Consider the following 114,514-nt stretch of genomic DNA (forward strand, 5'->3'; position numbering starts at 1 on the left):
AGTGTCGATCGCTCCGAGGTGCAGCTGCCAGACTTCGCGGAGCAGCGGCAGGTCGCCGCGCACCTCGTCGACGCGGGCGAAATGCTCCGGCGACTCCACGATGAGCGCGATCGCACCGGAGTCTTCGAGGATCCACTGGATCTGCGAGGGGGAGCTGGTCTCATAGATCGGCACCATCACGGCGCCGGTATAGAACAACGCGAAGTCGACGAGGGTCCACTCGTATGTGGTGCGCGCCAGGAAGCCGACCTTCTCTCCGGGCTGGATGCCTGCTGCGGCGAAGCCCTTCGCGAGGGCGATCACCGCGGTCTGGAAGTCGGCGGCGGAGATGTCGCGCCACCCGTCTCCCTCCGGGACGGAGAACAACGCCCGATCCGGCGTCGCCTCCACGCGCTTCACCAGGAGGTCGGCGACGTTCGCGTCGGGATCGGCGGGGACGATCGCGGGGACTTCAAACTGGACCACGGCAGCTCCTTCGGTACCGGTCGGGCACGGACTTCCATCGAGTCTAGGGCATGGAACCCAGTCGCTCTCCAGGTGGAACTGGGTCGCGGAAGCGGGAGAGCCGAAGAGACCGCTCGGTCGGAGCCCGGGCGCGGCGCTAGACTTCACCACGATGTTCTACTGGCTGATGAAGTACGTGGTGATCGGCCCCGTGGTCAAGGCGGTGTTCCGCCCGTGGATCGTGGGGAGGAACAACGTGCCCGCGAACGGGGCGGCGATCCTGGCGAGCAATCATCTCTCGTTCGCAGACTCCATCTTCCTTCCACTGGTCATCGACCGGTCGATGTCCTTCCTCGCCAAGAGCGACTACTTCACCGGTCGGGGCCTCAAAGGGTGGGCGACGAAGTTCTTCATGAAGGCCACCGGGCAGATCCCCATCGACCGATCGGGTGGCAAGGCTTCCGAGGCGTCACTCAACACGGGGCTCCAGGTGCTGGGCGGGGGCGATCTGCTCGGGATCTACCCCGAGGGGACGCGTAGCCCCGACGGCAAGCTGTACCGGGGCCGGACCGGCATCGCCAGGATGGCGCTCGAGGCGAAGGTCCCCGTCGTGCCGGTGATCATGGTCGACACCGACACAGCGATGCCCATCGGAAGGCGACTGCCCCGCATCGTGCGGGTCGGAATCGTGATCGGGGAGCCGCTCGACTTCTCCCGATACGCCGGCATGGAGAACGATAGGTACATCCTCCGCTCGGTCACGGACGAGATCATGGTGGCGCTCCAGCGTCTCGGTGAGCAGAAGTACGAAGACGTCTACGCGTCGACGGTCAAGGACCGGATCCCGACCCGCGTCACATAGGCCCGACGCGGATCTCGGTGGTACCGGCGACCACTAGGCTGGAACGCATGCTCCCGCACCACATCGAAGCCCTTGATGCATGGCGCTCGCTTCCCATCAAGCAGCAGCCGCAGTGGCCCGACGCGGACCGCGTCGCCGACGTCTCCCAGCAGATCGCGACCCTCCCGCCGCTGGTCTTCGCCGGCGAGGTCGACAACCTTCGCGACCGGCTCGCGCGCGCGGCGTCCGGCCAGGCGTTCCTGCTCCAGGGCGGCGACTGCGCCGAGACCTTCGCCGGAGCGACTGCCGAGCAGATCCGCAACCGCATCAAGACGGTGCTGCAGATGGCGGTCGTGCTCACGTACGGCGCCTCGATGCCCATCGTCAAGATGGGCCGCATGGCGGGGCAGTTCGCGAAGCCGCGCTCGAGCGACTCCGAGACCCGTGGCGACGTCACGCTGCCCGCGTACCGCGGCGACATCGTGAACGGCTACGACTTCACCGAGGGCTCCCGCACGGCCGATCCCGGTCGACTGCTGCAGGGCTACCACACGGCGGCATCGACGCTGAACCTGATCCGTGCCTTCACGCAGGGCGGGTTCGCCGATCTCCGCGAGGTGCACTCCTGGAACAAGGGCTTCGCGCAGAACCCGGCCAACCAGCGGTACGAGCGCATGGCGGCGGAGATCGACCGCGCGATCAAGTTCATGGAAGCGGCGGGAGCCGACTTCGACGAACTCAAGCGCGTCGAGTTCTTCACCGGGCACGAGGGTCTGCTGATGGACTACGAGCGTCCGATGACGCGCATCGACTCGCGCACGGACACGCCGTACAACACCTCCGCCCACTTCCTCTGGATCGGAGAGCGCACGCGTGAGCTCGACGGTGCGCACGTTGACTACTTCTCCAAGATCCGCAATCCCATCGGAGTGAAGCTCGGACCGACCACGTCGCCCGAGACCGCCCTCGCGCTGATCGACAAGCTCGACCCCGAGCGCGAGCCCGGGCGCCTGACCTTCATCACGCGCATGGGAGCGGGCAAGATCCGCGACGCCCTGCCGCCGCTGCTCGAAGCGGTCCGTGACTCCGGCGCCCAGCCGTTGTGGGTCACCGACCCGATGCACGGCAACGGCATCACCACGCCGACCGGCTACAAGACGCGTCGCTTCGACGACGTCGTCGACGAGGTGCAGGGCTTCTTCGAAGCGCACCGCGCGGTCGGCACGTTCCCCGGCGGCATCCACGTCGAGCTGACCGGCGACGACGTCACCGAGTGCCTCGGCGGGTCCGAGCAGATCGACGAGGCGGCCCTGGCCACTCGCTACGAGAGCCTGTGCGACCCGCGTCTGAATCACATGCAGTCGCTCGAGCTCGCCTTCCTGGTGGCGGAGGAGCTCGAGAAGCGCTGACCTCCCACACGGGACGAAAAGGAGCCGCCCTCCCCGAGACCATCGGGGAGGGCGGCTCCTTTTCGTTCTTCGTCGCACATGCGAGCGCTCGACCGAACGGGTAGGGCCTCTCAGCCGCTGAGCTGAATCGAGAGGTTCACGGTGCCGCCACGCGGGAGGGACTTGTCCGAGCCCGGATCCTGGCCGGTGACCTTGGCCATCTCGGCGAAACCGGGCAGGTCTCCCCAGGCGGCGTAGGTCGACTTGAAACCCTTGTCCGAGAGGATCTTCTTCGCCTCATTCAGGGTCTTGCCCGAGACGTCGGGCACGGGGAAGAGCTCCGGGCCCTTCGAGACGATCAGCTGCACGCTGTCTCCCGGCCGCCAGTTGCCCTCTTCTGCGCGATCGGCGACACCGATCACCACATCCTTGGACACGCTGTCGCTGAAGACGTACTGCGGGTCGGCGGTGACGGTGAGTCCCTTGTCCGTGAGGGTGGACGTCGCCTTGTCGACCGACATGCCGGCGACGTCGGGGAACTCGCCGGCCGAGACGAACAGCTCGACGGTGTCGTCCTCGAAGATCTCGCACCCGTCGCCGCAGATGTATGACTCCCCGCCCGCCCTGGGCGTGACGGAGGCGTTGATGACGATGCCGGCGTCGGCGTCGGAGAAGAGCAGCAGCGAGGTGTCCGTGACATTGACGTTGAGTCCGGCCAGGTAGTCGCGCGCATCCTGCTCGGCGCGTCCGTTCAGCGGATCGAGGGTGTGGGACGCCGGTCCTGCGGAGACGATCACGGAGACCGAGGCGCCCTTGTCGAGGCGCACGCCCTCGGCCGGATCGGTCTCGATCACCGTTCCGGCGGGGATGTCGATGGAGAACTCGTCCTTCTGCGTGGGGACGAACCCGGCTTCGGTCAGGGTCGCTGCTGCCGCGTCGTACGTGCCGCCGGCGACGGCTGGTACGGCGATGAGCGAACCAGGGCCGGAACCGAACCACCAGCCGACCCCGCCGGCGAGCACCGCGAGCAGCAGGACGAGAGCGAGCAGGAAGGCACCGCGGGCGCGACGTTTGGATGCGCGTCTGCGCAGGAGCGTCGCGTTGTCCAGTGTCGCAGGGACGGGAGCCGTGGGGTCGGCGAGGGGCATGGTGCCCGGCATCACCTTGGTGAGGTCTCCGGAATCACCGTGGCTGTGCTGCGGGGCGGTGGCTCTGGCCGCGGTCGGGGCGATGCCGAGGTCGCGCTCGATCTCCCGCAGGCGCTCGAGCATCTGCTGGGCATCGTCCGGTCGATCGTCCGGTGACTTCTCGGTGGCCCAGAGCACGAGCTCGTCGAGCTGCTCCGGCACGGCAGGATTGCGCACGCTGGGACGCGGTACCGATTCCGTGGCGTGCTGGAACGCGATCTGCATCGGCTGCTCGCCCTTGTACGGCTGTTCGCCGACCAGCATCTCGTAGAGCATGATGCCGAGGGCGTAGATGTCGCTGCGGGCATCGGCGGTGCCGCGCGTGACGAGTTCGGGGGCGAGGTAGGCGATCGTCCCGAGCAGCTGCTGTCCGGTCGCGGTGTTCGCGGTGGTCGCCCGTGCCAATCCGAAGTCGCCGATCTTGATGCGACCGTCTTCCGCGAGGAGGACGTTCTCCGGCTTCACATCGCGATGTACGATCCCCGCGCGGTGCGCCGCAGAGAGGCCCGCCAGGATCGCGTCCATGATCGTGATGGTCTGCGGGATCGTCAGACGTTTCTGCTCGCGGAGGAGCTCACGCAGCGTGATGCCGGGGAGGTACTCCATCACGAGATAGGCGAGTTCGCCATCCTGCCCCTGGTCGAACACATTCACGACATGGGGGTCGGCCAGGCGGGCAGCGGCTCTCGCCTCCTGGATGAAGCGGCTCTGGAAAGCGGAGTCGTCGCTGAGGTGCGCGTGCATCACCTTGAGAGCGATGCGTCGTTCGAGGCGGAGGTCGGTCGCGACGTACACCGTCGCCATGCCACCCCGAGCGATGCGAGCGCGGACGCGGTACCGGCCGTCGACAAGCCGCCCGATGAGGGGGTCGGCCTGCTGATTGGTCGTCACGTCAGAATTCTATGGAGAACTGCCTGAAAGACAGGGGAGCGGCTCACCCCTCGCACCTGCGGGTTTTCCCGGATATCGTCAACCGTGGAGCGCGAGCCAGGCATATGCTTGCGCCTCCCACTGTCCGTACCTCTCCGGATAGGCCGAGATCTGGACCGCCTGAGCAGCGTCGGTGAAGGCCATGTTCTCCCAGCCGGGGATGTCGAGAAGCCCGCGGGTCACCTGGCCGTTGGGGTCGCTCTGCCCTCCGTAGAACACGCGAGTGCTCCGATCGGCGTCCATGATCTGGGCCGGCGTTCCCCAGCCGGTGCTCGGACGCTGCTGGAAGATGCCGAGTGAGTCGCGGTCGCCCCAGTCGAGGTTTCGCAGACCCGACTCGACCATGCCGGTGGCGAGAGCGATCGCGATCGCCCGATCGGACACCCCGATCTCGCGGCCGACGCGGATGATGAGCGCGGCGTTCGAGGCCTGCTCGGCCGTCAGCACCGCTGTCTGCGGGCCACCCGCCGCCGAGGGGGTCGCCGACGGGGCCGGTGCAGGCGCTGTCGGCGGAGTGCCCTGGAGGGAGAGGGCCTGGCCCGGGTAGATGATCGACGACGGCCCGAGACCGTTCGCGGCGTACAGCGCCTGCGTGGTGGTGCCGTACTTCTGCGCGATGCCGAACAGGGTGTCGCCTGCGACGACGGTATGGGACGCGGCGGACGCCGGGGCCGGAGCCGGAGTCGGCGCCGCGGCCGCTATGGGAGCGGCAGCAGTCGGCGCGCCGACCGAGCCGCTGATGACGAGGTTCTGGCCGGGGTAGATCACCGAGGCGCGTGTGAGCCCGTTCGCCGCGAGGACGGCATCGACGGACGTCCCGTACTTCCGGGCGATGGCGTACACGGTGTCGCCGGAGACGACCTGATGCGTCGCGGCGGCCGCGGGAGCAGGGGCTTGGGGCGTCGCAGGGGCTGCCGGCGCGGGCGAGGGCGCGAGCGTGAGTGTCTGGCCGGGGTGGATCACCGAGCGCCAGGAGAGTCCGTTCCAGGTCAGGACATCGACCGTGCGCAATCCGAAGCGCGAGGCGATCGCCGAAACCGTGTCGCCGGGCTGGACGCGGTAGGTCGATGGTGCGGTCTCGGCGGGTGCGACGCGTGCCGGAAGTAGGCGAGGCCGCTCGACGGCAGTCGTGTCCGCGTGCACAGTCGCTCCGGCCGGCGCAGCGGTGAGAGTGGTCGCCAGTGCTCCGAGCACCGCTGCAGGCACTCCGATCTGCAGGTGTCGCGTTCGCCGTGTGGCGGTCTTCAGAGTCAAGGTCTGCCCCCTTTTTTCGAGCTTTTCACGCTGACACGGATGTAAACAGAAGTCAACAGAAGTGACGCAAGTGAACAGTGTGACTGGAGTGCCGACATGCGCAGATCATCCGGAGGTGAGATAGTGGGCGACGTGTCTGAGAACGTTGCCGGAACCCCTGCCGCCGTCGAGTGGCTGACGATGCCCGACCTCGTCGAGGTGCTCGACGAACCCCTCGGCCGTGTGCGCCGTCTGATCGATGAGCACTATCTCGTCGGCTCTCGTCGCAACGGAGCATTCGCGGTGCCGTCCGTCTTCATCGTCGACGGACACCCGCTGAGCTCACTGCGTGGCACCGTGATCGTGCTTCAGGACGCCGGGTTCACCGACGACGAGCTGATCGACTGGCTCCTCGCGGAGGAGGAGAGCCTGGGGCGTTCCCCGATCGACGCCCTGCTGGCCGGGCACAAGAGTTCCGTGCGGCGCTTGGCGCGCACGCTCGCCTGATCCGTCAGGCCGAGCGCACCGTCGCCGCTCGTGCGAGATCACGCAGCTCACCGACCGCGGCGTTGTCCAGTCGGGCGCCTGACAGGGCGCGATCGGCGTCGCGGGCATAGCCGGTGATCATCGCCTCCAGCTGATCCACGGCCCCCGAGTCGCGGATGGTGGCCTGGAGGAACGTCACCTGCTGCGGCGTGAGCTCCGGGTCGCCCAGCATCTCGTCCAGCAGGTTCCGCGCGGACGCGTCCAGCGTCTGCCTGGTGAGAGCGATCAGGACGGTTCGCTTGCCCTCCCGGAGGTCGTCCCCGGTCGGCTTGCCCGTGACGGACGGGTCGCCGAACACTCCGAGCACATCGTCGCGCAGCTGGAAGGCCATGCCGACGGGATGTCCGAAGCGGCGCAGCGCCTCCGTCTGATCAGGCTCGGCCCCGGCGAACGCGCCGCCGAGAACCAGAGGTTGCTCGATGCTGTACCTCGCGGACTTGAGCGATGCCACGCGCAACGCCCGTTCCGCGTGCAGGCTCCCGTCGTTCACGCTCCACGCCGATTCCTCGGCGATGTCGAGGAACTGACCGGTCGTGACATCCCTCCGCATCCTCGCGTACTCGGAACGCACGGCGCGTGCGTGCGCCTGCCCGTCGAGGGCCGATTCCAGCAGGTCATCGCTCCAGGCGACGAGGAGATCGCCGAGGAGGATCGCTGAGGCGCGGCCGAAGGCGTCTGCGTCGCCCGCCCATCCCGCGGCGCGGTGGGAGGCCTCGAGGGCACGGTGCGCGGCCGGACGGCCACGGCGTGTGTCCGAGTTGTCGATCAGATCATCGTGGACGAGCGCCGCGGACTGGAAGATCTCCAGCGCGGTGCAGATGTCCCACAGTGCATCGGGCTCTGTCGCGTCGCGGTCTCTGAAAGCCGAGACGGCACGCCAACCCGCATGGCAGAAGCGCGCACGCAGGCGTTTGCCGCCGTCGAGGGTGCCGGCGGCCGCGTCGAGGAACGCCGCCGCGTCCGGACCGTAGTCCGTCGCTTCGTCCCGCATCCGCGAGAGGAAACGGTCGAGGTGTGCGGCGACGGCGTCGGGGACGGGGGAGGAGGACGGCACGACTCCCAGCATACGTAAAGCAAGGGTGGGTCGAACTGCTAGCCCCGGACGCCTTCGCGCGCGTAGAATGGAAGGCACGATACCCGAGGGGGACGAAATGCCACTCTCCGAACAGGAGCAGCGTCTGCTCGACGAGATGGAACGCCATCTCCTTCACAATGATGCCGACGTCGTGACCGCGCCGTCCGGTGACCGAGCTCTGAGCTACCGAAATCTCGTCTACGGTGCGCTCCTGCTGCTCGCCGGTGTCGGTGGTCTGGTCGCCGGAGTCATCCTCGGCGGTGTCTGGGGAATCGTCGTCGGCGTCGTCGGTTTCGCGGCGATGCTCGCCGGAGTCATGGTGGCCGTGACGCCCGTTCGGCGGACGACCGCGACGGCACCGCGAGAGCACTCCGCACCGAAGCGACAGGAATCCGCGTCGTTCATGGATCGTATGAACGATCGATGGGATCGACGCCAAGACGGTCACTGACCTCTCTCACATCTTCACCACCGAAGCCCGGATGCTCAGCATCCGGGCTTCGGTCGTTAACGCCGGGCGGGGGAGGGTCGGCCGCTGACCCGGCAGATCCCTCCACTCATCCTCCACCTTCCTCCACCGCGGAATCTCGCGGTTTTTTGGCGTGCCCGCTCGCACTGACCGCGATCGTCTGCGGATTGGTCGTAGGTATGTGGAGGAAAGTGGAGTAAAGTGGGGCGCACCTCGAGTTGGCCGGACGCAGAGGGGGTGGTGGCCGATGTTGCTGGGTACGCACTCTCCGAAGCTGGACGACAAAGGACGGGTCATCCTTCCTGCGAAGTTCCGCGAAGACCTCGGCGGCGGCATCGTCGTCACCCGAGGGCAGGAACGGTGCCTCTACGTGTTCAGCACGGCCGAGTTCGAGGCGATGCACGAGCGGATCCGGCAGGCACCGCTCGCCAACAAGCAGGCGCGTGACTTCATGCGCCTGTTCCTCTCCGGAGCCAGCGCGGAGATGCCAGACAGCCAGAACCGCATCACCATCCCGGCGCACCTGCGTCAGTACGCAGGTCTGCAGAAGGAACTCATCGTCACCGGAGTCGGCGCCCACGCCGAGATCTGGGACGCGGAGAGCTGGAACGCCTACCTCGCCGCCGGCGAGGAGACCTACTCCGACCTCGAGCAGGAGGTGATTCCGGGACTCTTCTGACCACGGCTGTGATGCCCCGCCGCTCCCGCCCCGACACACTTCCCCGGTGCCGGGTCGAGAAGCGGAGGGGGATCAGAGCCGAAGGTCACCCCGAGAAAGATCATGAACCTCCGAGACATCCACACCCCCGTCCTGCTCGACCGCTGTGTCGAGCTGCTCGCTCCTTCCCTTCACGCGGACGGTGCGGTCCTCGTCGACGCCACCCTCGGCATGGGCGGCCACTCAGAGGCGCTGCTCGAACGCTTCCCGAACATCCGTCTGGTCGGGCTCGACCGCGACACCGATGCGCTGCGCATCGCGGGGGAGCGGCTGGCCCGCTTCCGCGACCGTGTGACTCTCGTACACACGGTGTATGACGAGATCGGCCTGCATGCGCAGGGCGCGTCCGGCATCCTGTTCGATCTCGGGGTGTCCTCCCTGCAGCTCGACGAGGCCGAGCGCGGCTTCGCGTACTCCAAGGACGCTCCGCTCGACATGCGGATGGACCAGACCAAGGGCGTCACCGCCGCCGATGTCATCGCCACGTACAGCGAAGGCAACCTCCGTCGCATCTTCGAGCGGTACGGCGAGGAGAAGCTCGCCGGCCGCTACGCCCGCTTCATCATCGAGGCACGTCAGAAGCAGCCCATCACGCGGTCGGGCGAGCTGGTCGACATCCTCATCGCGGCTACTCCCGCTGCCGCGCAACGAGCGGGCCACCCCGCCAAGCGCGTCTTCCAGGCGCTGCGCATCGAGGTCAACACGGAACTCAATGTGCTGGCCGACGCGATCCCCTCGGCCATGGATGCGCTCAGCGTCGGAGGACGCATCGTCGTGATGTCGTATCAGTCGCTCGAAGACCGCCTCGTGAAGCAGGCGTTCGCCGCCGCGGCCGCCTCATCCGCACCTGCCGGTCTTCCGGTCGAACTCCCCGAACACGCCCCGCGATTCCGCATCCTGACCAAGGGCGCAGAACTCGCCGACGATGATGAGCGCGCGCGCAACCCGCGGGCGATCCCGGTGCGTCTGCGCGCCGCCGAGAAGCTGCGGGAGAGCGCATGAGCCTGAACGCCGTCGTCCGGAAGCCGGTACAGCCGGTCGCGCCGGAGAAGACTCCGCAGCGGAAGCTGCAGCCGGTCACGCATCCCGCCGCCCGCCGCAAGCCCAAGCTCGCCTATGCGCTCGTCGCGCTGGGGGGAGCGCTCGCGATCGGCGCCGCGCAGATCGCGCTCTCGCTCGCGATCACCCAGGACTCGTTCACCCTCGCCAGTCTCTCGTCGCAGCAGCGCGAACTCAACCTCAAGACGCACGCTCTCCAGGAGGAACTGACCGGGGTCAGCTCCCCGCAGGTGCTCGCGAGCAGCGCGGCCGGACTCGGAATGGTGGTCGCCGGATCGCCGTCGTATCTGCGCCTCAGCGATGGAGCCGTCTTCGGTACCGGCGACGGCGCCGATTGGACTTCTACGGTCAACCCTGACGGCGTCGGAGCCGTGAGCAACTCGCTCATCGTGGAACCGCCGCCCCCTCCTGCACAGGAGACGGACGGCGCAGCGACGACCGAGCAGCCGACACAAGAGCTTCCGCCGTCGATCACCGACGGCCTGCCGAGCCCCACGACGCACTGACACCCACGATCGACGGAGAGATCCCATGACGACACGAGCCACCCGCGGACCGCGGCGACGCACAGTCGTCGCCCTCGCCGTCATCCTCTCGGTGCTGTGCGCCTTCGTCGTGCGGCTGGTCGACATCCAGGTGGTCAGCGCCGACGAGCATGTCTCCGACTCTCTCGAGCACATCGGGGCGAGTTCAGCCATCTCCGGACAGCGCGGATCGATCGTCGACTCCTCCGGGACAGTGCTCGCCTCCAGCGTGATGGTCTACGACGCTCAGCTCAGCCCCCAGGTCATCATGCTCATGGAGGAGAACGACCCCAAGCTGCCGTGGGCCGAGGCTTCCGAGAAGATCGCGGCCATCACCGGGCAGACCGGGGAGGAAGTGCGTGCGCTGGTGTCGAACGCCCTCGCCGAGAACCCGAACAGCCAGTACGCACCCCTCAAGAAGGGGCTGAACACCGAGCAGTACATGAAGCTGAGGGACTTGGGAGTCGGCTCCTATCTCGCACTCAAGGCGCGCGAGACCCGGGTCTACCCGAACGGCGCGGTCGCCGGGAACCTCCTCGGCTACCTCGACAGCTCCGGCGAGGCGCAGGCCGGCGTGGAGCAGCTGGACGACTCCTGCCTCGCGCCCGTCGACGGCGAGGAGAGCTATCGCATCGGCAAGGACGGGGTCGTGATCCCCGGGAGCGAGCGCACGGTCGACGCCGTGAACGGCGGCTCCGTGCAGTTGACCATCAACAGCGACCTCAACTGGTACCTGCAGCAGATGATCGCCGAGGAGGCGCAGACCCAGGGCGCCAAGGGCGGCACGGTCACGGTGGTCGAGGTGAAGACCGGCAAGATCAGGGCGGCGGCCGAATGGCCCGCGCTTGACCCCAACGATCTCGATGCTTCGACACCGGCGACGAGGGCCAGCCAGATCTTCCACAGGGACTTCGAGCCGGGCTCGACGTTCAAGGCGATCACCGCGGCTGCAGCCATCGAGGGCGCCGGCCTCACCCCCTACAGCACCGTCAGCGCGGCCTCTCGCGAGAAGTTCCCGAACGGCGCCGTCGTCAACGACGCCTTCACCCACCCCGCCTACAACTACACCCTCGCCGGCGGACTCATCGACTCGTCGAACGTCGCACTGTCGAAGTTCGGCACCATGGTGAGTCCCGAGGTCCGCTACGACTACCTCGAGCGGTTCGGGGTCGGCGACAAGACGCTCGACTTCCCGTCCGAGGTCGGCGGCATCCTGCACCCCGTCAAGGACTGGGACAGCCAGTCGCTGTACACGACCACGTTCGGTCAGTACTTCACGGTGACGGCAGCCCAGCTCGCCGGCGCCTACCAGGCGATCGCCAACGGAGGAGAGAAGATCGATCTCTCGCTCGTCGAGTCGTGCACGGGATCCGACGGCAAGGTCACCACACCGGCAGATCCGAAGCACGAGCAGATCATCAAGGAGCAGACGGCAGGCGAGCTCACCCGGATGCTGGAGAACGTCGCGGTGCAGGGCGGCAATGCGGAGCGCATCCAGGTGCCGGGCTACCGCGTGACCAGCAAGACGGGTACTGCCCAGGTCTCCGACGGCAACGGTGGATACAAGTCCGGGGTGTACTACACCAGCATGGTGGGCTTCGCGCCGGTCGACGATCCGCAGTACGTCGTCGTGGTCACCCTCGACGAGCCGACTAAGGTTGTATCGTCCGCGGCCACCGCATCCGCCTTCCAGAAGGCGATGACGCAGGTGATGAAAACCTATCGCGTGATGCCGTCCTCTGTCCCGATGGACGAGCTCCTCCCCAAGTTCGGATAGTCGGCGAGAGCCGCGCATGGAGATGACATGATCGCCCTGACGCTCGCTGAGATCGCCGCCGCAGTCGGCGGTGATCTTCGCGTGGTCGCACCAGACACACCCGAGACCGTGGTCGATGGCCTGGTCGACACGGATTCGCGGATGATGGGCCCCGGCTCGATCTTCGTGGCCAAACCCGGAGCCGAGACCGACGGCCACCGATTCGTCGGATCCGCCGTCGAGGCGGGCGCCGTGCTGGCCATCGTCGAGCATCCCGTCGACATCGCGGTGAGCCAGATCATCGTCGCGGATGCCGTCACCGCACTCGGCGCACTCGCCAGAGATGTCGTCGCGCGGGTCCGAGCCGCAGGTCAGCTCCGCATCATCGGCATCACGGGATCCAACGGCAAGACCACCACCAAGAACTTCCTCGCACGCATCCTCGAGGACGAGGGCGAGACCGTCGCGCCCGTGAAGTCGTTCAACAACGAAGTCGGCGCTCCCGTCACCATGCTTCGTGTCACGGAGAGCACGCGGTACCTCGTGAGCGAGTTCGGAGCGGCGGCTCCGGGGAGCATCGCCCACCTCGCCGGTCTCGTGGAGCCCGACATCGCCGTGGTGCTGATGGTCGGCATGGCGCACGCCGGCGGCTTCGGCGGAATCGAAGCGACGGCGAAGGCCAAGGCCGAGCTCGTCGCGGCGGCCCGGGTGCCGGGGACTGCCGTCCTGAACGTCGACGACCCCAGAGTCGCGGCGATGCGAGAGCTCGCGGACTCCCGCGGGCTGCGCACGGTCGGCTTCGGCCAGGGCCCGACGGCCGATGTGCGGGCCCGCGACATCGAGGTGTCGGCCTCCGGCACCGCCTGCATCGTCGAGGTCGGCGGGCAGAGCCTGCCCCTGCGGCTCCGGGTCCTCGGGGCTCACCACATCTCCAACGCTCTGGCAGCGATCGCCTCGGCGCTGGTCCTCGGCGTCTCGCCCGTCGATGCCGTGGCTCGTCTGGAGACCGTCGAGATCGCCGAACGGTGGCGGATGCAGCCCCTGGGCAACGACCGCGTGCGGATCATCAACGACGCCTACAACGCCAGCCCGGATTCCATGGCCGCTGCCTTGCGCACTCTCGCGCAGATCACCGGCCCCGAAGAGCGCACGGTCGCCGTCCTAGGTGCCATGAGCGAGCTCGGGGAGAGCGCGGGGGAGGAGCACGACCGGATCGGGCTGCTCGCCGTGCGTCTGAACATCCAGCGGATCGTGGTCGTCGGCGCTGAGGCGCGACGGCTGTATCTCGCCGCCGTCGGAGAGGGCTCGTGGGACAGCGAGGCTGTGCATCTGCCCGACCAGGACGCGGCGTTCGAGTATCTGCGCACCGAGCTCCGCGACGGCGATCGCGTGCTCGTGAAGTCATCCAACTCCGTGGGCCTCCGGCATCTCGGCGATCGTCTGGGAGAATTGTTCTCGTGAGGTCTCTCATCATGTCGGCGGCGATCTCGCTCGCCTTCACCCTGTTCCTGACCCCCGTCTTCCTCCGGCTCTTCCGGAAGTGGGGCTGGGGGCAGGTGATCCGCACCCCGGAGTCCGTCCACAACCCGAGCCACGAAGCGAAACGCGGAACGCCGACGATGGGCGGCGTCATCTTCATCGTCGGCTCGATGGTGGGCTACTTCACCGGTGTTCTGGTCAGCGGAGAGGTGCCGGCGCTCTCGGCGCTGCTCGTGATCTGGCTGATGGTCGGTTTCGGTGCCGTCGGGTTCATCGACGACTACATGAAGGTGCGCAGCCAGCGCAGTCTCGGACTGTCGGGCTGGCGCAAGGTGATCGGTCAGCTGCTGGTCATGATCCCCTTCGGCATCGTCGCGCTGAATTTCCCGAACAAATGGGGCCAGACGCCGGCGAGTTCCGCGATCTCCCTGTTCCGCGACATCACCTGGCTCAACCTCTTCGCCTTCGGCGTGATCCTCGGGTGGATCCTCTATCTCGTGTGGATCTCGATCATCGGGGTCGCCACCTCGAACAGCGTGAACCTGACCGACGGTCTCGACGGTCTCGCGGCCGGAGCCGGCGTCATCGTCGTCGGGGCGTACAGCCTCATCGCCTTCTGGCAGTTCAAGCAGCCCTGCATCGGCGGAGACCCCGATGCCCTGGGCGGATGCTACGAAGTGCGCGACCCGTTCAACCTGGCGATCATCGCCGCGTCCTTCGCCGCCAGCCTGATCGGATTCCTGTGGTGGAACGCCCCCAAGGCGAAGGTCTTCATGGGCGACGTCGGATCCATGGCGATCGGTGGTGTCATCACCGCGATGGCCATCCTGACCCGGACCGAGCTGCTCCTGCTCGTGATCGCCGGTGTCTTCGTCCTGTCCTCCGGTTCGGTCATCCTGCAGCGCGCATACTTCAAGATCACGCGCGGCAAGCGACTGTTCCTGATGAGCCCGTTCCACCACCACCTCGAGATGCGCGGCTGGTCCGAGGTCACGATCGTGGTCCGCATGTGGATCATCGCCGGGCTGCTCGCCGTCTCTGCCGTCGGTCTGTTCTACGTCGAATGGCTGACCCGTGTCGACTGATCGGCTGGCAGGCCTCACCAGCTGGAACGCCGACTGGAGCGGCCTGCGGGTCGCCGTGCTCGGCCTCTCCATGACCGGGTTCTCGGTCGCCGACACGCTGGCCGAACTCGGCGCGGACGTGCTCGTGCTGAGCGAAGCCGCCGAAGAGGAGTACGAGCGTCTGCTTCCTGTCATCGGCGCCCGGCTCGAGCTGGGTCCGCTTGCAGAAGTCCCTGCCGTACTGGTCGAGTTCGCCCCCGAGGTCATCGTCGCCTCGCCGGGGTTCTCGCCGTCGCACCCGGTCATCCGATGGGCGCAGGATTCGGATATCGCGATCTGGGGAGACGTCGAACTCGCCTGGCGCGTCCGCGACAAGGTCCTGCGCTCCGACGGCGCACCGGCGGACTGGGTGCTCATCACGGGCACGAACGGCAAGACCACGACGACCCAGCTGACAGCCACCCTCCTCGTCGAGGGAGGACTGCGTGCGGCTCCGTGCGGCAACATCGGTGTGCCGGTGCTCGACGCGGTACGCGACCCCGCAGGGTTCGACGTCCTCGTGGTCGAACTCTCCAGCCATCAGCTCTGGTACCTGGGGCAGTCGCGGGCCGAGGGGGAGCTCTTCCCCTACGCGTCCGTGTGCCTCAACCTCGCCGACGATCATCTCGTCTGGCACGGTAGTGCTCAGGCCTACCGCGACGCGAAGGCCGTGGTCTACCGCAACACCCGGATCGCGTGCGTCTACAACAAGGCGGACGAGGCCACACGGCAGATGGTCGAGGAAGCGGAGGTCGTCGAAGGTGCCAGGGCGATCGGCTTCGACCTGGGGATCCCCGGTCCGAGTGACCTCGGCGTGGTGGAGGGCCTTCTCGTCGACAGGGCCTTCCTCGACGACCGGTCTCGCAGCGCTCTCGAGCTGACGACCGTCGCCGACCTCGAGGCTGCGGGTCTCGCCGCTCCCCATATCGTGCAGAACATCCTCGCAGCGAGCGCCTTGGCGCGGTCGCTCGGCGTCGAGCCCGAGGCCATCCACACGGCCCTGCAGTCCTTCCGCCTCGATCCTCACCGCATCCAGGTGATCGCGCGGCATCGCGGCATCACGTGGATCGACGACTCCAAAGCCACCAACCCGCATGCGGCCGCGTCATCATTGCGCGCGTACCCGGGCGCCGTATGGGTGCTCGGCGGGGATCTGAAGGGGGTCGACATCTCCGATCTCGTCGCCGACGTCGGGACGACAGCCCGGGCGGCCGTCGTGATCGGCGTCGAGCGCTCTGCCGTGGTCACGGCATTCCGGCGACACGCGCCCGGGGTGCCGGTGTTCGAGGTCGATGCTGGTGACACTGGACAGGTCATGAACCGTGTCGTGGAGATCGCCGCGGGAATCGTCGACGACGAGGGAACAGTCCTGCTGGCCCCGGCGGCGGCATCCTTCGATCAGTTCTCCGGCTACGCGGAACGGGGCCACCGCTTCGCCGAGGCGGTGCGGGACTGGATCGACCGGGGGAGTGCCGATGACACAGGTATCCCGCCCTCCGCGCTCTGAAGCCGGCGGTCTCGCTGCCAGGGTCTCGCTCGGACGCCGGTTCACCCCGGTGTCGACCGAGTTCCTGCTGATCGCGTCCACCGCCCTGCTGCTCACTCTGTTCGGCCTCGTGATGGTGTTGTCGGCGACCAGCGCCACCGCCGTGTCCAAGGGCGTCAATCCGCTGGACGGTGTGCTTCGTCAAGGGGTTTTCGCACTCCTCGGCATCCCGCTGATGTTCCTGATCAGCCGCCTGCCGATCGAGTTCCTCAAGCGGATGGCGTGGCCGGCACTCTTCGGCGCCGTGGCCCTGCAGATGCTGGTGTTCACCCCGCTCGGGATCGAAGACGGCGGAAACCGGAACTGGATCCGGATCGCCGGCTTCACGCTCCAGCCGTCCGAGTTCCTCAAGCTCGCTCTCGCCCTGTGGATCGCGGCCGTGCTGCTGCGCAAGCGCGCGATGCTCGGCACCTGGCATCACGTCTTCATCCCGGTGATCCCGGTCGGGGCACTGGCGATCGGCACCGTCCTCGCGGGGAAGGACCTCGGCACGGCGATGGTCCTGGTGCTCATCCTGCTCGGCTGTCTGTTCTTCTCGGGGGTCAAGCTCCGGCTGTTCATCATCCCGCTGATCCTCGGCGTCGTCGCCGTGCTCGCCTATGCGCTGTCCAGCGAGGATCGCATGCGGCGCATCACCGCGACGTGCGACAACATGGCGCTCTACTACACCGATTGCTACCAGTCGATCCACGGGATCTGGGGAATGGCGACCGGTGGCATCTTCGGTCTCGGTCTCGGCAACTCGCAGGAGAAGTACGGGTGGCTCCCTGCGGCGGGCAACGACTTCATCTTCGCCATCGTCGGCGAGGAGCTGGGACTGATCGGGTGCATCGTCGTTCTCGCCCTCTTCACGTTCTTCACGATCGGCGCGTTCCACATCATCCGCAAGACCTCCGACCCCTTCATCCGGGTGGCGGCCGGCGGCATCACCGTGTGGATCGTGGGCCAGGCCATCATGAACGTCGGCGTCGTCATCGGCGTCTTCCCCGTCATGGGTGTCCCGCTCCCATTCATGTCGCAGGGCGGTACCGCTCTGCTCGCCGTGCTGATCGCGTGCGGTGTGCTGCTCGCATTCGCGCGCACGATCCCTGTGACCGAGAAGCGACCAGCTGAGCGGGGTAGGGTCACCAGGTGACTTCGTATCTCCTCGCCGGCGGTGGCACCGCCGGTCACGTCAATCCCCTGCTCGCGGTCGCCGATGGCCTCCGCGCCCGCGATCCCGAGGCCACCGTTCTCGTGCTCGGCACTGCCGAGGGGCTCGAATCCCGTCTGGTCCCTGCACGCGGCTACGAGCTCCTCATCGTCGACAAGGTGCCGTTCCCGCGCCGACCGAACAAGCAGGCGATGTCGTTCCCCGCACGGTTCCGTCGCGCCGTCTCCCAGGTGCGCGCCCATATCCGTCAGCACGGCATCGACGTGGTCGTCGGCTTCGGGGGATACGCTTCCGCGCCTGCCTATGTCGCCGCTCGCCGTGAGCGCGTGCCGTTCGTCGTGCACGAGGCCAATGCCAAGCCGGGGTTGGCGAACGTGCTCGGTGCGCGGCGGGCAGCTGCCGTCGGCGTCGCGTTCGAGGGGACCCCGCTTCGTGGTGGCGAGGTCGTCGGCATGCCTCTGCGCCAAGAGGTCATCGCTCTGGACCGCGCGGCGTCGCGCGCTGAAGCGGCGGACTACTTCGGTCTCGACCCCGAACGGCCCGTCCTCCTGGTCTTCGGCGGCTCGCTGGGCGCGCAGCGACTCAATGAGGCGCTCGCTGATTCATGGCGAGACGTCCTCGACGCCGGATGGCAGCTGCTGCACGTGACCGGTGAGCGCAGTGATCTGGCAGATCCCGGTACGGACGGCTACGTGCTGCGCCGCTACGTCGACCGCATGGATCTTGCCTTCGCCGTCGCGGATCTGATCGTCTCCCGTTCCGGTGCGGCGACCGTGAGCGAGGTGAGCGCGCTGGGGATACCCGCGCTCTACGTCCCGTACTCCGTGGGAAACGGCGAGCAGCGCCTGAACGCCGCATCGGCCGTCGCTGCCGGAGCCGCCGAGCTGCTCGACGATGCGACCTTCGACGGCGATGCCGTGCGGCGCATCGTGGTGCCGCTGCTCGAAGACCGGGCGCGGATCGCGGAGATGGCTGCCGCTGCCCAGACGGCCGGAACCCGCGCAGGAACCGAGAACGTCATCACCCTCATCGACCGTGCACTCGCGGCTGCCTGACGCGTCCACGAAGCGGAAGAAAAGTAGACTGAAGCGGACATGATCAGACCCGACCTCTCCCTCCCCATTCCCGAGACGATCACCTCCGCGCACTTCATCGGCATCGGTGGATCCGGGATGAGCGGACTCGCCAAGATGTTCCTCGACGCGGGCATCCGCGTGTCCGGCAGCGACCGCGCAGACAGCGACAACCTGCGGGCGCTGGCCGCCGCGGGGGCGACGGTCCACGTCGGTCATGATGCCGCCCACCTCGGTGATGCCGACACGGTCGTGCACACCGGCGCCATCTGGCCGGAGAACCCCGAGTTCGTCACCGCCAAGGAGCGGGGCCTCCACGTCATCCACCGGTCCCAGGCTCTGCACTGGCTGATCGGCACGCGGCGCCTCGTCTCGGTGGCGGGTGCGCACGGCAAGACCACCTCGACGGGCATGATCGTCACGGCGTTGCGCGACCTCGACGCCGACCCGCACTTCGTCAACGGCGGCGTGATCGAGCAGCTCGGCGTGTCCAGCGCCACCGGGAGCGGCGACCTCTTCGTCATCGAGGCAGACGAGTCCGATGGCACCTTCCTCCTGTACGACACGGCTGTGGCGCTCATCACGAATGTCGACCCCGACCACCTCGACCACTACGGCTCCGACGAAGCCTTCCATCAGGCGTTCGTGCAGTTCGCGGACGCCGCGACCGAGGCCGTGGTGATCTCGAGCGACGACGCCGGCGCACTGCGCGTCGGTGCGGGCCTGTCGCACCCGAACGTGCTCACCTTCGGGCAGGCAGACGGCGCGGATGTGCGCGTCACCGACATCGTGGCTGCGGGGCCGGTCGCCGCCACGCTGACGCACGGCGACGAGCGCGCCCGGATGCAGCTCGCCGTCCCCGGCATCCACAACGCGATCAATGCGGCCGGCGCCGTCGCCGTTCTCCGCGCCCTCGGCTATCCGCTCGCCGACGCCGTTCGTGCGGTGGAGGGCTTCGCCGGTACGGTGCGTCGCCTCGAGCAGCACGGCGTCGAGCGTGGGGTCACCGTGTACGACGACTACTCGCACCACCCCACGGAGGTGCGAGCAGCGCTCGAAGCCATGCGCAGCATCGCCGGGTCCGGTCGGATCATCGCGATCCAGCAGCCTCACACCTACTCGCGCACGCAGCACATGTACCAGGAGTTCGCCGACGTCCTGGAGCAGTTCGCCGACCACACCGTGATGCTCGACGTCTACGGGGCCAGAGAAGACCCCGTGCCCGGTGTCACGGGCGAGCTCGTCAGCGGTGCGTTCCGTGACCCGTCGCGCGTCCACTATGTCGCAGACTGGCAGCAGGCCGCCGACTACACCGCCTCGGTCGCGCGAGACGGCGACTTCGTCGTCACGCTCGGGTGCGGCAACGTCTACCAGATCATCCCGCAGGTCCTGGACTCTCTGCGCCGGACCGACGAGGAGTAGCCGATGCGCCGGCCCGCACCGCTTCCGACCAGCCCGGAGTCTCCGGACGAGAAGGACGCCGCGCCGGAGGAGAGGTCCCGTCGGCGGCGACGCGATCCCGGAGCCGGTCAGGACACTCCGTCGACTCCTGACCCGGCACCCGGCGAGGAGCCGGACAGCACCTCGGTCGGCGACCCGCAGCAGACGTCGACGATGGATGTCTGGCGCGCGGCACGTGCGCGTCGGAAGGCTCTTCGTGCGGAGATCCGGCGTTTCACGCAGAGGTCGCGGCGGCGGAGGATCGTCTGGTTGAGCAGCATCGGCGCCGCACTGCTGCTGGTCGGGGGCAGCGTCGCCGCAGCGTACAGTCCGCTGTTCGCCGTGCAGAAGATCACCGTCGAAGGTGCCACGAGTCTCGATCCCGCCGCGATCGAGGCGGCACTGGGGGATCAGCTCGGCACTCCACTCGCACTGGTCGACTCCAGCAAGGTGAAGGCCGCGTTGCTGGGCTTCCCTCTCATCGAGACCTACGCCCTCGAAGCGCGCCCGCCGCATGACCTCACCGTGCGGATAGTCGAGCGCACTCCCGTCGGCGTGCTCCGCTCCGACGCCGGTTACACACTGGTGGACGCCGCCGGCGTGGTCCTTTCGACCACCTCCGATCAGCCGGCAGGGCAGCCGGTGCTCGACGTCGTCGGGGGTGTCGGATCGGCGGCGTTCCGGAGCGCTGGCCTCGTCGTGCGCACCCTTCCCGCGGACGTCCGCGCCGCTCTGATCGGTGTCCGCGCGACGACGGCGGACGACGTGACCCTCACTCTCAACGGCGGGTTGACGGTGGTCTGGGGGAGTGCGGAGGAGTCGGCGCTGAAGGCCGTCGTGCTCTCGAAGGCGATGGCGGCGAATCCGGCGGCGGGCTCGATCGACGTGACGTCTCCCGAAGTCGCCGTCGTCGGCTGAGCGCTTTCGTCGGGAATGGGGCGACACGCCCGTGTCTTCGCGCGTGCACGGCCGGGCGGCGCTTACCTTCGATCAAAGAGAACGCAATACCGGGAAATACTTTACACCTCTAGTTGAGGTTTAAGGTTCACCCACTTCCAGGCTCGAATAATCGGAGGCCGGCCATGAGCCAGAACCAGAACTACCTCGCCGTGATCAAGGTCGTCGGCGTCGGCGGTGGCGGCGTCAACGCCGTGAACCGCATGATCGATCTCGGCCTCCGCGGAGTCGAGTTCATCGCCGTGAACACCGATGCGCAGGCGCTGCTCATGAGCGACGCCGACGTCAAGCTCGACGTCGGTCGTGAACTCACCCGCGGTCTTGGTGCAGGTGCCGATCCCGAGGTGGGGCGTCGTGCCGCCGAGGACCACGCCGAGGAGATCGAGCAGGCGCTGACCGGGGCCGACATGGTCTTCGTGACGGCGGGAGAGGGTGGCGGTACCGGAACCGGCGGGGCGCCCGTCGTGGCACGCATCGCGAAGTCCATCGGCGCCCTCACCATCGGTGTCGTGACCAAACCGTTCTCCTTCGAGGGTCGCCGTCGCCAGAGCCAGGCCGAGGCCGGCGTCTCCAAGCTCAAGGAAGAGGTCGACACCCTCATCGTGGTGCCGAACGACCGTCTCCTCGAGATCAGCGACCGCGGTATCTCGATGATCGAGGCGTTCGCCACGGCCGACCAGGTACTCCTCGCCGGTGTGCAGGGCATCACGGATCTCATCACGACCCCCGGTCTCATCAACCTCGACTTCGCCGACGTCAAGTCCGTGATGCAGGGAGCAGGCTCCGCGCTCATGGGCATCGGCTCCGCTCGCGGTGCAGATCGCGCGATCAAGGCCGCAGAGCTGGCTGTGGAGTCCCCGCTCCTCGAAGCGAGCATCGAGGGTGCGCACGGCGTTCTGCTGTCGATCCAGGGTGGTTCCAACCTCGGTATCTTCGAGATCCATGACGCGGCAGACCTCGTCAAGGAAGCCGCTCACCCCGAGGCAAACATCATCTTCGGTACCGTCATCGACGACACGCTCGGCGACGAGGTGCGCGTGACCGTGATCGCAGCAGGCTTCGACGGCGGTGAGCCCTCGCTGCGGCTGGACCCGATGGTCGTCTCCCGGCCCTCGACGACTCCGCTCCCCGAGGTGGCGCTCGACGAGGAGACGGACAACAAGCCTGAGCCGGTCAAGCCCGAGCCGATCCAGCAGCGCGTTCCGACCACCAGCATCGAGCCGGCTTTCGCGGACGACGACATCGACATCCCTGAATTCCTGAAGTGACCTCTCCGGTCGACGGCCCTGGGCTCGCACCTCTGGCTACGCGGCTGTCGGCGATCGATGACAGGATCGCCGCAGCCGCGCAAGCCGTGGGACGCAATCACGACGAGATCACCAGGATCGTGGTGACGAAGTTCCATCCGGCGTCGCTGGTGCGTGATCTGCACGAGCTCGGAGTGCGCGACGTCGGCGAGAACCGTCAGCAGGAGCTGTCGGCGAAGGAGAGCGAGCTCACCGAGCTGGATCTGCGATGGCATTTCATCGGCCAGGGCCAGACCAACAAGGCGAGTGCGATCCGACGGAGCGCGTCAGTCGTGCATTCGGTCGATCGCGACCGCTTCGCCGACGCCCTGCACCGCGCGGCCGATGATGACGATCAGCTCGATGTGCTGGTGCAGATCAACCTCACCGACGATCCCGGCCGCGGGGGAGCGGCGCCGGCGCAGGCGGTCGCTCTCGCGGAGCACGTCCTCTCGCTGCCGTCGTTGCGCCTGCGCGGCGTGATGGCGGTGGCGCCGCTCGACGAGGAGCCTGCCTCCGCCTTCGCACGATTGCACGGCATCGCGGAGAGCGTCCGTGCGATCGACCCTTCGGCATCGTGGATCTCTGCCGGGATGACGGGGGACTTCGTCGAGGCGATCGCCGCCGGCGCGACACACCTGCGGATCGGTTCCGCAATCACCGGCCCCCGGCCTGACCGGGGTTAACCTGTGAACAGACCAGCCCGACACGTTCGAACCGGAGGACACGATGGGTAACCCACTGAAGAAGACCATGGTGTATCTCGGCCTCGCCGACGAGGAAGAGGTCTACGAAGAAGAAGCGCAGGCGCCCGCCCGCGCTCACCGCGAACGCGATCGTGACCGCGAGGAGCCGGCACCGGCCCCCGTCACGCCGCTTCGCCGCCCCGTCGCCGTCCGCCAGCCGTCTGCAGGAGCCGTGAACGAGATCCTCACCGTCCACCCGAAGCAGTACCGTGACGCCCAGTTGATCGCGGAGAGCTTCCGCGAGGGTGTCCCGGTCATCATCAACCTCTCGCAGATGAGCGATGCCGATGCGCGTCGCCTCATCGACTTCGCGAGTGGGCTCTCGCTCGGCCTCTACGGCCGGATCGAGCGCGTGACCTCGAAGGTGTTCCTGCTGTCGCCGGAGAACATCGCGGTCTCGGGTCACGGGGGCATCGCACACGCAGACGCCGAGTCTGCGAGCTTCGACCAGTCGTAGCCCGTGCAGCTGGTCTCGGTCCTCGCGAGCATCGTTCATCTGGTGCTCCTCCTGTACGTCATCGTGCTCTTCGCGCGGCTGATCCTGGACTACATCCCGATGTTCAATCGGGAATGGAGGCCCAAGGGCTTCGGCCTCGTCGCCGCCGAGGCGGTCTACACGCTCACCGATCCCCCCATCCGGTTCTTCCGACGGATCATCCCGCCGCTGCGGATCGGCTCGCTGTCGCTCGACTTCGGGTTCGCACTCACACTGCTGATCGTCCTGATTCTGATGAACATCGTCCGACTGTTCGTCCGCTGAATCACCGGCGTGTCCCGTGTTCCGGCTCCGGTGAGTTCCCGCTCTCTGAGTGTCGTGACATCGCGGCACCGATGCGCGGGGGCTATGCTGGCACCCAGGTGCGCGCCCCGGGTTCGCGCCACATCACGACCACGCCATACATCGATACTGGCAATCGAACTCATCGAAAGAGGAGCCACCCATGGCACTTACCCCGGATGACGTCGTCACCAAGCAGTTCCAGCACGTCCGCTTCAAGGACGGCTTCGACCCGGACGAGGTGGACGACTTCCTCGACGAGATCGTCATCGAGTGGCGCAAGGCTCTCGAGGAGAACGTCGAGCTGAAGGCCAAGCTGGCCGCGTACGAGTCCGGTGCTGCCCCTGAGGCCGCCGCTCCCGCTGCCGAGGCCCCCGCCGCAGGTCCTGTCGCCGAGGCTCCGGCAGAGCCGGCTCCGACCGGATCCGCGACCGCCACCGCCGGCATCATCGAGCTCGCGCAGCGTCTGCACGACGAGCACGTGGCCGAGGGCGAGGCCAAGCGCAACCAGCTCATCTCCGAGGCTGAGACCGAGGTGGCTCGCATCCGCACCGAGGCCGAGGCCAAGCAGCGCGAAGAGACCGCACGTCTCGAGCGCGAGCGCAACACGCTTGAGGCTCGGATCACCGAGCTCCGCAACTTCGAGCGCGACTACCGCTCGCAGCTGCGCGGCTACATCGAGGGCCAGCTCCGCGAGCTCGACGAGAAGTCGACCTCCACGGACTCGACCCCTGTCTCCGCGATCGGTCTGTAAGGCGCCCTCTTGTCAGGACGCCGTCCCCTTCCTCGGTCGGCGGCCGGCGCGATCGTTGCGATTCTCGCAGCGCTCGTGCTGGCCGCCGATCAGTTTGTGAAGTACCTCACCATCGAGAACCTGCCCTATCAGGAGCCGGTCCCCGTGCTCGGCGAGTTCCTTCAGCTGTATTACGTGCGCAATCCCGGAGCTGCTTTCTCGCTCGGGTCCGAAGTCACGTGGATCTTCACCATCGCCCTCGCGGTCGTGGCAGGCGTGATCGTCTGGAAGGCATTCGGTCTGAAGTCCCGGCTGTGGGCTGTCGTTCTCGGTTGCCTTCTCGGCGGAGTGCTCGGCAATCTCAGCGACCGTCTTTTCCGCGAGCCCGGCTTCCCTATGGGACATGTCGTCGACATGATCTCGATGCCGTGGATGATGCCGGCGATCTTCAACGTCGCGGACGTCTTCATCGTGACGGGGATGATCTCCGTGGCGCTGCTCGTCGTGGTCGGCCTGCGCTTCGACGGGACGCGGGAACGCGATCACCAGCTCGTGCAGACCGAGGCCGAGGCCGAGGCTGCAGCGGCGGTCGAGGCGACCGACACCGATGACGACATGGTCGACGCAGCCGACGCGGCGCCCCTGCGAAAGGTCGATGACGACACGCCTTCGGAGGGCGCGGCACCCGCAGCGGAGGGACGTTGACCGTGGAGTCGCGGTCACTGCCTGTACCCGACGGTCTCGACGGCTCGCGTGTCGATGCTGCCCTGGCGAAGCTGATGGGTTTCTCCCGCACCTTCGCTGCTGACGTCGCCGCCGCCGGGGGAGTGCGTCTCGACGGCGTCACGCTCGACAAGTCCGATCGCTTGCGAGGAGGCGGCTGGCTCGACATCGAATGGCAGCCGAAGGAGGCGCCGAAGATCGTCCCGATCGCGGTGCCGGAGCTCGGCATCGTCTACGACGATGACGACATCGTCGTCGTCGACAAGCCGACGGGCGTCGCCGCTCATCCTTCCCTCGGCTGGGAGGGGCCCACCGTTGTCGGTGCCCTCGCCGCGGCGGGCTTCCGTGTCTCGACCAGCGGAGCGCCGGAGCGCCAGGGCGTGGTGCACCGGCTGGACGTGGGCACGAGCGGCCTGATGGTCGTGGCGAAATCGGAGCACGCCTACACGGTGCTGAAGCAGGCGTTCAAGGACCGTACGGTCGAGAAGATCTATCACGCCGTCGTCCAAGGGCACCCGGACCCGCTCGCCGGCACGATCGACGCTCCGATCGGGCGCCACCCCAATCACTCCTGGAAGTTCGCCGTCGTCCCGGATGGGAAGCCGTCCGTCACGCACTACGAGACCCTCGAGGCTTTTCCCGGCGCATCGCTGCTCGAGATCCACCTCGAGACCGGCCGCACGCATCAGATCCGCGTGCACATGGCTGCGCACCGGCACCCGTGCGTCGGCGACCCCCTGTACGGCGCCGACCCGACGCTGTCGGCGCGGCTGGGGCTCACCCGCCAGTGGCTGCATGCGCATCAGCTCGCCTTCGCGCACCCGACGACGGGTGACTGGGTGCAGTTCGAGTCTCCCTATCCCGCGGATTTCGAGCACGCTCTGGATGTGCTGCGCGGTGAATGATCCCCGTGTCTCGCCGGACATGTGTCCGTGAGGTGCGCGACACTGGGCGCATGACCATCGAGGTTCGTCCCGCGACCGATTTCGACGACGTCGCCACACTCGTCGGGCCGAGGAAGCCGACATCGAACGTGTGCTTCTGCCTGAGCTATCGCATCGGAAACAAGGAGAATGTTGCGCTGAGGGGTCAGGCCCGTGCCGATCGCGTGCGCGAACTCTGCCATCAAGATCCTCCTCCCGGAGTGATCGCGTACCTGGACGGGAAACCGGTCGGATGGGCGGCCCTCCAGCCGCGTCGGGAGACGAGCTTCGCCCGAAACCGGCTGATCCCGCACGTCGACGACCTCGACGTCTGGTCGCTGTGGTGCTTCCGGGTTCGCCCTGGGTACCGGAAGCAGGGGATCACGCATGCACTCGTCGAGGGCGCAGTCGCCTACGCGAGGGAGCGCGGAGCCCCGGCGATCGAGGGGTACCCCGTCGACAACGGCGACGAGAAGGTGAACTTGACGATGGCATACGTCGGCACTCGGTCGCTGTTCGAGAGCGCGGGGTTCGAGAGGGCCGCCGACACCCGTTCCGTGCTGGACGGGTTCCCCCGAGTCGTGATGCGGCTCGAACTCGGAGCATCGTCGACGTCGTCGAAGAAACCGTGAACCGCTCTGCGGCGCACGGCCAATACATAGCGTGACCACAGACAGCGAGATCATCCAGCGATCTCTTCAGCATCCGGCGGTGTTCGCCGAGCTCTTCGACAGACACGCGCGCGCCGTCAACGCCTTCGCCACGTATCGCATCGGCCGGCACGCGGCGGAAGACGTCCTGAGCGAGACATTCCTCGTCGCATTCCGCCGCCGAGCGGATTTCGACACGGACGTCGAGTCGGCGGCGCCGTGGCTCCTCGGCATAGCCTCGCGCCTGATCCGCCGCCATCGTGCGGTGGAAGCGAAACACTGGAGGTCTTTCGCAGCGTCCGTCTCTCAGCAGGATCATTCGTCGCTCGGAGGTCTGGACGACGCGATGTCGCGGGTCGACGCCGAGCGCGAAGTCCGATCCTTGAAAACGCGGATCGCGGCACTCGCCCCAAAGGACAGGGAGACGCTCCTGCTCTACGCGTGGCAGGGGCTGACATACGAGGAGATCGCCGTCGCACTCGCCGTACCGGTGGGAACGGTGCGATCGCGCCTGAACAGGGTCCGCACACGGCTGGACTCCACCCGAAGGATCCAGGCATTCGAGCAGCAGCAGAAGGGGGAGACCCTTGGACATGTTTGAGAAGGCCCAGCAGACCAGGCCCGACATCGACGGCGCTGAGGAGAACATCGCGGCCGCGCGAGCCGTTCTCCTGACCGCGATCGAAGGTGAGCGCAGGCCGGCACGTGCTCGAGGAGCGCGAAGGTCGTGGCTGATAGCCGCAGCCTCGCTCGGCGCGGTGGCTGCGGTCACCACCGGGGTGCTCGTGATGAGCGGCATCGCCGCGCCAGCCCCCGCACCGACGGTGGAAGCGGTGCCGACACGTGCGCCTGGTCCCGAGCTCGTGCCGAGCCGGGTGCCGACCCCCACAGCCACTCCGATGACAGGGCCTGAGGCGCTGCTGGGAGCTGCGAACTCCGCGGCGGGATTCGCGCCGCCCCAGCTTGCTCCCGGGCAGTATCAGCGCCGTGCTTGGACGACGGAGTCGTTGGGCGTGTTCGACGCCGATCTCGATACAGCCGGGCAACCTGGCTACAGTGTCTCGCGAGCTGCGGCGTCGAGTGGCTGGGTGATCAGTCGCAGTGGCGCCGACTACTCGCCTGCAGATCTGCGTTCGCAGTGGTACGGAGAGTGGGGCGCTCCGGTCGCAGGCAGCGTCTACGGCGATCAGACGCAGGGGCATGCGGAGCAGAGTGCGGCGATGCAGGGCTACGGGCCGGCCGTCTCGTTGTTCGCCTCGGCCGCCCCCCGGTTGTCCGAGGGCGGCGTCGAAGACGTCCTGTGGTTCTTCGAGTCGATGCCACGTGACCCCGACGCCATGATCGGCTGGATCCGCGACTACCTGGGCCCGGACGAGCAGGGCTGGGCCGATGGAAAGGTCGGGTGGCTTATCATCGGACTGCTCTCGCACAACGTCGGGGACCCGGAGCTGCGGGCGTCGATGTACCGCGCACTCAGCTTGCTTCCCGGGTCGACGGTGGGTGCCGAACTCAACGGCGAACGGGTGGTCACGTTCGACTCGCAGCTCGGCTCGTCCGAGACTGCGGAGACATCGCTGAGGCGCTACACGGTGACGATCGAGATGGCGACGGGGCTCGTGACCGAGATCACCGACACAAGTTCGGTCGGCGAAGGGGTGATCCCGAGTGACGTGCCGGATGTCCGGATGACCTTCGAGACGAGTGTGGTCGATACCTTGCCGTGACGAGTCTCGACGGGGCCCCGCCACCGACCTCCGGTGTCGGGGCCCCGCCGTAGACTCGAAGGCATGGCATCCGACTCTTTCGTCCACCTGCACGTGCACAGCGAATACTCGATGCTCGACGGTGCGGCGAAGATCAATGCGATGACCCAGGCGGCTGCCGAATACGGCATGCCCGCGATCGCCGTCACCGATCACGGCAACACCTTCGCGGCCTTCGAGTTCTACAACGCCGCACGAAACGCCGGCATCAAGCCCATCATCGGGCTCGAGGCGTACATGACCCCCGGTACCCACCGCAGCGACAAGACTCGCGTGCAGTGGGGCTCGCCCGACCAGAAGAGCGATGACGTCTCGGGTTCCGGCGCGTACACCCACATGACGATGTGGAGCCAGAGCACCGAGGGCATGCACAACCTCTTCCGCATCAGCTCGAGATCGAGCATGGAGGGGTACTACTTCAAGCCGCGTATGGACCGCGAGCTGCTCCAGACCTACGGCAAGGGACTCATCGCCACGACAGGCTGCCCTTCGGGGGAGATCCAGACACGTCTGCGACTCGGACAGTACGACGCGGCACGCGCGGCGGCGGCCGAGTTCCAGGACATCTTCGGCAAGGAGAACTACTTCGCCGAGATCATGGACCACGGCCTGTCGATCGAGCGGCGTGTCATGACCGACCTGCTCCGTCTGTCGAAGGACCTGAACATCCCCCTGGTCGCCACCAACGACTCGCACTACACGCACCAGCACGAGGCCGACGCACACGAGGCTCTCCTGTGCGTGCAGTCTGGGTCGACGATGGACGACCCCAACCGGTTCAAGTTCGACGGCGACGGCTACTACATCAAGACAGCGGCCGAGATGCGGCAGCTCTTCCGAGACCACCCGGAAGCATGCGACAATACGCTGCTGATCGCCGAGCGGTGCGAGGTGGAGTTCAACACCTCCGCGAACTACATGCCGCGATTCCCGGTGCCGGACGGCGAGACCGAGGACAGCTGGCTCATCAAAGAGGTCGAGGCGGGGCTCCACTACCGCTACCCGGGTGGCATCCCCGACAAGGTGCGCAAGCAGGCCGAGTACGAGACCGGCATCATCCTGCAGATGGGGTTCCCCGGGTACTTCCTGGTCGTCGCCGACTTCATCAACTGGGCGAAGGACAACGGCATCCGGGTCGGTCCCGGCCGTGGCTCCGGTGCCGGATCGATGGTCGCGTACGCGATGAGGATCACCGACCTCGATCCGCTCGAGCACGGACTGATCTTCGAGCGATTCCTCAACCCCGACCGTGTATCGATGCCCGACTTCGACGTCGACTTCGATGACCGGCGCCGTGGCGAGGTCATCGACTACGTGACCGAGAAGTACGGCTCCGAGCGCGTCGCGCAGATCGTCACGTACGGCACCATCAAGTCCAAGCAGGCGCTGAAGGACGCCGGGCGCGTGCTCGGGTTCCCGTTCAGCATGGGAGAGCGTCTCACCAAGGCGATGCCCCCGCCCGTGATGGGCAAGGACATGCCCCTCGACGGCATGTTCGACTCGGCGCACCCGCGGTACAAGGAGGCGAGCGAGTTCCGCACCTTGATCGAGACCGATCCGGAGGCGAAGACCGTCTTCGACCGTGCGCTGGGTCTCGAGGGCTTGAAGCGTCAGTGGGGCGTGCACGCCGCCGGTGTGATCATGTCGTCCGACCCGTTGCTCGACATCATCCCGATCATGCGCCGTGAGCAGGACGGCCAGATCGTCACGCAGTTCGACTACCCGTCGTGCGAGTCGCTCGGTCTGATCAAGATGGACTTCCTGGGGCTCCGCAACCTCACGATCATCTCCGACGCGCTCGACAACATCCGCACCAACCGAGGTGAGGAACTCGACCTCGAGCACCTCGGCCTCGACGACCCGGGCGTTTATCAGCTGCTCGCCCGCGGAGACACCCTCGGTGTGTTCCAGCTCGACAGCCCGCCCCTGCGTTCCTTGATGCGGCTGATGAAGCCCGACAACTTCGGCGACATCTCGGCACTCATCGCCCTGTATCGTCCGGGGCCCATGGGCGCCAACTCGCACACGAACTACGCCCTGCGCAAGAACGGCCTGCAGGAGATCACTCCGATCCATCCCGAACTGGAAGCGCCTCTCGCCGAGATCCTGCAGGAGTCCTACGGGCTCATCATCTACCAGGAGCAGGTCATGGCCATCGCTCAGGCGGTCGCCGGCTTCAGCCTCGGACAGGCAGACATCCTCCGTCGTGCCATGGGCAAGAAGAAGAAGTCCGAGCTGGACAAGCAGTACGAGGGTTTCGCCGGCGGTATGAAGGAACGCGGCTTCGGCGAGGCGGCGATCAAGGCCCTGTGGGACATCCTGCTGCCCTTCTCGGACTACGCGTTCAACAAAGCGCACTCCGCCGCGTACGGCCTGGTGTCGTACTGGACCGCATACCTCAAGGCGCACTATCCCGCCGAGTACATGGCGGCGCTGCTCACCAGCGTCGGCGACTCCAAGGACAAGATGGCGCTGTACCTGAACGAGTGCCGTCGGATGGGCATCAAGGTGCTCCCGCCCGACGTCTCCGACTCGATCAACTTCTTCGCCGCCGTGGGCGACGACATCCGCTTCGGCCTCGGAGCCGTGCGCAACGTCGGCAGCAACGTCGTCGAGGGCATCGTCAAGGCCCGCAAGGACGAGCGCTTCACTTCGTTCCATCACTTCCTCGAGAAGGTTCCTCTGCACGTCTCGAACAAGCGCACCGTCGAGTCCCTGATCAAGGCGGGCGCGTTCGACTCCATGGGAGACACCCGTCGCGCGCTGTACGAGGTGCACGAAGACGCGGTCGAGGCGGCGGTCGACCGCAAGCGGAACGAGGCCCAGGGGGCGATCGGCTTCGACTTCGACAGCCTGTACGACGGGACCGAAGAGGTCGCGCCGGCCAAGGTCCCGGCCAGACCCGAGTGGGTCAAGAAGGACAAGCTCGCGTTCGAGCGGGAGATGCTCGGGCTCTACGTGTCAGACCACCCTCTCGCCGGACTCGAGGTACCGCTCGCGAAGCATGCGTCGATCTCGATCAACGATCTGAACAACTCCGAAGACCTGCAGGACGGCGACCAGGTGACGGTGGCCGGACTCGTGACCAGCGTGCAGCACCGCGTGGCCAAGGCGAGCGGAAACCCGTACGGCATGATCACCGTAGAGGACTTCAATGGTGAGGTCACCGTGATGTTCATGGGAAAGACGTACACCGAGTTCCAGCACACGCTGCAGCAGGACGCGATCCTCGCCGTGCGCGGGCGCGTGTCCAGGCGCGACGACGGGCTCAACCTGCACGCGCAGTCGGCGTTCGCTCCCGACGTGGGCTCTTTCGACGCGGCCGGTCCGCTGGCACTCGTCCTCGCCGAGCAGCGGGCGACCGAGCGGGTGATGATGGAACTCGCGGAGGTGCTCCGGCGCCACAACGGAGACACCGAGGTGGTGCTCCGCGTGCACCGGGGCGGCACGGCGAAGGTCTTCGAGGTGCCGATGCCCGTCAAGGTGTCCGCGGATCTGTTCGGTGACCTCAAGTCGCTGCTCGGGCCCACCTGTCTGGGGTGAGCGGGGTAGGATCGTGAGCCGTCGGCAGCACGACGAAACCACCCGTCGAGCCCCGTGACGAAAGGACCACGCATGAGCACGGATCTCCCCGAAACGGATCCTGAGGACGAGGTCTTCAGCGACGACGACGGTGTCCTCTACGACGAAGAGGTCACGCCGGAGTTCGGAATCCTCGGGTTCACGCTGCGCGAGCTGCTGATCGTGGGCGTGTGGCTGCTTTCGTTCGTGTTCTCGTTCTTCCCGCTCATCGGCGACCTCTCGCTCTGGGGCGTCGGAATCCAGTGGGTGCTTCCGATCGCGCTGCCCACCGTCGCCGTGTTCCTTCTGGTGCTCCGCCGATTCTCGCCCGACGGCATCCGCCGGGTCGGCTCACTCGGCATCGATCAGTTCGCCTCTGTCGCGTTCTCCGTGTCCGCCGTGGTCTGGATCGGCAGCCTGTGGCTCGCGATCTCCGCGCTCGTCTCCGGTGGCGTCTGGACCCTTCCGTGGAACGGAGTCGCCCTGGCCATCACCTCTGTGGCGCTCGTCGTCCTCACGGTGTTCGCCCCGATCATCCCGGGTCTCAAGGAAGACTTCCACGGGCGTCTCGTGACGCTCGCACACCGCAATGCGAACCCCGTTCGTCCCGTGATCGCGCGGCCGCGTCCCGAGCCCGCGATCACCGACACGGTCGAAGAGCCGTCGCGCGTACCTGCGACCTCCGACGAGCTCGAGGTGTCTGAGGAGTCCGAGACGCAGACCGACGTCATCGTCGACAGCTCGGCTCTTCCTCTCGTCATCGACCGCGATGTCGAGCTGTCGGGCCACCAGGCCACGGACGAGATCGCTCGCTTCGACCTCGCCGAGCAGGTGCCGCTCACGGCACACGCGTCCGGTGGCGGGATCGGCACCACGCCGGAGGAGTCCGACGAGGACTACGTTCCCTCGTACTCACGTCGCTCCCGCAACCAGGAGCCGGAGATCGTCTCGGATACCGGGAGCATCGAGTCGCTGCTCGAGACAGCGGCGACGTATGAGACGAGCACGGCCGAGGAAGAGCCGGAGCCGCTGATCCTGGAGGGCGTCACGGACGCCGACCTCGAGACGACGAATCCCCGAGCGACGGCGCCCGCAGCCCAGCCGTTCTGGATCCTCGCGCCGTCCGAGCGCGACGTCCACGACGAGCGTGGAGAGCCGCTCTTCCGCATCGGCCCGAGCGCGTGGGCTCTCGTGATCGAGGACCGTGGGGGTGCGTTCGTCGTCCGACATGACGACGGACGGATCGGCTACCTCCACGACATCTCCGACATCACGAAGGGTTGACAATGCGCACGATCGATCTGCGAGGGCGCGAGCTCTCGCCCGCGGGCATGCTCGCCGCCGTCCCCAGGGCAACGCAGGCCAGAGCCGAAGCGCTGGACACCGCAGCGCGCATCGTCGACGACGTGCGCGAGCGCGGTGAGGCGGCTCTTCGGGAGCAGGCCGAACGATTCGACGGAGTCACGGAACACGCAGTGCGCGTGCCCGCCGATCACCTCATCACGGCGTTGGAAGAGCTCGCGCCGGAGGTGCGGAGTGCGCTCGAGGAGGCGATCCGTCGCGTGCGCCTCGCGTCGGCAGCCCAGGTTCCCGCGACGCAGGTGACGCACATCGGGGAAGGGGCCGTCATCACGCAGCGCTGGCAGCCGGTGCACCGCGTGGGGGTCTACATCCCCGGCGGCAAAGCCGTGTATCCGTCGAGCGTGATCATGAACGTCGTGCCGGCACAGGTCGCCGGTGTCCAGGAGATCGCCCTGGCATCGCCGCCGCAGTCGGACCAGGGCGGACGAATCCACCCGACGATCCTCGCGGCGGCCGCGTTGCTGGGGGTGACCGAGGTGTACGCGATGGGTGGCGCCGGCGCGATCGGCGCGCTGGCCCACGGAGTGTCGTCGCTCGACCTCGACCCTGTCGACGTCGTCTCGGGTCCGGGGAACAATTACGTCGCTTCCGCCAAGCGCGCCGTCGCCGGCGTCGTCGGAACGGACTCGGAAGCCGGGGCCACGGAGATCCTCGTCGTCGCCGACGCCCACGCGGATCCTCGGCTCATCGCCGCAGACCTCGTCAGCCAGGCGGAGCACGACGAGCAGGCATCGGCGGTGCTCGTGACTGACGCGGCGGATCTGGCCGAGAAGGTGGCCGCCGAAGTGGAACGCATCGCCGCCGGCACGCGCCACAGCGAACGTGTCGCGGCCGCGCTGTCGGGGCCGCAGTCCGCGATCGTCCTCGTCGACGATCGCGACATGGCCACCGCCTTCAGCAACGCCTACGCACCGGAGCACCTCGAACTCCACCTCGTCGACGCCGAGCAGGCTGCCGCGGCCTTCACCAGCGCCGGGGCCGTGTTCGTCGGCGACCAGACCCCCGTCAGCCTCGGGGACTACATGGCAGGCAGCAATCACGTCCTGCCGACTGGAGGGCAGGCGCGCTATGCCCCGGGTCTCGGCTCGTACACCTTCCTTCGCCCGCAGCAGGTGATCTCCTACGACAGAGCTGCCCTGGCGGCTGTGCGGGCTGGAGTCGTCGCCCTGGCCGAAACCGAGGTGCTTCCTGCCCACGGCGAAGCGATCGAGGCGCGTTTCACCGCGTAGGATCGGTCAGATGCACTGCCCCTTCTGTCGACACCCCGATTCCCGCGTCATCGATTCACGCACCAGCGACGACGGACTCTCGATCAGGCGTCGTCGACAGTGCCCGGAGTGCGGTGGCAGGTTCACCACGACGGAGACGGCGAGCCTCAACGTCATCAAGCGTTCCGGGGTGATGGAGCCGTTCAGTCGGGAGAAGGTCATCACGGGCGTGCGCAAGGCGTGCCAGGGACGTCCGGTCACCGAGGGAGACCTCGCGGTGCTCGCTCAACGCGTGGAAGAGGCCGTGCGGCAGACCGGCGTCTCGCAGCTCGACACGAACGAGATCGGTCTGGCCATCCTGGGACCGTTGCGCGAGCTTGACGAGGTCGCGTTCCTGCGGTTCGCCAGCGTCTATCAGGCGTTCGATTCGCTCGAGGACTTCGAGTCCGCCATCACCGACCTGCGCGCCGACCACACGAAGCGGGAGTCCGCGGAGCGGTAATCTGGCAGGGATGTATCCGCTGCTCTTTCGCGCTGTCCTGTCGCGCTTCGACCCCGAGTTCGCCCACCACGCCGGCATGGCGGTGATCCGTGTGCTCGGGGCGCCTCCGTTCTCCTGGGCGACGCGGGCTCTCACTCGACCGGATCCGTCGCTTCAGGTCGAAGCCCTCGGTCTCACCTTCCCCTCGCCGTTCGGTGTCGCTGCGGGGTTCGACAAGAACGCGGTGGGCGTGCGGGGACTCGCCGCGCTGGGGTTCGGGCACGTGGAAGTGGGCACCGTGACGGCGATCCCTCAGGAGGGAAACCCCAAGCCGCGGCTGTTCCGTCTCGTCGAAGACCGGGCCGTGATCAATCGGATGGGCTTCAACAACGCGGGAGCGGATGCCGCCGCTCGTCGACTCGCGCGCCTGCGGCGTGGCGCGCCCGACACGATCATCGGCGTCAACATCGGCAAGAGCCGTGTCGTCGACGTCGAAGACGCGACCGCCGACTATGTGGCTTCGGCGACGCGCCTCGCTCCGCTCGCCGACTATCTGGCCGTCAACGTGTCGTCACCGAACACGCCGGGGCTGCGCGGCCTGCAGGCTGTCGAGACGCTCGCGCCGCTTCTTCGCGCGGTCAGGGAAGCCTCCGGCAGCACGCCACTTCTCGTGAAGATCGCGCCTGACCTCCCGGATGATGAGATCGCGGCGATCGCTCGGTTGGCCGTCGCCGAGGGGCTGGCGGGGATCATCGCCCACAACACGACGATCAGTCGAGCCGGGCTGCGTACGGATGCGGCGACCGTCGAGGCCGCGGGAGCGGGTGGGCTCTCCGGGGCGCCGCTGAAGAAGCGGTCCCTCGAAGTGCTGCGCGTCGTGCGCGACGCGGTTCCCGCAGATTTCTGCGTCATCGCGGTCGGGGGAGTGGAGACCGCTTCGGACGTGCAGGAGCGCATCGACGCAGGTGCGACGCTCGTGCAGGGCTATACGGCGTTCCTCTACCGCGGCCCGTTCTGGGGTCGCGAGATCAACAGGGGACTGCTCAGGCGGGGTACTGGCCGCGCTTGACCTGCGGCTTCGGCAGACGCATGAAGCGCATCTGCAGCGCGCGCATCGCGGCGTACCAGCCGAGGCCGCGCTCGAGTCGGTCCTTGCCGAACTTCGCCGCCGCCTTGCGCTTGACCCGCATGCCGAGCAGGATCATGCCGCCGATCGCGATCACGAGGTAGCCCATCATCACGATGTAGGCGTAGAAGGAGATGGCCGTGTTCGCCGGCACCAGCGAGGCGAGGATGACCAGCACCATCACACCCATCACGAACTCGGCCGGGTGCCACCCCGCGTCCACGTAGTCGCGGACCCAGCGGCGCTGCGGGCCCTTGTCGCGAACCGGGAGGTACTTCTCCTCACCGGCGGCCAAGCCTGCCTGCGCGCGGGCACGGCGCTCATTGAGCTCCGCCTTGGCCGCCGCCTTCGCCTCTTTGGTGTTGGCGACGAGGGGCCGGCGACGAGCTGCCTCCTGCTCCGCACGGCTCGGCGTCGCGCGCCCCTTGCCGACGGAGGTCGTCTCGGGTGCGTCGTCGTTCGTGGAAGGGGAGGTAGGGGTAGTGGACACGGAGTTCCTCGGTTCGCCGGTGGGGGATCACCTTAAGATTACTCGCATGACCTCTCCTGTTCCTCACCGTGAGTCCGACGCCGCCGTCCTCGAGGCGGTGGCGACCGGGATCCCCTCTGCGCTGTCGGATCTCGGCCACCTGGTGCGCATCCCCGGCATGGCCTGGCCGGCGTTCGATCAGACGCAGCTGGAACGCAGCGCAGAGGCTGTCGCCGCGCTGGCATCCGGCACCGGTGTGTTCGACGAGGTGCGCGTGCTCCGCGCCGCGATCCCCGGGACAGACGAGCAGGGACAGCCGGCTGTGCTCGCCACGCGTGCCGCGCGCAACGGCAAGCCGACGATCCTGCTCTACGCCCACCACGACGTGCAGCCTCCGGGGGATGATGCCCTGTGGGAGACTCCGCCGTTCGAGCCGACGGTGCGTGACGGGCGTCTCTACGGCCGTGGGGCGGCGGACGACAAGGCCGGCATCATGTCGCACATCGCCTCGATCCGCGCGGTCAGCGAGGTGCTGGGCGACGATCTCGACCTCGGCATCGCGATGTTCATAGAGGGGGAGGAGGAGTACGGCTCCCGCTCGTTCGCGCAGTTCCTCTCCGACAATAAGGACGCTCTCCGCGCGGACGCGATCGTCGTGGCGGACTCCGGTAACTGGGACTCCGTGACCCCGGGGCTCACGGTCTCGCTCCGTGGCAATGCGCGCTTCACGATGCGTGTGCGCACCCTCGACCACGCTTCGCACTCCGGCATGTTCGGCGGCGCCGTGCCCGATGCGATGATGGCGACTGTCACACTGCTCTCCACACTGTGGAACGCCGACGGTTCGGTCGCGGTCGAGGGCATGACCGAGCGGGACGCTCCCACTCCTGAATACACCGAGGCGACGCTGCGAGACGAGGCGGGTCTGCTGCCCGGCACCACGCCGATCGGCGGCGGCACCATCCTCAGCCGGATCTGGAACAAGCCCTCGGTGACGGTCATCGGGATCGATGCCACCAGTGTGGCGGCGGCCTCCAACACCCTGCTCCCCGAGGTGACGGTGGTCATCAGCGCGCGGGTGGCACCGGGCCAGACCGGCAGGGAGGCCTACGACGCTCTCGAGAGTCATCTCCGCGCGCACGCGCCGTTCGGAGCAGACCTCACCTTCTCCGACATCGACCTCGGTGACGGCTTCCTCGTCGACACCAGCGGCTGGGCTGTCGCCCTCACCCGCGACGCCATGCGCGACGGCTACGGGGTGCCTCCCGTAGACCTCGGAGTGGGCGGCTCGATCCCGTTCATCGCGGACCTCGTGCGGGAGTTCCCCGACGCGCAGATCCTGGTCACCGGTGTCGAGGACCCGCACTCGCGCGCACACAGCCCCAACGAGTCGCTGCATCTCGACACCTTCCGCCATGCGGTCGCGACCGAGGCGTTGCTGCTCGCCCGCATGAATGACGAAGAACGCGGAGCCGTCTGAGATCAGCGGCGGTAGAATCGTCCGAGAAGCCGTGCACCCGCGGCCCGTCACAAGGAGCGACATGAGCGACACCACACTCTCCCCAGAGACCACCCGCGCACACGGCGTCACCCTGACCGACGCTGCTGCCACCAAGGTGAAGAACCTCCTGGAGCAGGAGGGCCGCGACGACCTGCGGCTGCGCGTTGCCGTGCAGCCGGGCGGATGCTCGGGCCTGATCTACCAGCTGTACTTCGACGAGCGCTACCTCGAGGGTGACGAGACCGTCGACTTCGACGGCGTGGAGGTCATCATCGACAACATGAGCGTCCCGTACCTCGACGGTGCGGCGATCGACTTCAAGGACACGATCTCCGAGCAGGGCTTCACGATCGACAACCCCAACGCGGCGGGAAGCTGCGCCTGCGGCGACAGCTTCCACTGATCCCGCGCCGTGCACACGGCCGCCGTCACCGCTGGTGACGGCGGCCGTTCTGGTTTCACTACCTGCGTGGATGGCATGAATCAGGTGTGAGGTTGCCCTAGACTTGGGTGTGCTCTGTTCGCGATCTGAAAGGTGCATCGTGCCCTCGAAACGCAGCCTTCGTTGGGCCGCCCTCCCTGTGGGAGTTGCGGCAGCCTTGGCCCTGGCGGGATGCTCTCCCACCGAGCTGAACGGCTTTCTTCCGGGCTTCGTGGAGGGTGGTCCCGCAGCCACCAACCAGACCGAGCGCGTCTCGTCGCTCTGGGTCAACTCCTGGATCGTGCTCCTCGCGGTCGGCATCATCACCTGGGGCCTGATGGCCTGGGCTGCGATCGCCTACCGCCGCCGCAAGGGCCAGACCGGCCTCCCGGTGCAGATGCGCTACAACATGCCGATCGAGATCTTCTACACGATCGTGCCGCTCATCCTCGTGCTGGGCATGTTCTTCTTCACGGCTCGCGACCAGTCCGAGATCGAGGCGAAGTGGGACGACCCCGACGTCGAGATCACCGCGATCGCGAAGCAGTGGGCCTGGGACTTCCAGTACGACGGCGAGGAGGAGGACAACTCCGACGCCGTCTGGACGATGGGCGTCCAGGCGCAGCCCGACAAGGACGGCAACATCGACCAGGCACAGCTGCCGACCCTGGTGCTGCCTGTCGACAAGAAGGTCACGATCAACCTTCAGTCGCGCGACGTCATCCACTCCTTCTGGATCATCGACTTCCTGTACAAGAAGGACATGTTCATCGGGAAGGACAACTCCTGGTCGTTCATCCCGACTCGAGAGGGCGAGTACGCCGGCAAGTGCGCCGAGCTCTGCGGTGAGTACCACTCCATGATGCTCTTCAACGTGAAGGTGGTCTCCCAGAGCGACTACGACGCCTACGTGGCATCGCTCGAGGAGAAGGGCAACACCGGCGACATCACCGGTGCGTACGACCGTCTCGCGAACCTGCCGGGGACCACCCCGAAGACCGACACCGAGGAAGGAGGGGAGTAAGCCATGTCGACCACAGAAGCTCCCCGTACCGACGAGTCCCCCCGCTCGCGTCCCAGCACTCTGCCCGCACGCCAGGCCGCTCTCATGAGCTCCTCGCGCGTCGAGCAGAAGGGCAACATCGTCGTCAAGTGGATCACCTCCACCGACCACAAGACGATCGGGTACATGTACCTGATCGCGTCGGTGATGTTCTTCCTCCTCGGCGGTGTGATGGCTCTCGTCATCCGCGCAGAGCTGTTCGCGCCGGGCATGCAGATCATCCCGACGAAGGAGCAGTACAACCAGCTCTTCACGATGCACGGCACGATCATGCTGCTGATGTTCGCGACGCCGCTGTTCGCCGGGTTCGCCAACGCCATCCTGCCGCTGCAGATCGGTGCCCCTGACGTCGCCTTCCCGCGTCTGAACGCCTTCGCCTTCTGGCTCTTCCTCTTCGGCTCCACGATCGCCGTCGCCGGCTTCCTGACCCCGCAGGGCGCGGCCTCCTTCGGATGGTTCGCGTACCAGCCGCTGGCGGGAGCGTCGTTCTCGCCTGGCGCAGGTGGAAACCTCTGGATGGTCGGTCTCGGCATCTCCGGTTTCGGTACCATCCTCGGTGCCGTCAACTTCATCACCACGATCATCACGATGCGTGCGCCCGGTATGACCATGTGGCGCATGCCGATCTTCTCGTGGAACACGCTCATCACGAGCCTGCTCATCCTGATGGCGTTCCCGGTGCTGGCCGCGGCCATCTTCGCTGCTGCTGCAGACCGTATCCTCGGTGCGCACATCTACGACCCGGCCAACGGCGGAGTCCTGCTCTGGCAGCACCTGTTCTGGTTCTTCGGACACCCTGAGGTCTACATCATCGCGCTGCCGTTCTTCGGCATCGTCTCCGAGATCTTCCCGGTGTTCAGCCGCAAGCCGATCTTCGGATACAAGACCCTCGTCTACGCGACGATCGCCATCGCGGCGCTGTCCGTCGCCGTGTGGGCTCACCACATGTACGTGACGGGCTCGGTCCTGCTGCCGTTCTTCGCTCTGATGACCATGCTCATCGCTGTGCCGACGGGTGTGAAGATCTTCAACTGGATCGGCACGCTCTGGCGAGGTTCGGTGACTTTCGAGACGCCGATGGTCTTCGCACTCGGCTTCCTCGTCTCGTTCGTCTTCGGTGGTCTGACGGGTGTCATCCTCGCGGCTCCGCCGCTGGACTTCGCCCTTTCCGACTCGTACTTCGTCGTCGCCCACTTCCACTACGTGGTGTTCGGAACCGTGGTGTTCGCCATGTTCGCCGGCTTCTACTTCTGGTGGCCCAAGTGGACAGGACGCATGCTGAACGAGCGTCTCGGCTACGTGCACTTCTGGCTGCTGTTCATCGGCTTCCACATGACGTTCCTCATCCAGCACTGGCTGGGTGTCGACGGCATGGTGCGTCGTTACGCCGACTACTCGGAGGCCGACGGCTGGACCTGGCAGAACCAGGTGTCGACGATCGGTGCCATCATCCTCGGCGCCTCGATGCTGCCGTTCTTCCTGAACGTCTGGATCACGGCACGCAAGGCTCCGAAGGTCACGGTCAACGACCCGTGGGGCTACGGCGGATCGCTCGAGTGGGCGACGTCCTGCCCGCCGCCGCGACACAACTTCACGTCGATCCCGCGCATTCGCAGCGAGCGTCCTGCGTTCGACCTGAATCACCCGGAAGCTGCGGAGTTCGCCACGACGGCTCCCGGCGAGCGAGAGGCCCACTAAGTCATGCGCGACAACGTCATTCTCTGGTGGATCCTGACGGCGTTCTTCGCCCTCGTCGGAGTCGTCTACACCGGCTGGCACATCCTCGCCACGCCTAACGACGACTTCGCCATGCGGGTCGAGTGGGTCGGCACGGTCGCCCTGTTCTTCGCCGCTTTCATGGCCGCGATGATCGCGTTCTACCTCGACCGCACCCACAAGGCCCAGCGCGGCGAGCTGCCGGAGGACATCCTGACGTCGGACATCGACGACGGTGACCCGGAGCTCGGCGAGTTCAGCCCGTGGTCGTGGTGGCCCATCGTCCTGGCCGCATCAGCCGGTGTCTTCGTGGTGGGCCTGGCAGTCGGCCACTTCCTCCTCCCGATCGGGCTGGCGATCTTCGTCGTCGCGATCGTCGGTTGGGTATACGAGTACTACCGCGGCAACTTCGCCCGCTGATACCGCGTATCGAAAGAAGGCCCTCGGATCCGTCCGGGGGCCTTCTTCCTGTGTAGCGACAGCCGTGTTCAGGCGCGGGTGCGGATCCGAGCGATTCCGGTGAGCGGATCCACCGGGCGATGATGCACGCCATCGGCGTCCTCCACCGCGTACCCTTCCCTGACCCAGTACTCGAAGCCGCCGATCATCTCGCGCACCCGATAGCCGAGGCGTGCGAACTCGAGCGCACCCTTCGCACCCGCATTGCACCCAGGGCTCCAGCAGTAGACCACGACATCGGTGTCCGCAGGGATCTCCCTCGGGGCACGGGAGGCGATCTCGCTGTAACGCATGTGTACGGCGCCGGCGACGCGCCCCTGAGCCCATGCCTCGTCCGAACGGACGTCGATCACCACCAGGTTCTCACCGGCCTTGATTGCGGCATGGACGTCGCTGGAGTCGGTCTCGTAGGTCAGTTTGGCCTCATAGAAGTCGGTGCGATCGATCATTCCCTCAGCCTAAGGAGCCGATGCGAGACGTCGACAGCGGAATCCCGTCTCGTGACGTGCGAATGCGGTCACATCCTGCCCACGAATCGCAGGAGGCCTGTTCCGCTCCCGCAATTCAGAGTGATGCAGTCATCTGCACGCGCGGACCATACTCGAAGAGACCGAGCGCGGATTCGACCTCGACGAGCTTCCGGAGCAGCGGAGTGTCCGGATCGCTCGCGACGAAACCACAGGAGCTGTAGAAGGGGGCATTCCAGGGCACATCCACATACGTGCGGAGCGTGATCTCTGCGTACCCGCGGTTCCGTGCCTCCGTGAGAGCAGCCTTGACGAGCTCACGACCGATTCCCCGGCGCCCGTATGACGGAAGCACGGAAAGCTGTTCGAGGTGCGCATGACCATCGATCTCCAGCACGTGGGCGAACCCGACGACAGGGGGCTCGACTGCTGCGTCGTCGGTGTGCTCGGCAACCAGCACGAACCCCGGCGACGACGTGCGTTCGACCGCGGGCGTAGGGGGAGGCCAGTCGACCGCGCCGAAACGGTCGACCAGCAGCGCATCCGCGGCGATCTCGATGCGTTCGGTGGCGGTGTCGTCGTCAGGGGTGGCCGGACGGATGACGATCTCCATGTTCAAGCAGCCAGGATCAGTTGGCCGAGGTCAGTCGGCCACGGCGGCGATGGCCTCGATCTCCACGAGCTGGTGGTCGTATCCGAGCACCGTGACGCCGAGGAGGGTGCTGGGGACGTCGTGCGCGCCGAAGGCGGCGTGGACCACATCCCAGGCGGTGACGAGGTCGGCCTGGGACGAAGAAGCTACCAGTACTCGTGTGCTGATGACATCGGTGAGGGACGCGCCGGCGACGTCGAGCGCTTCCTCGAGGGTCTCCACGCACCTGGCTGCTTGTGCCGCGTAATCGCCGGGCGCGGCGGTCGAGCCGTCGTCGTTGAGCGGACACGCGCCCGCAAGGAAGATGAGACGTGATCCGGACGGGGCTGTCGCGGCGTAGGCATAGGGAGCATCGGCGAGGGAAGTGGCTCGGATCAGTTGGACGGCGGAAGACATGGTTCGATCCTCTCATTCGGCAACAACGATGAAGGCCCCGTCCGCGTGGACGAGGCCTTCATCAGTGGGGGAGCGGCGACTACTCGCCGTCCTCCGACTTCTTGCGGGGCTTCTTCACCGGCTCGGTCGCGATGACCGTGCTGGGGGTGTTGGGCGTCTCGTCGACGTGCGTCTCGTCGACCGTGAGCGGGGCGTCGGGGAATCCTGCACGCTCATGCGCGCCCTGGATCTCCGCAGCCTCGGTCTCGTCGTTCTGAGCCGTGACGTGGTGCTGGTGAGCATCCGCGGCCTCGACCTCCGCCTGGGTGAGCGGCGCCAGACGGTCCTCGAAGAACCAGCGCGAGATCGAAGAACGGAGGTTCTCCGTCCACGGGATGCGACCCTTCGCGTTCGGACGCACCACGAGCGGCTCGTAGGTGTCGACGTCGATGAGCTTCCAGCGGTCGTACTTGTCGACAGGCTGGTGCACCTCGATGAACTCGCCGCCGGGGAGGCGGACGATGCGGCCCGACTCGTAACCGTGCAGGACGATCTCGCGGTCCTTCTTCTGCAGCGCGATGCAGATGCGCTTGGTGATGAAGTAGCCGAGGATCGGTCCGAGGAAGAGCAGCGCCTGCAGCGTGTGGATGACGCCTTCCATCGTGAGCATGAAGTGCGTCGCGATGAGGTCGGACGATGCAGCGGCCCACAGCACGGCGTAGAAGACCACGCCGGCGACGCCGATCGCGGTGCGGGTCGCGGCGTTGCGCGGACGCTGCGCGATGTGGTGCTCGCGCTTGTCGCCGGTGACCCATGCCTCGATGAAGGGGTAGATCGCCACGGCCACGATGAACAGACCGAGGACCAGAACCGGCGCGATGATTCCGAAGGACCAGGTGTGGTTCAAGAAGACGATGTCCCAGTTCGACGGAGCGAGACGCAGGGCGCCATCCGCGAAGCCGATGTACCAGTCCGGCTGCGTGCCGGCGGAGACGGGGGAGGGGTCGTACGGGCCGTAGTTCCAGATCGGGTTGATCTGGAAGAAGGTCGCGATCAACACGATGGTGCCGAAGACGATGAACAGGTAGCCGCCCATCTTGGACATGTAGACCGGCATCATCGGGTAGCCCACGACGTTGTCGTTCGTGCGGCCGGGGCCGGCGAACTGCGTGTGCTTGTTGATGATCATCAGCATGAGGTGCACGACGATCAGCGCGATCACCAGCATCGGCAGCAGCAGGATGTGCAGCGTGTAGAGGCGGCCGACGATGTCGGTGCCCGGGAACTCTCCGCCGAACAGGAGGAAGGAGGTCCACGTGCCGATCAGGGGGAGGCCCTTGATCATTCCGTCGATGATGCGGAGACCGTTACCCGAGAGCAGGTCGTCGGGCAGCGAGTAGCCGGTGAAGCCCTCGGCCATCGCGAGGATGAAGAGGATGAAACCGATCACCCAGTTCAGCTCGCGCGGCTTGCGGAACGCACCGGTGAAGAACACGCGGAGCATGTGCACGCCGATGCCGGCGATGAACACCAGAGCCGCCCAGTGGTGGATCTGGCGGACCAGAAGGCCACCGCGCAGGTCGAAGGAGATGTGCAGGGACGACTCGAGAGCCGCGGACATCTCGATTCCACGCATCGGCGCGTAGGCGCCGGTGTAGTGGGTCTCGACCATCGACGCCTGGAAGAAGAACGTCAGGAAGGTTCCGGAGAGGAACACGACGACGAAGCTCCACAGGGCGATCTCGCCGAGCATGAACGACCAGTGGTCGGGGAAGATCTTGCGTCCCAGCTCCTTGACGAAGCCGGAGAGGCTGGTGCGCTCATCGATGTAGTTCGACGCGGCACCGACGAAGCGACCGCCGAGGGGCGCCTTGGTGTCCTTGTCCTCTTTGGACAGCGTTGCGGTGCTCAATGGCGCTCCCAGAAGCTCGGGCCGACGGGTTCCGTGAAGTCGCTGCGTGCGACCAGGTAGCCCTCGTCATCGACGGTGATGGGCAGCTGCGGCAGCGGACGTGCCGCCGGGCCGAAGATGACCTTTGCGTGGTCCGTGACGTCGAACTGCGACTGGTGGCACGGGCACAGCAGGTGATGTGTCTGCTGCTCGTACAGTGCCACAGGGCAGCCGACGTGCGTGCAGACCTTGGAGTAGGCGACGATGCCGTCGTACGACCAGTCCTTGCGGTCCTCGGCCTCGATCAGCTGCTCGGGACGCAGGCGCATCATCAGCACGATGGCCTTGGCCTTCTCCTCGAGGTAACCGTCGCTGTGGCTGAGGGTGGCGAGCTCTTCCGGGATCACGTGGAAAGCGGAGCCGAGCGTGACGTCGGCCGCGCGGATCGGTGTGCCGTCGGGGTCGCGCACCAGGCGTGCTCCCTCTTCCCACATGGTGTGCTTGAGAAGCACGACCGGATCTCCCGCAGTGGGGTCATCCGGTGTGGAGTGCGGAGCCAGTCCGCGGAAGAGCGTCACGCCAGGGATGATCGAGGCGACGATCGCGGCGAACAGCGAGTTGCGGATCATGGTGCGACGGCCGAAACCGGACTCCTCGTTCGCGTCCGAGAAGGCCTTGATGGCCGCCTCACGCGTGGAGTCCTTGCCGCGGGTCGGGTGGCGGTGCTCGATGAACTCCTTGTCGGACATGAGCGCCTTGGACCAGTGGATCGCACCGATGCCGAGGGCCAGCAGCGCGAGAGCGATGCCGAGACCGATGAAGAGGTTGTTCTGACGGATGTCGATGAGCGCGCCGCTCTCGATCGGGAACAGCATGTAGGCGGCGACCGCCCAGATGCTCCCGGCGAGCGAGAGGTAGAACAGCGTGTAGACAGTGCGGACAGCGGCCTTCTCTGCGCGCGGGTCCTTGTCGGTCATCCGCTCGCGGTGCGGCGGAAGCCCGGGGTTCTGCACGGGATCGCTGACTGCGACACCCAGCCCTGGAGAGGGCTGGTAGGCCCTGTCAAGAGCCTGCGAGTCGTCGTCGTGTGCCATGGTGCTCCTCGTACGTTCCTCTTCGATGATTAAGCGTCAGTTGGACTTCGCCGTGATCCACACGGTGACGGCGACGAGCGCGCCGATACCGAAGATCCACACGAACAGGCCCTCGGAGACCGGTCCGAGCGAGCCGAGCGAGAATCCACCGATCTGCACGGACTGCTGCTGGAAGAGCAGTGCCGAGATGATGTCGCGCTTGTCCTCGTCGGACAGGTTCATGTCGCCGAAGACCGGCATGTTCTGCGGGCCGGTGACCATTGCCGCGTACATGTGCAGTGCACTGGTCTCGCCGAGACCGGGAGCGTACTTGCCCTCGGTGAGCGCTCCACCGGCTGCGGCCACGTTGTGGCACATCGCGCAGTTGACGCGGAAGAGCTCCGCACCGTTGGAGACATCGCCCTTGCCGTCGAGGATGTGGTCCGACGGGAACGTCGGGCCAGGAGCCTCGGACTGGACGAAGGCGGCCATGGCGAGGATCTGGTCCTCGGTGAACTGCGGTGCCTTCTGCGGAGCCTGCGGGCCCTGCATCTGCAGCGGCATGCGGCCGGTCGACAGCTGGAATTCGGTGGCCAGCTCACCCACGCCGTACAGGCTGGGGCCGTTGGCGGTTCCCTGCAGGTCGAGACCGTGGCAGGTGGCGCAGTTGGCGGTGAACAGCTTCTTGCCGTCTTCCACCGTCAGCTGCGAGGTCGCAGCCGACTGGGTGTCGGTCGCGGCGAACGCGGCGGTCGCTCCGGCGTACACAGCGCCGGTGATCATGAGGCCTGCTCCGATGAGCGCGGCCGCCGCCAAAGGGCTGCGACGACCGCTGGAACGGCGCTTCTTCTCTCGTGCCATCTCGGGGATCAGCTCCGCTCTTATTTCAGGAAGTAGATAACGAGGAACAGCACGATCCAGACGACGTCGACGAAGTGCCAGTAGTAGGACACCACGATCGAGGAGGTCGCCTCCTTGTGCCGGAAGTTCTTGACCGCGTAGGCGCGGCCGATGACGAGCAGGAACGCGACCAGGCCACCCGTGACGTGCAGGGCGTGGAAGCCCGTGGTCAGGTAGAACGCGGAGGCGTACGAGTCGGCGCTGATCGGCATGCCTTCAGCCACCAGCTGCGCGTACTCCCAGACCTGGCCGGAGACGAAGATGGCGCCGAGAGCGAAGGTGAGGAAGAACCACTCGACCATTCCCCAGCCGAACAGACGACGGCGGCCGGCGCCGTTCTTCTGTCCCTTGCCGATCTTGTAGGGCTGCAGGTCTTCTGCCGCGAACACGCCCATCTGGCACGTGAACGAGGAGAGCACCAGGATCGCAGTGTTCACTGCGGCGAACGGGACGTTCAGCAGCTCGGTCCGGTCCGCCCACAGCTCCGGAGAGGTGCTGCGGAGGGTGAAGTAGATCGCGAAGAGTCCCGCGAAGAACATCACCTCGCTGCCGAGCCACACAATGGTGCCGACAGCTACCGGGTTGGGCCGCTTAATCGTTCTCGCCGCCGGGGCATACGTCGCTGAGGTCGTCACCCCTCCATTATGGCCGATCCGCGGGCGTGATTCTTGCACCTGCGGGCCCAGGATTGCCTGAGTTCGACTTAGGGGACCCTAAGAAAACACTGCGAATAGCCGGTGAATCCGCGGGAAACAAGGGATGGGCGCTGATCGCACGTCCGCCCGGAAGCATCTGCATGTTTTCTCCGCGCCGATAGGATCGCACACATGGCTGATTCCCTGACCTGGTCCGACGTGCTCACCTCTCTGTTGGAGCGCCGCGATCTCAGTGTGTGGGAGTCGACGTGGGCGATGCGCCAGATCATGCAAGGGAGTGTCACCGAGGCTCAGCTCGCCGGCTTCCTGGTCGCACTTCGGGCGAAGGGGGAGACGATCGACGAGATCGTCGGCTTCCGTGACGCGATCCTCGAGGCCGCGGTGCCTCTTCCCGTCTCTCCTGACGTGCTGGACATCGTCGGTACCGGCGGCGATCGCGTCGGTACGGTGAACGTCTCGACCACCGCGGCGATCATCATCGGTGCCACCGGAGTGCCGGTGGTCAAGCACGGCAACCGTGCCGCGAGCTCGGCGTCCGGCTCCTCCGACGTGCTCGGAGCTCTCGGTCTCGAGCTGTCGCTCGATCCGTCGTCGGTCTCCTCCATCCTCGATCGCACCGGGATCACGTTCGCCTGGGCGGGGGCCTTCCATCCCGGGTTCAGGCACGCCGGTTCCGTCCGCGCCGAGCTCGGCGTTCCCACGGTCTTCAACATGCTCGGACCGCTCTGCAACCCGGCCCGCGCGGAGGCCAATGCGGTGGGCGTCGCACAGATCGAGCGCGTTCCCCTCATCACCGGTGTGTTCCGAACGCGTGGCGCGACGGCGCTCGTCTTCCGAGGGGATGACGGGCTCGACGAGCTGACCACCACGGGGCACAGTCGCATCTGGGAGGTCACGCGCGGAGACATCCATGAGCACGATCTCGACCCGCGTGATCTAGGCATCCCGATCGCCGACCTCGCGGACCTGATCGGAGGGTCACCGCAGCACAATGCAGAGGTGCTCAGGCGAACCCTCGCGGGCGAGACGGGCGCGGTGCGGGACATCGTGCTCCTCAACGCCGCCGCGGGCATCGTCGCCTTCGAGCTCTCCCAGGACGCCACACAGGTGCAGCGACCGATCCTCGAACGCCTTCGTGAGGGATACGACAAGGCAGCGGCTGCGGTGGACGACGGCCGCGCCCTGGCCAAGCTCGACCAGTGGATCTCGGTGAGTCGCGAGCTGGCTGCACCGAAGGAGTGACCGTGGATCCCGTCGACGCGCTACTGGAGATCGCATCTCTGCTCGAGCGCGAGCGGGCCTCCCGGTATCGGGCGAAGGCGTTCCGGCAGGCGGCGGCGACGCTGCAGGACCTTCCCGAGGGCGTCCGCGCCGACCCCACGCGGCTGCGCGCGGCGAAGGGGATCGGGGAGTCGACGTTCGCGGTGATCCGGCAGGCTCAGGCCGGGGAGGTGCCGGAGTACCTGGTCGAACTGCGCGGCGATGTCGAGCCGGAGCGGGTATCCGTGCTCCGATCGAAGCTGCGCGGTGATCTCCATGCGCACACTGACTGGTCCGACGGCACCACGCCCATCCCGGTGATGGCCGCGGCAGCGCGTGCGCTCGGGCACGAGTATCAGGCGATCACCGATCACTCGCCGCGACTTCGCGTGGCACGTGGGCTTTCCGCCGAACGGCTGCGGGAGCAGATTCCCTTGGTGCGCAATGAGTCCGGTGAGGGCTTCACGCTTCTGGCCGGTATCGAGGTCGACATCCTCGAAGACGGCACTCTGGACCAGGAGGACTCTTTGCTCGGCGAGCTCGACATCGTCGTGGCGTCCGTGCATTCCAAGCTGCGCATGGACGCACGACCGATGACCGCGCGGATGATTGCCGCGGTGTCGCATCCGCGGGTGAACGTGCTCGGCCACTGCACCGGGCGATTGGTGCAAGGAGAGCGGGGGACCCGCCCGCAGTCGGTGTTCGATGCGACTGCGGTCTTCGCCGCGTGCGCCGAAAACGGCGTCGCCGTCGAGATCAACTCCCGCCCCGAGCGGCAGGATCCACCGGACGAACTGATCGCGATCGCCCTCGAGGCGGGATGCCTGTTCTCCATCGACTCGGATGCGCACGCACCAGGACAGCTCTCTCTGCTCGATCACGGCGCCGAGCGCGCAGAGCGTGCAGGCGTTCCCGCCTCGCGGATCGTCACGACGTGGGGGCTTTCCCGACTGCTCGCCTGGGCGGAGTAGACGCAGCGGCCCCGAGAACGATCAGGACGCGAGGGCGGCCTTCGACACAGCGGCGACCGCGCGCGTCATGGAGCCGCCGAGATTCCACTTCTCGGCCAGGGTGTTCGCCGCGTCGACCTCCGAGGGGTCGAGCACGTGGAGTGGAACGTCCGGCGCAGTGATGGGGAGGGACCTGGCCACCGCGACCACCGTCGGAGCCACGTCGAGGTAGGCGGTCGCTGCGAGGATCTTCGCGCGTACCCCGGCGCTCATGCCTTCTCCCGTCTCGGCAGCGGCGCGGATGCCCTCGAGGTCGGAGTGCGCCTGCAGGAGCGTCGCGGCGGTCTTGTCTCCGACACCGGGGACGCCGGGGAGGCCGTCGGAGGAATCGCCGCGCATCGTGGCGAAGTCGGCGTACTGGGAGGGGAGTACCCCGTACTTCGCGACGACCGTCGCGTCGGTCACGACTTCGAGATTGCTCATGCCACGCGCGGTGTAGATCACACGCACATCGCGGGCATCGTCGACGAGCTGGAAGAGGTCGCGGTCGCCCGTGACGATGTCTACCGGCATCGTGGCGTCGGTGGCCAGGGTTCCGATGACGTCGTCGGCCTCATGGTCGGCGACACCGATGATGGGGATGCCGATCGCAGCGAGCGTCTCGCGGATGAGGGGGATCTGCGCTTCGAGCGGGTCGGGTACCTCTTCGACATCGGGCCCATTCGCGATGACCTCGACGACGCGGTGCGTCTTGTAGCTCGGGATGAGATCTACGCGCCACTGCGGCCGCCAGTCGTCGTCCCAGCAGGCGATGACGTGCGTGGGCTCGTAGAGCGTGACGAGCTTGGCGACGATGTCGAGCAGACCCCGCGCCGCGTTGATCGGAGAGCCGTCCGGCGCGGTCACCTTGTCGGGGACGCCGTAGAACGCACGGAAGTAGAGGCTGGCGGTGTCGAGCAGCATGAGGCGATCGGTCACGAGCACAGTCTGACACGGGTCTCCGACCCGGCACCGGCCCCCTGCGTCGGCGGCGTGGCCCACCAGCCGTGGATGAGACGATCCTGGGTGTCGTGACACACAGGAGTATGAATGCTCTCCCTCGAACGCTGTCCGCTGTGATCCTGGGCGGGGTGGTGCTCGCCGGAGTCCTGGCCGGCTGTGCAGCATCTGCGGGCACATCCCCGGCTCCGGAGTCGACATCCGGCCCCGACGCATCCGATGCCTCGTACGCGCCGCGGGCGGCGTGGCTTGATGCGACGTCGTTCGTGCTGAAGACGTGGGGCGACGCATGCTCACCGCAGATCGGCGACCTCGTGGCGGGGGAGCAGTCGCTGGAGATCGTGCTCGTCGCCGGGCCGGACCAGGCGTGCGCCGCTGTGCAGACGGCGCACGGCCTGTACCTCGGCCTCCCTGCCGGGTTCGACTCCTCCCGCCCTGTCGAGCTGACCGTGACCGAGGTCGGGGGAGAGAAGGCCGAGCTCACCCTGCCGGCACTCGCAACGGGGGAGATCATCCCAGCCGATCGGATGTCGCGGCAGACCCCGGCGGCGGCGTGGATAGACGCGCATGAGCTCGCGATCCTCACATGGGGCTCGTCCACCTGCGTGCCGGCCTCGGGAACGCTGGAAACCGTGAATGCGAAGGAAGGGATCATCCGACTGGAGCCGAGTGCGAACGAGGTGTGCACGATGGACCTGGTCCCGCAGATCACCTTCGTGCCTGCGGAAGGCATCCAGGACGACGCCGTCCTGACCCTCGAGGGCTTCGTCGATGCCGACGGTGCTGCGGCGGTCGTGACTGCCGTGCGATAGCGCGCCTGTCGGTCCGGCTCAGCACCCCGGTGCTGTCGGTCTCTGCTCGCAGGTGTGGGCCACGAGGGCGGTGTGCGCTTCGAAGATGCGTATCTCCCGAGCCGGGCCAGGAATCGTGAGCTGCCCGGTCACCGGGAACCAGCCCCCGCCGAGATCGACCTCTGCGGTGTAACGCACGGTGACGTGGGCCCGGTAGGTGCCGCGCTCGTCATAGGTGTGACTCGTCGTGGTGGGCGTGAACGGTGCCTGGCCGAGCGCTGACCAGGTCTGTCCGCCTGTGCTCGAGGTCGCGGAGGTGCCGTCGCCGTGCACGAACTCATACCCGACAGGCGTGAACCGCACGGTGAGAACCGTGCCGAACAGCGATCCTGAGCGAGTGTGCACCGCTGCTGCAGCGACGAAGTTCGTCGGCATGCCGGCGACGCCGAGGTTGTCGGGCTCTCCCACATTCGCCACGGGATCGGGCGCGAACTGTGCGAGGTCGTCGATGGTGATGGTCGGGGCGGCAGTCGCGTCCTGCGCGGGATCGGTCGGCGGCTCCTCATCGGACACCGCGCGGAAGCACCCGCGGGAGCTGTTCCAGTCGTCGAGGCAGGAATCGAAGTCGAACTCGTGCACGGGGAATCCGGGGCCGGAGGGGGAGGGCGGAGCGTCTCCTCGGGGCGAGCCGCTGTGGGGTGTACCGGAGGAGGGTTGCGTCTGGGTGCCTGAGATCACCACAGTTCCTGCGTTAGTCGACGCCCAGGCCCCATCAAATCCAGCTTGCGGAGGGGGTGGGTCTGGGGGCCCGAGCACAACGACGGAGGCTCCGAACAGGAGCAACGAGGCAAATGGCCGGGAGATCACCCGCATTGGAGGTTCTCTGTTTGAGTGGTCGATGAGATAGCGAGTTTGGTGTCCGTATCGGCTACGACGAACACGATCTCGATCGACTGACGCGGCGGTCGATCCGCCGGGACCGCGGAGGAGCCGTCCGCGTTAGACAACTGCACCTCCGACACGTCGAGACAAGTGCGCGCTGTGACAGTGGCATGCGCGTACTCGATCGGAGTAAAGGCATCAAAAGCGGAGGAGCCGCTCCGAGTGATTCCTGCGGCATAAAACTGGCTGTAGTTCTCACGGGCGGACGCGAGCGCTTCGCCCGTGAGCCAGTCAAAGACTTCTGCAAACGAAGATGGGTCGGTGAGATCGGTGCTGTTCGTCGCGTCCGCATACTCGGTGAACGTCTCCTCCGCGGCGGCATAGGCTTCTTCTTCCGAGGCGAACGCTGCGGTCGGGGTGGGCGTCGGGGCTGGCGACGGCGTGCATCCGGCGAGGACCATGACGCCGAGAACCATCGCGAAGGCGCCGAAGCGGCGGGATGTGGCGGGAGCGGGAGTCGGCGAGATCACCCCGTCACGGTAGTCGGAAGCGCCACGAGCCCGCGGGAGTTATCCACAGTCGGTCGGTCCGCCGAATCCGACTCCTGCTGTATCAGAACTTCTGATAGCCTTAACCGTCACTCGTGGCGTGCATGCGCATGCCCTCGTGGCGAGAAAACCAAAATCCAACTGCTGTGAAGCATGCTGTCGGCCGTGCGCGGTCTTTGCCTCTCAGCCCGAGTCTCCATTCAACAAGGACAACCCACTACATGACTACCGCAACGACCGCCCCGGCCACCAAGCAGGTCGCCATCAACGACATCGGATCTGCTGAGGACTTCCTGGCCGCGGTCGAGAAGACCCTGAAGTTCTTCAACGACGGCGACATCATCGAAGGCACGATCGTCAAGATCGACCGCGATGAGGTCCTCCTCGATGTCGGCTACAAGACCGAGGGTGTCATCCCCTCGCGTGAGCTCTCGATCAAGCACGACGTCGACCCCAACGAGGTCGTCGCTGTCGGCGATCTGGTCGAGGCCCTCGTTCTCCAGAAGGAGGACAAGGAAGGCCGTCTGATCCTCTCCAAGAAGCGCGCACAGTACGAGCGTGCCTGGGGAGACGTCGAGAAGATCAAGGAGAACGACGGCGTCGTCACCGGTACGGTCATCGAGGTCGTCAAGGGTGGACTCATCGTCGACATCGGACTCCGCGGCTTCCTGCCGGCCTCGCTCATCGAGCTGCGCCGCGTCCGCGACCTCACGCCGTACCTCGGCCAGGAGATCGAGGCCAAGATCCTCGAGCTCGACAAGAACCGCAACAACGTCGTCCTGAGCCGCCGCGCGCTGCTCGAGCAGACGCAGTCGGAGTCGCGCACCACGTTCCTGAACAACCTGCACAAGGGTCAGGTCCGCAAGGGTGTCGTCTCGTCGATCGTCAACTTCGGTGCGTTCGTCGACCTGGGTGGCGTGGACGGCCTCGTGCACGTCTCCGAGCTGTCCTGGAAGCACATCGAGCACGCCTCCGAGGTCGTCGAGGTGGGCCAGGAGGTCACCGTCGAGATCCTCGAGGTCGACCTCGACCGCGAGCGCGTCTCCCTGTCGCTGAAGGCGACGCAGGAGGACCCGTGGCAGGTCTTCGCCCGTACCCACGCGATCGGTCAGGTCACGCCGGGTAAGGTCACCAAGCTCGTTCCGTTCGGTGCGTTCGTCCGCGTCGCAGACGGCATCGAGGGCCTCGTCCACATCTCCGAGCTCTCCAGCAAGCACGTCGAGCTGGCCGAGCAGGTCGTCTCCGTCGGCGAAGAGGTCTTCGTCAAGGTCATCGACATCGACCTCGAGCGTCGTCGCATCTCGCTGTCGCTGAAGCAGGCCAACGAGTCGGTCGACCCCAACGGCACCGAGTTCGATCCGGCCCTGTACGGCATGCTCGCCGAGTACGACGAGAACGGCGAGTACAAGTACCCGGAGGGCTTCGACGCCGAGACCGGTGCATGGAAGGAAGGCTTCGACGCCCAGCGCGAGGCATGGGAGCAGGAGTACGCTGCAGCCCAGGCTCGCTGGGAGGCGCACAAGGCTCAGGTCGTCAAGGCGGCCGAGGCCGAGGCTGCGGCCGGCGAAGACTTCGGCGGCCAGTCCTTCACGAGCGAGGCTGCCGGCGCCGGCACCCTCGCCGACGACGAGGCTCTCGCCGCTCTGCGCGAGAAGCTCTCGGGCGGCAACGCTTAAGCAGCATTCTGAAACGGGTCGTCACCTCGCCTTCGGGCGGGTGTGGCGGCCCGTTTCGCATGTCCGGACCGCGGCTGCCCGCCCGTGACGCAACATTACGACCGCATTCGTAACAGGCCACGCGCTCGGCCAGCATGGGCATATGACCACCCTGCTGCCGGCGCCGCATACGACCGATGCCTCTGCGGCGGCCGGTGCAGCGCAGGAAGTGCGGCTCGAAGGTGTAGAACGGTCCTTCCCTCTCGCGCGGGGACGCCGCGACGTCCTGCGCGGCGTGGACCTCGAGGTCTCCGCCGGAGAGATCGTCGCCGTCGTCGGGCCTTCCGGCTGCGGAAAGTCGACGCTCCTCCGTCTGGTCGGCGGTCTGGACTCCCCGACACGGGGCGCCATCCGCCTCGAGGACACACCCGTAGCGGCGGTCGACGACCGCACCGCCGTCGCCTTCCAGGAGCCACGACTGCTCCCGTGGCGCACGATCGCCCAGAACGTCGAACTGGGCCTGCCGCGGGGCACCGCGCGCCGCGCGGGACGCGATCGTGTACGAGAACTTCTGCACCTGGTCGGCCTCGACGATGCCGCCGATCAGCGACCGCGAGAGGTATCCGGCGGGATGGCGCAGCGTGCATCCCTCGCCAGAGCCCTTGCCAGGAACCCCGGTGTCCTGCTGCTCGATGAGCCTTTCGGGGCGCTCGACGCGCTCACGCGCCTGCGGATGCACGATCTGCTGCTGAAGATCCACGCCGCAGAGCCGACCACCGTGCTCCTCGTGACGCACGATGTCGAGGAAGCGCTCTATCTCGCCGATCGCGTCCTGCTCCTGCGCACGCTGAGCGCGACCCGACCTGACGAGTCATCCATCGCCCGCACGATCACCGTGCCAGGCGCCCGTCCCCGTGACCGCGCCGATCGTGGTCTCGCCGACCTGCGCGCCGAGCTCCTCGAGGGCCTCGGCGTAGACACCCACCACCGCACCGCCGAGGAGACCCGATGAGCATCACCACCCGCCGAATCATCCCTGCGATCGCCATCGCGGGGACGATGATGCTCGTGTCCACCGGCTGCGTCGCCGGAGAGAACGCTGCTGCCACCGACGCGAAGCCCACATCCGGCACGACCGAATGGTCGTCCGACACGCTGTCGATCGATTTCGCGACATACAACCCGTTGAGCCTGGTGATCCGCGACCAGGGCATCCTGGAGGACATCCTCGGAGATGACGTCACCGTGGAGTGGGTGCAGTCCGCCGGCTCGAACAAGGCGAACGAACTGCTGCGGTCCGGTTCTGTCGACGTCGGCTCGACGGCCGGCTCTGCAGCGCTCCTGGCCCGAGCGAACGGCTCGCCCATCCAGGTCATCGACATCTTCTCGCAGCCCGAGTGGGCGGCGATCGTCGTCGGACCGGACAGCGACATCACGTCGATCGAAGACCTCACGGGCAAGTCCGTCGCCGCGACCAAGGGGACCGACCCGTACTTCTTCCTGCTCCAGGCGCTCGAAGAAGGGGGCCTGTCGCTGTCGGACGTCGAGGTGCAGAACCTTCAGCACGCGGACGGTCGTGCCGCCCTCGACGGCGGTTCGGTCGATGCGTGGTCCGGCCTCGACCCGATCATGGCAGCCGCCGAGGCGGAGTCGGGCGACAAGCTCGTCTACCGCAACGTCGACTTCAACACGTACGGGTTCCTGAACGCGACCGAGGACTTCATCACGAACCACCCCGACCTCGCGCAAGCGGTCGTGGATGCGTACGAGAAGGCACGGGAGTGGGCGCTGGCGAACCCCGACGAGACGGCAGCGCTCCTCGCCGAGGTGGCAGGCATCGACATCGGCGTCGCCACCACCGTGATCCAGGAGCGTTCGAACCTCGACGTGAGCGGCATCCCGGGTGACGATCAGATCGGCGTCCTGGAGAAGATCGCGCCCGTGCTCGTCGAGTCCGGCGACGTGCAGGGAGGCAAGGAGTCGGTGGACAAGGCGCTGTCCTCGATCGTGAACGCGACGTTCGCCGAGAAGGCGGTCGGCGGCGAGTGAGCGAACTCGACCAGCGCGTGCTCGTGCCCGCGGACTCGCGGGACGCGCTCGACTTCGCCAAGGGCGAGCTCCGACGTCCGAACCGCAGCGCACGACGATCCTGGGACCGCCCCGTCGTGCGGATCGTGGCAGGGCTGCTGCTCCCGGCGATCATCCTGATCGTCTGGCAGGTGGTGACGACGAACGGACTCGTCCCGCCCTACCGTCTGCCCACACCCGTCTCGGTCCTCCAGGCAGGCATCGAGCTGGCCGAGACCGGGCAGCTCTGGACGCACATCGCCATCTCGGTGCAGCGCGTACTGCTCGGATTCGCGATCGGCTCGGTGATCGGACTCGCCGCGGCCGGTGTGGTGGGCCTGTCACGGCTCGGGGACGTGCTGCTGAGCCCGACGCTCGCCGCCGTGAGGGCTGTGCCCTCGTTGGCCTGGGTGCCGCTGCTCATCCTCTGGATGCAGATCGGTGAGGAGTCGAAGGTCACGCTGATCGCGATCGGAGCGTTCTTCCCCGTCTACACGACCGTCGCCTCGGCGCTCCGACACGTGGATCCGCAGCTCGTCGAGGCCGGGCGCTCGTTCAGCCTGCGCGGATGGTCACTGTTCCGCATCGTGCAGCTGCCCGCGGTCGTACCGTCCGTCGTGTCCGGGCTCCGCCTCGCGCTCGCACAGGCGTGGCTGTTCCTGGTGGCCGCAGAGCTCATCGCTTCCTCGATGGGCCTCGGCTTCCTGCTGACCGACTCCCAGAACAGTGGCCGTGTCGATCGGATCCTGCTCTCGATCGTGCTGCTGGCACTGCTCGGTACGGTGACCAACGGAGTCCTCGCCCTGGCAGAGAAGTACCTGCTGCGACGGTGGGTGTGAGCGTGACCGAGGCCCGACTGCAGGAGACACGCGTCTACGAGCCGTCGAACGACTTCCCGGAGGCGAACGTCTCCGGTGAGGCCTATGCGCGCGCGGCAGTGGATCCCGTCGCGTTCTGGGAGGACGCCGCTCGACGCCTCGACTGGGCGAAACCGTGGGACACCGCGCACGAGTGGGAGCCTCCGATCGGAGATGTGGTTCCCGCCGCGCGCTGGTTCGTCGGAGGGCGGATCAACGTGGCCGTCAACTGCGTGGACCGGCACGTCGATGCCGGTCGGGGAGCCAAGGTGGCGCTGTACTTCGAAGGGGAGCCGGGCGACCGCATCGCGGTGACGTACTCCGATCTGCAGCAGCGGGTCGCACGCGCCGCGAATGCTCTCGTGGCGCTCGGCATCGAGCCGGGTGATCGTGTGGTGATCTACCTGCCCGTGCTCGTGGAGACGATCGTCATCACGCTCGCCTGTGCCCGGATCGGAGCCGTGCACTCCCTGGTGTTCGGGGGATTCTCCGCGGAGGCCGTGCGCTTCCGCCTCGAGGACACCGGAGCGAAGCTGCTGGTGACGAGCGACGGACAGTTCCGACGCGGCACCGCCACCGAGGTGAAGTCGACGGCCGATGCGGCGGCCGCGGACCTCCCCGACCTCGAGCATGTGCTCGTGCTCCGACGCACGGGCCAGCAGGTGCCGTGGACCGAAGGTCGGGACGTCTGGTGGCACGAGGTGGTCGACACGGCATCGCCGGCGCACGACGCCCCGGCGTTCGATGCCGAGCATCCTCTCTTCATCATCTACACGTCCGGCACCACCGGGAAGCCGAAGGGACTCGTCCACACGTCGGGCGGATACCTCACGCAGGCGAGCTGGGCGCACTGGGCGCATTTCGACGCGAAGCCCGACGACGTGCACTGGTGCACGGCCGATCTGGCCTGGGTCACCGCGCACACCTACGAGATCTACGGTCCGCTGTCGAACGGGCTGACCCAGGTCATCTACGAAGGCACGCCGGACTCGCCGAACCGGGAGCGGCACCTCGAGATCATCGAGCGCTACTGCGTGACCGTCTACTACACGGCGCCCACGCTGATCCGTACCTTCATGACCTGGTTCGGCGCCGATCTCCCTGGGGGCCACGACCTCTCGATGCTCCGTCTGCTCGGTACGGTGGGCGAGGCGATCAACCCCGAGGCGTGGGTATGGTTCCGGAAGAACTTCGGCCGGGATGCGCTGCCGGTGATCGACACCTGGTGGCAGTCCGAGACCGGTGCCGCGATGATCGCCCCGCTGCCGGGCGTCACGCGCCTCAAGCCGGGCTCGGCCTCGGTGCCGCTCCCGGGGATCGATGCCGCGGTGGTCGATGCCGAGGGGCATCCGGTCGAACCGGGACGTTCGGGGACGCTCGTCGTGCGCCGACCCTGGCCGGGCATGGCCCGCACCGTCTGGGGTGATCCGGAGCGCTATCGCGACTCGTACTGGTCGGCCTACGCCGGTCGGGGAGAGTTCGGCGGCTTCTACGTCGCCGGCGACGGGGCGACCGTCGACATCGACGGGTACATCTGGATCCTCGGGCGACTCGATGACGTCGTCAACGTCTCGGGTCACCGACTCTCCACCATCGAGATCGAGTCGGCCCTCGTCGCTCACGACACCGTCGGCGAAGCCGGTTCAGCCGGGGTCTCCGACCCCGTCACCGGCCAGGCCGTCGTCGCGTTCGTGACGGCTTCGGGCCGGGCCGAGGTGACGCCGGCCGACCTCCGCGCTCAGGTCGCGCGGTCGATCGGCCCCGTCGCCAAGCCGAAGCACATCGTCGTGGTCCCCGACCTGCCCAAGACCCGGTCGGGCAAGATCATGCGCCGGCTCCTGGCGCAGCTCTGGGAGGCCGAGCAGGCACGAAGGCAGGGTCGCGAGGCCCTGCAGCTCGGTGACACGACGTCGTTGCAGAATCCCTGGGCCGTCGCGGACATCGCCGACGTGCTCTCCACAGCGGAACTGCGCTCTTGAACTCCGCTTCTGAATCGAGGACATCATGACCGAAGAACACCGCTTCGGATTCCGCACCAGAGCCCTCCATGCGGGGGGAACGCCGGATGCCGCCACCGGGGCCAGGGCGGTGCCGATCTACCAGACCACCTCGTTCGTCTTCGACGACGCCGCGGATGCCGGCAACCTCTTCGCCCTGCAGAAGTACGGCAACATCTACTCGCGTATCGGAAACCCGACGGTCGCGGCTCTCGAAGAGCGCCTCGCATCGCTGGAGGGTGGAATCGGCGCCGTCGCGACGGCTTCCGGGATGAGCGCGGAGTTCATCACGTTCGCGGCCCTGGTCGGAGCAGGCGATCATGTCGTCGCCGCCGCCCAGCTCTACGGTGGCACGGTCACGCAGCTCGACGTCACGCTGCGTCGCTTCGGGGTCGAGACCACGTTCGTCGCCTCGACCGATCCCGAGGACTTCGCCGCCGCGATCCGTCCGGAGACGAAGGTGGTCTACGTCGAGATGATCGGCAACCCCTCCGGGGAGATCGCCGACATCGAAGGACTCGCCGAGATCGCCCACGCGGCCGGTGTCCCGCTCGTGGTCGACGCGACGCTCGCCACGCCCTACCTCGCCCGTCCGCTCGAGCACGGCGCCGACATCGTCATCCACTCCGTGACGAAGTTCCTCGGAGGACACGGCACCACCCTCGGCGGCGTCGTCATCGAGAAGGGCGCTTTCGACTGGGGCAACGGCAAGTTCCCGCAGATGACCGAACCCGTCGAGTCGTACGGCGGCATCAAGTGGTGGGACAACTTCGGCGAGTACGGCTTCCTCACCAAGCTCCGCTCCGAGCAACTGCGGGACATCGGCCCCGCGCTCAGCCCGCAGTCGGCGTTCAACCTCCTCCAGGGGATCGAGACCCTTCCACAGCGCATAGACGCCCACCTCGCGAACGCCCGCGTCGTCGCGGACTGGCTCGCCTCGGACCCTCGTGTGGCCTACGTCACCTGGGCCGGGCTCGAAGGACACCCGCACCACGCACGCGCAGCCAAGTACCTGCCTCTCGGTCCCGGCTCGGTGTTCGCGTTCGGGGTCGCGGCGCCGGACGGTCGCGCGGCGGGGGAGACCCTGATCGAGAATCTGCAACTGGCCTCGCACCTCGCGAACATCGGCGACGCGCGCACGCTCGTGATCCATCCGGCCTCGACGACGCACCGGCAGCTCACGGAGGATCAGCTGGTCGCCGCGGGCGTGCGTCCCGACCTCATCCGCATCTCAGTCGGTCTGGAAGACGCCGACGACATCATCTGGGACCTCGACCAGGCCCTCACCACGGCGACGGGAGCGAACCGATGAGCACGACGAGTTCGGGCGATGCCTGCGCGCTGCCGGCTGTGACCGATGCGGCGACGTGTGCACTGCCCGGTGGGACTCCCGTCGCGGTCGCGGTGCCGGGGCGCACCTGGAGCGGACCGAACCAGCAGGAGCGATTCGGCCTGCTGCGACGCGCGAGGTCGATCGCGATCGTCGGGGCGTCGAACAACCCCGCCCGCGCGTCCTACTTCGTCGCGACCTACCTGCTCTCCAGCACGAACTACGACGTCTACCTGGTGAACCCGCGGGAGACCGAGATCCTCGGGCAGCCCGTCTACGCGACCCTGAGCGATCTGCCCGTCGTCCCCGACATCGTCGACGTGTTCCGACGCCACGACGACCTCCCCGGCGTGGCACAGGAGGCCATCGAGGCGGGCGCGCAGACGCTGTGGCTGCAGCTGGGCTCGTGGAACGAGGATGCCGCGGCGATCGCCGAGGGCGCGGGGCTGTCCGTGGTGATGGACCGTTGCATCAAGATCGAGCACGCGCGGTTCCATGGCGGACTCCACCTGGCCGGCTTCGATACCGGTGTGATCAGCTCCCGTCGCCAGTTGCGCGCGAGATGAGTCGCGTCGGGGCGAAGCCTAGACTGACCGCATGCCTCTCATCGCACTCACCGGCGGTATCGCTTCCGGGAAGTCGACCATCGCCCGCCGCCTGGCCGAGCACGGTGCCGTCATCGTCGACGCCGATCAGATCGTTCGCGATGTGCAGTCTCCCGGTTCGCCGGTGCTCGTCAGGATCGCCGAGACCTTCGGCGACGACGTCATCTCCTCGGACGGCTCCCTCGACAGGGCGGCGCTCGGTGCGAAGGTGTTCGGCGATGCGGGTCTCCTCGCGCAGCTCAACGCGATCGTCCACCCCGCAGTCCGTGAGGAATCCCAGCGGCGCTTCGATGCGGCCGTCCGCGGCGACGCGGATGCCGTGGTCGTCTACGACGTGCCGCTCCTGGTCGAGGCGAGGGTAGACGATCCCTGGGATCTCATCGTCGTCGCGCACGCGCCGGCTGACGTGCGCCGCGAGCGTCTCGTCGAGTTGCGCGGCATGGGTGAGGGTGCAGCGCAGGAGCGTATCGACGCCCAAGTATCCGACGACCGCCGTCTCGCGATCGCCGACGTCGTGATCGATACGTCGGGCACCGTGGAGAGCACGATCGAGCAGGCCGACGCCCTCTGGCAGCGGATCAGTTCACGGTGACGTTCGCGGGTCACACCCCGGGATCACGCGAGTACCGCCGGCTCCTCGTCGGTCTGTTCTTCGCCGGGGTCGCGACTTTCGCCCAGCTGTATTCGGCACAGGCCGTGCTGCCGCAGATCTCGGCCGAGCTCTCGGTCACGCCGGCGACGGCTGCGCTGAGTGTGTCGGCTGCCACGCTCGGCTTGGCGCTGGCCGTCATCCCCTGGTCGATGGTGGCCGATCGCATCGGTCGCGTGCCTGCCATGGCCACCGGGGTGCTCACCGCCACGGGACTCGGCCTCGTCGCCCCGCTGAGCGGAGAGATCGCCGCGCTGCTGGTCCTGCGATTCGCGGAGGGGATGGCGCTGGGGGCCGTACCCGCAGTGGCACTGGCCTATCTCAGCGAAGAGGTCGAAGTACGTCATACCGCCGCTGCCGCGGGGAGCTACATCGCCGGGACCACGGTCGGTGGACTGCTCGGGCGCATCGTCTCGGGGATCGTCGGGGAAGTGGGAGGCTGGCGGACCGGCATCCTCTCGGTCGCGGTAATGTGCGCGCTCGCCGCCGTTCTGTTCCTCTGGCTCACACCCCGCGCCAGGGGATTCGTCCCCGGTCGTCTGCGCACCGATCGAGGGCCCGGCATCCTGGCGAAGCTCATGGCGCCTCTGCGTTCACCTCTGCAGTGGGCCCTGTACGCGCAGGGATTCCTGCTGATGGGTGCCTTCGTCGCGGTGTACAACTACCTCGGGTTCCATCTCTCGGCCGCACCGTTCCTCCTTCCCGCCTGGCTGGTCACCCTGCTGTTCCTGGCATACCTGGCCGGCACGGTGTCGTCGCCGTGGGCCGGGACGCTCGCCTCGCGGGCCGGGCGATTCCTGGTCCTGCTCTCCTCGATCGGAGTGATGGCCGTGGGTGCCGCACTGCTGCTGCTTCCGGTGGCCGGCGTCGTCCTGGCCGGGCTCGTGCTGTTCACCGCCGGGTTCTTCGGCGCGCACGCCATCGCCTCGGGGTGGACGCCCGTCGCGGCCGACCCCGCCAGCAGGGCACAGGCATCCTCGCTGTACTACTTCGCCTACTACGCCGGGTCGAGTGTGTTCGGGTGGCTGCTCGGTCTCGTGTTCGGTTCGACGACCTGGGGCTGGTTCGTCGCCGTCATCGTCGCGATGTGCGGTGCTGCCGCGCTCGCGGCGGTCGCCGCTCTCCGTGGTGCCGAGAGCGGCCGCCCCGCCGTCTGAGAGGATCTCATCATGCAGCTGCAGTTCCTGGAAGCGTACGACCGTCAGCTCCGCACACATCCCGAGATCGCGGGGGCATCGAACGCGGCGGCGCACGGACCGCTCCTGATGGCGACGTTCCCCGGCGGACGCGGCTTCGTCACGTATGCCGAGCTCGGCGACGTGGATGCGGACGACGTCGCGCTGTTGGTCGACGCGGCGGCCGACCACTTCGCGGGGCGTCCGGAGGTGAGGTCGGTCGAGTGGAAGACCCGCGGTCACGATCGTGCCCCCGGCCTGCACGACGCTCTTGTCGCTCGCGACTTCGTGCCGGAGGAGCCGGAATCCATCATGATCGGTGAGGCACGCCCGCTCGCGCGGCACGTCGACGTTCCTGAGCACGTCAGGATCAGGCGGAGCCGTAGTGATGCCGACGTGTTCGCGGCGGGTGAGATGCAGGGCCGCGTCTTCGATGACCCCGACTGGCGTTCGAGGTCGGAGGAGCTCGTCGTGCACCTGCGCGAAGACCCTTCGGCGGAGCTGTGGATCGCTGTCGTGGACGACGAGGTGATCAGCGCCGGGAGGCTCGAGCCGGTGGCCGGCACCGAGTTCGCCGGTCTCTGGGGCGGTGCGACGCTCCCGGAGTGGCGAGGCCGCGGCATCTACCGCGCTCTCACGGCGGAGCGGGCGCGCTCGGCTATCGCGCGTGGGGTCCGCTACCTCCACTCCGATTCCACTGAGTTCTCGCGCCCGATCCTGGAGCGGTCGGGACTGGTGAAGGTGTCGACGACAACGCCGTACGTGTGGACTCCCGTGCGAGGCTGATCCTGCGCGACGGCCTCGATGTCGGAGGGGCGGCATACGCTGGAGGTATGCAACCCACGCGCAGTGTCCGCCCCTTCGAGGTCATCAGCGAGTATGAGCCGGCCGGAGACCAGCCGAAGGCCATCGCCGATCTGGCGGCGCGCATCAATGCCGGTGAGACAGACGTGGTGCTTCTCGGCGCGACGGGTACCGGCAAGTCCGCCACGACGGCCTGGTTGGTCGAACAGGTCCAGCGTCCCACGCTCGTGCTCGCGCACAACAAGACCCTCGCCGCCCAGCTCGCGAACGAGTTCCGCGAGCTCATGCCCAACAACGCGGTCGAGTACTTCGTCTCGTACTACGACTACTACCAGCCGGAGGCGTACGTACCGCAGACCGACACCTTCATCGAGAAGGACTCCTCGATCAACTCCGAAGTCGAGCGACTGCGGCATTCGACGACCAACTCGCTGTTGAGCCGACGCGATGTCATCGTGGTCTCCACAGTGTCCTGCATCTACGGACTCGGGGCGCCGGAAGAGTATCTGCGGGCCATGGTCGCCCTCCAGGTGGGGGAGCGCTATGACCGCGATGCGCTCATCCGTCAGTTCATCGCCATGCAGTACAACCGTAACGATGTCGACTTCTCGCGGGGCAACTTCCGTGTGCGCGGAGACACCATCGAGATCATCCCCGTCTACGAAGAGCACGCCATCCGCATCGAGCTGTTCGGTGACGAGATCGAGGCGCTGTACTCGCTGCATCCGCTGACCGGCGAGGTCATCGAGAAGCTCGACGCCGTGCCGATCTTCCCGGCATCGCACTATGTGGCCGGTACCGACGTCATCCAGCGCTCCATCGGCACGATCGAACACGAGTTGGAAGAGCGCCTCGCCGAGTTCGAACGTCAGGGCAAGCTCCTCGAGGCGCAGCGTCTGCGCATGCGCACGACCTTCGACCTGGAGATGCTCCAGCAGCTGGGCTTCTGCTCCGGCATCGAGAACTACTCGCGTCACATGGACGGTCGCATGCCGGGCGAGCCTCCGCACACGCTGCTCGACTTCTTCCCCGACGACTTCCTGCTCGTGATCGACGAGTCGCACGTGACGGTGCCGCAGATCGGCGCGATGTACGAGGGCGACGCATCCCGCAAGCGGACGCTGGTCGACCACGGGTTCCGTCTTCCGAGCGCGATGGACAACCGTCCGCTGCGCTGGGACGAGTTCAAGAACCGCATCGGACAGACGGTGTACCTCTCGGCCACTCCCGGGAAGTACGAGATGGGGATCGCCGACGGCGTCGTCGAGCAGATCATCCGCCCGACCGGCCTCGTCGACCCGGAGATCGTGGTGAAGCCGTCGAAGGGGCAGATCGACGACCTGCTCGAGGAGATCCGCGTGCGGGTCGAGCGCGACGAGCGTGTGCTTGTCACGACTCTCACCAAGAAGATGGCCGAGGAGCTCACCGACTTCCTCGGCGAGCACGGTGTGCGTGTCCGCTACCTGCATTCCGATGTCGACACGCTGCGCCGCGTCGAGCTGCTCAGTGAGCTGCGCGCTGGCGTGTACGACGTTCTCGTGGGTATCAACCTCCTGCGCGAGGGCCTCGACCTTCCAGAGGTCTCCCTTGTGGCGATTCTCGACGCCGACAAGGAGGGGTTCCTGCGCTCGGGTACGTCTCTGATCCAGACCATCGGCCGTGCGGCACGAAACGTGTCCGGTGAAGTGCACATGTATGCCGACAAGATGACCGACTCCATGACGAAGGCGATCGAGGAGACCGACCGACGTCGGGAGAAGCAGGTCGCGTACAACAAGGAGAACGGCATCGATCCGCAGCCGCTCCGCAAGCGCATCGCTGACATCACCGAGGTGCTGGCCCGTGAAGGTGCAGACACGGCGGAGATGCTGTCGGGTCGTGGCCGCGCGACGGGCAAGGGCAAATCGCCGACGCCCAACCTGCGTCGTACCGGGATCGCCGCCGAGGGCGCGCAGCAGCTCGAGGCCACCATCCAGGATCTGTCCGACCAGATGCTCGCGGCTGCGGCGGAGCTCAAGTTCGAGCTCGCCGGGCGTCTGCGCGACGAGGTGCAGGATCTCAAGAAGGAACTCCGCGCCATGGAGCGCGCCGGACACGCGTAAGCGGGGACCAACGATGGACGCTGCGGGGAACGAGCTGGCGGATCGTGTGCGCGCGTTGCTCGGAGCAGACACGGAGATCGAAGAGCGGCGCATGTTCGGCACGAGAGCGTTCCTCGACGACGGGCACATCCTGGTGGGCGCGCGTCCTGGGGGAGTGCTGCTGGTCCGTGTGGCGGATGAGGACGGCGCCGCGCTGCTCACCGAGCCAGGCGCGGCACGCGCAGTGATGGGGGCGCGCACCATGAGTTCGGGGTGGCTCGACGTTTCGCAGACGGCGATCGAAGACGACACAGCGCTCATGTTCTGGCTGGATGTCGCTCGAGAGTCCGCCGTTTCGAGGGCGGAGAGCTCGGAGCAGGGCTGACACGGATCCCCGCGCTCTCAACGATCGCGTGCCAGGGCGCGGACGGCCGCTCGCCCTAGGGGCAGTGCACCAGCGTCTTGGGTCCGGAGCGGTCGATCTCGTGCTGCGTCATCGGAGCCCCGCAGAGAGGGCAGGCGCGTTCGGCCCGCTCGGCCGCGCTGGGTGGGGGCGTCTTCTCGTACGGGCCGACGGAGGCGGGTCCTGCGAACCGGATGAGGTTCGTGTTCACCCAGGAGTACAGTCCTCCTGCTTCGCGGATGCGAGTGCGGAGGGGCGGGCGGTCGGAGTCCTGTGCCATGTTGATTAGTGTACTAACTATTAGTGCAGATGTATAGTCTCCCTTGTGACCCCCACCGACGACCTGCTCCGGCTCGAGAACCAGCTCTGCTTCGCCCTGGTGACAGCGGCGCGCAACGTCGTCGCCCTGTATCGACCGATCCTCGAGCCACTCGGCCTGACGCACCCGCAGTACCTCGTCATGCTGGCGCTCTGGGAACGAGCTCCTCGCACGCTGAATGACCTGGCCGTCGACCTGGCCATGGAGCCCGCGACCGCATCCCCGCTGGTGAAGAGGCTCGAGGCGGACGGGCTGGTCGCGCGTCAGCGAAGCACCGAGGACGAGCGGCGACTCGAGATCACTCTGACGTCGGCGGGCGCTGCGCTACGCGAGCGCGCGGTGGAGGTTCCGCACCAGGTGATGGCCGCGGTCGGTATGGGAATCGACGAGATCGCGGCGCTCCGCGACGGTCTGGGCCCGTTCGCCGGGCGCCGTCCCGACCTCGGCTGACCTGTCGTCGGCGTCCGGCTCTGCCGGAGGTGATGGCGGTCCGGGGGAGACGCAGCCCCTAGGGTGGGGGCATGTCCCGCTCCGAGCCCTCGGTCCCGGTGCATGAGACTGCCAGGTCGAATCGCCCACGGATGCTGCTGCTTCCGCTCGTCGCGATCGCCGGCTTCTTCGCGACGATCATGTTCGCTGCAGCGGCGCAGGGGCTTCCGCAGTTCGGGGGATGGCTCGCCGATGCCGAACCACGGGCCGGCGAGGGCACGGGGCCGACGGCGCCGGCGGAGACCGCACCCCCTCCGATGGATCCACCGGAGGACTCTCCGCTGCTCGCGATCATCGGATACGTCCTCGCCGCGCTCGTCCTCGCCGCCGTGCTCGCGATGGTGTTCTTCGGCGCCCGCCTCCTGATCCGCTACCTCGTCGGCCTCTGGCGCGACCGTCCTCTCGCGCGCCGAACGGCGTCGGCCTTGGATGCACACGTCGTCGCAGTGCCTGCAGCCGGGGGCGACCCGGACGAGGCGACGATCCGGCGCGGCATCGCGGAGGCGCTGCGGACGGTCGATGACCGGTCCCGACCCGGCGACAGCATCATCGCGGCGTGGGTGGGGCTGGAGGAATCCGCGGCGGATGCCGGTGCGGGGCGCGGTGTCAACGAGACGCCCTCAGAGTTCACCGTGCGCATCATCGGCAGACGCGCCGGGATCACCGACGACGTCGTCACCCTGCTGGGCCTCTACGAACGCGTCCGCTTCGGCGGTCACGATGCCAACGAAGACGATCGTGCCCGAGCTGCCGAGTGTCTTCGCGGCATCCAGGAGGGGTGGCGATGAAGAGACAGGTCCTCGTCGTGAGCGTCGGTGTCATCGGCGCCGCGGGCGTCCTCCTCCTGCTCGGACAGCTGGGGTTCCCCGAGCCGTTCGTGCTCGCCTGGATGATCCTCGCCCTCGCGGTGGTCTTCGCCTGTCGTCAGGAGTTCATCGAGGTCGGACCCGAGTGGCCTCCGGAAGCGCCGAGCCGCAGTTCGCACGGCTCTGAGGTCTCCCGCATGGCATGGGCGATCAACACCCGCACGGGGGTCGCCGGCCACGTCGTCGTGCGTCGCGTGCAGGCGGTGCTGCGAAGACGCCTCGCCCTGCACGGTCTCGACCTCGAGGACCCCGCACAGCACGCACGCATCGACGCACTCCTCGGCGAGGGGGTGCGGGACGCCCTGCACCGTCGCGAAGTGCAGCGCACCGACATCGAGATGGTGCTCGATGCGATCGACAGAATCCCCAACGACATGGAGGAGCCCGGATGACCAGCCAGGAGACCACGCAGATCGCCGAGACCGGGCGTCGGGTGCTCGACAGCGTCCGTGGAGCCGTCGTCGGGATGGACGAGCCTCTCACGATCGCCCTCGCCGCGATCCTCGCTGGCGGCCATGTGCTGTTCGAAGACGTCCCGGGCCTCGGCAAGACACTCGCCGCGCGGAGCCTGGCTTCGGCGCTCGGCCTCGACTTCCGACGTCTGCAGTGCACCCCTGACATGCTTCCCGGGGATGTCACGGGCTCCTACGTCTACGCACCGGCCACCGGCGAGTTCGTGTTCCGGCCGGGGCCGATCTTCACCGGATTGCTCCTTGCCGACGAGGTGAACCGCACTACGCCGAAGACGCAGTCGGCGATGCTGGAGGCGATGGCGGAGCGTCAGGTGACGGTCGAGGGCAACAGCTTCGCCCTGCCGCGTCCCTTCCATGTGATCGCCACGTCGAATCCCATCGAGTACGAGGGAACGTACACGCTTCCCGAGGCGCAGCTCGACCGCTTCATGGTGCGGCTCGCGGTCGGCTACCCCGTGCCGGAGGACGAGACCCGCATCATCCTCGACCGCGTGAGACGGCAGAGCCCGGATGCCTCCGTCGAGTCCGTCGTCGACGGAGCAGGGCTCCTCGCGATCCAGGCGGCGGTCGAACGGATCCACGTCGATGCCGATGTCGCGAGGTACTGCGTCGAGCTGACGAGGGCCACCCGGGACGCGGCGCACGTCGCCGTCGGCGCCTCTCCTCGGGGATCACAGGCTCTCGTCCTGCTCGGCCGAGCGCTCGCCGCCCTGGATGATCGCGACTACGTCCGACCGGACGACATCAAGCGCATCGCGGGGTCCGTCCTCGCTCACCGACTCACGCTGACGCCGCAGGCCTGGGCCCAGGGAGTGGATCCTCGTTCCGTCGTCGCGACGGTGGTCGACGTGACTCCGGTTCCTCCGACAGTGGCTGCGGTACGGTGACAGAGTCGGTCCGCGTCACGGCGCGCTCGCATGTGCGCTGGAGTCGGACGCCTGTGATCGCGATAGGACTCGCGGGTTCCGCGATCGTCGCAGCCGCCGGCCTCGTGTTCTCTCGGCCCGATGTGGTCGGTATCGGTCTCCCGCTCGCACTGGCGACGGTGTGGGTACTGCTGCGCCGTCCCCACGACGGCGTGCTGTCGATCGAGCTGCGGGCACGGCCGGAGGGTTCCGCCCCTTCGTCGGATGTGGTGGGGGCGGTGGGCGCCGACCTCGACACCGGCTGGCTCCAGGTCGCGGTCGACCAGGAGGAACGGCGGTCCGGGGTCGCCGACGTGTTGCCGGGGCGCTCCATCCTGACATCGCGCAACCGGCTGCAGCACTCTGGTCCTGTCGAGCTCCTCGGCGTGACGGCCCGAGGAGTGGCTCTCGACGGCGCCTGGGTGTCGGAGCCGGCACCCCGCGTCGCGCTGGAGTGGCACACGCCACCGAGGCAGGAGCGCATCGGGCAGCTGCCGGTCGCGCCACGGCTCACGGGCCTGCACGGCGCCCACGAGGGGTCTCGGCCCGGACAGGGCGGCGATTTCCGAGACATCCATCCGTTCGCCCCCGGTGACGAGCTGCGTCGTGTCGACTGGCGGGCGACCGCGCGCGCCGCCCGTCGACCCGGCGACCTGCTCGTGCGACGCACCGCCGCCCTCAGCGACTCATCGGTGGTGATCGCGATCGACACCGCAGAGGACCTGGGAACGGTCGTCGCATCCTGGGGAACGGACGACGCCGACCGATCGGGTGTCACCTCCCTGGACCACGCCCGCGAAGCCGCGCTGTCGATCGCGACCGCTGCGATCGGCGTCGGCGATCGCGTGTCGTACCACGCACTGTCGCCCGGCGGCCGGAGCCTTCCCGCCGGCGGCGGCCCGCGTCACCTCGCCCGCCTTCGCGACGTGATCGCGGCGACGGGTCAGAGTGAGGGCGACCCCCGGTATCGCCGGTCGCCGGTCGTGCCGCCGGGTTCCATCATCTTCGTGCTCTCGACGTTCTTCGACGGCGCCGCCGCTCAGCTGGTCACTCGCTGGCGGGCGTCAGGCCACGCCGTGGTGGCCGTCGACGTCCTCCCTGCACCGGAGGAGAGCCGACTCACGCGTGAACAGCGCATCGCGTTGCGCACCCTGCTGGCGGAGCGCTCCGACATCCTCGTCGAGCTCGAGCACGCCGGCGTCGAGGTCGTCAGATGGACGGATTCCGATGCCGACGTCGCGATGAGGCTCGCGGCTCTTCGCCAGCAACGGATGCGGATGGTACGGAGGTGAGGCGCCGACTCCGATCGTTCCGGGTGCGGGCGGCCGTTCCGGGGGTCGTCGTCCGACTGCTGGTGGTGGGTATCGCGTGGGGAGGGGCGCTCGTGCTCGTCCCCTTCCCGTTGTGGCAGGGCGTCGCCGTGATCGCCGCAGCGCTCGCCGTCGTGCTCCAACGTTCCCTGGCCGCCTGGCTGGCAGCCGCATGCCTCGTGTTCGGCATTCTCCTGACGGACCCGGATCCGGGGCGCACCGCTCTGGCAGTGCTGCTCGTGCATGCGATCCACGTGCTCGGATCGTTGAGCCTGGTGATCCCGATCTCCTCGCGTGTCGCGCTTCCCGTTCTGGGGTCGAGTCTCGCGCGTCTCCTCGTCATCCAGCTGCTGGCGCAGCCCGTCGTGTTCGGCGTGTGGCTGCTCGCGCCTTCGGATGTCGTGCACGGCCTCACCCCGCTCGCACCGCTCGCCGCCGCGGCGCTCGCCGTCGGAGTTCTGCTGGCCCTGCACGCCGCCCGGAGAGCGGACGCTCACCCCCGAGAGTCCGAACGGGTGGAGGGGGAGAGCATCGCGGTGCGGCACGACGGAGCCAATGTCCGTGGCCCCTCGTAGACTTGTCCGGTGCCCATCGTCCCCGTTGCCTCCCCCGGAAAACTCAGTGTCCGCGGTGCCCGCGTCCACAATCTCAAGAACGTCGACATCGACATTCCCCGCGACTCGCTCGTCGTGTTCACCGGTCTGTCCGGATCGGGAAAGTCCAGCCTCGCGTTCGACACGATCTTCGCCGAGGGGCAGCGCCGCTATGTCGAATCGCTGAGCGCGTACGCGCGCCAGTTCCTCGGTCAGGTCGATCGGCCCGACGTCGATTTCATCGAAGGGCTGAGCCCCGCCGTCTCGATCGACCAGAAGTCGACCAACCGCAACCCGCGGTCCACGGTCGGCACGATCACCGAGATCTACGACTACATGCGACTGCTCTGGGCGCGCATCGGCATCCCGCACTGCCCTGAGTGCGGCGAGCGGATCCAGCGTCAGACGGTGCAGCAGATCGCGGATCAGCTCATGGAGCTCCCCGAGCGCACGCGGTATCAGGTGGTCGCGCCGATCGTCTCGCAGAAGAAGGGCGAGTTCGTCGACCTTTTCCGGGAACTGGGCGCGAAGGGGTACTCACGCGCGATCGTCGACGGCGACCTCATCCAGCTGGCCGAGCCTCCCACGCTCAAGAAGAGCTACAAGCACGACATCGCCGTGGTGGTCGACCGCCTGGTCGCATCCGACGACATCCTCGGACGCGTGACCGACTCGGTCGAGACTGCGCTGGGACTCGCCGGCGGTGTGGTGCAGATCAACTACGTCGACGGCGAGGGCGACGACGCCTGGCAGACCTTCTCCGAGAAGCTCGCCTGTCCGAACGGCCACGCTCTCACGCTCACCGAGATCGAACCGCGCACGTTCTCGTTCAACGCGCCGTTCGGAGCCTGTCCCGCATGCTCCGGCCTCGGCACGCGCATGTCCGTCGACGTCGACCTGATGCTCGGTGACGAAGACCTGTCGATCCGCGAGGGCGTCATCATCCCGTGGACCACGCAGGGCAAGGGGCTGTTCCAGTACTACGAGCGGCTGCTCGAGGGACTGTCGAACGACCTCGACTTCTCGTTGGACACTCCGTGGCGTGAACTGCATTCCGATGTGCAGAACGCTGTGCTGCGTGGCGAGAACTACAAGGTCTCCGTGAAGTGGAAGAACCGCTACGGTCGCGAGATGCGCTACACCTCGGGCTTCGAGGGTGTGGTGCCCTACATCGAGCGCCAGTACCTGCAGGCCGAATCGGACAACCAGCGCAACCGCTGGGGCGAGTACCTCCGCGAGGTGCCGTGCCCCGTGTGCGACGGCGACAGGCTCAAGCCCGAGGTCCTCGCGGTGCAGGTGCACGGGCACTCGATCGCCGAGGTCTCGCACCTGAGCCTGGCCGACGCGCGTGCCTTCATGGAGACGCTCACACTCACCGAGCGTGAAGCCAAGATCGCGGCTCAGGTGCTGCGTGAGATCCGCCTTCGTCTCGATTTCCTGCTGCAGGTGGGTCTGTCCTACCTCAACCTCAGCCGCTCGGCGGGGTCGCTGTCCGGTGGTGAGGCGCAGCGCATCCGTCTCGCGACGCAGATCGGCTCCGGACTGACCGGAGTCCTCTATGTCCTGGACGAGCCGTCGATCGGTCTGCATCAGCGCGACAACCGCCGTCTGATCGAGACGCTGCTCACGCTGCGCGACCTCGGCAACACGCTGATCGTGGTGGAGCACGACGAAGAGACGATCGAAGCAGCGGACTGGGTCGTCGACATCGGCCCCGGCGCGGGCGTCAACGGCGGTGCGGTGGTCCATTCCGGACCGTACTCCGCCCTGCTCGCCGACACGGAATCCATGACCGGGGAGTACCTGTCCGGCCGTCGTGAGATCCCCATGCCGAAGAAGCGCAGGAAGATCGACAAGAAGCGGATGCTGAGCGTCGTGGGCGCTCGGGCGAACAACCTCCGCAATGTCACCGCAGACTTCCCGCTCGGCGTCCTCACCGCAGTCACCGGGGTCAGCGGCTCCGGGAAGTCGTCTCTCGTCAACGACATCCTGTACCAGGTGCTGGCGTCGCGGCTGAACGGTGCGAGAACCGTCCCCGGCAAGCACACGCGGGTCACCGGACTCGACAACCTCGACAAGGTCGTGCACGTCGATCAGGCCCCGATCGGTCGCACCCCGAGGTCGAACCCGGCCACGTACACGGGAGTGTTCGACCGCATCCGCACCCTGTTCAGCGAGACGCCCGAAGCGAAGGTCCGCGGTTACCAGCCCGGACGCTTCAGCTTCAACGTCAAGGGCGGCCGGTGCGAGGCCTGCTCAGGCGACGGCACGATCAAGATCGAGATGAACTTCCTGCCCGACGTGTACGTCGACTGCGAGGTCTGCCACGGCAAGCGCTACAACCGCGACACGCTCGCCGTGCACTACAAGGGCAAGAACATCGCCGAGGTGCTCGAGATGCCGATCGAGGAGGCAGCCGAGTTCTTCGAGCCGATCCAGGCGATCCACCGCTACATGAAGACGCTCGTCGACGTCGGGCTCGGGTACGTGCGACTCGGCCAGTCGGCGACGACCCTGTCCGGTGGTGAGGCGCAGCGCGTCAAGCTCGCGACCGAGCTCCAGCGACGCAGCAATGGACGCAGCATCTACGTGCTCGACGAGCCGACGACGGGTCTGCACTTCGAAGACGTCCGCAAGCTCCTCGAAGTGCTCAACGGACTGGTCGACAAGGGCAACACGGTCATCGTGATCGAGCACAACCTCGACGTGATCAAGTCCGCGGACTGGGTGATCGATCTCGGCCCTGAGGGCGGTTCGGGCGGCGGACAGATCGTCGCCACGGGTACCCCGGAGCAGATCGCGCGCGTCGAGGAGAGCCACACCGGTCTCTTCCTCGCCGAGATCCTGGGTGAGGGGCGCTCCGCGCGGAAGGCCAGCTGATGGCCGACGTGTTGCCGTACAAGCCGCGGGCCGGAGAGATACCCACCGACCCCGGCGTGTACCGGTTCCGCGACTCGGCCGGTCGCGTGCTCTACGTGGGGAAGGCGAAGAACCTCCGGCAGCGGCTGTCGAACTACTTCGCGCCGCTGCGGACCCTGCACGAGCGGACCCGACGCATGGTCACGACGGCGTCGTCCGTCGAGTGGACGGTGGTCCCGACCGATGTCGACTCGCTCCAGCTCGAGTACATGTGGATCAAGGAGTTCGATCCGCCCTTCAACGTGCGGTACAAGGACGACAAGTCCTATCCCTTCATGGCTGTCACGCTCGCAGACGAAGCACCGCGTGTGATCGTTACGCGCAACCGGAAGATCCCCGGCGCTCGCTACTTCGGCCCTTTCCCGAAGGTGTGGGCCGTGCACGAGACGATCGACCTGATGATCAAGGCGTTCCCGATCCGCACCTGCAGTGACTCCAGCTACCGTCGCGCCATGCAGACGGGCAGGCCGTGCTTCCCCGGCCAGATCGGCAAGTGCGGTGGTCCGTGCTCGATGACGGTGAGCATCGAGGAGCACCGTGCCATGGTCGACGACTTCGTCGCCTTCATGGCCGGTGGTGATGAGCGCTTCACGCGCGAGCTCACGAAGCGGATGCTGGCCGCGTCGGCGGCGATGGACTACGAGGCCGCAGCCAAGTATCGGGACAAGCTCTCGGCCATCGAAGCTGTGCTGGGCAAGAGTGCACTCGTGCTCCCCAGTGATGAGGACGCCGACCTGTTCGGCATCGCCGAGGACGAGTTGGCGGCGGCGGTGCAGCACTTCGTCATCCGCGGCGGCAGGGTCCGTGGTGTGCGTGCTCTGACGATCGAGAAGGAGATCGACATCTCCAGCGGCGAACTCGTCGAGCAGGTTCTCCAGCAGGCCTACGGCGAAGCGCAGGACGTGCCGCGGCGTATCCTGGTGCCCACGCTGCCCGACGACGCCGCGGAGCTCGAGCTGTGGCTGCGTGAACGCCGCGGTAAGAAGGTCGAGATCGCGGTGGCGCAACGCGGCCAACGCGCAGATCTCATGCGCACGGCGACCTTGAACGCACAGCAGGCGTTGATCCGTCACAAGACACGGCGCACGACCGACTACGTCGCCCGCACGCAGGCTCTCACTGACCTGCAGGAGGCGCTCGGGATGGACGAAGCGCCGCTGCGGATCGAGTGCTTCGACATCTCGCACCTCGGCGGCACGAATGTCGTCGCCTCGATGGTGGTGTTCGAGGACGGCCTTCCCCGCAAGGACCAGTACCGCTCGTTCAACATCGCCGAGACCACGGATGACACCGACTCGATGTATCAGGTGCTCCGTCGTCGCTTGGCCTACCTCGACCGACCCGAAGAGCCGGAGGCCATCGACCCGACGACAGACGAGGTCGTCGGGGAAGACGTCGGCGAGGCGACAGCACGTCGGAAGCCCCGCTTCGCGTATCCACCGCAGCTGCTTCTCGTCGACGGCGGACAGCCTCAGGTCGAAGCGGCGGCCAGGGCGCTCCGTGATGCGGGACACACCGAGATCGCGGTGTGCGGCATAGCGAAGCGACTCGAAGAAGTCTGGCTTCCCGGCGAGGACTTCCCGGTGATCCTGCCGCGCACGAGCGAAGCCCTCTACCTGTTGCAGCGGCTTCGCGACGAGGCACACCGGTTCGCGATCACGCATCAGCGCAAGAAACGGCGGAACGACATCGGCTCCGTCCTCGCCGAGGTTCCCGGGCTGGGTGCCGCGCGCATCAAGGTGCTGCTCAAGCACTTCGGCTCGGTCACCGCTCTTCGCGCGGCAGAACCGGGGCAGATCGAAGAGGTCCAGGGGATCGGTCCCGTGCTCGCCCAGAACATCCACACGCACCTCTCCACTCGCTAGGCTGGAGGTCGAGGGGGAGAGGGAGCACTGAGCGATGTCTGACGGGGAAAAGGGCGAGTTCCTCATCGTCACGGGAATGTCCGGCGCGGGTCGGACGACGGTGGCGAACGCACTCGAGGACCTCGGCTGGTACGTGGTCGACAATCTGCCCCCGCAGATCCTGCGTCCTCTGCTCGATCTGACCGACATGGGTGGCACGGCGCTGCCCAAGGTCGCCGCCGTCGTGGACGTCCGTGGACGCAACCTCTTCGACGACTTCCCCGGTGTGGCGCGTGCGCTGCGTTCCCGTGGCTCCGTCCGCGTGCTGTTCCTCGACGCGTCGGACGACGTGCTGGTGCGTCGATTCGAGTCCGTGCGCAGACCGCATCCGTTGCAGGGGGAGGGGACTCTGCTCGACGGCATCCGTACCGAGCGTGAGCGCCTCGCCCCGATCCGCGAAGGCGCGGACCTGGTGATCGACACCTCGATGCTCAACATCCACCAGCTCGCCACGCACGTCTCCGACATCTTCTCGGCAGAGGGCGAGGCGCGGCATCGGGTCACGTTGCTGAGCTTCGGATTCAAGTACGGGCTTCCGACCGACGTCGACATCGTGGCAGACATGCGATTCCTGCCGAACCCGTTCTGGAACGAGGAGCTGCGCGGTCAGACGGGACAGGACGAGCCCGTGCGCGAGTACGTCCTCTCCCGCGAAGGCGCGATGGAGTTCCTGGACTCCTATTCGAAGGCGCTGGTGCCCGTGCTCGAGGGATACCAGCGCGAGAACAAGAGCCACTCGACGATCGCTATCGGCTGCACCGGCGGGAAGCACCGTTCCGTGGCGATGTCGGAAGAGCTGGCGCGCCGCCTCGCTGCGATCCCCGGAGTGGCCGTGAACGTCCGTCACCGGGACCTGGGCCGAGAGTAGCGGGCCGTCCGGCCGAGTAAGCTGGACGTTTGCGTCGCGATCCGGCGCGTGAACGTGAAGGAGTGTCGTGGCACTAACCACCGACGTCAAGGCCGAGCTGGTCAGCATCCGCAACGCACCCCCGACGGTGCGAGTCGCGGAAGTGACCGCCATACTCCGGTTCGCCGGTGGTCTGCATTCGATCGCCGGCCGTGTGGCCGTGGAGGCCGAGGTGGATGCCGAGACTCTCGCACGACGCGTCGCCCGCGACCTCGCTGAGATCTACGGCGTGCGCCCGGAGATCGCCCAGGTGCAGTCGAGCACCGCGAACGACGGTGCACGCTGGGCTGTGCGGGTGATCGCGCAGGGGGAGACCCTGGCCCGTCAGACGGGTCTGCTCGATCAGCGTCGACGGCCCGTCCGTGGGCTTCCCAACCGGCTCACCACCGGTTCCCGGGCCGAGGTCGCCGGCTTGTGGCGCGGCGCGTTCCTCGCGGCCGGCAGCCTGAGCGAGCCAGGACGCTCCGCCATGCTCGAGGTCGTCTGCCCGTCCTCGGAGGCGGCCATGGCTCTCGTCGGCGCCGCGCATCGACTCGGGGTGGCCGCGAAGGCCCGTGAGGTGCGCGGTATGCCGCGCGTGGTCGTGCGCGAAGGCGAGGCCATCCGCACCATCCTGAACGAGATGGGAGCGCAGAAGACCGCGATCGCCTGGGAGGAGCTCCGCCAGCGCCGCGAGGTCAGGGCCGGCGTCAACCGTCTGGTGAACTTCGACGACGCGAACCTGCGCCGTTCCGCACAGGCCGCCGTTGCCGCGTGCGCGCGTGTCGAGCGTGCCCTCGAGATCCTGGCCGACGAGGTCCCCGATCATCTGAAGGTGGCGGGCGAGCTTCGTCTCGCGCACCGTGATGCCAGCCTCGACGAGCTGGGACACCATGCCGACCCGCCACTGACGAAGGACGCCGTCGCCGGTCGCATCCGTCGCCTGCTGGCGATGGCGGACAAGCGCGCGCAGCAGGAGGGCATTCCCGGAACGGAAGCCGCCGTCCCCGTCGGACTCGACGTCTGATCCGCATCCTCGACCAAGGCCCGTCGTCCGGCATCCGGACGGCGGGTCTTCGTCATACGGCGGAAGGATCGGGGCCGTGGCCGCGTTGTCGTCAGTAGGATGAATCACGTCCGCTCTACGCCGCACATCGGCGGCGCGGAGGATCGGCAAGCGCCGCGGCGCGGCGCGGATTGGATGAAAGCGATATGGCGACCTACACGCTCCCCGACCTTCCCTACGACTTCGCAGCCCTCGAGCCGCACATCAGCGGCAAGATCATGGAGCTGCACCATGACAAGCACCACGCGACCTACGTCGCCGGCGCGAACACCGCTCTCGAGCAGCTCGCCGAGGCTCGCGAGAGCGGCAACCTCGCGAACGTGAACAAGCTCGAGAAGGACCTCGCCTTCAACCTCGGCGGTCACGTCAACCACTCGATCTTCTGGACCAACCTGTCGCCGAACGGCGGAGGTCAGCCCGAGGGCGAGCTGAAGGCCGCGATCGATGAGTACTTCGGCTCGTTCGAGAAGTTCCAGGCGCACTTCACCGCCGCGGCCACCGGAATCCAGGGCTCCGGCTGGGCGGTGCTCAGCTGGGACTCGATCGGCTCGCGCCTCATCATCCAGCAGCTCTTCGACCAGCAGTCGAACACGGCGCAGGGCACCATCCCGCTGTTCCAGCTCGACATGTGGGAGCACGCCTTCTACCTCGACTACCTCAACGTGAAGGCCGACTACGTCAAGGCCGCGTGGAACATCGCCAACTGGGAGAACGTCGCCCAGCGCCTCGAGGTCGCCCGTCAGCAGACGAACGGCCTGCTGGTACTGTCGTAATCGGGTCGCGTCCCGACGGGCCACGGCTCGTCGGGACGCCCTCTCAGCCAAAAAACCCCGCACCTCACGCTCGCTGGAAAGCCGCGTGCGATGCACGAGAAACAGGGAGACCTGAGTGTCTGTCAAGATCGGTATCAACGGCTTCGGCCGCATCGGACGCAACTACTTCCGCGCGGCTCTCGCGCAGGGAGCAGACCTTGAGATCGTCGCCGTCAACGACCTCACCGACAACAAGACCCTGGCGCACCTGCTGAAGTACGACTCGGTGGGCGGCGTCCTCGACGCCGAGATCAGCTACGACGACGAGAGCATCACCGTCAACGGCAAGACCATCAAGGCGTTCGCCGAGCGCGACCCCGCAGGCCTCCCGTGGGGCGAGCTGGGCGTCGACATCGTGATCGAGTCGACCGGCTTCTTCACCAAGGCCGAGCTCGCCAAGAAGCACATCGAGGCCGGCGCGAACAAGGTCCTCATCTCGGCTCCCGGTACGGGCGTCGACGGCACGTTCGTCATGGGCGTGAACGAGGACACGTACAACCCGGAGACCGACCACATCATCTCCAACGCGTCCTGCACCACGAACTGCCTCGCGCCGCTGGCTCAGGTCTTCAACGACGCGTTCGGCATCGACCGCGGTTTCATGATGACCGCGCACGCGTACACCGCAGACCAGAACCTGCAGGACGGCCCGCACAGCGACCTCCGTCGTGCCCGTGCCGCTGCGATCAACATCACCCCGGCCTCGACCGGTGCGGCCAAGGCCATCGGCGAGGTGCTCCCTGAGCTCCAGGGCAAGCTGAGCGGTTCGTCGTACCGTGTTCCGGTTCCCACCGGCTCGATCGTCGACCTCACCCTCATCACCGACCGTGAGAACCTGACGGTCGACGAGGTCAACGAGGCCTACAAGAAGGCTGCTGCCGAGGGCCGTCTCGCGGGCTACCTCCAGTACAACGAGGACCCGATCGTCTCGAGCGACATCGTGCACAACCCGCACTCGTCGATCTTCGACTCGACGCTCACCAACGTGAGCGGCAACCTGATCAAGGTGTCCAGCTGGTACGACAACGAGTGGGGCTACTCCAACCGTCTCGTCGACCTGACCGAGTACGTGGCCGAGCGCCTCTAAGCTCAGACACATGACTCTGCGCACCCTGGACACCCTGGGGTCGCTCGAGGGCAAGCGCGTCATCGTCCGTTGTGATCTCAACGTCCCCCTGCGGGATGGGATCATCACGGACGATGGCCGTGTCCGCGCCTCGTTGCCGACCCTCAATGCACTCATCAACGCGGGCGCCCGTGTTGTGGTGTGCTCGCACCTCGGCCGACCCGACGGTGCGCCCGACCCGCAGTACAGCCTCGGGCCGGTGGCTCAGCGGCTCTCCGAGCTGCTCGGCGCCCCGGTCGCGTTCGCGCGCGACACGGTCGGCGAATCCGCCAAGGAGGCCGTGGCATCGCTCGAGGACGGCGGGGTCGTCGTGATCGAGAACCTGCGGTTCAACCCGGGGGAGACCTCGAAGGACGCCGCCGAGCGTGCTGCCTTCGCGGCCGAGCTCGCAGAACTCGGGGACGTGTTCGTCTCCGACGGGTTCGGCGTCGTGCACCGCAAGCAGGCCAGCGTCTACGAGCTCGCCGAGCTGCTCCCGTCGGCGGCCGGTCTGCTGATCGCCGCGGAACTCGACGTGCTGGACCGCCTGACCGAGAACCCCGAGCGCCCCTATGCGGTCGTGCTCGGCGGCTCGAAGGTCAGCGACAAGCTCGGCGTCATCTCGCACCTGCTCCCGCGCGTGGACAAGATCCTGGTGGGTGGCGGAATGCTCTTCACCTTCCTCAAGGCCCAGGGGCACGCCGTCGCCTCGAGCCTTCTGGAAGAGGATCAGCTCGACACGGTGCGCGGGTACATCGCGGAAGCGGCTGAGCGCGGCGTGGAGCTCGTGCTCCCCACCGACGTCGTGGTGGCCGCGTCCTTCGGCGCCGACGCCGCGCACGAGGTCGCCGCAGCCGACGCGATCGAGTCGACGCCGTTCGGTGCCTCCGGCATCGGGCTCGACATCGGTCCGGAGACGGCGGCACGCTTCGCCGAGGTCATCCGCGGGTCGAAGACCGTGTTCTGGAACGGCCCCATGGGCGTGTTCGAGTTCCCTGCCTTCGCAGCGGGCACCAAGACCGTCGCGCAAGCGCTCACCGAGGTCGACGGCCTCAGCGTCGTCGGCGGGGGAGACTCCGCTGCAGCCGTGCGCCAGCTCGGCTTCAGCGACGACCAGTTCGGTCACATCTCGACCGGTGGCGGCGCGAGCCTCGAGTTCCTCGAGGGCAAGAAACTACCTGGGCTGGAGGTCCTCGGATGGGTGTGAACTCTCGTACCCCGCTGATCGCGGGAAACTGGAAGATGAACCTGGACCACCTGCAGGCGGTCGCGTTCGTGCAGAAGCTGCACTGGACGTTGAAGGATGCGAAGCACGAGGACGGATCCGTCGAGGTCGCGGTGTTCCCGCCGTTCACCGACATCCGCAGCGTGCAGACCCTCATCGACGCGGACAAGATCCCGTTCGCGCTCGGAGCGCAGGATGTGTCGGCACATGACTCGGGCGCGTACACCGGCGAGGTGTCGGGAGCGTTCCTGGCGAAGCTCGATGCGAAGTACGTGATCATCGGCCACTCCGAGCGTCGTGAGTACCACTCCGAAGGTGACGATGTCGTGGCCGCCAAGGTCAAGGCAGCGCTCAAGCACGGCCTGGTACCGGTCATCTGCGTGGGCGAGACGGCCGGCGACCTCGAGAAGTTCGGTGCCAGCGCGGTTCCGGTGTCGCAGCTCGAGGCAGCGCTCGAGGGGGTCTCGCCGAAGGCGGACATCGTCGTGGCGTACGAGCCCGTGTGGGCGATCGGCTCCGGTCAGGCGGCGACGCCTCAGCAGGCGCAAGACGTCTGCGCCGCTCTGCGCGCCGTCATCGCGAAGGTGCTCGGCGACGAGGCGGCAGCGCGCACGCGGATCCTCTATGGAGGTTCCGTGAAGTCGGGAAACATCGCCAGCTTCATGCGCGAGCCCGATGTCGACGGCGCACTCGTCGGCGGGGCGAGCCTCGTCGTGGACGAGTTCGCCGCGATCATCCGCTTCGAGAAGCACGTCGGCGTGTGAGTGCGGCGGGGCTTCGGCCCCGCCGCACCGTATACTTGACCGTTACGGGGGCGCTCCGGCCCCAGCGAAAGGCTCTTTCTCGTGGCAATTCTCGAGTTCGTCCTGCAGGTCGTGCTGGGCATCACCAGCGTTCTGCTGACCCTCCTCATCCTCCTGCACAAGGGCCGCGGTGGCGGCCTCTCCGACATGTTCGGCGGGGGCATGACCTCTGCGGTCGGCTCGTCCGGGCTTGCGGAGCGGAACCTCAACCGCTTCACCGTCGTCCTGGCTCTGACATGGTTCGTCTCCATCGTCGCGCTGGGCCTCATCACGAAATTCGAGGTCATCTGATGGCTACCGGTGGAAACGCGATCCGTGGCACCCGCGTGGGCTCCGGCCCCATGGGGGAGCAGGACCACGGCTATCACGCCGACCGCATCGCGGTCTCCTACTGGGATGGTCTCGGCAACGAGACCGTCCGCTACTTCGCCGCTGGTCTCCCCGAAGAGGAGATCCCGGAGACGATCGACCACCCGCAGTCCGGGCTCCCCGCCGGTCGCGACAAGGAGAATCCTCCTGCGCTCGCGAAGGCGGAGCCGTACAAGACGCACCTCGCTTACGTGAAGGAACGCCGTACGGACGAGGAAGCCGTCCAGCTGCTCGACGACGCGCTCACGCAGCTGCGCGAGCGTCGGGGGCAGTGACCTCGAGGCTGACATCGAAGAAGCCGTCGCGAGCGATCGCGGCGGCTTCTTCCGTATCAGGCGGCGGTCAGCGGCAGCCCGCCGCCGCATCGATGTAGCTCTGCGGCGGGTACCCATACGCCCAGACGCCGTTCGCATCATCGGTGTAGCCCATGCTGATGGCCCACGCCGTCGCCCACTTCTCGATGCTGTCCTGCGTGGAGGAGTCGTACATGCTCTGGCACCTCACGCTGATCGCGTGCCCCACCTCGTGCGCGATCAGTGCCTTGCTGCGAACGGCCGGCCACTGCTCGGCGACCGAGTTCGAGAACGCGATGGTCGCCCGCCCCGACTCGCCCCACCACCAGGTCGTGTAGCCGCCCATGCTGCCGTTGTAACCGGCGCCGCTGACGACCGGCGCCCAGTCGAAGTCCAGGAGCACGCCGGGCGCGAGGGAGCGGGCGAACGCTTCGATCTCGAGCCGGGAGTTCAGGAGCGGGCCTGCCTTCTCCGCCAGTTCTTCGCTCTCGGTGGCGACGACCTGCGCCGCCGCGGTCTGCAGGGCGAGGTAGGCGGCTGCGGTGCCTTCGTCGAGCGTCGTCGCGGCAGTGGCATCGGCGGCGGCGTCGCGTAGCGCGATCACCGCGTCGTTGCGGGCCGACAGATGTGCCGCTTCGAATCCAGGCGCAGCCGCTCCGGCCGTCGTGATCACCGCGAGGCCGCTCTCCGTCATCGCCGTGTGCGCCGACGAGACGTCGCCGGCCGCGCCGGCGACGTCGACGGACAGGTCCTCCACTTCGTCACGTCGCTGTTCGAGCTCCGAGGTGGCACCGAACAGTTCCCAGAACCAGTCGGGCTTCTCGCTCAGCGGAGCGATCGCCACGGAGACCACGCCGTCCGCGTCTGACGCGGTAGCGGTGCCCTCCTCGACGGCAGAGGCCAAGCTCGCGTGCAGTTCGTCGGGCACGGAGATCGGCTGATCGCCCCCTGCAACCACCTGGCCCGCTGCGTCGGTGACGGTTCGCAGTTCAGCGATGTCGGCGCGGAGCTGCGTCTTCGCGGTCGATGTCGTCTGAGCTGCGCTCTCGTAACGGGACGCCGCATCGTCGTAACCGAGGTTCGCGCTCACCTGGACGATGGCCAAGGCCGCGATCAGCGCGGCGCCGCCGAGCAGGCCGATGACGAGCCCCGGCCGTCTCCTCCGACGCGACCGTGTCGGCGTGGAGGACGAGGCCCCGGAAGAGAAGACGACGGGAAGCTGATGCCCGCCGTCGCGGGGCGACTGACCCATTCGATGATGCCTTCCGGTCGGAGCCTGCGTGCAGCGATGCTGTCAGCGTATTCGACGAGGCGACCGGAAATGCGGAAGGCCCCCGCCGTATGGCGGGGGCCCTCTCGAGTGGAGGGGCTGACGGGAATCGAACCCGCATCATTAGTTTGGAAGACTAAGGCTTTACCACTAAGCTACAGCCCCGGAATCCGAGCCTCGAAAGGTTCGGTTACCGACTCATCGACTATACCGGACTCTGACGCATGCTCCTGTCCGTTAGACTCGGTGGGGCTGAATCCGCATGCGGATTCCCCGGGGCGTAGCTCAGTTTGGTAGAGCGCCCGCTTTGGGAGCGGGAGGTCGCAGGTTCAACTCCTGTCGCCCCGACACGGCCCCCACGGACCTTACAGCCGCGATTCGAAGCGGAAATCACAAGGAGAACACACCAGCATGGCGAACAGCACCGTCGAGAAGCTGACCCCGACCCGGGTCAAGCTCACCATCACGGTCACCCCGGACGACCTCAAGCCCAGCATCGCTCACGCGTACGAGCACATCGCTCAGGACGTCCAGATCCCCGGCTTCCGCAAGGGCAAGGTCCCGGCACCGATCATCGACCAGCGCATCGGTCGCGGCGCGGTCATCGAGCACGCCGTGAACGAAGGCCTGGACAAGTTCTTCCGCGAGGCGACCAACGAGCACAAGCTGCGCGTCGTGGGGCGCCCGGCGGCCGACATCACGCAGTGGCCGAACGAGAAGGACTTCTCGGGTGACCTGCTCGTGGACATCGAGGTCGACGTCCGTCCCGACATCGAGCTGCCCTCTTACGACGGCATCACCGTGACCGTCGACGCTGTCGAGGCCGATGACGCTGCGCTCGACGCCGAGCTCGACAACATGCGCGCCCGCTTCGGCACGCTCGTGCCGGTCGACCGGCCTGCCGCGAAGGGTGACTTCGTCGAGCTCGACCTCGTCGCCACGATCGACGGCGCCGAGATCGACCGCGCCGAGGGCGTCTCCTACGAGATCGGCTCGGGCGAGCTGCTCGAGGGCATCGACGACGCGATCGAGTCGCTCACCGCGGGTGAGGACACCACGTTCCGCTCCGCTCTCGTCGGTGGCGACCACGCCGGGTCCGAGGCCGAGGTCTCCGTGACGGTCAAGGCGGTCAAGGAGCGCGAGCTTCCCGAGGCCGACGACGACTTCGCGCAGATCGCGAGCGAGTTCGACACGATCGCCGAGCTCCGTGAGAGCGTGGCAGAGCGCGTCGCTCAGCAGGGCGTGTTCACGCAGGGCTCCGCCGCACGCGACAAGCTCGTCGAGGTGCTGCTCGAGCAGATCGAGATCCCGGTTCCGCCGCAGCTCATCGAGGACGAGGTGCACAACCACCTCGAGGGCGAAGGCCGTCTCGAGGACGACGTGCACCGCGCCGAGGTCACCGAGGCCAGCGAGAAGCAGTTCCGCACGCAGGTTCTTCTCGACACGATCGCCGAGCAGGCCGACGTGCAGGTCTCGCAGGAGGAGCTCTCGCAGTACCTCATCCAGTCGGCTGCCCAGTACGGCATGGCCCCGCAGGAGTTCGTCGAGGCGCTGCAGTCCTCGAACCAGCTCCCGGCGCTCGTCGGCGAGGTTGCCCGGAACAAGGCGCTCGCGATCGCGCTCGGCAAGGTGAAGGTCGTCGACAGCAACGGCAAGCCCGTCGATCTGTCCGACTTCATCGTCACCGACGACGAGGCCGAGTCTGCGGACGCGGACTCCGCGGAAGCCGAGGAGAAGCCGGCGAAGAAGGCTCCTGCCAAGAAGCCCGCCGCCAAGAAGGCTCCGGCCAAGAAGGCCGCCGAGGCCGACGACGCCGAGAAGCCCGCCGCTGAGAAGGCTCCGGCCGAGAAGCCTGCTGCCAAGAAGGCACCGGCCAAGAAGGCGGCCAACAAGGCTGAGTGATCGAAAACGATCCAGTGAAGAGGGCGGGTGCTGCGGCATCCGCCCTCTTTTCCATCCGAGGAGAGGGCAGCGATGAAGACGTGGGATGAGCGCATCGACGAGGTGTGGGACGACGCGACGGGCGAAGCGGTGGGTGACGACACGATCAGCCGCATCGACGCCCTCGCCGCTGAGCGCGGCCCTGACGACGCTCGCGCGGAGTTCGAGCGCGGCGGTGCACGGGATTCCGCTGGCCGGCCGGCGGAGGCTGTCGCCCTGTATCGACGCGCGCTGGCTCTGGGGTTGGATGGTGAGCATCGTCCGCAGTGCGTGATCCAGATGGCCAGTTCGCTCCGGAATCTCGGCGAGTACGACGAAGCACTCGCCGTGATCCGTGCCGAGGAGGAGCTCGCGCCCGACGGCCCCTATCGCGACGCCGTCGCCTGCGTGCATGCCCTCATCCTGGCCAGCGCCGGGCGCCCGGCGGAGGGTCTCTCCGTGGCACTGCTCGCCCTCGTCCCGCATCTGCCGCGCTACCACCGTTCGATGACGGCCTATGCCCACGAGATCGCGGACGCCGACACCTGATATGCCGACGGCGAACACGGCCTGGGCGCTGCGTTGTCGCCGGTAGATTCGAATCACTGAAACACGGAATCAGGAGCTGACATGGCTGCAGAACCCCTCCTCGCAACGAGCGTCTTCGACCGGTTGCTGAAGGACCGCATCATCTGGCTGGGGTCGGAGGTGCGCGACGAGAACGCGAACGAGATCTGCGCGAAGATCCTTCTCCTCGCCGCAGAAGACTCCGAGCGAGACATCTACCTCTACGTGAATTCGCCCGGCGGATCGATCACCGCGGGCATGGCGATCTACGACACGATGCAGTTCGTGCCGAACGACATCGTCACGGTCGGCATCGGAATGGCCGCCTCCATGGGGCAGCTGCTGTTGACCGCCGGCACCAAGGGCAAGCGGTACATCACGCCCAACGCACGCGTGCTGCTGCACCAGCCCCACGGCGGGTTCGGCGGAACGTCGAGCGACATCCAGACGCAGGCGCAGCTCATCATGTCGATGAAGAACCGCCTCGCCGAGATCACCGCTGCCCAGACCGGCAAGTCGGTCGAGCAGATCAACGCCGATGGTGACCGCGACCGCTGGTTCACGGCTGAGGAAGCGCTTGAGTACGGCTTCGTCGATCACATCCGCGAATCGGCCTCCGACGTCATCGGCGGCGGCGGAACCGACCAGGACACCGAGTAACGGAAAGCGAAAGGACGCTCATGTACACACCCACCTTCCGCTCAGCCGGTGACCTGCCTTCCAGCCGCTACGTGCTGCCGCAGTTCGAAGAGCGCACCGCCTACGGCTTCAAGCGCCAGGACCCGTACAACAAGCTGTTCGAAGACCGCGTGATCTTCCTCGGCGTGCAGGTCGACGACGCCTCGGCCGACGACGTGATGGCACAGCTCCTCGTTCTGGAGAGCCAGGACGCCGAGCGCGACATCACGATGTACATCAACTCGCCTGGTGGCTCGTTCACCGCGATGACGGCGATCTACGACACGATGCAGTACGTCGCGCCGCAGATCCAGACCGTGGTGCTCGGCCAGGCGGCTTCGGCTGCGGCCGTGCTGCTCGCTGCCGGTGCGCCGGGCAAGCGTCTCGCGCTCCCGAACGCCCGCGTGCTCATCCACCAGCCCGCGATGGGGGAGGCCGGCCACGGCCAGGCGTCCGACATCGAGATCCAGGCCGCGGAGATCCTCCGCATGCGCACCTGGCTGGAGGAGACGCTCGCGGGACATACCAACCGCACCCCGGAGCAGGTGAACCGCGACATCGATCGTGACAACATCCTCTCCGCCGCACAGGCGCTGGAGTACGGCATCGTCGACCAGGTGCTCACGACGCGCAAGCGCGTCTGACCCGATCGATCGAAGGGCGTCCGTCATCCGGCGGGCGCCCTTCGTCGTGCCCGGCGGATGTGCACGACCCGATGACAAAGTGCGCATATGAGCACTGTGGTGCGCGAACGCTGACGAGGGCCTACTCTGGAGGAGGAAGGAGGAAGCCGTGGAAGAAGATCTGCTCATGGTCCGCGTCGCCGAGCTGTACTACGACGAGGACAAGACCCAGGACGAGATCGGCGGACTCCTCAAGATCTCGCGCTGGAAGGTCGGCCGTCTGCTGACCCAGGCCCGCGAACGCGGCATCGTCCGCATCGAGATCGTGCACCCGCGCGCCCGCCGACTCGGCCTGGAGCGGCTTCTCGTCGAACGCTTCGGCCTCACCGATGCCGTGGTCGTGCCGGCTCCGGAAGGCGATGACGGCACCCTCGAACGCGTCGCTCAGGCCGCAGCCGACTTCCTGACCGCGCTGCGCCCCGTTCCCCGCACCCTCGGGGTGAGCTGGGGCCGTACACTCCGTGCCGTGGCCGAGGCGCTTCCGGACGGCTGGGCGAACGGCGTGACCGTGGTGCAGCTCAACGGGGGAGTGAGCCTGAACCGACGCTCCGGAGGCGCAGCAGGCCTCGCCGTCACGATCGCCCAGCGCGCTTCGGGGCAGGTCTCCCTGCTGCCGAGCCCGGCCATCCTCGAGCGCGTGGAGACGAAGCAGGCGATCGAGTCCGACCGCACCGTCGCCGCCGTCCTCGAAGAGGCAGCCGAGGCCCAGGCTTTCCTGTTCACCGCCGGACCCTGCGATGCCTCGTCCGCCCATGTCGAGAACGGCTACCTCAGTGCGGAGGATGTCGAAGAGCTCGCACGACGCGGCGCCGTCGGCGACGTCCTCGGGCGCTACGTCGACGCGGAGGGCAACATCGTCGACTCGCAGCTCGATGCACGGACCGTCGGAGTCTCTCTCGACCGTCTGCGCGGAGCCGCTCGTACGATCTTCGTGACGGCGGGCCCCGCCAAGCACGACATCGCACGCACCGTGGTCACCAGCGGCCTGTGCGGCGTTCTGGTGACCGATGAGACCACAGCACGAGCATTGTTGGAGGAACAGTGACGACCAAAGAACTCAGTCGCAGGGCGGCGGTGGACGTTCTGGGCGGCGAGCCCGACGACGCCACGCTCCGGCGATTCCTGCACGGACTTCCCGGCGTGGATGCCGTCGGTCTGGAGCAGCGCGCTGCCGGGCTCGGCACCCGGTCGATCAAGACCACCTCGAAGGCGTGGGCGCTCGACACGATCATCAAGCTGATCGACCTCACGACGCTCGAGGGAGCTGACACTCCCGGAAAGGTGCGCTCTCTCGTGGCCAAGGCGAAGAATCCGGACGCCGCGGATCCTTCGACCCCGCGGGTCGCAGCGGTCTGCGTGTACGGTGACATGGTCGGCGACGCGGTGACCGCGCTCGGCGGGATGCACGGTGACCCCGATGACGGCCTGATCTCCGTCGCGGCCGTCGCCACGGCATTCCCCAGCGGACGCTCCTCGCTTGCGATCAAGCTCGCCGACACCGCCGAGGCGGTGGCTGCGGGCGCCGATGAGATCGACATGGTGATCGATCGTGGAGCGTTCCTGTCCGGCCGGTACGGCCTGGTCTTCGACCAGATCGCCCAGGTCAAGGAGGCCTGCCGTCGTGAGGACGGTTCGTACGCCTCGCTCAAGGTGATCCTGGAGACCGGCGAGCTGAACACCTACGACAACATCAAGCGCGCCTCGTGGCTGGGCATCCTGGGGGGAGGGGACTTCATCAAGACCTCGACCGGCAAGGTGCAGCCCGCAGCCACCCTCCCGACGACGCTCCTCATGCTGGAGACCGTGCGCGACTGGTACCGCGGCACCGGAGAGAAGATCGGTGTGAAGCCGGCCGGTGGCATCCGCTCGTCGAAGGATGCGGTGAAGTATCTCGTCACCGTCGCCGAGACTGTCGGCGAGGAGTGGCTCCAGCCGCACCTCTTCCGCTTCGGCGCCTCCAGCCTCCTCAACGACGTGCTCCTGCAGCGTCAGAAGCTCAGCTCCGGCCACTACTCGGGCCCCGACTACGTCACGATCGACTGACGGGAAGACGAACATGTCATTTCTGGAATACGCTCCCGCACCGGAGTCCACCGCGGTCCTGAACCTCAAGGACAGCTACGGGCTGTTCATCGACGGCGAGTTCGTCGACGGCTCCGGCACGCCGTTCAACACCATCTCACCGGCGACGGAGAAGCACATCGCCGAGATCGCTTCGGCGAGTGATGAGGACGTCGACCGTGCGGTCGCCGCCGCGCGTCGCGCCTACGAGAAGACCTGGTCGAAGATGAGCGGTCGCGACCGAGGTAAGTACCTCTTCCGCATCGCCCGCCTCGTGCAGGAGCGTGCCCGTGAGCTCGCTGTCGCCGAGAGCCTCGACAACGGCAAGCCGATCAAGGAGAGCCGCGACGTGGACGTGCCGCTCGTCGCCTCCTGGTTCTTCTACTACGCGGGCTGGGCCGACAAGCTCGATCACGCAGGACTCGGCGCGAACCCGCGGGCTCTCGGCGTCGCGGGTCAGATCATCCCGTGGAACTTCCCGCTGCTGATGCTGGCGTGGAAGATCGCTCCCGCTCTCGCCGCCGGCAACACGGTGGTGCTCAAGCCGGCCGAGACGACGCCCCTCACAGCGCTGATCTTCGCCGAGATCCTGCAGCAGGCCGACCTTCCGGCCGGTGTCGTCAACATCGTGACGGGTGCCGGAGCGACTGGCTCTGCGCTCGTGCGTCACCCCGACGTCGACAAGGTGGCCTTCACCGGTTCGACCGGTGTCGGACGGGACATCGCCCGGGCTGTCGCCGGCACTCCGAAGAAGCTGACGCTCGAACTGGGCGGCAAGGCCGCGAACATCGTGTTCGACGACGCCCCCATCGATCAGGCGGTCGAAGGCATCGTGAACGGCATCTTCTTCAACCAGGGCCACGTCTGCTGCGCCGGAAGCCGACTGCTCGTGCAGGAGTCGATCCACGACGAGGTCGTCGATCGGCTCAAGTCGCGCCTGTCGACCCTCCGCCTCGGCGACCCTCTCGACAAGAACACCGACATCGGCGCGATCAACTCCGCAGCGCAGCTCGCCCGCATCCGTGAGCTGAGCGACATCGGCGAGGCCGAGGGCGCAGAGCGCTGGACGGCGGACTGCGCGATCCCGGACCAGGGCTTCTGGTTCGCGCCGACGATCTTCACCGGCGTCGAGGCCTCGCACCGCATCGCCCGCGACGAGGTCTTCGGGCCTGTGCTCTCGGTGCTCACCTTCCGCACACCGGCCGAGGCGATCGCGAAGGCGAACAACACGCCGTACGGCCTCTCGGCCGGGATCTGGTCCGACAAGGGATCGCGCATCCTCGCGGTGGCCGATCGCCTGCGTGCCGGTGTCATCTGGGCGAACACCTTCAACCGCTTCGACCCGTCGAGCCCGTTCGGCGGCTACAAGGAGTCCGGATACGGTCGCGAGGGCGGCCGTCAGGGGCTCACCGCCTACCTCAAGGGAGCCGCAGCATGAGCAAGCGACTGACCGTGCCGAAGACCTACAAGCTCGCGATCGGCGGAGCGTTCCCGCGGAGCGAGTCCGGCCGCACGTACGAGGTGCTCTCCTCCAAGGGGGCCTTCCTCGCGAACGCCGCGAAGGGCTCTCGCAAGGATGCCCGTGACGCCGTCGTCGCCGCTCGCGCGGCGGTGAAGGGCTGGTCGGGGGCGACCGCCTACAACCGCGGTCAGGTGTTGTACCGCGTCGCAGAGGTGCTCGAGGGTCGCCGTGCGCAGTTCATCGACGAGATCTCGGCGCAGGAGGGCGTGTCGTCCGCCGCTGCGGCCGCGCAGGTCGATGAGGCGATCGATCTCTGGGTCTGGTACGCCGGCTGGTGCGACAAGTACGCCCAGGTGGCGGGCAACGCGAACCCCGTCTCCGGGCCGTACTTCAACATCTCCGTGCCGGAGCCGACGGGCGTCGTCGCGATCATCGCACCGCAGGACTCGGCGCTGCTCGGCCTGGTGTCGGTCGTGGCTCCCGCGCTGGTCGCCGGGAACACCGTGGTCGTCATCGCGAGTGAGCAGCACCCGCTCTCGGCCATCAGCCTCGCCGAGGTCCTCGTCACCAGCGATGTCCCCGGTGGCGTCGTCAACGTGCTGACGGGTTCGCCGGCGGAGATGGCTCCATGGCTGGCATCCCACCAGGACGTGAACGCCCTCGACCTCGCGGGTGCCGGCGCCTTGGATTGGGTGGACATGCAGATCGCCGCAGCGGAGACGCTCAAGCGTGTGCTTACCCCCGGTGAGGTCGTCGCCTCGCCGGAACGGATCGGCGCCTTCACCGAGGTGAAGACCGTCTGGCACACGAAGAGCATGGTCTGACCGAACAGTCGATCTCGTGAAAGGGTCGGCAGCCATCGCCCGGAGAAGGCGCCAGACGGCTGTCGATCCCTTCGCCGTCCAATGGGCGCGATGTCGAGTGCCCTCAATGCGGCCCGGTGTCGTAAGCAGCGGTTAGGCTCGAAGGACGATCTCTGATCCCCCCTAGGAGGACGCGCATGGCCCGCATCGGTGAAAGCGCTGACCTGTTCAAATGCTCTTTCTGTGGAAAGAGCCAGAAGCAGGTGCAGCAGCTCATCGCCGGCCCCGGTGTGTACATCTGCGACGAGTGCGTCGAACTGTGCAACGAGATCATCGAAGAGCGCATGGCCGAGTCGTCTGCCGACGGGGTCGCCGAGTTCGAGCTTCCCAAGCCGCGTGAGATCTTCTCCTTCCTTGAGGAGTACGTCGTCGGCCAGGAGCCGGCCAAGCGCGCTCTTTCCGTCGCCGTCTACAACCACTACAAGCGCGTTCGCGCCCACGGCACTCTTCAGACCGCTGAGCAGAAGGCCGAAGAGGTCGAGATCGCCAAGAGCAACATCCTGCTCATCGGCCCGACCGGCTGTGGGAAGACGTACCTCGCACAGACGCTCGCGAAGCGGCTGAACGTCCCGTTCGCCGTTGCCGATGCCACCGCTCTGACCGAGGCCGGCTATGTCGGCGAAGACGTCGAGAACATCCTCCTCAAGCTCATCCAGGCCGCCGACTACGACGTCAAGCGCGCCGAGCAGGGCATCATCTACATCGACGAGGTCGACAAGATCGCCCGCAAGGCGGAGAACCCCTCCATCACGCGCGACGTCTCGGGCGAGGGCGTCCAGCAGGCGCTCCTGAAGATCATCGAGGGCACGGTAGCCTCGGTGCCGCCCCAGGGTGGTCGCAAGCACCCGCACCAGGAGTTCCTGCAGATCGACACGTCCAACGTGCTGTTCATCGTCGCCGGAGCCTTCGCGGGTCTCGAAGACATCGTGTCGGCCCGCGTCGGCAAGCATGGAATCGGCTTCGGTGCTCCGCTGCACGACAAGGGCAAGGACCTCGACCTGTTCAGCGAGGTGCTTCCGGAAGACCTGCACAAGTTCGGGCTGATCCCCGAGTTCATCGGGCGTCTGCCGGTCGTGACCAACGTGTCACCGCTCGACCAGGATGCGCTGATCGACATCCTGACGGGCCCGCGCAACGCGCTGGTGAAGCAGTATCAGCGGATGTTCGAGATCGACGGCGTGCAGCTCGAGTTCGAAGAAGAGGCACTGCGCTCCATCGCCGACCTCGCCGTCGAGCGCAAGACCGGTGCTCGCGGTCTTCGGGCGATCCTGGAAGACGTGCTCGGGCCCATCATGTTCGAGATCCCCTCCGCCGAGGACGTGGCGAAGGTCATCGTGACCCGCGCTGCCGTCGACGAAGGCGCACCGCCCACCATCGTGATGGAGCGCAAGCGCAAGAGCGCATGAGTGCGGAGCCGGCTCCCTGGAAGACGGTGGCGCGCGAGACGCTCGTCGCCGACCGGTGGATCCGCCTCCACGCCGACGTGTGCGTGAATGGCAGCGGTGTGTCGATCGCCCCGTACTACGTGCTGGAGTACGGGGACTGGATCTCCGTCCTCGCCCTCGACCGGAACGACGACGCCATCGTCGTCGAAGAGTATCGGCACGGTGCAGGCGTCGTGGCCGTCGGCACCATCGGCCGGGGAGTAGAGCCTGGTGAGTCGCCGGAGGCTGCGGCGCGCCGTGAGCTGCTCGAGGAGACCGGGTATGCCGCCGACGATCTCATCGATCTCGGATCGACCTGGGCGAACTTCGGCAACCACACGAACCGGGTGCATCATTTCCTCGCGCGCGGGTGTGCGCGCGTCGCGGAGCAGTCTCTCGACGACAGCGAGTCGATCGGCGTACATGTGCTGTCGCTCGATGGACTCGGCGACCTCCTCCCGCAGAGCTACCACCAGCTCACCTGGTACAAAGCCAGGGACCAGCTCGGACGGTGACTCCGAACGAGGCTCTGCGCGTGACGGGTTTCGTCAGCCGATCGGCATGATCAGGTCCGTACGCAGTTCTGGTGCCGGAGCGCTCGGGTCGGACACGTAGATCTCGATCCAGATCCCCCCGGGACGAAGCCCCTGCGCCGACGCGCGCTCGACGAGGGCGGCCCATGCGCCACCCAGTTCCTCATAGGAGCCGAACAGCGTGGTCGCGACCGCGGGTCCTGAGGGCAGTGTCGAAGCGACGATGACGCGGCCGCTCGCGGTGGGGATGGGGTTCGCCGGTGCCGTCTGCACGGGGAAGCCGAGTTCCAGGTCGAAGACGCCCATCGGATCGCCGTGATACACCGCGAGTGCCGGGCCGGTCGGGACGAGCACGCCTCCGGCGAAGGTGAGCGCGATCGCCGAGTAGCCGGCGTCGAACGCCTCCGGGAGATCGGCGAGGCGGATGCCCTCGTGGCGGATGACGGCGAGGGGGACGGACTCGAGGTCGAGGCGGTCCGCAGGACCGAACGGGGCGTCGCGAAAGGCGTTCATGCGCTCAGCGTCTCACGCCTCAGTCGCCCAGTCCACGCCTCTTCAGGAGCGGATCGATATCCGCATCGCGGCCCCGGAAGTCGCGGTATGCCTCGAGAGGATCCTTGGAACCTCCCACGCCGAGGAGTCGTGCGAGGAATCTGTCGCCGTTCGCCCGGGTGAGACCACCGTTCTCTCGGAACCAGTCGACCGTGTCGGCGTCGAGCACCTCGCTCCAGATGTACGAGTAGTACCCCGCGCTGTAGCCGCCGGCGAACACGTGGGCGAAGTAGGTGGATGAGTACCGCGTCGGCACGGTCGGGTCTTTCAGACCGATGTCCGCCAGAGCGGCGGCCTCGAAAGCGGCGACGTCGTCGACCTCGGCATCCGTGCCGAGACGATGCCAGGCCTGGTCCAACCATGCGGCAGCCAGATACTCGCTGGTCGCGTGCCCCTGATCGAACGTCTCGGTCGCTCGCAGGCGCTCGACGATCGAGGGATCGAGTGGAGCGCCGGTCTCGTGGTGACGCGCGTAGTTCTCGAGGACCTCCGGCCACAGGATCCACATCTCGTTCACCTGGCTCGGGAACTCGACGAAGTCGCGGAACACGTTCGTCCCCGCGAAGTGTGGGTAGGTGACAGTCGCGAAGAGGCCGTGCAGAGCGTGTCCGAACTCGTGGAACAGCGTGGTCACCTCGTCGAGCGTCAGGAGCGTCGGCTCCCCTTCTCCGGGAAGCGGCACGTTCAGGTTGTTGACCACGACCGGAGCGGTGCCGCGGAGTCGCGACTGGCTGACGATCGCATTCATCCACGCGCCGCCGCGCTTGGAATCGCGCGTGTACAGATCGAGCACGTAGAGACCGACCGGCGAGCCGTCGGCGTCGCGCACCTCGAAGACGCGCGCGCCGGGGTGATACGCGGCGAGGTCATCGCGCTCGGAGAACGTGACGCCGTAGAGCTGCGTCGCCGCGAAGAAGACGCCATCCTGGAGCACGCGCTCCGCTTCGAACCAGGGCCGAAGCGCGCTGGAGTCGATGTCGTATCGTGCAGTGCGCACCCGCTCGGTGTAAAAGGCCCAGTCGTGCGCCTCGACCGGGAACGGGATCTGCTCGGTCTCGTCGACGATCGTCTGCAGAGCTGCGCGTTCGGCCAGGGCGTTGCGCGCGGATGGTCCGGCGAGGCGTCGGAGCATCCGCTCGACCGCCTCCGGGCTTCCTGCCGTCTCATCCGCGGTCACGGCGGCAGCGTGCGAGTCGTAGCCGAGCAACTGTGCACGCTCCGCCCGCAGACGCACGATCGCGAGAAGGACCGGACGGTTGTCGTTCGCGTTGTCGCGAGACCCGCGTGCGAGCGAGGCCGCCATGATGCGACGTCTCGATTCCCGCGGGCGCAACTGCGCCAGAGCAGGGTGGCCTGTGAAGAGCGGGAGGGTGATCAGGAGCTTTCCGTCCAAGTCCCTGTCCGTGGCGGCACGTGCGGCAGCGGAGAGCTCTCCCGCGCTCAATCCGTCGAGCTCGTCGGCCGTGTCGAACACCACGGCCAGGTCGTTGGTGTCGTTCAGCAGGTTGCGCTCGAACGTGTTGGTCAGGGTCGACAGCTTCTGGTTCATGGCGGTCAGCCGCGCCTTCGCTTCGTCGTCGAGGCCCGCACCGGCCAAGGTCATCTCACGATGACGGCGCTCCACGAGGTACCGCTGCTCCGGATCGAGGTTCAGCGCGTCGAGCTGCTCGTACACCTGCTGCACACGCCAGTAGAGCCGGCTGTCGAGCGTGATCGCATCCTCATGCGCTGCCATGAGCGGCGCGAGCTGCTCGTCGATCTCCTGGATCTCGGGCGTCGCATCGGCCGAACTCACCGTGTAGAAGGTGTGCGCGACACGATCCAGCAGCTCGCCGGATCGCTCCAGCGCCTCAAGGGTGTTCTCGAACGTGGGCATCGAGCGCACCACGGTGATGCGCTCGATCTCGCGGAGCTGCTCCTCGAAACCCGCCTGGAAAGCGGGGAGATAGTGCTCCGGCCGAATCGCGGCGTAGTCGGGGAGCCCGTAGGGAAGCGTCGACGGCTGCAGCAGCGGATTGGTGGCGTCGGTCATCCTCCGAGCCTATCCACCGCGCCGGGCGTGCTCAGGACCCGCTCTCGCTCAGGCGCGTCATCACGCCGCGAAGGGCTTCCACGACCACGCGGACCGATCGACGACGAAGTGTCTCGGGCCGCGCGAGCACGTCGATCATCCGGTGCGTGCTCACACCTTCGAGAGGGACGCGCACGAGGTCGCGGTCGTCGACGCTGCGCGAGGTGAAGCGCGGTAGCATCCCGATCACCCCTCCGGCGGCCACGACGGCCGACACCGCGCCGTAATCGTTGATGCGGTGTTGGATGTCGACGGGCCGATGGGCCACCGCCGATACGGCACGGAGCACGTCGTCGGGGGAGTAGCCGATGCGACTGGTGACCCATCGCTCTCCTGCGACCTCGGCCGGTGTGAGGCTGGCACGACCGGCGAGCGGATGTGAGGCCGCTACCGCCACGTCCAGGGGCTCGCGGATCAGGGTGAGGCTGCGCACACCCTGCGCGGGCCACGGTTCGGAATGCTCCATGCGGTGCGCGAGCACGAGGTCGTAGCGTGCTGTGAGCGCAGGGAAATCCGTCTGCGCGACATCCTCGTCCGTGAGCTGCACCGATGGCGCGTTCGCTGCGGACGACAGCTCCCGCACGAGTGCTCCGAACAGCGCCTGCCCGACGCTGTGGAACCCGCTGATGCTCACGACTCCCGTCGCAGAACCCTCGAAGTCGTCCAGGGCGTGTCGTGCCGCCGCCATGGCGTCGATCGCCTCGGCGCCGGCAGTCGCCAGTACTTCGCCGGCGGGTGTGAGGGCGAGCGTGCGCCCGACTCTGCGGGTCAGCGGTGTCGGCACACCACGCTGCAGGGTTGCGAGCTGCTGGGAGACGGCAGATGGAGTGACTCGGAGCGCGTCGGCCACGGCGGTCACACTGCCGAGGGCGCCAAGCTCTCTCAGGATCTGCAACTGATGGAGTTCCACGAGAACAGTTTAGCGGCGGCTACATGGACGGTGCAGACGATGCCGATTGATCTACAACCGTGGATGCGATGTGATCGAGATCATGAAGGCACTGTCCGCATGAGAGCACTGTTCAAAGGCGCGCCTGGCGCGGGGCTCGAGCTGGTCGAGCGTCCCGAACCGAAGGCCGGCGCCGACGAGGTCGTCATCCGGGTGCTGCGCACCGGCATCTGCGGAACCGATCTGCACATCCTCCGCTGGGATGACTGGGCGGCGTCGGCGATCGCCGCCCCGCTGATCCCCGGTCACGAGTTCTACGGCGAAGTGGTGGAGGTCGGACCCGGCGTGCACGACATCTCCGTGGGTGATCGCGTCTCCGGTGAAGGCCACATCGTCTGCGGGACGTGTCGCAACTGCCGGGCAGGGCGCCGGCAGATGTGCATCCGGACGATCGGTCTCGGTCTGCAGCGGGACGGTGCGTTCGCGGAGTACCTCGCGCTTCCTGCGGCGAACGTGTGGGTGCACCACGCCGAGGTGACTCCCGAGCTCGGCGCGATCTTCGATCCGCTCGGCAACGCGGTCCACACGGCGCTCACGTACCCGCTCGTCGGAGAAGACGTGCTCGTCACCGGCTGCGGCCCGATCGGGCTCATGGCCATCGCCGTCGCCAGGCACGCCGGGGCGCGGTTCATCACCGCGACGGATGTCAGCGCACCGCGTCTGGAGATGGCTCGTCGGATGGGCGCCGACGAAGTCGTCGACGTCTCGGTCCGCGATATCAGGGAGGCGCAGCAGGCGCTCGGAATGCGCGAGGGTTTCGACATCGGATTCGAGATGAGCGGTGCGCCATCGGCCCTCCCCGCCATGATCGACAACATGAACCACGGTGGGCGTATCGCGATGCTGGGTCTGCCGAGTGCCGGGTTCGGGATCGACTGGGGCAAGCTCGTCACCCACATGCTCACGATCAAGGGGATCTACGGACGCGAGATGTTCGAGACGTGGAACGCCATGGGGGCGATGCTGCAGACCAGTGCGCCCCTGCGAGATGCCATCGGCCGAGTGATCGCCGAAGTCGTCCCCGCTCGTGAATGGGAACGCGGATTCGCCGCCGCCGAATCGGCGGGAACGGGCAAGATCATCCTCGACTGGACGGAGTTGTGATGTACGGGACCTTTCAGAAGCATGTGTCGGACGAGCTGGCGGCGATCGAGGAGGCCGGCCTGACCAAGCGCGAGCGCGGTATCCGCGGGCCGCAGAACGCCGAGATCACCGCTGACGGCGCTGACGTGCTGAACTTCTGCGCGAACAACTACCTCGGTCTCGCCGACGATCCGCGCATCCTCTCGGCCGCGACGACGGCCCTGGAGGAGTGGGGCTACGGCCTCGCGAGTGTGCGCTTCATCTGCGGCACGCAGGAGCAGCACCTCGAGTTGGAGCGCCGCCTCGCCGACTTCCTCGGCACGGACGAGGCCATCCTGTACTCGTCGTGCTTCGACGCGAACGGGGGAGTGTTCGAGACACTCTTCGGACCCGAGGACGCCATCATCTCCGATGAGCTGAACCACGCCTCGATCATCGACGGCATCCGACTCTCGAAGGCGAGGCGGCTTCGTTACCGCAACCGGGACATGGCCGATCTCGAGGCGCAGCTGCAGGCGGCAACGGACGCCCGATTCCGTGTGATCGTGACGGACGGCGTGTTCTCGATGGACGGCTACATCGCGCCCCTCGCCGAAATCTGCGATCTCGCCGACCGTTACGACGCTCTCGTCTTCGTCGACGATTCCCATGCGGTCGGTTTCGTCGGCGAGAACGGTCGTGGCACACCGGAGCTCTGCGGAGTAGCCGATCGTGTCGACATCTACACCGGAACCTTCGGCAAGGCGCTCGGGGGCGCATCGGGCGGGTACGTCGCCTCGCACGCCGAGATCGTGGCTCTGCTGCGCCAGCGTTCTCGTCCCTACCTGTTCTCGAACACTCTCGCCCCCGCGATCGTCGCCGGCACGCTGACCGCCCTCGATCTCGTCCAAGGGTCCGCGGACCTTCGGGCGCGGCTGCGTGCGAACGCGTCGCTGTTCCGCGAGCGCATGACGGCGGAGGGCTTCGATCTGCTTCCGGGCGAACACCCCATCGTCCCCGTCATGTTCGGGGACGCGGCGAAGACGGCGCGGATCGCTCAGGAGATGCAGGCGCGTGGCATCTACGTGACCGCGTTCAGCTTCCCGGTCGTGCCGCGCGGCCTGGCACGGATCCGCGTGCAGCTGTCGGCGGCGCACACGGCGGAGCAGATCGAGTATTGCGTCGGCGCCTTCGTCGCCGCGCGCGACGCAATCGACTGCACACATGCAAAGAAAAGCTTGCAAAGAACCCTTTGCAAGGGTATCTTTGCATTCATGACGAACGAGACGCAGGTCAGGACGCTCGACGCCAGCGCGCTCAAGGCGCTGGCACACCCACTGCGGGTCAAGATCTTCGACATCCTCGCGGCGCGAGGTCCGCAGACCGCCAGCTCCCTTGCGGCCCTCGTGGGAGAGACATCGGGATCCACCAGCTATCACCTGCGTGCGCTTGCAGCTCACGACCTGATCCGAGAGGTGGAGGGGCGAGGCACGGCGAGGGAGCGATGGTGGGAACGGCCCAAGGGGCGCATCGACGTGCCCGGCCACGATGAGATGACCTCGCCGGCGAACCGCGCCGCGGCGCAGATCGTCACCTCGGAGTTCTTCCGCGTCCGCCACGAGACCCTCATGAGCTACCTGAACCGACCGCAGGCCGAGGTCCCCGAAACGTGGCGAGACGTCGGGATCACGATCACCACGCACCTCGACATGACACCGGAGCAGGCGATGTCGCTCCGCGAGGAACTCGAAGCCATCGTCGAGAGCGCCATCGAGCGGTACCGGGGCCAGGAGGGGCCGGACGTGCGGCGGGTTTCGCTCCGCGCCGAGCTCTTCGATCTGCCGACCCCGCGCACGACCTCGCCCGCCGTCGACAACGAGGAGGCATCATGACCGCGGCAACTCTCCATCTCGTCGCACCGACGCGAACCGAGCGTCGGCTGCTCCGACTGGCCGATCGGCTGACGGCGTACGTCGAGAATCGGATCTCACATCGCGCGGAGCGGCGTGAGCTCTCGCTCGATCTGCTGCGCGAACAACAGACCCGCCGGCAGGACCCCCGTGCCGTCGACCATGCCCTCGCGCAACGGGGAGTGACCCGCCGCTGACGCCGTGGCCCGGGGCCGCGCGACGAGACCCCCTGATATCCGCACGGGTGTCAGGGGGTCTCGTCCCGATGGCGGGGTGCGGTTCAGTCGGCGAACGGGCGGGCGACGACCTCACCGGACGCGGTCTGGAGTACCTCCCAGCCGGCGTCGAGCTCGGCGATCGCACGCCCTTCCAGCCAGGTGAGGGTCCAGTGGCCGGTGAGGCCCTGGGACTCGACCTCGGCGATGGCGGGACGCAGCGCTTCGGGGACGGAGGCGGGCGGCTGTGCACCCGCGGCCCAGCGCGTGCCGAGCTGCATCAGGAGGCCTCGATCGGGGCGAGCTCGATCGCGGTGACCGCGAACTCCTCCGCCTCGGTGATCTCGAGCTCGGCGATGCGGCCGACCGCGCGGAGGTCGTCCGCCGCGGCGCGCAGGGCCTCGACCTTCGCTGCGGGAGCGGCGATGGCGGCACGGGAGACCGGGGTCTTCTGCGACGCCTTCGCCTCGGTCTTCGCGCGCCGGATGCCGATGAGCGCCTCGCTCGCGGCGGCCAGCACGGCCGGGTCGCCCTCGATGCCGAGCTTCTCGGGCCACGCTGCGGTGTGCACGGAGCCCGCCTCGAACCACGACCAGGCCTCCTCCGTGGCGAAGGAGAGCACCGGCGCGAGCAGGCGGAGAAGCGTGGACAGCGCCAGACGCAGCGCGAGGGCGGCCGAGGCCTGGCCCACGTCGTTCTGGTTGTAGGCGCGCTCCTTCACGAGCTCCAGGTAGTCGTCGCAGAACGTCCAGAAGAACGCCTCGGTCAACTCCAGCGCCCTGGCCGCGTCGTACCGGTCGAAGGCGGCGGTCGCCTCGGCCACCACCTCGTCGAGCGCCGTGAGCATCGAGGCGTCGAGCGCGTGCGTCACCTGCGCGCCCGCGGGCACCGGGAACGACAGCACGAACTTCGCGGCGTTGAGCACCTTGATGGCGAGACGCCTGCCGATCTTCACCTGGGTCGGGTTCTGCGGGTCGAAGGCCGCGTCCATGCCGAGTCGGCTCGAGGCCGCCCAGTACCGCACCGCGTCAGAGCCGTGGGTGTCGAGCACGTCGGCCGGGGTGACGACGTTGCCCTTCGACTTCGACATCTTCTTGCGGTCGGGGTCGACGATGAAGCCGGAGATGGCGGCGTTCTTCCATGGGGTGCGGCCGTCTTCGAGCGTGGAGCGCAGCATGGTCGAGAAGAGCCAGGTGCGGATGATGTCCTGTCCCTGCGGGCGCAGATCGAACGGAGCAGTGAGCTGCCACAGCTCCTCGTCGCGCTGCCAGCCGCCCGCGAGCTGCGGGGTCAGGGAGGACGTCGCCCAGGTGTCGAGGATGTCGGCCTCGGCATCGAACCCGCCCGGCACCCCGCGCTGCTGCTCGGTGTAGCCCGCCGGGACATCCGTGGTCGGGTCGATGGGCAGCGCGGCCGCATCCGGGGTGAGCACCCGGTCGTAGTCGCGCTCGCCGTTCTCGTCCAACGCGTACCAGAGCGGGATCGGCACGCCGAAGAACCGCTGCCGGGACACGAGCCAGTCGCCGGTGAGGCCGCCGACCCAGTTCTCGTAGCGGACCCGCATGAAGTCGGGGTGCCACGCCAGCTCGGTTCCGTGCGCGAGGAGCTGGTCGCGCAGCTCGCCGTCGCGGGCGCCGTTGCGGATGTACCACTGCCGGGTCGAGACGATCTCGAGCGGGCGGTCGCCCTTCTCGAAGAACTTCACGGCGTGCTGGAAGGGCTTGCCGACGGCGGTCATGTCGCCGGTCTCCTGCAGCTTCTCCACGATCGCCTTGCGGGCGCTGAAGACGGTCTTGCCCGCCACGTTCTCCACGTACCAGGAACGCGCGTCGGGGTCTGTGACGATCGACGGCGCCTCGGCGAGGAAGCGGCCGTCGAGACCGATCGCCGTCATGTTCGGCAGGGACTCGCCGGCGGTGGTGCGCAGCTCGCGCCACCAGATGATGTCGGTCACATCGCCGAAGGTGCAGACCATCGCCGCACCGGTGCCCTTGTCGGGCTGGGCGAGGTGGTGGCCGTGGATCTCGATCTCGGCGCCGAAGTACGGCGTGCGCACCTTGGTGCCGATGAGGTGCTTGTGCGGCCCCTCGGGGTGGGTCACGATCGCGATGCACGCCGGGAGGAGCTCCGGGCGCGTGGTGTCGATCGCGATGGAGCCGGAGCCGTCAGCGAAGGGGAACTCGATCGTGTGGTACGCGGCCTGCTGGTCGCGGTCCTCGAGCTCGGCCTGCGCGATCGCGGAGCGGAAGTCGATGTCCCACAGCGTCGGCGCGAGGGCCTGGTATGCCTCGCCGCGCTCGATGTTGCGGAGGAACGCGAGCTGGCTCTGCCGGATCGTGTCGTCGGAGATGGTGCGGTAGGTCTGCGTCCAATCGACGCTCAACCCGAGCTGACGGAACAGGGCCTCGAACTGCTTCTCGTCCTCGATCGTGAGGCGCTCGCACAGCTCGATGAAGTTGCGGCGGCTGATCGGCCGCTGGTCGGCAGCCCGGCTCGACTTGTTGTCGCCGCCCTCGAAGGGAGGGGTGAAGTCGGCGTCGTAGGGGAGAGACGGGTCGCAGCGCACGCCGTAGTAGTTCTGCACGCGGCGCTCGGTGGGCAGGCCGTTGTCATCCCAGCCCATCGGGTAGAACACGGTCTTGCCGCGCATGCGCTCGTACCGCGCCTTGACGTCGGTGTGCGTGTAGGAGAACACGTGGCCGATGTGGAGGCTGCCGGAGGCGGTCGGCGGCGGGGTGTCGATCGAGTAGACGCCCTCACGGCCGAGCTCGGCGGCGCGCAGACGGTCGAACAGGTACGTGCCCTGCTCAGCCCAGGCGGCGTCCCACTTCGCTTCGAGACCTTCGAGTGCTGGCTTGTCGGGAATGGGGTTCTGCGCCGTTTCGGAAGCAGGCATGGAGGTCTCCTCGAGCGATGTATGCGGCACTGTGTGAGCGTGCCTGAGTGTGGGGTGTGCCGAACAGTCTACCGAGCGTCACGGTGACGGGTCGCCGGCGCAGATCGACCCCGTCCAAGAATCAGCCGTAGGATGGAGGGACCCCGACCCGCTCGTCCAGAGGAACCGTCATGCCCGCAAGATCTGTGCGCCGTCTCCTGCCCTTCGCGGCGCTCACCGCCGCCGCTGCGCTGGTACTCAGTGCGTGTGCTGCGCCCGGCGCCGATGGGGAGGGCGGGGAGCTCGTGTGGTCGATCGAGGGCGCGAATCTGTCCGCAGGGCACATGGATCCGCAGGTCAGCCAGCTCGATGTCTCCGGCATGGTGCAGCGGGCGGTGCTCGACTCCCTGGTCTTCCAGGAGGACGACGGATCGTTCAGCCCGTGGCTCGCGAAGAGCTGGGACGTCTCACCGGACAGCACGGAGTACACCTTCACGCTCCGCGACGACGTGACCTTCACCGACGGCGAGAAGTTCGACGCTGCCGCCGTCAAGGCGAACTTCGACCGCATCGTCGACCCCGAGACCGCGTCGGCCCAGGCAGCCAGCATGCTCGGCGCCGATTTCTACGACGGCACCGAGGTCGTCGACGATCACACCGTCAAGGTGACCTTCACGCAGCCCTACGCGCCGTTCCTGCAGGCGGCGAGCACGCCGCAGCTCGGCTTCTACTCGCCTGCCGCGCTGGAGAAGTCGGCCGACAAGCTCAAAGCGGGCGGCCCCGGGATCACCGTCGGCACCGGCCCGTTCGAGCTCACCGAGTACACACCCGACCAGGAGATCGTCTACACCCGCAACGACGACTACGCCTGGGGCCCGCACGACGCTGAGGCTCCGAAGTTCGAGACCCTGCGCGTCGAGATCCAGCCGGAGGCGTCTGTGCGCGCGGGCGTCGTCGAAAGCGGTGAAGCCGACCTGGCCAGCAACATCCCGCCGAACCTCGCGAAGGACCTCGGCGACGGCATCACGGTCGACTCGATCGAGTACCCGGGGCTGCCGTACTCGCTGTATCTGAACGAGAAGTACGGAGTCTTCGCCGACGAGAAGGTGCGTCAGGCGTTCGCCCGTGGCATCGACATCGACGCCGCGGTGGAGGAGATCTACTTCGGGCAGTTCCCGCGGGCGTGGAGCATCCTCGGGTCGACGACTCCGGGCTACGACGCGTCCCTCGAGGGCAGCTGGCCGTTCGACCAGGATGCGGCGAACACGCTCCTCGACGAGGCCGGCTGGACGGCCCGCGACACCGACGGGATCCGCATGAAGGACGGCAAGCGCCTCTCGGTGCGCTGGATCGCCTGGACTCCGGTTCCCGACGACCGTGCCGCGCTGGCCAACGCGATCCAGTCCGACCTCAAGGGGATCGGCTTCGAGGTCGAGCGCGAGGTGCTCGAACCGGGCGCCTACAACGAGCAGTACGAGCCGAAGACGTTCGACCTGACCGACTGGGGCTTCTCCGGTGTCGACCCCGACCTGCTGCGCAGTCACCTGCACACCGACGGGTTCCAGAACGCCTCACAGGTCAGCGACCCCGAGATCGATGCGCTGCTGGAACAGGCCGTCGCGACGAGCGATCAGGACACGCGGAACGGGCTTTACACCCAGCTGCAGGAGTGGAACGCCACGCACACCGCCATCGTGCCGCTGTACAGCCCGTCGGCGATCACGGCCGTCGGCGACCGCGTCGAGGGCGTCGAGTACGACCTGTACGGCCGTCCGCTGTTCTACGATGTGACCGTCGGCTGAACCGCCGGCTGAGCGGAGGGCACGGGTGGTGAAGGCTGCTCTCGTCCGCATCGCCGGCCTGATCGCCTCCGTCGTCATCGTCCTGTGGGGCGCCGCCACCGTCGCATTCCTCGCGTTCCGAGTGATCCCCGGAGATCCCGTGTCGGTGATGCTGGGACCTCAGGCACAGGTGAGTGAGGCGGTCAAGGACGGCATCCGCGCCGACCTGGGACTGGACCGGCCGCCGTGGGAGCAGTACCTCGGTTTCATCGGCCAGCTGGCCCGCGGGGACCTGGGGGAGTCGTACCAGCTGCGGATGCCGGTCACAGAGGTGATCGGACGCCAGCTGGGAGCGACGGTACAGCTCTCCGTGCTCGCACTGGTGATCGCCGTCGTGCTCGCCGTCGGGGTCGCCGTCCTCGTACGCGGCGACGCAGGACGCACGGCCGCCGCGGCGGTGGAGCTGGTGGTGCTCTCGTCTCCGGTGTTCTGGATCGGACTGGTCCTCCTCAGCGTCTTCGCCTTCGGACTGGGGTGGTTTCCGGTCTCCGGAGCCCGCAACCCCGCCACTATCGTCCTCCCGGCGGTGACGCTCGCGCTGCCGGTGGCCGCGCTGCTCAGTCAGGTGCTTCGGGACGGCCTCGTGCAAGCCGAGCGCATGCCGTTCGCTGAGACGGTGCGCGCGCGTGGGGCGAGTCCTTCGTGGTTCACGCTCCGGCACGGACTGCGTCACGGCGCAGCCTCCGCCGTCACGCTCGCCGCCTATCTGACCGGCTCCGTCCTCGGCGGAGCGGTGCTGGTCGAGACCGTGTTCGCCCGACCCGGTCTCGGACGCGTGACGCTCGCGGCGATCAGCGACCGCGATCTTCCGGTCATCACGGGGATCATCCTCCTGAGCGCCGTGGTGTTCGTCACCGTGAACCTGCTGGTCGAGATCGTGCACCCCCTGACCGACCCGCGTATCAGGGCAGCACGTGACCGGAGCACCCGATGAGGCGCGCGCAGACTGTGCTCCTCTGGTCGGCCATCGTGGTGAGCGCCGTGATCGTGTTCGCGGCGCTCTGGCCCGGGGTCCTCGCCACGCACGATCCACTGCAGACCGATGTCCGCTCCGCCCTGCTGCCGCCCGGCGCGGAGCACTTCTTCGGCACCGATCAGAGCGGGCGCGACGTCTACTCGCGGGTGGTCCACGGCGCGGGGAGATCGCTGGGCATCGGGCTCTTCGCCACCGGGGTGGCTCTGGTCCTCGGGCTCATGATCGGCGCGCTCGCCGGGGTCGCACCGCGGGGCGTCGACACCACCGTGATGCGGGTGAACGACGTGCTGATGGCGTTCCCCGAGTTCCTGGTCGCGCTGGTCGTCGTCGCCGTGCTGGGACCGGGACCCGTGAACATCGCGATCGCGGTGACCCTGGCCGCCCTGCCGGTGTACATCCGGTTGGCGCGCGTGCAGACCCAGACGCTCCGCGTCACCGAGCACGTCGAAGCCGCGCGCATCCTCGGCGTCCCGCGCTGGCGCGCTTTCCGCAGGCACGTGCTGCCGGGCGTGCTCGGTGCGCTGAGCGTGCTCGCCACCATCGGCATCGGCTCGAGCATCCTCGCGGCCGCGGGACTCAGCTTCCTGGGCTTGGGTCCCTCAGAGCCGACGCCCGAGTGGGGATTGATGCTCGCCGGGGGCCGCAATGTGCTGGGCCAGGCCTGGTGGATCTCCCTCTTCCCCGGCGTCGCGATCACGCTGACCGTGGTCTCGGCCACCGTCATCGGGCGAATCCTTCGGGCTCGCGCAGACGGGAGGACAGGATGAACGCTGCACTGCAGGTTCGAGGACTCCGCATCTCGTTCGACGGGAAGCAGGTCGTGGATGACGTGTCCTTCGCCGTCGACCGCGGTGAGTGCGTCGCGATCGTGGGGGAGTCCGGCGCCGGCAAGTCCCTCACGGCGCGTGCCCTGCTGGGCCTGACTCCCGCAGCCGCTGACGTCACCCTGGACGGGCTCGTGGTGGACGGGAGGGATGTCGCCGGTCTCTCCGATCGGGCGTGGAGGGGCGTGCGCGGATCGGGAATCGCGCTCATCTCCCAGGACGCGCTGGTCTCCCTCGATCCCCTGCGGCGCATCGAGGCGGAGATCGCCGAGCCGCTCCTCCTCCACAGGGTCGTCCGGGGGCGGGCGCCGCGAGCGACACGTGTGCGGGAGCTGCTGGAGCGCGTGTGGATGCCCGAACCGGAGCGCCGCGCGCGACAGCACCCGCACGAACTCTCCGGAGGTCTGCGGCAGCGTGCGCTCATCGCGTCCGCACTCGCCGCGAACCCGGCCGTCCTCGTGGCGGACGAGCCGACCACCGCGCTCGACGCCACCGTGCAGGCGCGGATCCTCGGACTGCTGCGTGAGATCACCGACGCGGGGACGGCCCTCGTGTTCATCAGCCACGACTTCGCAGCGGTCCGTCGGATCGCCGATCGTGTCCTGGTGATGCGGAGCGGCGTGGTCGTGGAGTCCGGTCCGGTGGCCGAGGTGCTCGAGAACCCTCGACACGAGTACACGAAGCAGCTCATCGCCGCGACGATCCACGAACCCCGAACCGCTGCGCCGACGGATTCCGCATCGGTGCTGAGAGTCGACCGCGTGTCACGGAGCTTCGGCACCGTGCCAGCGGTCGTCGATGCCTCGTTCGTCGTGAGGGACGGGCGGACGCTCGGCATCGTGGGGGAGTCGGGATCGGGCAAGACCACTCTCGCCCGCATGATCGTCGGCGTCGACGCCCCGGACAGCGGCGCCATGGAGTGGAACGCACCGCGACGGGTGCAGTTGGTGCATCAGAATCCGCTCGGCGCCTTCGACCCGCGCTGGACGATCGGTCGATCGCTGCAGGAAGCGCTGGAGGCCGGTGGTGTGCCCCGCACCGCGCGCCCTGCTCGGGTGGTCGAACTTCTCGCCGAGGTCGGCCTGGCTCCCGCACTGGCCGGCAGACGTCCGAGCGCCCTTTCCGGCGGGCAGAGGCAGCGGGCGGCCATCGCCCGTGCCCTCGCCGCCGATCCTGACGTGCTGGTGCTCGACGAACCCGTCTCCGCGCTCGACCCCTCGGTGCGGGAGCGGGTGCTGCGTCTGCTCGACGGGCTGCAGCGCGAACGCCGGCTGACGATGATCCTCGTCTCCCATGATCTGGATGTCGTGGGATCGGTCGCGGATGACGTGCTGGTGATGCAGGACGGCCGGATCGTGGAGCAGGGGCCGACGTCGGAGGTGTTCGCGGCACCGCAGCACCCGTTCACGAGAGAGCTGATCGACGCGAGCGGCACCGTCAGTCCTTGACGAGGATGCCGATTCCCGCGGCGAGCACGGGTGCCAGCTGCTGCACCTGGAACGAGGTGAGCGTGGCACCGCGCAGGCTGTTGGCGTCGAGGTAGCCGAGAGCGTCGAGCCCGCGCAGATCGAGGTCTTTCGCCCGCATGCCCCGCGAGTCAACCTCGTCACTCGATGTGGACGTGAAGCGCACTCGCGTGAGCTCGGCCCGCGGCATGTCGATCGTGCGGATGGCGCACCCTGTGATCTCGAGATCGGTGACCTTCGCCGCACCGAGGTTGAGGTAGTCGATGCGCACATCGCGCAGGTCGAGCTCGGAGACATGCGCCTCACTGAGGTCGAGGGTCCCGATGCGGCCGCCGTTGATCCGCACTCGCCGCACACCCGCGTCGCGCATGCGCAGCGAGGCGATGCGCACCCCCGACATGTCGACGTCGACGACCGATGCCCCGGTGAGGTCGACGGCATCGGCGTCTGCGCTCACGACGCACTGCTCGACCGTCGAATAGGCGAGGTCGACGGTACCGGCCAGATCGAGTCGAGCGGCGACGAGGTCGGCACTGCGGGCAGCCCGAGCCGGTTCGAGCACCGGCGGCAGATCGGGCGCCGTGACGCGGGGAGACGCGGGGGAGTCGGAGGTGCGGGCCATGTTCCGAGCGTAGGGCGGGCCGACGACATCGTGCGCGGTCGCCATCCGGGAAGGACCGTACGCCGGGGAGCAGTGGGCACGCGTACACTGGTGGGACGAGCATCGATCCGGCCATCACCGGGGAGCTCTCGGAAGAACGGCGTGACCTTCGGGCCGCGCTCAGTAGAACCGAGCGGGGCAGGCCCGTCACAGCCGCAGTGAGAGTGGTCGCGCCGCAGGGCGCGGCACGCGAGGTGGTACCGCGGTCCGTGAGGGTCGTCCTCGCATGAGCATCCGCCACGACGACCACTGCGAGCCACGATGACCTACCCCCGTTCCGCCTTCGGCCCCGCCGCCGACTCCGTCGCGCCCAGCCCTCGCTTCCCGCAGATCGAGGAGGAGGTGCTCGCGTTCTGGGAGGCGGATGACACCTTCCGCGCGTCGATCGCGCAGCGCGAGGGGTCGCCGGAGTGGGTGTTCTACGACGGCCCGCCCTTCGCGAACGGCCTTCCGCACTACGGCCACCTGCTCACGGGGTACGCGAAGGACGTGTTCCCGCGCTTCCAGACGATGACCGGCCACAAGGTCGATCGCGTCTTCGGCTGGGACACGCACGGACTTCCCGCCGAGCTCGAGGCGATGAAGCAGCTCGGCATCACCGAGAAGGCCGAGATCGAGGAGATGGGCATCGACGTCTTCAACGCGAAGGCGAAGAGCTCGGTCCTGGCCTACACGCACGAGTGGCAGGACTACGTCACCCGTCAGGCGCGTTGGGTCGACTTCGACCGTGGCTACAAGACGCTCGACCTGGGCTACATGGAGAGCGTGCTCTGGGCGTTCAAGACGCTGTACGACAAGGGCCTCGCCTATGAGGGATACCGGGTGCTCCCGTACTGCTGGCGTGACGAGACCCCGCTCAGCGCCCACGAGCTGCGTATGGACGACGACGTGTACCAGATGCGTCAGGACCCCTCCGTGACGGTGACCTTCCCGCTGACCGGAGCCAAGGCCGAGGCGCTCGGGCTCACCGGCGTGCGCGCCCTCGCCTGGACGACCACCCCCTGGACGCTCCCGACCAACCTCGCGCTCGCCGTGGGGCCGGACATCGACTACGTGGTACTCCCGGCAGGCCCGAACGGCGCAGCGGACGTGCACCAGGCCGCAGGGACGACGGATGCCGCGATCGAGGCCTCGGCGCACCGATACCTGCTCGCCCGTCAGCTCGTCGGCGGATACGCGAAGGACCTCGGGTACGAGAGCGCCGATGACGCGCTCGCCGCCGTCGACGCGACGGTGCGCGGTGCCGACCTGCAGGACGTGACCTACGACCGCCTGTTCGACTACTACGCCGACACCGAGACCTACGGCACCGAGAATGCCTGGCGCATCCTCGTCGACGACTACGTCACGGTCAGCGACGGCACCGGGATCGTCCACCAGGCTCCGGCCTACGGTGAGGACGACCAGCGGGTGGCCGGTGCCGCCGGCATCCCCACGATCCTGTCGCTCGACGACGGCGGCAAGTTCCTCCCGAACGTCACCGACGTCGCCGGCCAGCTGTGGATGGACGCGAACACCCCTCTGGTGCGCCTGATCCGCGAGAACGGCCGACTGATCCGCCTGCAGAGCTACGAGCACTCGTACCCGCACTGCTGGCGCTGCCGGAACCCCCTGATCTACAAGGCCGTGTCGAGCTGGTTCATCCGCGTGACGGACATCAAGGACGACATGCTCGCGAACAACGAGCAGATCACGTGGGTGCCGGAGAACGTCAAGCACGGACAGTTCGGCAAGTGGCTCGAGGGCGCGCGCGACTGGTCGATCAGCCGCAACCGCTACTGGGGCTCGCCGATCCCGATCTGGAAGAGCGACGACCCGGAGTACCCGCGCGTCGACGCCTACGGCTCGTTGGAGGACCTCGAGCGCGACTTCGGCACGCTTCCGCGCAACCCTGAGGGCGAGGTCGACCTGCACCGCCCGTACATCGACGACTTGACGCGTCCGAACCCGGACGATCCCACCGGCAAGAGCACGATGCGCCGTATCGAGGACGTCTTCGACGTGTGGTTCGACTCCGGTTCGATGCCCTACGCCCAGGTGCACTACCCGTTCGAGAACCAGGAGTGGTTCGACTCGCACTCGCCGGCGGACTTCATCGTCGAGTACATCGGTCAGACCCGCGGCTGGTTCTACGTGATGCACGTGCTGTCGACCGCGCTATTCGATCGCCCGGCGTTCACGGGCGTGAGCTGCCACGGAATCGTGCTCGGCAGCGACGGCTACAAGATGTCGAAGTCGCTGCGCAACTACCCCGACGTCTCCGAGGTGCTCGACCGCGACGGCTCCGACGCGATGCGCTGGTTCCTGATGTCGAGCTCGGTGCTGCGCGGCGGCAACCTCGCGGTCACCGAAGAGGGCATCCGCTCCGGCGTCCGCGAGTTCCTGCTGCCACTGTGGAACTCGTGGTACTTCTTCGCCACCTACGCGAACGCATCGGGCGCCGCCGGCTACGAGGCGCAGTGGAGCACCGATTCCACCGATGTGCTCGATCGCTACATCCTCGCTCGTCTCGGCGACCTCGTCCGCGAGGTGCGTGCCGACCTGGAGGGTCTCGACTCCACGACGGCGTCCGCGCGGTTGCGCGACTTCGCCGAGGTGCTGACGAACTGGTACATCCGACGTTCGCGCGATCGTTTCTGGACAGGCGTGACGGAAGACCCGAAGAGCCGTGAGGCGTTCGACACCCTCTACACCGTGCTCGAGACGCTCACCCGCGTCGCTGCGCCTCTCGTGCCCCTCATCAGCGAGCGCGTGTGGCAGGGCTTGACCGGTGGACGCAGCGTGCACCTGACCGACTGGCCGGACGAGGCGCAGTTCCCCGCAGCGGACGAGATCCGCGACGCCATGGACGCCGTGCGCGAGCTGTCGAGCGTGGGCAACGCACTGCGGAAGAAGGAGAAGCTGCGTGTGCGTCTCCCACTCGCCCGCTTCACCGTGGTCTCGCCTCTCGCGGCGTCGCTCGGGCAGTTCGAGGACATCCTCCGCGAGGAGCTCAACGTGAAGTCGGTCGAACTCGTCGCACTCGCCGATGACACCGCAGCGGAGTACGGCATCGCGCACCGCCTCAGCGTCAACGCCCGCGCGGCCGGTCCGCGTCTGGGCAAGGACGTGCAGAAGGCGATCCAGGCCGCACGCTCTGGCGACTGGAGCGAGGAGGCCGGTGTCATCACAGCCGGCGGCATCGCGCTGGAGCCGTCGGAGTACGAGCTCGTGCTCGAGACGACCGGCCGTCCGGAGGGGGAGGCTCTGGCCATCGTGCCGAGCGGGGGTTTCGTGCTGCTGGACACCAGGACGACCCCCGAGCTCGAGGCGGAGGGGCTCGCCCGAGATGTGATCCGCGCCGTGCAGGAGACGCGCAAGAACGCCGACTTCGACGTGAGCGACCGCATCCGGCTGGTGCTCCGATTCCAGGACGATGCGGACACCGCAGCCGTGGTCTCGGCGTTCGAGCTGGCAGGCATCGCTGCGGAGACTCTCGCCGAGGAGTACTTCGTGATCGATGCGCAGGGCGACTCGATCTTCGGTCATGGTGCGGTCCTCGCCGGTGCAGGAAGCGCGACGCCGGAGTTCTCCGCTGTGATCTCCGCCGGGACGTATGCGAACATCGGCGACTTCACGATCGACGTGACCAGGAGGGGAGCGGGAGCATGAGTGCTGCTGACAGGGCGGATGCCGTCTACGAGGCGCTTCTGAGCCGAGCGGGAGAGCGCTGGGTGCAGCCGCGCAAGGAGCGCACCGCCCGGATCCTGGCCTTCCTCGACGACCCGCAGCGCACCTACCGCGTCGTGCACATCACGGGCACCAACGGCAAGACGTCGACGGCCCGGATGATCGAGAGCCTTCTGCGTGCGCACGATCTGCGTACCGGGCTGTTCACGAGTCCACACCTCGAGCGCTTCACCGAGCGCATCATGATCGACGGCGAGCCCATCGCCGACGAGGCCGTCGCGGACGCGTGGGACGAGATCGAGCCGTTCGTGGACATCGTCGACGCCGAGCTCGAGGCAGCCGGTGACGCTCCGTTGACCTTCTTCGAACTGCTGACCGTGCTGGCATTCGTCGCGGTCGCCGACGCTCCGATCGATGTGCTCGTGCTCGAGGTGGGCATGGGCGGCGAATGGGACTCCACCAACACGGCAGACGGCGACGTCGCGGTGTTCGCGCCGATCGACATCGACCACGCCGACCGCCTCGGCAGCACGATCGCCGAGATCGCCGAGGTCAAGGCGGGCATCATCAAGGAGGGCGCCGCCGTGGTGTCTGCTCAGCAGCCCGCGGAGGCCGCCGAGGTGCTGCGCCGGGTGGCTGCGGAGCGCAACGCCACCATCGCCTTCGAGGGCGAGGAGTTCGGTCTCGC

General features: G+C 67.4%; 108 protein-coding genes, 2 tRNA genes and 1 pseudogene (2 of these 111 cut by a window edge). 87 read left to right on the forward strand and 24 right to left on the reverse strand.

Translation table 11 applies throughout. From position 1 onward, the window contains the following. Positions 1-465 carry the start of a long-chain fatty acid--CoA ligase gene (locus HDC31_RS17480; RefSeq protein ID WP_058632789.1) on the reverse strand. Its footprint begins 1,368 nt before the window's first position, so only the first 465 of its 1,833 coding nucleotides appear in the window; the start codon lies at positions 463-465; its stop codon lies beyond the left edge, outside the window. A 151-nt stretch (positions 466-616) separates the two neighbouring features. Here HDC31_RS17480 and HDC31_RS17485 point away from each other — a divergent pair, with 151 nt between their 5' ends. Further along, entirely contained in the window at positions 617-1,306 is a 690-nt protein-coding gene (locus HDC31_RS17485) for a 1-acyl-sn-glycerol-3-phosphate acyltransferase (RefSeq protein ID WP_046749333.1), read from the forward strand. A 47-nt stretch (positions 1,307-1,353) separates the two neighbouring features. Beyond that, positions 1,354-2,694, forward strand: a complete 1,341-nt coding sequence (locus HDC31_RS17490) for a class II 3-deoxy-7-phosphoheptulonate synthase (protein ID WP_113680234.1) — start codon at positions 1,354-1,356, stop codon at positions 2,692-2,694. A 110-nt stretch (positions 2,695-2,804) separates the two neighbouring features. Here HDC31_RS17490 and pknB read toward each other — a convergent pair whose 3' ends face one another. Together pknB and HDC31_RS17500 are read right to left on the reverse strand one after the other, a co-directional pair. Then, positions 2,805-4,751 (reverse strand): Stk1 family PASTA domain-containing Ser/Thr kinase, encoded by a 1,947-nt coding sequence (pknB, locus tag HDC31_RS17495; protein WP_058632791.1) that lies wholly within the window; start codon positions 4,749-4,751, stop codon positions 2,805-2,807. 78 nt (positions 4,752-4,829) lie between these two features. Then, positions 4,830-6,044, reverse strand: coding sequence for a LysM peptidoglycan-binding domain-containing protein (locus HDC31_RS17500; RefSeq protein ID WP_218867900.1), 1,215 nt, complete (start codon positions 6,042-6,044; stop codon positions 4,830-4,832). A 123-nt stretch (positions 6,045-6,167) separates the two neighbouring features. On the opposite strand from HDC31_RS17500, the gene HDC31_RS17505 reads away from it, so the two are divergent. Next, positions 6,168-6,530, forward strand: coding sequence for an Rv2175c family DNA-binding protein (locus HDC31_RS17505; RefSeq protein WP_371861849.1), 363 nt, complete (start codon positions 6,168-6,170; stop codon positions 6,528-6,530). A gap of 4 nt (positions 6,531-6,534) precedes the next feature. On the opposite strand, the gene HDC31_RS17510 is transcribed toward HDC31_RS17505, so the two are convergent. After that, positions 6,535-7,623, reverse strand: coding sequence for a polyprenyl synthetase family protein (locus tag HDC31_RS17510; protein ID WP_308431919.1), 1,089 nt, complete (start codon positions 7,621-7,623; stop codon positions 6,535-6,537). A gap of 97 nt (positions 7,624-7,720) precedes the next feature. On the opposite strand from HDC31_RS17510, the gene HDC31_RS17515 reads away from it, so the two are divergent. The 27 genes from HDC31_RS17515 to HDC31_RS17645 all read left to right on the forward strand — a co-directional run bounded on the left by HDC31_RS17515 (position 7,721) and on the right by HDC31_RS17645 (position 36,204). After that, positions 7,721-8,095 carry a DUF3040 domain-containing protein gene (locus HDC31_RS17515; RefSeq protein ID WP_046749329.1) on the forward strand — a complete coding sequence of 125 codons (375 nt, stop codon included), beginning with the start codon at positions 7,721-7,723 and terminating at the stop codon, positions 8,093-8,095. A gap of 265 nt (positions 8,096-8,360) precedes the next feature. Further along, positions 8,361-8,792 (forward strand): division/cell wall cluster transcriptional repressor MraZ, encoded by a 432-nt coding sequence (gene mraZ / locus HDC31_RS17520; RefSeq protein ID WP_017830220.1) that lies wholly within the window; start codon positions 8,361-8,363, stop codon positions 8,790-8,792. A 102-nt stretch (positions 8,793-8,894) separates the two neighbouring features. After that, positions 8,895-9,833 (forward strand): 16S rRNA (cytosine(1402)-N(4))-methyltransferase RsmH, encoded by a 939-nt coding sequence (rsmH, locus tag HDC31_RS17525; protein WP_046749328.1) that lies wholly within the window; start codon positions 8,895-8,897, stop codon positions 9,831-9,833. Beyond that, positions 9,830-10,396, forward strand: a complete 567-nt coding sequence (locus HDC31_RS17530; RefSeq protein WP_046749327.1) for a hypothetical protein — start codon at positions 9,830-9,832, stop codon at positions 10,394-10,396. The genes rsmH and HDC31_RS17530 overlap by 4 nt, the downstream gene beginning before the upstream one ends. Before the next feature lie 25 nt (positions 10,397-10,421). After that, complete coding sequence (locus HDC31_RS17535) at positions 10,422-12,191, forward strand: penicillin-binding protein 2 (protein ID WP_058632795.1); 1,770 nt, start codon at positions 10,422-10,424, stop codon at positions 12,189-12,191. A gap of 27 nt (positions 12,192-12,218) precedes the next feature. Beyond that, positions 12,219-13,631: a UDP-N-acetylmuramoyl-tripeptide--D-alanyl-D-alanine ligase gene (gene murF / locus HDC31_RS17540; RefSeq protein ID WP_179516387.1), complete on the forward strand. Its 1,413-nt coding sequence runs from the start codon at positions 12,219-12,221 to the stop codon at positions 13,629-13,631. Then, positions 13,628-14,734 (forward strand): phospho-N-acetylmuramoyl-pentapeptide-transferase, encoded by a 1,107-nt coding sequence (mraY, locus tag HDC31_RS17545; RefSeq protein ID WP_046749324.1) that lies wholly within the window; start codon positions 13,628-13,630, stop codon positions 14,732-14,734. The genes murF and mraY overlap by 4 nt, the downstream gene beginning before the upstream one ends. Continuing rightward, a complete protein-coding gene (gene murD, locus HDC31_RS17550; RefSeq protein ID WP_113680232.1) occupies positions 14,724-16,259 on the forward strand; it encodes a UDP-N-acetylmuramoyl-L-alanine--D-glutamate ligase in 1,536 nt (511 codons plus the stop codon). The genes mraY and murD overlap by 11 nt, the downstream gene beginning before the upstream one ends. After that, the gene (gene ftsW / locus HDC31_RS17555; RefSeq protein ID WP_113680245.1) at positions 16,228-17,433 is read left to right on the forward strand and encodes a putative lipid II flippase FtsW; all 1,206 of its coding nucleotides are present in this window, start codon (positions 16,228-16,230) and stop codon (positions 17,431-17,433) included. The genes murD and ftsW overlap by 32 nt, the downstream gene beginning before the upstream one ends. Further along, positions 17,430-18,506, forward strand: coding sequence for a glycosyltransferase (locus HDC31_RS17560; RefSeq protein ID WP_058632799.1), 1,077 nt, complete (start codon positions 17,430-17,432; stop codon positions 18,504-18,506). The genes ftsW and HDC31_RS17560 overlap by 4 nt, the downstream gene beginning before the upstream one ends. 39 nt (positions 18,507-18,545) lie before the next feature. Continuing rightward, positions 18,546-19,946 (forward strand): UDP-N-acetylmuramate--L-alanine ligase, encoded by a 1,401-nt coding sequence (murC, locus tag HDC31_RS17565; protein WP_113680231.1) that lies wholly within the window; start codon positions 18,546-18,548, stop codon positions 19,944-19,946. A gap of 3 nt (positions 19,947-19,949) precedes the next feature. Next, entirely contained in the window at positions 19,950-20,882 is a 933-nt protein-coding gene (locus HDC31_RS17570) for an FtsQ-type POTRA domain-containing protein (protein ID WP_113680230.1), read from the forward strand. Positions 20,883-21,046: 164 nt separating this feature from the next. Further along, positions 21,047-22,189 (forward strand): cell division protein FtsZ, encoded by a 1,143-nt coding sequence (gene ftsZ, locus HDC31_RS17575; protein WP_046749319.1) that lies wholly within the window; start codon positions 21,047-21,049, stop codon positions 22,187-22,189. Next, positions 22,186-22,893, forward strand: coding sequence for a YggS family pyridoxal phosphate-dependent enzyme (locus tag HDC31_RS17580; protein WP_082738595.1), 708 nt, complete (start codon positions 22,186-22,188; stop codon positions 22,891-22,893). The genes ftsZ and HDC31_RS17580 overlap by 4 nt, the downstream gene beginning before the upstream one ends. 43 nt (positions 22,894-22,936) lie before the next feature. Then, positions 22,937-23,410: a cell division protein SepF gene (locus HDC31_RS17585; protein ID WP_046749318.1), complete on the forward strand. Its 474-nt coding sequence runs from the start codon at positions 22,937-22,939 to the stop codon at positions 23,408-23,410. Between the two features lie 3 nt (positions 23,411-23,413). Beyond that, positions 23,414-23,713, forward strand: a complete 300-nt coding sequence (locus HDC31_RS17590) for a YggT family protein (RefSeq protein ID WP_046749317.1) — start codon at positions 23,414-23,416, stop codon at positions 23,711-23,713. Between the two features lie 181 nt (positions 23,714-23,894). After that, complete coding sequence (locus tag HDC31_RS17595; RefSeq protein WP_113680229.1) at positions 23,895-24,485, forward strand: DivIVA domain-containing protein; 591 nt, start codon at positions 23,895-23,897, stop codon at positions 24,483-24,485. Between the two features lie 9 nt (positions 24,486-24,494). Beyond that, positions 24,495-25,169: a signal peptidase II gene (lspA, locus tag HDC31_RS17600; protein ID WP_082682713.1), complete on the forward strand. Its 675-nt coding sequence runs from the start codon at positions 24,495-24,497 to the stop codon at positions 25,167-25,169. Positions 25,170-25,171: 2 nt separating this feature from the next. After that, entirely contained in the window at positions 25,172-26,092 is a 921-nt protein-coding gene (locus HDC31_RS17605) for an RluA family pseudouridine synthase (RefSeq protein ID WP_046749314.1), read from the forward strand. A 50-nt stretch (positions 26,093-26,142) separates the two neighbouring features. After that, positions 26,143-26,742, forward strand: a complete 600-nt coding sequence (locus tag HDC31_RS17610) for a GNAT family N-acetyltransferase (protein ID WP_113680244.1) — start codon at positions 26,143-26,145, stop codon at positions 26,740-26,742. A gap of 31 nt (positions 26,743-26,773) precedes the next feature. Next, positions 26,774-27,361: an RNA polymerase sigma factor gene (locus HDC31_RS17615; RefSeq protein ID WP_113680228.1), complete on the forward strand. Its 588-nt coding sequence runs from the start codon at positions 26,774-26,776 to the stop codon at positions 27,359-27,361. After that, positions 27,354-28,484 carry a hypothetical protein gene (locus HDC31_RS17620; RefSeq protein WP_058632805.1) on the forward strand — a complete coding sequence of 377 codons (1,131 nt, stop codon included), beginning with the start codon at positions 27,354-27,356 and terminating at the stop codon, positions 28,482-28,484. The genes HDC31_RS17615 and HDC31_RS17620 overlap by 8 nt, the downstream gene beginning before the upstream one ends. Before the next feature lie 63 nt (positions 28,485-28,547). Beyond that, positions 28,548-32,066 (forward strand): DNA polymerase III subunit alpha, encoded by a 3,519-nt coding sequence (gene dnaE, locus HDC31_RS17625; protein ID WP_058632806.1) that lies wholly within the window; start codon positions 28,548-28,550, stop codon positions 32,064-32,066. A gap of 72 nt (positions 32,067-32,138) precedes the next feature. Further along, entirely contained in the window at positions 32,139-33,368 is a 1,230-nt protein-coding gene (locus HDC31_RS17630; RefSeq protein WP_113680227.1) for a hypothetical protein, read from the forward strand. A 2-nt stretch (positions 33,369-33,370) separates the two neighbouring features. Beyond that, complete coding sequence (gene hisD / locus HDC31_RS17635; RefSeq protein ID WP_113680226.1) at positions 33,371-34,675, forward strand: histidinol dehydrogenase; 1,305 nt, start codon at positions 33,371-33,373, stop codon at positions 34,673-34,675. Between the two features lie 10 nt (positions 34,676-34,685). Next, entirely contained in the window at positions 34,686-35,156 is a 471-nt protein-coding gene (gene nrdR / locus HDC31_RS17640; protein ID WP_046749305.1) for a transcriptional regulator NrdR, read from the forward strand. Positions 35,157-35,166: 10 nt separating this feature from the next. Next, complete coding sequence (locus tag HDC31_RS17645; protein ID WP_113680225.1) at positions 35,167-36,204, forward strand: quinone-dependent dihydroorotate dehydrogenase; 1,038 nt, start codon at positions 35,167-35,169, stop codon at positions 36,202-36,204. Here the strand turns inward: HDC31_RS17645 and HDC31_RS17650 are convergent. Further along, entirely contained in the window at positions 36,179-36,751 is a 573-nt protein-coding gene (locus HDC31_RS17650) for a DUF3043 domain-containing protein (RefSeq protein ID WP_113680224.1), read from the reverse strand. The two genes, HDC31_RS17645 and HDC31_RS17650, sit on opposite strands and share 26 nt — an antisense overlap. Before the next feature lie 46 nt (positions 36,752-36,797). Here HDC31_RS17650 and HDC31_RS17655 point away from each other — a divergent pair, with 46 nt between their 5' ends. The 5 genes from HDC31_RS17655 (at position 36,798) to HDC31_RS17675 (ending at position 41,851) form a co-directional block, all read left to right on the forward strand. Continuing rightward, the gene (locus HDC31_RS17655) at positions 36,798-38,210 is read left to right on the forward strand and encodes a dipeptidase (RefSeq protein WP_113680223.1); all 1,413 of its coding nucleotides are present in this window, start codon (positions 36,798-36,800) and stop codon (positions 38,208-38,210) included. A gap of 61 nt (positions 38,211-38,271) precedes the next feature. After that, positions 38,272-38,634 (forward strand): iron-sulfur cluster insertion protein ErpA, encoded by a 363-nt coding sequence (gene erpA, locus HDC31_RS17660; protein WP_017830247.1) that lies wholly within the window; start codon positions 38,272-38,274, stop codon positions 38,632-38,634. Between the two features lie 139 nt (positions 38,635-38,773). Further along, complete coding sequence (gene coxB, locus HDC31_RS17665) at positions 38,774-39,676, forward strand: cytochrome c oxidase subunit II (RefSeq protein ID WP_046749301.1); 903 nt, start codon at positions 38,774-38,776, stop codon at positions 39,674-39,676. A 3-nt stretch (positions 39,677-39,679) separates the two neighbouring features. Beyond that, positions 39,680-41,413: a cytochrome c oxidase subunit I gene (gene ctaD, locus HDC31_RS17670; protein WP_171011008.1), complete on the forward strand. Its 1,734-nt coding sequence runs from the start codon at positions 39,680-39,682 to the stop codon at positions 41,411-41,413. Positions 41,414-41,416: 3 nt separating this feature from the next. Continuing rightward, positions 41,417-41,851, forward strand: coding sequence for a cytochrome c oxidase subunit 4 (locus HDC31_RS17675; RefSeq protein ID WP_046749300.1), 435 nt, complete (start codon positions 41,417-41,419; stop codon positions 41,849-41,851). A gap of 68 nt (positions 41,852-41,919) precedes the next feature. Here the strand turns inward: HDC31_RS17675 and HDC31_RS17680 are convergent, their stop codons facing one another. The 7 genes from HDC31_RS17680 to HDC31_RS17710 form a co-directional block, all read right to left on the reverse strand. After that, the gene (locus tag HDC31_RS17680) at positions 41,920-42,339 is read right to left on the reverse strand and encodes a rhodanese-like domain-containing protein (protein WP_113680222.1); all 420 of its coding nucleotides are present in this window, start codon (positions 42,337-42,339) and stop codon (positions 41,920-41,922) included. A 115-nt stretch (positions 42,340-42,454) separates the two neighbouring features. Next, positions 42,455-42,970 (reverse strand): GNAT family N-acetyltransferase, encoded by a 516-nt coding sequence (locus HDC31_RS17685; RefSeq protein ID WP_113680221.1) that lies wholly within the window; start codon positions 42,968-42,970, stop codon positions 42,455-42,457. A 30-nt stretch (positions 42,971-43,000) separates the two neighbouring features. Beyond that, positions 43,001-43,405 carry a RidA family protein gene (locus tag HDC31_RS17690; protein ID WP_046749297.1) on the reverse strand — a complete coding sequence of 135 codons (405 nt, stop codon included), beginning with the start codon at positions 43,403-43,405 and terminating at the stop codon, positions 43,001-43,003. A gap of 79 nt (positions 43,406-43,484) precedes the next feature. Further along, positions 43,485-45,296 (reverse strand): cytochrome bc complex cytochrome b subunit, encoded by a 1,812-nt coding sequence (locus HDC31_RS17695; RefSeq protein WP_058632813.1) that lies wholly within the window; start codon positions 45,294-45,296, stop codon positions 43,485-43,487. Further along, a complete protein-coding gene (locus HDC31_RS17700) occupies positions 45,293-46,369 on the reverse strand; it encodes a ubiquinol-cytochrome c reductase iron-sulfur subunit (RefSeq protein WP_046749295.1) in 1,077 nt (358 codons plus the stop codon). The genes HDC31_RS17695 and HDC31_RS17700 overlap by 4 nt, the downstream gene beginning before the upstream one ends. Before the next feature lie 36 nt (positions 46,370-46,405). Further along, entirely contained in the window at positions 46,406-47,209 is an 804-nt protein-coding gene (locus HDC31_RS17705) for a c-type cytochrome (protein WP_058632814.1), read from the reverse strand. A gap of 20 nt (positions 47,210-47,229) precedes the next feature. Further along, complete coding sequence (locus HDC31_RS17710; protein WP_227751204.1) at positions 47,230-47,787, reverse strand: heme-copper oxidase subunit III; 558 nt, start codon at positions 47,785-47,787, stop codon at positions 47,230-47,232. Positions 47,788-48,075: 288 nt separating this feature from the next. On the opposite strand from HDC31_RS17710, the gene trpD reads away from it, so the two are divergent. After that, positions 48,076-49,146, forward strand: a complete 1,071-nt coding sequence (gene trpD, locus HDC31_RS17715; protein WP_046749293.1) for an anthranilate phosphoribosyltransferase — start codon at positions 48,076-48,078, stop codon at positions 49,144-49,146. A 2-nt stretch (positions 49,147-49,148) separates the two neighbouring features. After that, positions 49,149-50,135, forward strand: a complete 987-nt coding sequence (locus HDC31_RS17720; RefSeq protein ID WP_174799765.1) for a PHP domain-containing protein — start codon at positions 49,149-49,151, stop codon at positions 50,133-50,135. A 21-nt stretch (positions 50,136-50,156) separates the two neighbouring features. On the opposite strand, the gene HDC31_RS17725 is transcribed toward HDC31_RS17720, so the two are convergent. Further along, positions 50,157-51,092 (reverse strand): 5'-3' exonuclease, encoded by a 936-nt coding sequence (locus tag HDC31_RS17725; RefSeq protein WP_058632820.1) that lies wholly within the window; start codon positions 51,090-51,092, stop codon positions 50,157-50,159. Between the two features lie 107 nt (positions 51,093-51,199). Here HDC31_RS17725 and HDC31_RS17730 point away from each other — a divergent pair, with 107 nt between their 5' ends. After that, a complete protein-coding gene (locus HDC31_RS17730) occupies positions 51,200-51,925 on the forward strand; it encodes a hypothetical protein (RefSeq protein WP_113680219.1) in 726 nt (241 codons plus the stop codon). Between the two features lie 18 nt (positions 51,926-51,943). Here the strand turns inward: HDC31_RS17730 and HDC31_RS17735 are convergent, their stop codons facing one another. Together HDC31_RS17735 and HDC31_RS17740 are read right to left on the reverse strand one after the other, a co-directional pair. After that, the gene (locus HDC31_RS17735) at positions 51,944-52,543 is read right to left on the reverse strand and encodes a hypothetical protein (protein ID WP_257022307.1); all 600 of its coding nucleotides are present in this window, start codon (positions 52,541-52,543) and stop codon (positions 51,944-51,946) included. 224 nt (positions 52,544-52,767) lie between these two features. Further along, entirely contained in the window at positions 52,768-53,316 is a 549-nt protein-coding gene (locus HDC31_RS17740) for a hypothetical protein (RefSeq protein WP_113680217.1), read from the reverse strand. Between the two features lie 239 nt (positions 53,317-53,555). Here HDC31_RS17740 and rpsA point away from each other — a divergent pair, with 239 nt between their 5' ends. The 12 genes from rpsA to HDC31_RS17800 all read left to right on the forward strand — a co-directional run bounded on the left by rpsA (position 53,556) and on the right by HDC31_RS17800 (position 66,939). After that, positions 53,556-55,010 (forward strand): 30S ribosomal protein S1, encoded by a 1,455-nt coding sequence (gene rpsA / locus HDC31_RS17745; protein ID WP_046749289.1) that lies wholly within the window; start codon positions 53,556-53,558, stop codon positions 55,008-55,010. A 142-nt stretch (positions 55,011-55,152) separates the two neighbouring features. Then, positions 55,153-56,001: an ABC transporter ATP-binding protein gene (locus HDC31_RS17750; RefSeq protein ID WP_046749288.1), complete on the forward strand. Its 849-nt coding sequence runs from the start codon at positions 55,153-55,155 to the stop codon at positions 55,999-56,001. Beyond that, positions 55,998-57,038, forward strand: a complete 1,041-nt coding sequence (locus tag HDC31_RS17755) for an aliphatic sulfonate ABC transporter substrate-binding protein (RefSeq protein WP_113680216.1) — start codon at positions 55,998-56,000, stop codon at positions 57,036-57,038. The genes HDC31_RS17750 and HDC31_RS17755 overlap by 4 nt, the downstream gene beginning before the upstream one ends. Continuing rightward, entirely contained in the window at positions 57,035-57,895 is an 861-nt protein-coding gene (locus HDC31_RS17760; RefSeq protein WP_058632237.1) for an ABC transporter permease, read from the forward strand. The genes HDC31_RS17755 and HDC31_RS17760 overlap by 4 nt, the downstream gene beginning before the upstream one ends. Continuing rightward, positions 57,886-59,892 (forward strand): acetate--CoA ligase, encoded by a 2,007-nt coding sequence (acs, locus tag HDC31_RS17765; protein ID WP_113680215.1) that lies wholly within the window; start codon positions 57,886-57,888, stop codon positions 59,890-59,892. The genes HDC31_RS17760 and acs overlap by 10 nt, the downstream gene beginning before the upstream one ends. Before the next feature lie 25 nt (positions 59,893-59,917). Further along, the gene (locus HDC31_RS17770) at positions 59,918-61,222 is read left to right on the forward strand and encodes an O-acetylhomoserine aminocarboxypropyltransferase/cysteine synthase family protein (RefSeq protein WP_058632239.1); all 1,305 of its coding nucleotides are present in this window, start codon (positions 59,918-59,920) and stop codon (positions 61,220-61,222) included. Continuing rightward, positions 61,219-61,806: a CoA-binding protein gene (locus tag HDC31_RS17775; protein ID WP_082682659.1), complete on the forward strand. Its 588-nt coding sequence runs from the start codon at positions 61,219-61,221 to the stop codon at positions 61,804-61,806. Before HDC31_RS17770 ends, HDC31_RS17775 begins: the two co-directional genes overlap by 4 nt. 31 nt (positions 61,807-61,837) lie before the next feature. Beyond that, positions 61,838-62,437, forward strand: coding sequence for a dephospho-CoA kinase (coaE, locus tag HDC31_RS17780; RefSeq protein ID WP_058632240.1), 600 nt, complete (start codon positions 61,838-61,840; stop codon positions 62,435-62,437). After that, on the forward strand, positions 62,434-63,651 hold the full coding sequence (locus HDC31_RS17785; protein WP_113680214.1) for an MFS transporter: 1,218 nt from the start codon (positions 62,434-62,436) through the stop codon (positions 63,649-63,651). The genes coaE and HDC31_RS17785 overlap by 4 nt, the downstream gene beginning before the upstream one ends. A 12-nt stretch (positions 63,652-63,663) precedes the next feature. Further along, positions 63,664-64,455, forward strand: coding sequence for a GNAT family N-acetyltransferase (locus HDC31_RS17790; RefSeq protein WP_113680213.1), 792 nt, complete (start codon positions 63,664-63,666; stop codon positions 64,453-64,455). 47 nt (positions 64,456-64,502) lie between these two features. Then, positions 64,503-66,575 (forward strand): excinuclease ABC subunit UvrB, encoded by a 2,073-nt coding sequence (gene uvrB / locus HDC31_RS17795; protein ID WP_046749425.1) that lies wholly within the window; start codon positions 64,503-64,505, stop codon positions 66,573-66,575. Between the two features lie 13 nt (positions 66,576-66,588). After that, entirely contained in the window at positions 66,589-66,939 is a 351-nt protein-coding gene (locus HDC31_RS17800; protein ID WP_218867902.1) for a TfoX/Sxy family protein, read from the forward strand. A gap of 55 nt (positions 66,940-66,994) precedes the next feature. Here the strand turns inward: HDC31_RS17800 and HDC31_RS17805 are convergent, their stop codons facing one another. Next, complete coding sequence (locus tag HDC31_RS17805; protein ID WP_105724504.1) at positions 66,995-67,237, reverse strand: hypothetical protein; 243 nt, start codon at positions 67,235-67,237, stop codon at positions 66,995-66,997. A 45-nt stretch (positions 67,238-67,282) separates the two neighbouring features. Here HDC31_RS17805 and HDC31_RS17810 point away from each other — a divergent pair, with 45 nt between their 5' ends. From HDC31_RS17810 to HDC31_RS17885, 16 genes are all read left to right on the forward strand, one after another. Next, positions 67,283-67,726 (forward strand): MarR family winged helix-turn-helix transcriptional regulator, encoded by a 444-nt coding sequence (locus tag HDC31_RS17810; RefSeq protein WP_058632243.1) that lies wholly within the window; start codon positions 67,283-67,285, stop codon positions 67,724-67,726. A gap of 71 nt (positions 67,727-67,797) precedes the next feature. Further along, complete coding sequence (locus tag HDC31_RS17815) at positions 67,798-68,553, forward strand: DUF4129 domain-containing protein (RefSeq protein ID WP_113680212.1); 756 nt, start codon at positions 67,798-67,800, stop codon at positions 68,551-68,553. Beyond that, the gene (locus tag HDC31_RS17820) at positions 68,550-69,023 is read left to right on the forward strand and encodes a YeaH/YhbH family protein (protein WP_218867903.1); all 474 of its coding nucleotides are present in this window, start codon (positions 68,550-68,552) and stop codon (positions 69,021-69,023) included. Before HDC31_RS17815 ends, HDC31_RS17820 begins: the two co-directional genes overlap by 4 nt. Next, positions 69,020-69,991, forward strand: a complete 972-nt coding sequence (locus HDC31_RS17825; RefSeq protein ID WP_113680210.1) for a MoxR family ATPase — start codon at positions 69,020-69,022, stop codon at positions 69,989-69,991. Before HDC31_RS17820 ends, HDC31_RS17825 begins: the two co-directional genes overlap by 4 nt. Continuing rightward, positions 69,988-71,301 carry a DUF58 domain-containing protein gene (locus tag HDC31_RS17830; RefSeq protein ID WP_230977915.1) on the forward strand — a complete coding sequence of 438 codons (1,314 nt, stop codon included), beginning with the start codon at positions 69,988-69,990 and terminating at the stop codon, positions 71,299-71,301. Before HDC31_RS17825 ends, HDC31_RS17830 begins: the two co-directional genes overlap by 4 nt. Continuing rightward, the gene (locus HDC31_RS17835) at positions 71,298-71,894 is read left to right on the forward strand and encodes a hypothetical protein (RefSeq protein ID WP_147251271.1); all 597 of its coding nucleotides are present in this window, start codon (positions 71,298-71,300) and stop codon (positions 71,892-71,894) included. The genes HDC31_RS17830 and HDC31_RS17835 overlap by 4 nt, the downstream gene beginning before the upstream one ends. A gap of 9 nt (positions 71,895-71,903) precedes the next feature. Then, positions 71,904-74,792: an excinuclease ABC subunit UvrA gene (uvrA, locus tag HDC31_RS17840; protein WP_113680975.1), complete on the forward strand. Its 2,889-nt coding sequence runs from the start codon at positions 71,904-71,906 to the stop codon at positions 74,790-74,792. Beyond that, positions 74,792-76,696 carry an excinuclease ABC subunit UvrC gene (gene uvrC, locus HDC31_RS17845; RefSeq protein ID WP_113680974.1) on the forward strand — a complete coding sequence of 635 codons (1,905 nt, stop codon included), beginning with the start codon at positions 74,792-74,794 and terminating at the stop codon, positions 76,694-76,696. The genes uvrA and uvrC overlap by 1 nt, the downstream gene beginning before the upstream one ends. Positions 76,697-76,730: 34 nt before the next feature. Next, the gene (gene rapZ, locus HDC31_RS17850; protein ID WP_046749271.1) at positions 76,731-77,603 is read left to right on the forward strand and encodes an RNase adapter RapZ; all 873 of its coding nucleotides are present in this window, start codon (positions 76,731-76,733) and stop codon (positions 77,601-77,603) included. Positions 77,604-77,670: 67 nt separating this feature from the next. Beyond that, positions 77,671-78,648: a DNA-binding protein WhiA gene (whiA, locus tag HDC31_RS17855; RefSeq protein ID WP_017830285.1), complete on the forward strand. Its 978-nt coding sequence runs from the start codon at positions 77,671-77,673 to the stop codon at positions 78,646-78,648. A gap of 185 nt (positions 78,649-78,833) precedes the next feature. Continuing rightward, positions 78,834-79,460, forward strand: coding sequence for a superoxide dismutase (locus HDC31_RS17860; protein WP_025105027.1), 627 nt, complete (start codon positions 78,834-78,836; stop codon positions 79,458-79,460). A 115-nt stretch (positions 79,461-79,575) separates the two neighbouring features. Beyond that, positions 79,576-80,586 (forward strand): type I glyceraldehyde-3-phosphate dehydrogenase, encoded by a 1,011-nt coding sequence (gene gap / locus HDC31_RS17865; protein ID WP_113680973.1) that lies wholly within the window; start codon positions 79,576-79,578, stop codon positions 80,584-80,586. Positions 80,587-80,596: 10 nt separating this feature from the next. Continuing rightward, the gene (locus HDC31_RS17870; RefSeq protein ID WP_113680972.1) at positions 80,597-81,811 is read left to right on the forward strand and encodes a phosphoglycerate kinase; all 1,215 of its coding nucleotides are present in this window, start codon (positions 80,597-80,599) and stop codon (positions 81,809-81,811) included. Continuing rightward, entirely contained in the window at positions 81,802-82,593 is a 792-nt protein-coding gene (gene tpiA / locus HDC31_RS17875; protein WP_046749268.1) for a triose-phosphate isomerase, read from the forward strand. Before HDC31_RS17870 ends, tpiA begins: the two co-directional genes overlap by 10 nt. 81 nt (positions 82,594-82,674) lie before the next feature. After that, a complete protein-coding gene (gene secG / locus HDC31_RS17880) occupies positions 82,675-82,923 on the forward strand; it encodes a preprotein translocase subunit SecG (RefSeq protein ID WP_017202783.1) in 249 nt (82 codons plus the stop codon). Next, complete coding sequence (locus HDC31_RS17885; RefSeq protein WP_017830291.1) at positions 82,923-83,276, forward strand: RNA polymerase-binding protein RbpA; 354 nt, start codon at positions 82,923-82,925, stop codon at positions 83,274-83,276. Before secG ends, HDC31_RS17885 begins: the two co-directional genes overlap by 1 nt. A gap of 67 nt (positions 83,277-83,343) precedes the next feature. Here HDC31_RS17885 and HDC31_RS17890 read toward each other — a convergent pair whose 3' ends face one another. Then, a complete protein-coding gene (locus tag HDC31_RS17890) occupies positions 83,344-84,546 on the reverse strand; it encodes a hypothetical protein (RefSeq protein ID WP_113680970.1) in 1,203 nt (400 codons plus the stop codon). Between the two features lie 109 nt (positions 84,547-84,655). After that, positions 84,656-84,729: transfer RNA gene (locus HDC31_RS17895), tRNA-Gly, on the reverse strand. Positions 84,730-84,838: 109 nt separating this feature from the next. On the opposite strand from HDC31_RS17895, the gene HDC31_RS17900 reads away from it, so the two are divergent. The 11 genes from HDC31_RS17900 to HDC31_RS17950 all read left to right on the forward strand — a co-directional run bounded on the left by HDC31_RS17900 (position 84,839) and on the right by HDC31_RS17950 (position 94,737). Next, positions 84,839-84,912, forward strand: a tRNA-Pro gene (locus tag HDC31_RS17900). 63 nt (positions 84,913-84,975) lie between these two features. Next, positions 84,976-86,466: a trigger factor gene (gene tig / locus HDC31_RS17905; protein ID WP_113680969.1), complete on the forward strand. Its 1,491-nt coding sequence runs from the start codon at positions 84,976-84,978 to the stop codon at positions 86,464-86,466. Positions 86,467-86,538: 72 nt separating this feature from the next. Further along, entirely contained in the window at positions 86,539-87,033 is a 495-nt protein-coding gene (locus tag HDC31_RS17910) for a tetratricopeptide repeat protein (RefSeq protein ID WP_058632255.1), read from the forward strand. Between the two features lie 81 nt (positions 87,034-87,114). After that, positions 87,115-87,711 carry an ATP-dependent Clp protease proteolytic subunit gene (locus HDC31_RS17915; RefSeq protein WP_017830295.1) on the forward strand — a complete coding sequence of 199 codons (597 nt, stop codon included), beginning with the start codon at positions 87,115-87,117 and terminating at the stop codon, positions 87,709-87,711. A 20-nt stretch (positions 87,712-87,731) separates the two neighbouring features. After that, positions 87,732-88,373, forward strand: a complete 642-nt coding sequence (locus tag HDC31_RS17920) for an ATP-dependent Clp protease proteolytic subunit (protein WP_046749265.1) — start codon at positions 87,732-87,734, stop codon at positions 88,371-88,373. A 148-nt stretch (positions 88,374-88,521) separates the two neighbouring features. Further along, the gene (locus tag HDC31_RS17925; RefSeq protein WP_258546353.1) at positions 88,522-89,457 is read left to right on the forward strand and encodes a sugar-binding transcriptional regulator; all 936 of its coding nucleotides are present in this window, start codon (positions 88,522-88,524) and stop codon (positions 89,455-89,457) included. Continuing rightward, positions 89,454-90,455, forward strand: a complete 1,002-nt coding sequence (deoC, locus tag HDC31_RS17930) for a deoxyribose-phosphate aldolase (RefSeq protein WP_113680968.1) — start codon at positions 89,454-89,456, stop codon at positions 90,453-90,455. Before HDC31_RS17925 ends, deoC begins: the two co-directional genes overlap by 4 nt. 13 nt (positions 90,456-90,468) lie before the next feature. Further along, positions 90,469-91,911, forward strand: a complete 1,443-nt coding sequence (locus HDC31_RS17935) for an aldehyde dehydrogenase family protein (RefSeq protein ID WP_113680967.1) — start codon at positions 90,469-90,471, stop codon at positions 91,909-91,911. Then, positions 91,908-92,759, forward strand: coding sequence for an aldehyde dehydrogenase family protein (locus HDC31_RS17940; protein ID WP_046749263.1), 852 nt, complete (start codon positions 91,908-91,910; stop codon positions 92,757-92,759). The genes HDC31_RS17935 and HDC31_RS17940 overlap by 4 nt, the downstream gene beginning before the upstream one ends. A gap of 176 nt (positions 92,760-92,935) precedes the next feature. Then, on the forward strand, positions 92,936-94,204 hold the full coding sequence (gene clpX, locus HDC31_RS17945; protein ID WP_046749262.1) for an ATP-dependent Clp protease ATP-binding subunit ClpX: 1,269 nt from the start codon (positions 92,936-92,938) through the stop codon (positions 94,202-94,204). Beyond that, the gene (locus HDC31_RS17950; RefSeq protein WP_113680966.1) at positions 94,201-94,737 is read left to right on the forward strand and encodes an NUDIX hydrolase; all 537 of its coding nucleotides are present in this window, start codon (positions 94,201-94,203) and stop codon (positions 94,735-94,737) included. Before clpX ends, HDC31_RS17950 begins: the two co-directional genes overlap by 4 nt. A 33-nt stretch (positions 94,738-94,770) precedes the next feature. On the opposite strand, the gene HDC31_RS17955 is transcribed toward HDC31_RS17950, so the two are convergent. The 3 genes from HDC31_RS17955 to HDC31_RS17965 are packed head-to-tail and all read right to left on the reverse strand — an operon-like array spanning position 94,771 to position 98,288. Continuing rightward, a complete protein-coding gene (locus HDC31_RS17955; protein ID WP_058632258.1) occupies positions 94,771-95,268 on the reverse strand; it encodes a GyrI-like domain-containing protein in 498 nt (165 codons plus the stop codon). Positions 95,269-95,287: 19 nt separating this feature from the next. After that, positions 95,288-97,339 (reverse strand): M3 family metallopeptidase, encoded by a 2,052-nt coding sequence (locus tag HDC31_RS17960; RefSeq protein WP_113680965.1) that lies wholly within the window; start codon positions 97,337-97,339, stop codon positions 95,288-95,290. Positions 97,340-97,370: 31 nt separating this feature from the next. Then, entirely contained in the window at positions 97,371-98,288 is a 918-nt protein-coding gene (locus tag HDC31_RS17965; RefSeq protein ID WP_061016388.1) for a LysR family transcriptional regulator, read from the reverse strand. Between the two features lie 99 nt (positions 98,289-98,387). On the opposite strand from HDC31_RS17965, the gene tdh reads away from it, so the two are divergent. From tdh to HDC31_RS17980, 4 genes and pseudogenes are all read left to right on the forward strand, one after another. Beyond that, on the forward strand, positions 98,388-99,431 hold the full coding sequence (gene tdh / locus HDC31_RS17970) for an L-threonine 3-dehydrogenase (protein WP_046749258.1): 1,044 nt from the start codon (positions 98,388-98,390) through the stop codon (positions 99,429-99,431). Beyond that, positions 99,431-100,603, forward strand: a pseudogene (locus HDC31_RS20035) (glycine C-acetyltransferase); the annotation flags it as partial. The gene tdh and the pseudogene HDC31_RS20035, both read left to right, overlap by 1 nt. Before the next feature lie 60 nt (positions 100,604-100,663). After that, the gene (locus HDC31_RS20040; protein WP_113680964.1) at positions 100,664-101,281 is read left to right on the forward strand and encodes a transcriptional regulator; all 618 of its coding nucleotides are present in this window, start codon (positions 100,664-100,666) and stop codon (positions 101,279-101,281) included. After that, positions 101,278-101,496, forward strand: coding sequence for a hypothetical protein (locus HDC31_RS17980; protein WP_058632262.1), 219 nt, complete (start codon positions 101,278-101,280; stop codon positions 101,494-101,496). Before HDC31_RS20040 ends, HDC31_RS17980 begins: the two co-directional genes overlap by 4 nt. 83 nt (positions 101,497-101,579) lie before the next feature. Here HDC31_RS17980 and HDC31_RS17985 read toward each other — a convergent pair whose 3' ends face one another. Both HDC31_RS17985 and valS read right to left on the reverse strand, forming a co-directional pair. Further along, a complete protein-coding gene (locus HDC31_RS17985; protein ID WP_046749254.1) occupies positions 101,580-101,795 on the reverse strand; it encodes a hypothetical protein in 216 nt (71 codons plus the stop codon). Further along, the gene (gene valS / locus HDC31_RS17990) at positions 101,795-104,410 is read right to left on the reverse strand and encodes a valine--tRNA ligase (RefSeq protein ID WP_179516389.1); all 2,616 of its coding nucleotides are present in this window, start codon (positions 104,408-104,410) and stop codon (positions 101,795-101,797) included. Before valS ends, HDC31_RS17985 begins: the two co-directional genes overlap by 1 nt. 170 nt (positions 104,411-104,580) lie before the next feature. Between valS and HDC31_RS17995 the strand changes: the two genes are divergently transcribed. From HDC31_RS17995 to HDC31_RS18010, 4 genes are read left to right on the forward strand one after another with little or no spacing between them, the layout of a single operon-like run. Beyond that, positions 104,581-106,191 carry an ABC transporter substrate-binding protein gene (locus HDC31_RS17995; protein WP_113681794.1) on the forward strand — a complete coding sequence of 537 codons (1,611 nt, stop codon included), beginning with the start codon at positions 104,581-104,583 and terminating at the stop codon, positions 106,189-106,191. A gap of 25 nt (positions 106,192-106,216) precedes the next feature. Beyond that, positions 106,217-107,164: an ABC transporter permease gene (locus HDC31_RS18000; RefSeq protein ID WP_179516390.1), complete on the forward strand. Its 948-nt coding sequence runs from the start codon at positions 106,217-106,219 to the stop codon at positions 107,162-107,164. Continuing rightward, positions 107,161-107,973 (forward strand): ABC transporter permease, encoded by an 813-nt coding sequence (locus HDC31_RS18005; RefSeq protein WP_046749250.1) that lies wholly within the window; start codon positions 107,161-107,163, stop codon positions 107,971-107,973. Before HDC31_RS18000 ends, HDC31_RS18005 begins: the two co-directional genes overlap by 4 nt. Beyond that, a complete protein-coding gene (locus HDC31_RS18010) occupies positions 107,970-109,478 on the forward strand; it encodes an ABC transporter ATP-binding protein (RefSeq protein ID WP_113681795.1) in 1,509 nt (502 codons plus the stop codon). The genes HDC31_RS18005 and HDC31_RS18010 overlap by 4 nt, the downstream gene beginning before the upstream one ends. Here HDC31_RS18010 and HDC31_RS18015 read toward each other — a convergent pair. Then, complete coding sequence (locus HDC31_RS18015; RefSeq protein ID WP_058632277.1) at positions 109,468-110,118, reverse strand: pentapeptide repeat-containing protein; 651 nt, start codon at positions 110,116-110,118, stop codon at positions 109,468-109,470. The genes HDC31_RS18010 and HDC31_RS18015 overlap by 11 nt on opposite strands. Before the next feature lie 300 nt (positions 110,119-110,418). Here HDC31_RS18015 and ileS point away from each other — a divergent pair, with 300 nt between their 5' ends. Beyond that, positions 110,419-113,808: an isoleucine--tRNA ligase gene (gene ileS, locus HDC31_RS18020; protein WP_113681796.1), complete on the forward strand. Its 3,390-nt coding sequence runs from the start codon at positions 110,419-110,421 to the stop codon at positions 113,806-113,808. Next, positions 113,805-114,514, forward strand: partial view of a folylpolyglutamate synthase/dihydrofolate synthase family protein gene (locus HDC31_RS18025; protein ID WP_141369348.1) — the 5' portion only. Its footprint extends 643 nt past the window's final position; the window shows 710 of its 1,353 coding nt (coding positions 1-710); its start codon is at positions 113,805-113,807; its stop codon lies beyond the right edge, outside the window. Before ileS ends, HDC31_RS18025 begins: the two co-directional genes overlap by 4 nt.

The sequence above is a fragment of the Microbacterium sp. JAI119 genome (assembly GCF_013410135.1).
In the GTDB taxonomy this organism is placed as follows: domain Bacteria; phylum Actinomycetota; class Actinomycetes; order Actinomycetales; family Microbacteriaceae; genus Microbacterium; species Microbacterium oxydans.

Excerpts from the sequence above, each read along its gene's own strand:
- HDC31_RS17485 (WP_046749333.1), top strand. The coding sequence starts at position 617 with ATGTTCTACTGGCTGATGAAGTACGTGGTGATCGGCCCCGTGGTCAAG.
- HDC31_RS17490 (WP_113680234.1), top strand. The coding sequence starts at position 1,354 with ATGCTCCCGCACCACATCGAAGCCCTTGATGCATGGCGCTCGCTTCCC.
- HDC31_RS17515 (WP_046749329.1), top strand. The coding sequence starts at position 7,721 with ATGCCACTCTCCGAACAGGAGCAGCGTCTGCTCGACGAGATGGAACGC.
- mraZ (WP_017830220.1), top strand. The coding sequence starts at position 8,361 with ATGTTGCTGGGTACGCACTCTCCGAAGCTGGACGACAAAGGACGGGTC.
- rsmH (WP_046749328.1), top strand. The coding sequence starts at position 8,895 with ATGAACCTCCGAGACATCCACACCCCCGTCCTGCTCGACCGCTGTGTC.
- HDC31_RS17530 (WP_046749327.1), top strand. The coding sequence starts at position 9,830 with ATGAGCCTGAACGCCGTCGTCCGGAAGCCGGTACAGCCGGTCGCGCCG.
- HDC31_RS17535 (WP_058632795.1), top strand. The coding sequence starts at position 10,422 with ATGACGACACGAGCCACCCGCGGACCGCGGCGACGCACAGTCGTCGCC.
- murF (WP_179516387.1), top strand. The coding sequence starts at position 12,219 with ATGATCGCCCTGACGCTCGCTGAGATCGCCGCCGCAGTCGGCGGTGAT.
- ftsW (WP_113680245.1), top strand. The coding sequence starts at position 16,228 with ATGACACAGGTATCCCGCCCTCCGCGCTCTGAAGCCGGCGGTCTCGCT.
- murC (WP_113680231.1), top strand. The coding sequence starts at position 18,546 with ATGATCAGACCCGACCTCTCCCTCCCCATTCCCGAGACGATCACCTCC.
- HDC31_RS17570 (WP_113680230.1), top strand. The coding sequence starts at position 19,950 with ATGCGCCGGCCCGCACCGCTTCCGACCAGCCCGGAGTCTCCGGACGAG.
- ftsZ (WP_046749319.1), top strand. The coding sequence starts at position 21,047 with ATGAGCCAGAACCAGAACTACCTCGCCGTGATCAAGGTCGTCGGCGTC.
- HDC31_RS17585 (WP_046749318.1), top strand. The coding sequence starts at position 22,937 with ATGGGTAACCCACTGAAGAAGACCATGGTGTATCTCGGCCTCGCCGAC.
- HDC31_RS17595 (WP_113680229.1), top strand. The coding sequence starts at position 23,895 with ATGGCACTTACCCCGGATGACGTCGTCACCAAGCAGTTCCAGCACGTC.
- HDC31_RS17610 (WP_113680244.1), top strand. The coding sequence starts at position 26,143 with ATGACCATCGAGGTTCGTCCCGCGACCGATTTCGACGACGTCGCCACA.
- HDC31_RS17620 (WP_058632805.1), top strand. The coding sequence starts at position 27,354 with ATGTTTGAGAAGGCCCAGCAGACCAGGCCCGACATCGACGGCGCTGAG.
- dnaE (WP_058632806.1), top strand. The coding sequence starts at position 28,548 with ATGGCATCCGACTCTTTCGTCCACCTGCACGTGCACAGCGAATACTCG.
- HDC31_RS17630 (WP_113680227.1), top strand. The coding sequence starts at position 32,139 with ATGAGCACGGATCTCCCCGAAACGGATCCTGAGGACGAGGTCTTCAGC.
- hisD (WP_113680226.1), top strand. The coding sequence starts at position 33,371 with ATGCGCACGATCGATCTGCGAGGGCGCGAGCTCTCGCCCGCGGGCATG.
- nrdR (WP_046749305.1), top strand. The coding sequence starts at position 34,686 with ATGCACTGCCCCTTCTGTCGACACCCCGATTCCCGCGTCATCGATTCA.
- HDC31_RS17645 (WP_113680225.1), top strand. The coding sequence starts at position 35,167 with ATGTATCCGCTGCTCTTTCGCGCTGTCCTGTCGCGCTTCGACCCCGAG.
- HDC31_RS17655 (WP_113680223.1), top strand. The coding sequence starts at position 36,798 with ATGACCTCTCCTGTTCCTCACCGTGAGTCCGACGCCGCCGTCCTCGAG.
- erpA (WP_017830247.1), top strand. The coding sequence starts at position 38,272 with ATGAGCGACACCACACTCTCCCCAGAGACCACCCGCGCACACGGCGTC.
- ctaD (WP_171011008.1), top strand. The coding sequence starts at position 39,680 with ATGTCGACCACAGAAGCTCCCCGTACCGACGAGTCCCCCCGCTCGCGT.
- HDC31_RS17675 (WP_046749300.1), top strand. The coding sequence starts at position 41,417 with ATGCGCGACAACGTCATTCTCTGGTGGATCCTGACGGCGTTCTTCGCC.
- HDC31_RS17680 (WP_113680222.1), bottom strand. The coding sequence starts at position 42,339 with ATGATCGATCGCACCGACTTCTATGAGGCCAAACTGACCTACGAGACC.
- HDC31_RS17685 (WP_113680221.1), bottom strand. The coding sequence starts at position 42,970 with ATGGAGATCGTCATCCGTCCGGCCACCCCTGACGACGACACCGCCACC.
- HDC31_RS17690 (WP_046749297.1), bottom strand. The coding sequence starts at position 43,405 with ATGTCTTCCGCCGTCCAACTGATCCGAGCCACTTCCCTCGCCGATGCT.
- HDC31_RS17700 (WP_046749295.1), bottom strand. The coding sequence starts at position 46,369 with ATGGCACACGACGACGACTCGCAGGCTCTTGACAGGGCCTACCAGCCC.
- HDC31_RS17705 (WP_058632814.1), bottom strand. The coding sequence starts at position 47,209 with ATGGCACGAGAGAAGAAGCGCCGTTCCAGCGGTCGTCGCAGCCCTTTG.
- HDC31_RS17710 (WP_227751204.1), bottom strand. The coding sequence starts at position 47,787 with ATGTTCTTCGCGGGACTCTTCGCGATCTACTTCACCCTCCGCAGCACC.
- trpD (WP_046749293.1), top strand. The coding sequence starts at position 48,076 with ATGGCTGATTCCCTGACCTGGTCCGACGTGCTCACCTCTCTGTTGGAG.
- HDC31_RS17730 (WP_113680219.1), top strand. The coding sequence starts at position 51,200 with ATGAATGCTCTCCCTCGAACGCTGTCCGCTGTGATCCTGGGCGGGGTG.
- rpsA (WP_046749289.1), top strand. The coding sequence starts at position 53,556 with ATGACTACCGCAACGACCGCCCCGGCCACCAAGCAGGTCGCCATCAAC.
- HDC31_RS17750 (WP_046749288.1), top strand. The coding sequence starts at position 55,153 with ATGACCACCCTGCTGCCGGCGCCGCATACGACCGATGCCTCTGCGGCG.
- HDC31_RS17755 (WP_113680216.1), top strand. The coding sequence starts at position 55,998 with ATGAGCATCACCACCCGCCGAATCATCCCTGCGATCGCCATCGCGGGG.
- HDC31_RS17770 (WP_058632239.1), top strand. The coding sequence starts at position 59,918 with ATGACCGAAGAACACCGCTTCGGATTCCGCACCAGAGCCCTCCATGCG.
- HDC31_RS17775 (WP_082682659.1), top strand. The coding sequence starts at position 61,219 with ATGAGCACGACGAGTTCGGGCGATGCCTGCGCGCTGCCGGCTGTGACC.
- coaE (WP_058632240.1), top strand. The coding sequence starts at position 61,838 with ATGCCTCTCATCGCACTCACCGGCGGTATCGCTTCCGGGAAGTCGACC.
- HDC31_RS17790 (WP_113680213.1), top strand. The coding sequence starts at position 63,664 with ATGCAGCTGCAGTTCCTGGAAGCGTACGACCGTCAGCTCCGCACACAT.
- uvrB (WP_046749425.1), top strand. The coding sequence starts at position 64,503 with ATGCAACCCACGCGCAGTGTCCGCCCCTTCGAGGTCATCAGCGAGTAT.
- HDC31_RS17800 (WP_218867902.1), top strand. The coding sequence starts at position 66,589 with ATGGACGCTGCGGGGAACGAGCTGGCGGATCGTGTGCGCGCGTTGCTC.
- HDC31_RS17805 (WP_105724504.1), bottom strand. The coding sequence starts at position 67,237 with ATGGCACAGGACTCCGACCGCCCGCCCCTCCGCACTCGCATCCGCGAA.
- HDC31_RS17815 (WP_113680212.1), top strand. The coding sequence starts at position 67,798 with ATGTCCCGCTCCGAGCCCTCGGTCCCGGTGCATGAGACTGCCAGGTCG.
- HDC31_RS17820 (WP_218867903.1), top strand. The coding sequence starts at position 68,550 with ATGAAGAGACAGGTCCTCGTCGTGAGCGTCGGTGTCATCGGCGCCGCG.
- HDC31_RS17825 (WP_113680210.1), top strand. The coding sequence starts at position 69,020 with ATGACCAGCCAGGAGACCACGCAGATCGCCGAGACCGGGCGTCGGGTG.
- uvrC (WP_113680974.1), top strand. The coding sequence starts at position 74,792 with ATGGCCGACGTGTTGCCGTACAAGCCGCGGGCCGGAGAGATACCCACC.
- rapZ (WP_046749271.1), top strand. The coding sequence starts at position 76,731 with ATGTCTGACGGGGAAAAGGGCGAGTTCCTCATCGTCACGGGAATGTCC.
- HDC31_RS17860 (WP_025105027.1), top strand. The coding sequence starts at position 78,834 with ATGGCGACCTACACGCTCCCCGACCTTCCCTACGACTTCGCAGCCCTC.
- HDC31_RS17870 (WP_113680972.1), top strand. The coding sequence starts at position 80,597 with ATGACTCTGCGCACCCTGGACACCCTGGGGTCGCTCGAGGGCAAGCGC.
- tpiA (WP_046749268.1), top strand. The coding sequence starts at position 81,802 with ATGGGTGTGAACTCTCGTACCCCGCTGATCGCGGGAAACTGGAAGATG.
- HDC31_RS17885 (WP_017830291.1), top strand. The coding sequence starts at position 82,923 with ATGGCTACCGGTGGAAACGCGATCCGTGGCACCCGCGTGGGCTCCGGC.
- HDC31_RS17890 (WP_113680970.1), bottom strand. The coding sequence starts at position 84,546 with ATGGGTCAGTCGCCCCGCGACGGCGGGCATCAGCTTCCCGTCGTCTTC.
- tig (WP_113680969.1), top strand. The coding sequence starts at position 84,976 with ATGGCGAACAGCACCGTCGAGAAGCTGACCCCGACCCGGGTCAAGCTC.
- HDC31_RS17910 (WP_058632255.1), top strand. The coding sequence starts at position 86,539 with ATGAAGACGTGGGATGAGCGCATCGACGAGGTGTGGGACGACGCGACG.
- HDC31_RS17915 (WP_017830295.1), top strand. The coding sequence starts at position 87,115 with ATGGCTGCAGAACCCCTCCTCGCAACGAGCGTCTTCGACCGGTTGCTG.
- HDC31_RS17920 (WP_046749265.1), top strand. The coding sequence starts at position 87,732 with ATGTACACACCCACCTTCCGCTCAGCCGGTGACCTGCCTTCCAGCCGC.
- HDC31_RS17935 (WP_113680967.1), top strand. The coding sequence starts at position 90,469 with ATGTCATTTCTGGAATACGCTCCCGCACCGGAGTCCACCGCGGTCCTG.
- HDC31_RS17940 (WP_046749263.1), top strand. The coding sequence starts at position 91,908 with ATGAGCAAGCGACTGACCGTGCCGAAGACCTACAAGCTCGCGATCGGC.
- clpX (WP_046749262.1), top strand. The coding sequence starts at position 92,936 with ATGGCCCGCATCGGTGAAAGCGCTGACCTGTTCAAATGCTCTTTCTGT.
- HDC31_RS17950 (WP_113680966.1), top strand. The coding sequence starts at position 94,201 with ATGAGTGCGGAGCCGGCTCCCTGGAAGACGGTGGCGCGCGAGACGCTC.
- HDC31_RS17955 (WP_058632258.1), bottom strand. The coding sequence starts at position 95,268 with ATGAACGCCTTTCGCGACGCCCCGTTCGGTCCTGCGGACCGCCTCGAC.
- HDC31_RS17960 (WP_113680965.1), bottom strand. The coding sequence starts at position 97,339 with ATGACCGACGCCACCAATCCGCTGCTGCAGCCGTCGACGCTTCCCTAC.
- tdh (WP_046749258.1), top strand. The coding sequence starts at position 98,388 with ATGAGAGCACTGTTCAAAGGCGCGCCTGGCGCGGGGCTCGAGCTGGTC.
- HDC31_RS20040 (WP_113680964.1), top strand. The coding sequence starts at position 100,664 with ATGACGAACGAGACGCAGGTCAGGACGCTCGACGCCAGCGCGCTCAAG.
- HDC31_RS17980 (WP_058632262.1), top strand. The coding sequence starts at position 101,278 with ATGACCGCGGCAACTCTCCATCTCGTCGCACCGACGCGAACCGAGCGT.
- HDC31_RS17985 (WP_046749254.1), bottom strand. The coding sequence starts at position 101,795 with ATGCAGCTCGGCACGCGCTGGGCCGCGGGTGCACAGCCGCCCGCCTCC.
- valS (WP_179516389.1), bottom strand. The coding sequence starts at position 104,410 with ATGCCTGCTTCCGAAACGGCGCAGAACCCCATTCCCGACAAGCCAGCA.
- HDC31_RS17995 (WP_113681794.1), top strand. The coding sequence starts at position 104,581 with ATGCCCGCAAGATCTGTGCGCCGTCTCCTGCCCTTCGCGGCGCTCACC.
- HDC31_RS18005 (WP_046749250.1), top strand. The coding sequence starts at position 107,161 with ATGAGGCGCGCGCAGACTGTGCTCCTCTGGTCGGCCATCGTGGTGAGC.
- HDC31_RS18010 (WP_113681795.1), top strand. The coding sequence starts at position 107,970 with ATGAACGCTGCACTGCAGGTTCGAGGACTCCGCATCTCGTTCGACGGG.
- HDC31_RS18015 (WP_058632277.1), bottom strand. The coding sequence starts at position 110,118 with ATGGCCCGCACCTCCGACTCCCCCGCGTCTCCCCGCGTCACGGCGCCC.
- ileS (WP_113681796.1), top strand. The coding sequence starts at position 110,419 with ATGACCTACCCCCGTTCCGCCTTCGGCCCCGCCGCCGACTCCGTCGCG.